The sequence below is a fragment of the Streptomyces sp. 7N604 genome, assembly GCF_052245475.1.
Lineage (GTDB): Bacteria > Actinomycetota > Actinomycetes > Streptomycetales > Streptomycetaceae > Streptomyces.
This window is the reverse complement of record NZ_JBQQBX010000012.1, coordinates 1-112174: the sequence shown is the minus strand read 5'-3', so window position 1 is coordinate 112174 and position 112174 is coordinate 1. Positions and strand designations below refer to the sequence as shown.

The 112174-nt window shown below is 69.0% G+C and carries 104 protein-coding genes, 2 pseudogenes and 1 riboswitch; of the genes and pseudogenes, 42 read left to right on the top strand and 64 right to left on the bottom strand.

What is annotated here, in order from left to right:
• Positions 1-99: 99 nt before the first annotated feature.
• The gene (locus tag ACTWP8_RS15200; protein ID WP_443322682.1) at positions 100-459 is read right to left on the bottom strand and encodes an arsenate reductase family protein; all 360 of its coding nucleotides are present in this window, start codon (positions 457-459) and stop codon (positions 100-102) included.
• A gap of 119 nt (positions 460-578) precedes the next feature.
• Between ACTWP8_RS15200 and ACTWP8_RS15195 the strand changes: the two genes are divergently transcribed.
• The gene (locus tag ACTWP8_RS15195; protein ID WP_443322681.1) at positions 579-905 is read left to right on the top strand and encodes a hypothetical protein; all 327 of its coding nucleotides are present in this window, start codon (positions 579-581) and stop codon (positions 903-905) included.
• 60 nt (positions 906-965) lie between these two features.
• On the opposite strand, the gene ACTWP8_RS15190 is transcribed toward ACTWP8_RS15195, so the two are convergent.
• The 8 genes and pseudogenes from ACTWP8_RS15190 to ACTWP8_RS15155 all read right to left on the bottom strand — a co-directional run bounded on the left by ACTWP8_RS15190 (position 966) and on the right by ACTWP8_RS15155 (position 5467).
• A complete protein-coding gene (locus ACTWP8_RS15190) occupies positions 966-1385 on the bottom strand; it encodes a hypothetical protein (RefSeq protein ID WP_443322771.1) in 420 nt (139 codons plus the stop codon).
• 418 nt (positions 1386-1803) lie between these two features.
• Complete coding sequence (locus tag ACTWP8_RS15185; protein ID WP_443322680.1) at positions 1804-2283, bottom strand: META domain-containing protein; 480 nt, start codon at positions 2281-2283, stop codon at positions 1804-1806.
• A gap of 68 nt (positions 2284-2351) precedes the next feature.
• Positions 2352-2684, bottom strand: coding sequence for a putative quinol monooxygenase (locus tag ACTWP8_RS15180; protein ID WP_443322679.1), 333 nt, complete (start codon positions 2682-2684; stop codon positions 2352-2354).
• Between the two features lie 94 nt (positions 2685-2778).
• Entirely contained in the window at positions 2779-3384 is a 606-nt protein-coding gene (locus tag ACTWP8_RS15175; protein WP_443322678.1) for an alkaline shock response membrane anchor protein AmaP, read from the bottom strand.
• A 43-nt stretch (positions 3385-3427) separates the two neighbouring features.
• Positions 3428-4177 carry a DUF6286 domain-containing protein gene (locus tag ACTWP8_RS15170; protein WP_443322677.1) on the bottom strand — a complete coding sequence of 250 codons (750 nt, stop codon included), beginning with the start codon at positions 4175-4177 and terminating at the stop codon, positions 3428-3430.
• Positions 4178-4214: 37 nt separating this feature from the next.
• On the bottom strand, positions 4215-4634 hold the full coding sequence (locus tag ACTWP8_RS15165) for an Asp23/Gls24 family envelope stress response protein (RefSeq protein WP_443322676.1): 420 nt from the start codon (positions 4632-4634) through the stop codon (positions 4215-4217).
• A 74-nt stretch (positions 4635-4708) separates the two neighbouring features.
• Positions 4709-4894: pseudogene (locus ACTWP8_RS15160) on the bottom strand (hypothetical protein); the annotation flags it as partial.
• A gap of 87 nt (positions 4895-4981) precedes the next feature.
• On the bottom strand, positions 4982-5467 hold the full coding sequence (locus tag ACTWP8_RS15155) for an Asp23/Gls24 family envelope stress response protein (protein WP_443322675.1): 486 nt from the start codon (positions 5465-5467) through the stop codon (positions 4982-4984).
• A 294-nt stretch (positions 5468-5761) separates the two neighbouring features.
• On the opposite strand from ACTWP8_RS15155, the gene ACTWP8_RS15150 reads away from it, so the two are divergent.
• Genes ACTWP8_RS15150 through ACTWP8_RS15140 form a run of 3 tightly spaced genes read left to right on the top strand, consistent with a single transcriptional unit; the run spans position 5762 to position 7436 of the window.
• Entirely contained in the window at positions 5762-6355 is a 594-nt protein-coding gene (locus ACTWP8_RS15150) for an RNA polymerase sigma factor (RefSeq protein ID WP_443322674.1), read from the top strand.
• On the top strand, positions 6346-7044 hold the full coding sequence (locus tag ACTWP8_RS15145; RefSeq protein ID WP_443322673.1) for a hypothetical protein: 699 nt from the start codon (positions 6346-6348) through the stop codon (positions 7042-7044). Before ACTWP8_RS15150 ends, ACTWP8_RS15145 begins: the two co-directional genes overlap by 10 nt.
• A complete protein-coding gene (locus ACTWP8_RS15140) occupies positions 7041-7436 on the top strand; it encodes a hypothetical protein (protein ID WP_443322672.1) in 396 nt (131 codons plus the stop codon). The genes ACTWP8_RS15145 and ACTWP8_RS15140 overlap by 4 nt, the downstream gene beginning before the upstream one ends.
• Before the next feature lie 132 nt (positions 7437-7568).
• On the opposite strand, the gene ACTWP8_RS15135 is transcribed toward ACTWP8_RS15140, so the two are convergent.
• From ACTWP8_RS15135 to ACTWP8_RS15085, 11 genes are all read right to left on the bottom strand, one after another.
• On the bottom strand, positions 7569-7832 hold the full coding sequence (locus ACTWP8_RS15135) for a gas vesicle protein K (protein ID WP_443322770.1): 264 nt from the start codon (positions 7830-7832) through the stop codon (positions 7569-7571).
• Between the two features lie 71 nt (positions 7833-7903).
• The gene (locus ACTWP8_RS15130) at positions 7904-8167 is read right to left on the bottom strand and encodes a gas vesicle protein (RefSeq protein ID WP_443322671.1); all 264 of its coding nucleotides are present in this window, start codon (positions 8165-8167) and stop codon (positions 7904-7906) included.
• Positions 8164-9033: a GvpL/GvpF family gas vesicle protein gene (locus ACTWP8_RS15125; protein WP_443322670.1), complete on the bottom strand. Its 870-nt coding sequence runs from the start codon at positions 9031-9033 to the stop codon at positions 8164-8166. The genes ACTWP8_RS15130 and ACTWP8_RS15125 overlap by 4 nt, the downstream gene beginning before the upstream one ends.
• Positions 9030-9473, bottom strand: a complete 444-nt coding sequence (locus ACTWP8_RS15120; RefSeq protein ID WP_443322669.1) for a gas vesicle protein — start codon at positions 9471-9473, stop codon at positions 9030-9032. The genes ACTWP8_RS15125 and ACTWP8_RS15120 overlap by 4 nt, the downstream gene beginning before the upstream one ends.
• Positions 9470-9946 carry a gas vesicle protein GvpO gene (gvpO, locus tag ACTWP8_RS15115; protein ID WP_443322668.1) on the bottom strand — a complete coding sequence of 159 codons (477 nt, stop codon included), beginning with the start codon at positions 9944-9946 and terminating at the stop codon, positions 9470-9472. Before gvpO ends, ACTWP8_RS15120 begins: the two co-directional genes overlap by 4 nt.
• Before the next feature lie 3 nt (positions 9947-9949).
• Positions 9950-10201, bottom strand: a complete 252-nt coding sequence (locus ACTWP8_RS15110; RefSeq protein ID WP_443322667.1) for a gas vesicle protein GvpG — start codon at positions 10199-10201, stop codon at positions 9950-9952.
• A gap of 2 nt (positions 10202-10203) precedes the next feature.
• Positions 10204-11013, bottom strand: a complete 810-nt coding sequence (locus tag ACTWP8_RS15105; protein WP_443322666.1) for a GvpL/GvpF family gas vesicle protein — start codon at positions 11011-11013, stop codon at positions 10204-10206.
• On the bottom strand, positions 11010-11537 hold the full coding sequence (gvpJ, locus tag ACTWP8_RS15100) for a gas vesicle protein GvpJ (protein ID WP_443322665.1): 528 nt from the start codon (positions 11535-11537) through the stop codon (positions 11010-11012). The genes ACTWP8_RS15105 and gvpJ overlap by 4 nt, the downstream gene beginning before the upstream one ends.
• Positions 11538-11542: 5 nt before the next feature.
• Positions 11543-12631, bottom strand: a complete 1089-nt coding sequence (locus ACTWP8_RS15095) for an SRPBCC family protein (protein WP_443322664.1) — start codon at positions 12629-12631, stop codon at positions 11543-11545.
• Between the two features lie 6 nt (positions 12632-12637).
• Positions 12638-13198, bottom strand: coding sequence for a hypothetical protein (locus ACTWP8_RS15090; protein WP_443322663.1), 561 nt, complete (start codon positions 13196-13198; stop codon positions 12638-12640).
• 264 nt (positions 13199-13462) lie between these two features.
• Entirely contained in the window at positions 13463-13933 is a 471-nt protein-coding gene (locus ACTWP8_RS15085; RefSeq protein ID WP_443322662.1) for an NUDIX hydrolase, read from the bottom strand.
• 338 nt (positions 13934-14271) lie between these two features.
• Between ACTWP8_RS15085 and ACTWP8_RS15080 the strand changes: the two genes are divergently transcribed.
• The 8 genes from ACTWP8_RS15080 to ACTWP8_RS15045 all read left to right on the top strand — a co-directional run bounded on the left by ACTWP8_RS15080 (position 14272) and on the right by ACTWP8_RS15045 (position 25534).
• Positions 14272-15348, top strand: coding sequence for a mechanosensitive ion channel family protein (locus ACTWP8_RS15080; RefSeq protein ID WP_443322661.1), 1077 nt, complete (start codon positions 14272-14274; stop codon positions 15346-15348).
• 261 nt (positions 15349-15609) lie between these two features.
• Positions 15610-16113, top strand: a complete 504-nt coding sequence (locus ACTWP8_RS15075) for a hypothetical protein (protein ID WP_443322660.1) — start codon at positions 15610-15612, stop codon at positions 16111-16113.
• 185 nt (positions 16114-16298) lie between these two features.
• Complete coding sequence (locus ACTWP8_RS15070) at positions 16299-18041, top strand: ArnT family glycosyltransferase (RefSeq protein ID WP_443322659.1); 1743 nt, start codon at positions 16299-16301, stop codon at positions 18039-18041.
• Between the two features lie 210 nt (positions 18042-18251).
• A complete protein-coding gene (locus ACTWP8_RS15065; RefSeq protein ID WP_443322658.1) occupies positions 18252-20189 on the top strand; it encodes a dynamin family protein in 1938 nt (645 codons plus the stop codon).
• 3 nt (positions 20190-20192) lie between these two features.
• Positions 20193-22022, top strand: a complete 1830-nt coding sequence (locus tag ACTWP8_RS15060; RefSeq protein WP_443322657.1) for a dynamin family protein — start codon at positions 20193-20195, stop codon at positions 22020-22022.
• A gap of 12 nt (positions 22023-22034) precedes the next feature.
• Positions 22035-23990, top strand: coding sequence for a dynamin family protein (locus ACTWP8_RS15055; RefSeq protein WP_443322656.1), 1956 nt, complete (start codon positions 22035-22037; stop codon positions 23988-23990).
• On the top strand, positions 23990-25039 hold the full coding sequence (locus tag ACTWP8_RS15050; protein WP_443322655.1) for a hypothetical protein: 1050 nt from the start codon (positions 23990-23992) through the stop codon (positions 25037-25039). The genes ACTWP8_RS15055 and ACTWP8_RS15050 overlap by 1 nt, the downstream gene beginning before the upstream one ends.
• A gap of 3 nt (positions 25040-25042) precedes the next feature.
• Positions 25043-25534 carry a hypothetical protein gene (locus tag ACTWP8_RS15045; protein ID WP_443322654.1) on the top strand — a complete coding sequence of 164 codons (492 nt, stop codon included), beginning with the start codon at positions 25043-25045 and terminating at the stop codon, positions 25532-25534.
• Here ACTWP8_RS15045 and ACTWP8_RS15040 read toward each other — a convergent pair.
• Positions 25467-26291 (bottom strand): Crp/Fnr family transcriptional regulator, encoded by an 825-nt coding sequence (locus ACTWP8_RS15040; RefSeq protein WP_443322653.1) that lies wholly within the window; start codon positions 26289-26291, stop codon positions 25467-25469. The genes ACTWP8_RS15045 and ACTWP8_RS15040 overlap by 68 nt on opposite strands.
• A gap of 363 nt (positions 26292-26654) precedes the next feature.
• On the opposite strand from ACTWP8_RS15040, the gene ACTWP8_RS15035 reads away from it, so the two are divergent.
• Positions 26655-27236, top strand: coding sequence for an RDD family protein (locus ACTWP8_RS15035; protein ID WP_443322652.1), 582 nt, complete (start codon positions 26655-26657; stop codon positions 27234-27236).
• 91 nt (positions 27237-27327) lie between these two features.
• On the top strand, positions 27328-28359 hold the full coding sequence (locus ACTWP8_RS15030) for a DNA polymerase IV (protein ID WP_443322651.1): 1032 nt from the start codon (positions 27328-27330) through the stop codon (positions 28357-28359).
• A 133-nt stretch (positions 28360-28492) separates the two neighbouring features.
• Here the strand turns inward: ACTWP8_RS15030 and ACTWP8_RS15025 are convergent, their stop codons facing one another.
• Entirely contained in the window at positions 28493-28984 is a 492-nt protein-coding gene (locus ACTWP8_RS15025) for a hypothetical protein (protein WP_443322650.1), read from the bottom strand.
• A 557-nt stretch (positions 28985-29541) separates the two neighbouring features.
• Between ACTWP8_RS15025 and ACTWP8_RS15020 the strand changes: the two genes are divergently transcribed.
• Positions 29542-30327 carry a calcium-binding protein gene (locus tag ACTWP8_RS15020; RefSeq protein ID WP_443322649.1) on the top strand — a complete coding sequence of 262 codons (786 nt, stop codon included), beginning with the start codon at positions 29542-29544 and terminating at the stop codon, positions 30325-30327.
• A gap of 65 nt (positions 30328-30392) precedes the next feature.
• Positions 30393-31172 carry a calcium-binding protein gene (locus ACTWP8_RS15015; protein WP_443322648.1) on the top strand — a complete coding sequence of 260 codons (780 nt, stop codon included), beginning with the start codon at positions 30393-30395 and terminating at the stop codon, positions 31170-31172.
• A gap of 147 nt (positions 31173-31319) precedes the next feature.
• On the opposite strand, the gene ACTWP8_RS15010 is transcribed toward ACTWP8_RS15015, so the two are convergent.
• Complete coding sequence (locus tag ACTWP8_RS15010) at positions 31320-33182, bottom strand: fatty acyl-AMP ligase (protein ID WP_443322647.1); 1863 nt, start codon at positions 33180-33182, stop codon at positions 31320-31322.
• Positions 33183-33254: 72 nt separating this feature from the next.
• On the bottom strand, positions 33255-35051 hold the full coding sequence (locus tag ACTWP8_RS15005; protein WP_443322646.1) for a fatty acyl-AMP ligase: 1797 nt from the start codon (positions 35049-35051) through the stop codon (positions 33255-33257).
• A 376-nt stretch (positions 35052-35427) separates the two neighbouring features.
• On the opposite strand from ACTWP8_RS15005, the gene ACTWP8_RS15000 reads away from it, so the two are divergent.
• On the top strand, positions 35428-36726 hold the full coding sequence (locus ACTWP8_RS15000; RefSeq protein ID WP_443322645.1) for a beta-ketoacyl-[acyl-carrier-protein] synthase family protein: 1299 nt from the start codon (positions 35428-35430) through the stop codon (positions 36724-36726).
• 64 nt (positions 36727-36790) lie between these two features.
• Here ACTWP8_RS15000 and ACTWP8_RS14995 read toward each other — a convergent pair whose 3' ends face one another.
• The gene (locus ACTWP8_RS14995) at positions 36791-37507 is read right to left on the bottom strand and encodes a LuxR C-terminal-related transcriptional regulator (protein ID WP_443322644.1); all 717 of its coding nucleotides are present in this window, start codon (positions 37505-37507) and stop codon (positions 36791-36793) included.
• A gap of 493 nt (positions 37508-38000) precedes the next feature.
• Between ACTWP8_RS14995 and ACTWP8_RS14990 the strand changes: the two genes are divergently transcribed.
• Positions 38001-38978, top strand: a complete 978-nt coding sequence (locus tag ACTWP8_RS14990; RefSeq protein WP_443322769.1) for an AraC family transcriptional regulator — start codon at positions 38001-38003, stop codon at positions 38976-38978.
• Between the two features lie 73 nt (positions 38979-39051).
• Here the strand turns inward: ACTWP8_RS14990 and ACTWP8_RS14985 are convergent, their stop codons facing one another.
• The 3 genes from ACTWP8_RS14985 to ACTWP8_RS14975 all read right to left on the bottom strand — a co-directional run bounded on the left by ACTWP8_RS14985 (position 39052) and on the right by ACTWP8_RS14975 (position 41454).
• Positions 39052-39579 carry a DinB family protein gene (locus tag ACTWP8_RS14985; RefSeq protein ID WP_443322643.1) on the bottom strand — a complete coding sequence of 176 codons (528 nt, stop codon included), beginning with the start codon at positions 39577-39579 and terminating at the stop codon, positions 39052-39054.
• Positions 39580-39655: 76 nt separating this feature from the next.
• Complete coding sequence (locus ACTWP8_RS14980; protein ID WP_443322642.1) at positions 39656-40852, bottom strand: cytochrome P450 family protein; 1197 nt, start codon at positions 40850-40852, stop codon at positions 39656-39658.
• A 251-nt stretch (positions 40853-41103) separates the two neighbouring features.
• A complete protein-coding gene (locus ACTWP8_RS14975; RefSeq protein WP_443322641.1) occupies positions 41104-41454 on the bottom strand; it encodes a VOC family protein in 351 nt (116 codons plus the stop codon).
• A 449-nt stretch (positions 41455-41903) separates the two neighbouring features.
• On the opposite strand from ACTWP8_RS14975, the gene ACTWP8_RS14970 reads away from it, so the two are divergent.
• Complete coding sequence (locus ACTWP8_RS14970; RefSeq protein ID WP_443322640.1) at positions 41904-43988, top strand: SpoIIE family protein phosphatase; 2085 nt, start codon at positions 41904-41906, stop codon at positions 43986-43988.
• 252 nt (positions 43989-44240) lie between these two features.
• Here the strand turns inward: ACTWP8_RS14970 and ACTWP8_RS14965 are convergent, their stop codons facing one another.
• Positions 44241-45515, bottom strand: coding sequence for a GDSL-type esterase/lipase family protein (locus ACTWP8_RS14965; protein ID WP_443322639.1), 1275 nt, complete (start codon positions 45513-45515; stop codon positions 44241-44243).
• Positions 45516-45651: 136 nt separating this feature from the next.
• Positions 45652-46149 carry an FBP domain-containing protein gene (locus ACTWP8_RS14960; protein ID WP_443322638.1) on the bottom strand — a complete coding sequence of 166 codons (498 nt, stop codon included), beginning with the start codon at positions 46147-46149 and terminating at the stop codon, positions 45652-45654.
• 75 nt (positions 46150-46224) lie between these two features.
• Between ACTWP8_RS14960 and ACTWP8_RS14955 the strand changes: the two genes are divergently transcribed.
• Positions 46225-46791: a TetR/AcrR family transcriptional regulator gene (locus ACTWP8_RS14955; RefSeq protein ID WP_443322637.1), complete on the top strand. Its 567-nt coding sequence runs from the start codon at positions 46225-46227 to the stop codon at positions 46789-46791.
• 181 nt (positions 46792-46972) lie between these two features.
• On the opposite strand, the gene ACTWP8_RS14950 is transcribed toward ACTWP8_RS14955, so the two are convergent.
• The 4 genes from ACTWP8_RS14950 to ACTWP8_RS14935 form a co-directional block, all read right to left on the bottom strand.
• Complete coding sequence (locus tag ACTWP8_RS14950; RefSeq protein WP_443322636.1) at positions 46973-47809, bottom strand: carbohydrate ABC transporter permease; 837 nt, start codon at positions 47807-47809, stop codon at positions 46973-46975.
• Complete coding sequence (locus ACTWP8_RS14945; RefSeq protein WP_443322635.1) at positions 47806-48816, bottom strand: carbohydrate ABC transporter permease; 1011 nt, start codon at positions 48814-48816, stop codon at positions 47806-47808. The genes ACTWP8_RS14950 and ACTWP8_RS14945 overlap by 4 nt, the downstream gene beginning before the upstream one ends.
• 2 nt (positions 48817-48818) lie before the next feature.
• Positions 48819-50120: an ABC transporter substrate-binding protein gene (locus tag ACTWP8_RS14940; protein ID WP_443322634.1), complete on the bottom strand. Its 1302-nt coding sequence runs from the start codon at positions 50118-50120 to the stop codon at positions 48819-48821.
• 93 nt (positions 50121-50213) lie between these two features.
• Complete coding sequence (locus ACTWP8_RS14935) at positions 50214-51455, bottom strand: aminotransferase class V-fold PLP-dependent enzyme (protein ID WP_443322633.1); 1242 nt, start codon at positions 51453-51455, stop codon at positions 50214-50216.
• A 225-nt stretch (positions 51456-51680) separates the two neighbouring features.
• Between ACTWP8_RS14935 and ACTWP8_RS14930 the strand changes: the two genes are divergently transcribed.
• Positions 51681-52382 carry a FadR/GntR family transcriptional regulator gene (locus ACTWP8_RS14930; RefSeq protein WP_443322632.1) on the top strand — a complete coding sequence of 234 codons (702 nt, stop codon included), beginning with the start codon at positions 51681-51683 and terminating at the stop codon, positions 52380-52382.
• A 267-nt stretch (positions 52383-52649) separates the two neighbouring features.
• Here ACTWP8_RS14930 and ACTWP8_RS14925 read toward each other — a convergent pair whose 3' ends face one another.
• The 6 genes from ACTWP8_RS14925 to ACTWP8_RS14900 form a co-directional block, all read right to left on the bottom strand.
• On the bottom strand, positions 52650-52916 hold the full coding sequence (locus tag ACTWP8_RS14925) for a hypothetical protein (protein ID WP_443322631.1): 267 nt from the start codon (positions 52914-52916) through the stop codon (positions 52650-52652).
• The gene (locus ACTWP8_RS14920) at positions 52913-53548 is read right to left on the bottom strand and encodes a nucleotide-binding protein (RefSeq protein ID WP_443322630.1); all 636 of its coding nucleotides are present in this window, start codon (positions 53546-53548) and stop codon (positions 52913-52915) included. The genes ACTWP8_RS14925 and ACTWP8_RS14920 overlap by 4 nt, the downstream gene beginning before the upstream one ends.
• A gap of 199 nt (positions 53549-53747) precedes the next feature.
• Positions 53748-54431, bottom strand: a complete 684-nt coding sequence (locus ACTWP8_RS14915) for a hypothetical protein (protein WP_443322629.1) — start codon at positions 54429-54431, stop codon at positions 53748-53750.
• A 243-nt stretch (positions 54432-54674) separates the two neighbouring features.
• The gene (locus tag ACTWP8_RS14910) at positions 54675-55916 is read right to left on the bottom strand and encodes an MAB_1171c family putative transporter (protein ID WP_443322628.1); all 1242 of its coding nucleotides are present in this window, start codon (positions 55914-55916) and stop codon (positions 54675-54677) included.
• Between the two features lie 188 nt (positions 55917-56104).
• Positions 56105-56665 (bottom strand): hypothetical protein, encoded by a 561-nt coding sequence (locus ACTWP8_RS14905; protein WP_443322627.1) that lies wholly within the window; start codon positions 56663-56665, stop codon positions 56105-56107.
• Between the two features lie 393 nt (positions 56666-57058).
• Positions 57059-57328: a helix-turn-helix domain-containing protein gene (locus tag ACTWP8_RS14900; RefSeq protein ID WP_443316820.1), complete on the bottom strand. Its 270-nt coding sequence runs from the start codon at positions 57326-57328 to the stop codon at positions 57059-57061.
• Positions 57329-57390: 62 nt separating this feature from the next.
• On the opposite strand from ACTWP8_RS14900, the gene map reads away from it, so the two are divergent.
• Entirely contained in the window at positions 57391-58158 is a 768-nt protein-coding gene (gene map, locus ACTWP8_RS14895; RefSeq protein ID WP_443322625.1) for a type I methionyl aminopeptidase, read from the top strand.
• Between the two features lie 49 nt (positions 58159-58207).
• Positions 58208-58645: a PaaI family thioesterase gene (locus tag ACTWP8_RS14890; protein ID WP_443322624.1), complete on the top strand. Its 438-nt coding sequence runs from the start codon at positions 58208-58210 to the stop codon at positions 58643-58645.
• A 19-nt stretch (positions 58646-58664) separates the two neighbouring features.
• Here ACTWP8_RS14890 and ACTWP8_RS14885 read toward each other — a convergent pair.
• Both ACTWP8_RS14885 and ACTWP8_RS14880 read right to left on the bottom strand, forming a co-directional pair.
• Positions 58665-59066: pseudogene (locus ACTWP8_RS14885) on the bottom strand (IS982 family transposase); the annotation flags it as partial.
• Positions 59067-59322: 256 nt separating this feature from the next.
• Positions 59323-60699 carry an IS1380 family transposase gene (locus tag ACTWP8_RS14880; RefSeq protein WP_443322623.1) on the bottom strand — a complete coding sequence of 459 codons (1377 nt, stop codon included), beginning with the start codon at positions 60697-60699 and terminating at the stop codon, positions 59323-59325.
• A gap of 293 nt (positions 60700-60992) precedes the next feature.
• Here ACTWP8_RS14880 and ACTWP8_RS14875 point away from each other — a divergent pair, with 293 nt between their 5' ends.
• The gene (locus ACTWP8_RS14875; RefSeq protein WP_443322768.1) at positions 60993-62069 is read left to right on the top strand and encodes a protein kinase family protein; all 1077 of its coding nucleotides are present in this window, start codon (positions 60993-60995) and stop codon (positions 62067-62069) included.
• Positions 62070-62210: 141 nt separating this feature from the next.
• Here the strand turns inward: ACTWP8_RS14875 and ACTWP8_RS14870 are convergent, their stop codons facing one another.
• The gene (locus ACTWP8_RS14870; protein ID WP_443322622.1) at positions 62211-63995 is read right to left on the bottom strand and encodes a sigma-54-dependent Fis family transcriptional regulator; all 1785 of its coding nucleotides are present in this window, start codon (positions 63993-63995) and stop codon (positions 62211-62213) included.
• A 182-nt stretch (positions 63996-64177) separates the two neighbouring features.
• Between ACTWP8_RS14870 and ACTWP8_RS14865 the strand changes: the two genes are divergently transcribed.
• From ACTWP8_RS14865 to ACTWP8_RS14840, 6 genes are all read left to right on the top strand, one after another.
• Entirely contained in the window at positions 64178-65203 is a 1026-nt protein-coding gene (locus ACTWP8_RS14865) for an NAD(P)-dependent alcohol dehydrogenase (RefSeq protein WP_443322621.1), read from the top strand.
• Between the two features lie 19 nt (positions 65204-65222).
• A complete protein-coding gene (locus ACTWP8_RS14860; protein ID WP_443322620.1) occupies positions 65223-66827 on the top strand; it encodes an extracellular solute-binding protein in 1605 nt (534 codons plus the stop codon).
• Between the two features lie 81 nt (positions 66828-66908).
• Complete coding sequence (locus tag ACTWP8_RS14855; protein WP_443322619.1) at positions 66909-67787, top strand: carbohydrate ABC transporter permease; 879 nt, start codon at positions 66909-66911, stop codon at positions 67785-67787.
• Positions 67784-68629, top strand: coding sequence for a carbohydrate ABC transporter permease (locus ACTWP8_RS14850; protein ID WP_443322618.1), 846 nt, complete (start codon positions 67784-67786; stop codon positions 68627-68629). The genes ACTWP8_RS14855 and ACTWP8_RS14850 overlap by 4 nt, the downstream gene beginning before the upstream one ends.
• Positions 68626-69729: an ABC transporter ATP-binding protein gene (locus ACTWP8_RS14845; RefSeq protein ID WP_443322617.1), complete on the top strand. Its 1104-nt coding sequence runs from the start codon at positions 68626-68628 to the stop codon at positions 69727-69729. The genes ACTWP8_RS14850 and ACTWP8_RS14845 overlap by 4 nt, the downstream gene beginning before the upstream one ends.
• Before the next feature lies 1 nt (position 69730).
• Positions 69731-70810 (top strand): ABC transporter ATP-binding protein, encoded by a 1080-nt coding sequence (locus ACTWP8_RS14840; protein ID WP_443322616.1) that lies wholly within the window; start codon positions 69731-69733, stop codon positions 70808-70810.
• 83 nt (positions 70811-70893) lie between these two features.
• Here ACTWP8_RS14840 and ACTWP8_RS14835 read toward each other — a convergent pair whose 3' ends face one another.
• Positions 70894-71511 (bottom strand): hypothetical protein, encoded by a 618-nt coding sequence (locus ACTWP8_RS14835; RefSeq protein WP_443322615.1) that lies wholly within the window; start codon positions 71509-71511, stop codon positions 70894-70896.
• A 548-nt stretch (positions 71512-72059) separates the two neighbouring features.
• Here ACTWP8_RS14835 and ACTWP8_RS14830 point away from each other — a divergent pair.
• From ACTWP8_RS14830 to ACTWP8_RS14815, 4 genes are all read left to right on the top strand, one after another.
• Positions 72060-72869: a hypothetical protein gene (locus tag ACTWP8_RS14830; protein ID WP_443322614.1), complete on the top strand. Its 810-nt coding sequence runs from the start codon at positions 72060-72062 to the stop codon at positions 72867-72869.
• A gap of 148 nt (positions 72870-73017) precedes the next feature.
• Positions 73018-73560, top strand: a complete 543-nt coding sequence (locus ACTWP8_RS14825) for a toxin (protein WP_443322613.1) — start codon at positions 73018-73020, stop codon at positions 73558-73560.
• Positions 73560-74783, top strand: coding sequence for an MAB_1171c family putative transporter (locus ACTWP8_RS14820; protein WP_443322767.1), 1224 nt, complete (start codon positions 73560-73562; stop codon positions 74781-74783). The genes ACTWP8_RS14825 and ACTWP8_RS14820 overlap by 1 nt, the downstream gene beginning before the upstream one ends.
• Positions 74780-75982, top strand: coding sequence for a cytochrome P450 family protein (locus ACTWP8_RS14815; protein ID WP_443322612.1), 1203 nt, complete (start codon positions 74780-74782; stop codon positions 75980-75982). The genes ACTWP8_RS14820 and ACTWP8_RS14815 overlap by 4 nt, the downstream gene beginning before the upstream one ends.
• 110 nt (positions 75983-76092) lie before the next feature.
• On the opposite strand, the gene ACTWP8_RS14810 is transcribed toward ACTWP8_RS14815, so the two are convergent.
• The 6 genes from ACTWP8_RS14810 to ACTWP8_RS14785 all read right to left on the bottom strand — a co-directional run bounded on the left by ACTWP8_RS14810 (position 76093) and on the right by ACTWP8_RS14785 (position 81548).
• Positions 76093-77535 (bottom strand): cytochrome P450, encoded by a 1443-nt coding sequence (locus tag ACTWP8_RS14810; RefSeq protein WP_443322611.1) that lies wholly within the window; start codon positions 77533-77535, stop codon positions 76093-76095.
• Complete coding sequence (locus ACTWP8_RS14805) at positions 77532-78131, bottom strand: GTP-binding protein (RefSeq protein WP_443322610.1); 600 nt, start codon at positions 78129-78131, stop codon at positions 77532-77534. The genes ACTWP8_RS14810 and ACTWP8_RS14805 overlap by 4 nt, the downstream gene beginning before the upstream one ends.
• On the bottom strand, positions 78109-78468 hold the full coding sequence (locus ACTWP8_RS14800) for a DUF742 domain-containing protein (RefSeq protein WP_443316804.1): 360 nt from the start codon (positions 78466-78468) through the stop codon (positions 78109-78111). The genes ACTWP8_RS14805 and ACTWP8_RS14800 overlap by 23 nt, the downstream gene beginning before the upstream one ends.
• Entirely contained in the window at positions 78465-78911 is a 447-nt protein-coding gene (locus tag ACTWP8_RS14795) for a roadblock/LC7 domain-containing protein (protein WP_443316803.1), read from the bottom strand. Before ACTWP8_RS14795 ends, ACTWP8_RS14800 begins: the two co-directional genes overlap by 4 nt.
• Positions 78908-80317: an ATP-binding protein gene (locus tag ACTWP8_RS14790; RefSeq protein WP_443322609.1), complete on the bottom strand. Its 1410-nt coding sequence runs from the start codon at positions 80315-80317 to the stop codon at positions 78908-78910. The genes ACTWP8_RS14795 and ACTWP8_RS14790 overlap by 4 nt, the downstream gene beginning before the upstream one ends.
• Before the next feature lie 367 nt (positions 80318-80684).
• Entirely contained in the window at positions 80685-81548 is an 864-nt protein-coding gene (locus ACTWP8_RS14785; protein WP_443322608.1) for a bifunctional 5,10-methylenetetrahydrofolate dehydrogenase/5,10-methenyltetrahydrofolate cyclohydrolase, read from the bottom strand.
• Positions 81549-81567: 19 nt separating this feature from the next.
• Positions 81568-81658, bottom strand: a riboswitch (ZMP/ZTP riboswitch).
• 185 nt (positions 81659-81843) lie between these two features.
• On the opposite strand from ACTWP8_RS14785, the gene ACTWP8_RS14780 reads away from it, so the two are divergent.
• The 3 genes from ACTWP8_RS14780 (at position 81844) to ACTWP8_RS14770 (ending at position 84229) form a co-directional block, all read left to right on the top strand.
• Positions 81844-83307, top strand: a complete 1464-nt coding sequence (locus tag ACTWP8_RS14780; RefSeq protein WP_443322607.1) for a sulfatase family protein — start codon at positions 81844-81846, stop codon at positions 83305-83307.
• A 122-nt stretch (positions 83308-83429) separates the two neighbouring features.
• Complete coding sequence (locus tag ACTWP8_RS14775; protein ID WP_443322606.1) at positions 83430-83681, top strand: hypothetical protein; 252 nt, start codon at positions 83430-83432, stop codon at positions 83679-83681.
• 5 nt (positions 83682-83686) lie between these two features.
• Positions 83687-84229, top strand: coding sequence for a DUF488 domain-containing protein (locus ACTWP8_RS14770; RefSeq protein ID WP_443322766.1), 543 nt, complete (start codon positions 83687-83689; stop codon positions 84227-84229).
• 166 nt (positions 84230-84395) lie between these two features.
• Here ACTWP8_RS14770 and ACTWP8_RS14765 read toward each other — a convergent pair whose 3' ends face one another.
• On the bottom strand, positions 84396-86930 hold the full coding sequence (locus ACTWP8_RS14765; protein ID WP_443322605.1) for a family 43 glycosylhydrolase: 2535 nt from the start codon (positions 86928-86930) through the stop codon (positions 84396-84398).
• A 538-nt stretch (positions 86931-87468) separates the two neighbouring features.
• Between ACTWP8_RS14765 and ACTWP8_RS14760 the strand changes: the two genes are divergently transcribed.
• Positions 87469-88017: a carbonic anhydrase gene (locus tag ACTWP8_RS14760; protein WP_443322604.1), complete on the top strand. Its 549-nt coding sequence runs from the start codon at positions 87469-87471 to the stop codon at positions 88015-88017.
• A 101-nt stretch (positions 88018-88118) separates the two neighbouring features.
• Here the strand turns inward: ACTWP8_RS14760 and narI are convergent, their stop codons facing one another.
• The 5 genes from narI to ACTWP8_RS14735 form a co-directional block, all read right to left on the bottom strand.
• On the bottom strand, positions 88119-88859 hold the full coding sequence (gene narI / locus ACTWP8_RS14755; protein ID WP_443316797.1) for a respiratory nitrate reductase subunit gamma: 741 nt from the start codon (positions 88857-88859) through the stop codon (positions 88119-88121).
• The gene (gene narJ / locus ACTWP8_RS14750; RefSeq protein ID WP_443322603.1) at positions 88856-89560 is read right to left on the bottom strand and encodes a nitrate reductase molybdenum cofactor assembly chaperone; all 705 of its coding nucleotides are present in this window, start codon (positions 89558-89560) and stop codon (positions 88856-88858) included. Before narJ ends, narI begins: the two co-directional genes overlap by 4 nt.
• Positions 89557-91230, bottom strand: coding sequence for a nitrate reductase subunit beta (narH, locus tag ACTWP8_RS14745; protein WP_443322602.1), 1674 nt, complete (start codon positions 91228-91230; stop codon positions 89557-89559). The genes narJ and narH overlap by 4 nt, the downstream gene beginning before the upstream one ends.
• The gene (locus tag ACTWP8_RS14740; protein WP_443322601.1) at positions 91230-94967 is read right to left on the bottom strand and encodes a nitrate reductase subunit alpha; all 3738 of its coding nucleotides are present in this window, start codon (positions 94965-94967) and stop codon (positions 91230-91232) included. Before ACTWP8_RS14740 ends, narH begins: the two co-directional genes overlap by 1 nt.
• Before the next feature lie 529 nt (positions 94968-95496).
• A complete protein-coding gene (locus ACTWP8_RS14735) occupies positions 95497-98871 on the bottom strand; it encodes a pyruvate carboxylase (protein ID WP_443322600.1) in 3375 nt (1124 codons plus the stop codon).
• A 411-nt stretch (positions 98872-99282) separates the two neighbouring features.
• Between ACTWP8_RS14735 and ACTWP8_RS14730 the strand changes: the two genes are divergently transcribed.
• From ACTWP8_RS14730 to ACTWP8_RS14720, 3 genes are all read left to right on the top strand, one after another.
• Positions 99283-100089, top strand: a complete 807-nt coding sequence (locus ACTWP8_RS14730) for an alpha/beta fold hydrolase (RefSeq protein WP_443322599.1) — start codon at positions 99283-99285, stop codon at positions 100087-100089.
• A 106-nt stretch (positions 100090-100195) separates the two neighbouring features.
• Positions 100196-101752 carry a GMC family oxidoreductase gene (locus tag ACTWP8_RS14725; protein ID WP_443322598.1) on the top strand — a complete coding sequence of 519 codons (1557 nt, stop codon included), beginning with the start codon at positions 100196-100198 and terminating at the stop codon, positions 101750-101752.
• 187 nt (positions 101753-101939) lie between these two features.
• Complete coding sequence (locus ACTWP8_RS14720) at positions 101940-102701, top strand: class E sortase (protein ID WP_443322597.1); 762 nt, start codon at positions 101940-101942, stop codon at positions 102699-102701.
• Positions 102702-102725: 24 nt separating this feature from the next.
• On the opposite strand, the gene ACTWP8_RS14715 is transcribed toward ACTWP8_RS14720, so the two are convergent.
• Positions 102726-103358, bottom strand: coding sequence for an endonuclease (locus ACTWP8_RS14715; protein ID WP_443322596.1), 633 nt, complete (start codon positions 103356-103358; stop codon positions 102726-102728).
• A 145-nt stretch (positions 103359-103503) separates the two neighbouring features.
• On the opposite strand from ACTWP8_RS14715, the gene ACTWP8_RS14710 reads away from it, so the two are divergent.
• Positions 103504-105141, top strand: a complete 1638-nt coding sequence (locus tag ACTWP8_RS14710) for an FAD-dependent oxidoreductase (RefSeq protein ID WP_443322595.1) — start codon at positions 103504-103506, stop codon at positions 105139-105141.
• 19 nt (positions 105142-105160) lie between these two features.
• Here the strand turns inward: ACTWP8_RS14710 and ACTWP8_RS14705 are convergent, their stop codons facing one another.
• The 7 genes from ACTWP8_RS14705 to ACTWP8_RS14675 form a co-directional block, all read right to left on the bottom strand.
• Positions 105161-106486 carry a cation:proton antiporter gene (locus ACTWP8_RS14705; protein ID WP_443322594.1) on the bottom strand — a complete coding sequence of 442 codons (1326 nt, stop codon included), beginning with the start codon at positions 106484-106486 and terminating at the stop codon, positions 105161-105163.
• A 215-nt stretch (positions 106487-106701) separates the two neighbouring features.
• On the bottom strand, positions 106702-107904 hold the full coding sequence (locus ACTWP8_RS14700; protein ID WP_443322593.1) for an ABC transporter permease: 1203 nt from the start codon (positions 107902-107904) through the stop codon (positions 106702-106704).
• The gene (locus ACTWP8_RS14695) at positions 107901-108665 is read right to left on the bottom strand and encodes an ABC transporter ATP-binding protein (protein WP_443322592.1); all 765 of its coding nucleotides are present in this window, start codon (positions 108663-108665) and stop codon (positions 107901-107903) included. Before ACTWP8_RS14695 ends, ACTWP8_RS14700 begins: the two co-directional genes overlap by 4 nt.
• Positions 108662-109783 carry a peptidoglycan-binding protein gene (locus ACTWP8_RS14690; protein ID WP_443322591.1) on the bottom strand — a complete coding sequence of 374 codons (1122 nt, stop codon included), beginning with the start codon at positions 109781-109783 and terminating at the stop codon, positions 108662-108664. Before ACTWP8_RS14690 ends, ACTWP8_RS14695 begins: the two co-directional genes overlap by 4 nt.
• A gap of 32 nt (positions 109784-109815) precedes the next feature.
• The gene (locus ACTWP8_RS14685) at positions 109816-110418 is read right to left on the bottom strand and encodes a hypothetical protein (protein ID WP_443322590.1); all 603 of its coding nucleotides are present in this window, start codon (positions 110416-110418) and stop codon (positions 109816-109818) included.
• Positions 110419-110569: 151 nt separating this feature from the next.
• A complete protein-coding gene (locus ACTWP8_RS14680; protein ID WP_443322589.1) occupies positions 110570-111139 on the bottom strand; it encodes a hypothetical protein in 570 nt (189 codons plus the stop codon).
• A gap of 8 nt (positions 111140-111147) precedes the next feature.
• Positions 111148-112174 (bottom strand): alpha/beta fold hydrolase (locus ACTWP8_RS14675; protein WP_443322588.1); only part of this gene is annotated, 1027 nt, incomplete at its 5' end.

The following is a 112174-nucleotide window of genomic DNA, read 5'->3' as shown; positions in this document are numbered from 1 at the left end:
TCCTTTGCCCTTCCTTCGGACCGGACGCGGGGTACCCGCGCCAGAAGAGGGGAAACGGCCCGGCTGCGGACAACTGGTCAAGTGGAACGGCCCGGTTCCTCAGCGTGACAGCGCGTCCCTCACCGCTTCCTCCGTGCGCGCCACCACCGCAGATCCGTCATCCGCGGTGATGATGGGGCGCTGAATCAGCTTGGGGTGCTCGGCGAGCGCCGTGATCCAGCGGTCCCGCGACGCCGCGTCGCGCGGCCAGGTCTTCAGGCCGAGTTCCTTCGCGGCCGCCTCCTGGGTGCGCGTGATGTCCCACGGCTCGAGGCCGAGGCGGCCGAGCACCTCGCGGATCTCGTCCGTACTGGGGACGTCCTCCAGGTAGCGACGGACGGTGTAGCCGGCGCCCTCGGCGTCGAGCAGGGTGAGCGCACTGCGGCACTTCGAGCAGGCCGGGTTGATCCAGATCTCCATACGCCCCACGGTACTCCGAGGCACTGTCAGACCCACTCTGGCCAGGGCCGTTGTCAGTGCCTGGCAGTAAAATAGAGGCGGTTCGTGAGGGTTCCAACCACCGCGCCAGGAGGTCGCCGATGGCCGTAGCCGCAATCGCGAAGAAGCCGAACACGCCGCACACGCCACCGCCCACGACGAAGCACACGACGAAGCCGACGATCGAGCCGTTTGAGCCGTTGAAGAAGAAGCCGCTGCCGACCGGGCAGCCGCGCGAATGGTACGAGTCCCACAACCGCAAGCTGAAGGCCATGCGCCTGGCCATCGCCCTGCTCGACACGGGTGTCTACCGCACTGAGCAGGCCCCCAACAGCACGATACGCACCACTGCGGCCCGGATCGGGATCCACCCGCCGTCCAACACCACCTGCCGATTGGTCCGTTCGCTGATCCGCGACGGGCGCTGATCTGTGAACCGGCGGCCTGCAGATCCCGTATCGGCAGGCCGCCGGCTGTGGCAGGCCCGCCTATCCGCCGATCGACGTGCTGTAGGCGGAGAGAGCGACAACACCGGCTACGCAGGCGACGATCACCCAGGAGCTGAAGCCCATGCGTCTCCCTCTGCGCCCGGATCGCGGGGACTTCCCGGACCGCCTGCCCCGACCGGACTCTGCCGGTCTCGACGCAACCGGTGCGGCATGGGCAGCGGCCTCGGCGAGCAGGCGGCGGCAGGTCGCGGCGAGTTCGCCCGTTCCGGAGGAGAGCGGCACAACAGCCTCCGAACGCGCCGGGGCGGTGGTGCCGCCGTCGAGGATGCGGCCCGCGCGGACGAGGATCTCGTCCCTGCCTCCGGCGGGGGCCAGGCTGATCCAGCGCTGCACGTGCTCACCCCGTATGACCACACACCCGGACCGGTCCCGGTAGACGGCGTGCTCCCGCCACAGCACCGCCGCCAACTCCCCTGCAGTCTCCCTCAGTTGGGCGCTCACGGCCCCTCCCCCTTCGCCGGACGTCAAATCGAACAAGCACGGCACTCTAGCGTCAGGGGCACACCGAGTCGGCCATCGGGGCCGTGCCGCGCCGCCCATGCAGTCAGCCGCCCCGTTCGCCGCGCCGGGTGCGCGCCCCGCAGTTCCTCCTCCGCCTCCGGGCAGGAATGCGCCGGCACAGATTGCTACGGGTGGGGTCGCCGGGACCGGGGCGTTCGTGGTCGCCGCGCTGCTCGGCATGGCCTGGTTCTCCCCCGACAACAGCGGATCGGCCCGCCCCGGGACAACCCGTCCCAAGTCGCAGACCCCACTCCGACCGGTTCCCCGTCTTCTGACCCGGCTACCGCCGAGTCCGCTTACTTGCCGCCCTCGAGCGTTAGGGCGGCGACCCCGAATTGAGGGTGATGCTGTCGCCGTTGTCCCTGCTCAGGGTGAGGGTCCTGCCCTCTTCGGAGACCTTGGCCCTGAGGTTGCCCGAGAAGACTTCGACGAACCGCTCCTCGAACTGCTGCAGGCCGTCGGGGCAACCCATCGCGGTCATCGCGATGTCGGAGACCTTGATCGTATCGCCCTCGATCTCGACGTCGGCGCCGAGGTGATTGCAGCCCGTGCTGCCTCCGGACCTTCCTCCGGCATCGTCCGTCCTGCCGGGGTTGAACTCCACATAGGCGCCGGACTTCGACGGCGGAGTGTACTCCTCGCCGTCGACGGTGACGTTCTTCGGCACCCAGCGAACACCGGTCACGGGCGCCGCGCTGCCCACTTTTCCGCTGCCGGTCTCCGTGCCGCAGGCGGCCAGGGCGGCGGTGCAGGCCAGGGCCACCGCCGCGAACGTGACGTTCCTCCGTCGATTCACGGAGATGTGACGTATGGGCGTTGTCGGTGGTTCCCTTCAGGCCATGTCAGTCCTGCCGGGGAACGGCTTCACTCCTGCCGGGGAACAGTGAACTCACCCAGCAGTGACCAGTCGTCCTGCGGGATCGTGGTGTTCACGATCCGTGGTGTCTCAGCAAGATGGGGCGGAAGGGTCTGCTGCGCGGTCCTGAAGTGCTCGGACTGCACGTGCGCCGCCCCTGCCTCGTCGTCGCGGAAGGCCTCGACCAGGACGTACTCCGCCGGGTCCTCGATGCTCCGGGACCAGTGGAACCACAGGCAGCCCGGCTCACTGCGCGAGGCGGTGGTGAAGTCGGCGGCGATCTCCGGCCAGCGGTCGGCGTGCTCGGGACGGACCTTGAACTTGGCAGTGATGAAGATCATCGGAACCCCTCGGGTGGACTGCTGACACAGTCTGCGCCGCCAGTTCGCGGTCTGCGGACGAACGCCGCCCCAGGCGTGTCGCACGCGCCGAGTGCTACTCGACGCGGTGCGGCCCACGGCGGACAACCCGCAGGCGCACCTGCGTGGGGAGCTGTTCCCAGCCCGTGGACTCCCGGGCACGTTCCACAGGTCCGCGGGAGAGATCCCGTAGGACCACTCCGGGGGCGCCGTCGGCGGTGAGGGTGAGTCTGACCCGGACCTCGGGGCGGGCGGGCCGGCCTGCCATCCGCGCCGCGGCCTCCTCGACACCGGGCAGGGAGCCGGCCTCGGCTGCGAGGGCGTCGCCCAGCGCTTGGTCGCGCAGTTCCACGCCCTGCTCGGGGGGCGTTCCGCCGACGGGCATCCGGCCCGGGCGGCGTTGGCGCAGCAGGGCCAGCAACCACCACAGGGCGAGCAGGACGACGAGGACGAGACCGGCGATGAAGGTGGGCCACCACCACCCCTGGTCGGTCCAGGCGGTGCGGTCGGCGTGGCTGAGCACGACGTCGTGCGGGGAGGTCAGAGGCCAACCGCTGGGTGGCGTGAGGTTCCAGTGCCGATACACATCCAGGCCGCCGGCGAGCACCAGAAGGCCACCGCCCAGCAACACCCCTCCGGCCAGCCCCAGCAGGATCCGGTTGACCATGGTCCGGGCCTTCATCGTCTCCTCCAGTTCCCCGGCGGTGTCCCTGTGCTGGGGCCGGTCATGTCGTGCGCCGCCGCACGCGGACCGTCAGCCGCGGCAGACGGGCCAGGGCGAGTCGGTCGATCTGCTCGTGCTTGAGGGTGCTCGTCAGCTCGTCCTGAACCTCGTGCAGGTCGCGGAAGCGCACGTCCGCGCGGACCTTGACGCGGCGTCGGCGTACCCGGACCCTTGCCCGGCTGACCCCGGGGACGCGCATGGCGGCGTCACGCAGCAGTTGTGCGGCGCCGCGACGGTCCAGAACGGCGCGCATCGAACCGCGGCTGTCGAGGATGTGCAGCGGCAGCAGATTGCGCGAGCCGGGGGTGAGTGCCAGAACGATCAGCCAGAGACCGAGGGCGGCGGCGACCGCGGCGCCGGTGAGCATCCAGACGTCGTCCACCGGACGGCTCGCCAGCTCGTCGGCCAAGTCCTTGCGCCAGGCGGCGGCTTCGTTTCCGGCCCGCACCGAGACGACGTCGACCAGGAGCATCCCGGCGCCGACCAGCACCACCAGCGCGGCGAGCGCTGCCGGTATCCGGCGCGGGGACCAGGGCCGGGGCGAAGGGCGCGGCTCGCCGTCGCTCGCCAGAGCCTCCGGCGGGCGCTCGCCGCCCTCGGGCAGTTCAGCGGCCTCGTGGTTCCTGTCCCGCGTCGCCGAGGCGGTCCGCCCGGGCTGCGAGGGCTGGCCGGGCTCCGGCGTGCCAGGTTCCGGCGTGACGGATTCCGGCGGGTCGGGTTCCGGCGTGACGGGCGCCTGTTCGTGACTCATGGCCCTCCTTGCGTGGCATGGGTGCCGCGCCTGGTCGTCAGGCGACTCGGCCCCGTTCCAGGCTCTCGGCGGGCACCAGCCGCTGGACGATGAGGGTGACTTCGCTGACGCGCATGCCCGTCAGCTGAGCCACCCGCTCGGCGATGCGGCGCTGCATCTGTCGGGAGACCCCGGCGATGTCCACGGGGTAGGGCAGGTCCAGGGTCAGGCCCAGCCGGGCCGATCCGTCGTGGACCACCGCCGAGGAACGAGGTGCCGCGAGTCCGCGGCGTGCGGGCGGCAGGCCCACCTGCCGGGTCAAGGCCTCGTAAGCGGCCCGGGCGGCGATGTCGGCCACCACCCTGGCCGGGATCACGGTCGCGCCGCGCTCGGCCGGCAGCGGAAGCCGCGGCGCACTTGCTCCCGCTTCCCTGGGCGGGCTGCCCGAAGGGTCCGGGGGAGGGAGATGCGCGCTCATGACACCCGGCCGCGGGTAGGCCCGAAGTCACTCTGGGAACGCCTGGACGCCCTGCTGGACGCCCTGCTGGACTCCCTGCGACCGACGTCCTCCCGGCGGCGTACGAAGTCGCCGACGGCGAGGTCGCCCTGCAGGAAGCTGCCGACGATCAGGCCCAGTGCACCCAGGCCCGCCACCAGCAGGAACGCCTCGAAGTCGCCGAAGTAGCCGGCGAAGCCCAGGGCCATGCCCGCCAGCAGGCCCACGGTTCGTGTGCTCATCTCTCACTCACCCATCTCATGTCCGTCTCCCCGCGCGCCTCGGCGTCCGCCGGAGGACAGACCTCGGGGGCCGGGCCGGGGCCGGGCTCACGCCACGCGGCCTTCGGTCGCCTCCTTCTCACCCTCCTCGTCGGGAAGGTGAACGTCGTCGACGGCGATGTTCACCTCGACGACCTCCAGGCCGGTCATACGCTCCACAGCCGAGATGACGTTGATGCGGACGTCCCCGGCCACATCCACGATGGAGACGCCGTACTCGACGACGACGTCGAGGTCCACGGCCGCCTGGCGCTCGCCCACCTCGACCGTCACCCCGCGGGTGAGGCCGGGCCGGCCGGCAGGTACCCGGTCACGGACGGCCCCGATGGCCCGGGCCATTCCCGCCCCGAGACTGTGGATGCCCGACACCTCGCGGGTGGCCATCGCGGCGATCTTCTCCACCACGCTGTCCGAAATGGTGGTCCGCCCGCGATTCTCGGGTGCGACGGTGGCGCCCCTGCCGCCCTGCAGCTCATTTCCAACCTCGTCCAAGCGGCCCCTGCCCGTGGCGGGGCGGCTGGTCGTGTCCGTCATGAGGATCTCCTCAGCGATCCGCGCGGACACCGTCCCGGTGCCCGTCGAAGAGTTGGACACACCCCAGCCGCAATCCTCACGCTCTGAGGTGATGCGGATCACATACGATGAGTTCTGCAGCACCTGGTCGGGTTTCGCGCCTCGTCAGAGCGGTGGCTGGCCGCCAACGGGCCCCGGCCCACCGGACCAGGCCAGAGTGAGCAGGCGATGCAGAAGCAGAACGGACGCCCATCACCTCCGCGGAACGCCGGCGGGTCGCGCAGTGAACCGACTCCGCCGCCGGCCGCCCGAGCCATGGCCGGGGAGGACGGGCTCGAAGGCAAGGGGCTCGAAGGAGACGGGCTCAACAGCCTGGATGACCGGCTGCTGGCCATACGGGCCGGTGAAGGCGACGACGAGGCCTTCGCCGTCCTGGTCCGCCGCCACAGCCGCTCGCTGCTCGCGCTGGCCCATCACCTGCTCGGCAACATCGCGGACGCCGAGGACGCCGTCCAGGACTCCTTCCTCGGCGCTTGGCGCCGACTGCCGGAGTTTCGGGGCGACGCCCAGTTCCGCACCTGGATGTACCGCATCGTCACCAACCACTGCCTCAACACACTCCGCAGCCGCACCCTCACCGTCCCCCTGGACGCCGTCCCCGAGCCCGCGACCCGGAACGGGCACACCGCACCCGAACGCGCCGCCGAGAGCGTTGCCGCCACCACCGCCCTGGCCGAGGCGCTCGGCAGGCTGAGCCCCGACCAGCGCGTGTGCTGGGTGCTGCGGGAACTGCACGGCCTCCACTATGAGGAGATCGCCCAGGTGACGGGCACCAGCGAGCAGACCGTGCGCGGCAGACTCTTTCGAGCACGGCGCTCTCTGACGAAGGAGATGGGTCCATGGCGCTAGACGACCCGCATGCCGGGCCCACCGGCGACGAGCCGCAGAAAGCAAGCGCCGAGGCGGCCGACTCGCGCCAGTCCGCCGACGCCGCGCTGCTCGCCGGCGATCAGCTGCTGCCCTGCGGGCGCCCACTCCGCGTCGTCTGGGAGCAGGCCCGCGATATGGGCCATCTGGGCCTCCCTCCGGATCCGCACACCGCCGACTGCCCGTACTGCAGGCAGGCCGTCGAAGGACTGGCGGCTCTGGACGAGGCCACTCGGGCCATGCGCGACCAGGAGCGGCCCAGCGGACTGACCCTCGCGGAACGGGTGATGCACGCGGTCCGTGCCGAAGTGCGGCTCGGGCGGATGCTGCCCTTGGACGACCCCGCGCAGGACCTGCAGATCGCCGAGACCGCAGCCGCGAAAGTCCTCCGCAGAGCCGCCGATAGCGTTCCCGGCTCGCAGGCCGCCAGCTGCCGCCTGCGCCCCGCCGAAGACGGCAGAGCCGTGCACATCACGCTCACCTTGTACGTCGCGCTCGACCGGCCTGTGCCCGACCGGGCCGGCGAAGTGCGCCGAGCCGTCTTCGACGCCGCGGAGCGGACCCTCGGGCTGGCCATCAACGGCATCGACCTGGAGATCGTGGACATACTGGAGCCACGCCAGCCTCCCGAATCGGGCGGGACCCCTACCCAGGAAGGCGAAGACCGATGACCATCGTCAGCGCGGTGGACATCCACGAAACCGCCGCACGCACGGCCCTCGCGGTCCCGGGCGTGGTCGGACTGCAGCCCAGCCTCGGTTACCAGCTGGCCAGCGCCGCCCATATCCGGCAACCCGCTGTCCTGCCCCCAGAGGCCGGCATCCGAGCCGAACACACACCCGAGGCCCCCGGCTGGCACGTGGAAGTGCGCTGCATCCTGCTCGAGGACCGCCGCGCTCTGGACACCGCCCGGGAAGTACGCCAGGAGGTCCGGTCGGCAGTCACCGCCCATCTGAGCCGGCACGGGCCACCGGAACCGGTCACCATCCTCGTCACCGTCACCCAGACCTTGAGCCATGCACCGGAAGGTCCTGGGCCAGGCGTGGAAGACACCGCGGCATGAGAGAGAAGGGCTCCCCCCGGACAGCGTCCCGACCGAGGTCCTGTCGCCGGCCTGGGGTACTCCGCCCTCCCGCGACGAGGCCTGACGGACGCGCAGGCTCCTGTGGGTGCTGCGCATGCGTCCCCGGCGTGGTCAGTCGCGCGGCAGCAGAGGACCGAGCGGGCCGAGATCGATGTTGAGGTCCTCGGGCTCCAGGCCGAAGTGCTCCCGGAGCTCCTCCATACGCTCCTCCAGGGCCATCAGGGTCAGCCCCAGCTCCTCGATCTGCTCATCACTGAGGCCGCCCTGCTCCACTCGGCGCAGCGCCTGCCGCTCCATGAGCTGGCGGAGCAGTTCGATGATGGTGAGCACCAGCCCGGCAAGGCCGCGCTCCACCGATTCGGGGTCCACCTCGATACGCCTGCGAACTCCGGAGGCCTTGCGTTCGGCCTCCCGCTCGCGGGGCGTAAGGCGGTTCTCACGTTCGGTCACTGCGGCTCCCCGGGGCCGTTCCCGCCCGGGAGCGGGCGGCTCGTCTCCGCGCCGCCCTCGGCTGCCTCCCGCACCGAAGCCACGAGCGCTCGCAGCGATACCCGCACCAGGTCGATGTCGGCGATGTTCAGCGTGATCTCGCCACTGATCACCACGCCCCCCGCGAGCACCCGGTCCAGCAGATCGACCAGGGCGATCTCGCGTCCCCGCAAAGCCTGCGGGGAAGAACGCGAGGGCGGTCCGCCGGTCACAGCGCTCACACCTCGCTCTCGCCGGTTCCGTCGCGGGCCCCCATGCCTGTTTCCGATTCCGTTCCGGTGAACGAGTACGCCGGCCACGGGCCGCTGAGCTCCAGGCGTACGTCCGGGAAGCGCACCCGCAGGCTCGCGACGAGGGAGGCGAAATCCTCCGCACGGTCGTCGGGCACGAGGTAGGAGCCGTTGAGGACCATCCAGCCCTCGTATCCGGCCAGCCGGGCGTCCTGCGGTTGGTGTTCTGCCGATTCCGCGGCCAGTGCGCCGAGAGCCGTGTGGATGTCCTGCGCTCGTTGCGCGGCCCGCTGATGAGCGGTCTCCTGGCTCTTGCGCTCCGCCTTCCGGCGCCGGAGGTAGGCCGCTCCTGGGCTCTCTCCGCCTCCGGCCCGGTCGTGCGATGCCCCGGCCCCGGCGGCGGGCGCGGCGTCCGGCCCGGAGGCACCGGCGGCGAACGTGCGCGGATCGACGTATGCCTTCACCCCCCATTCCGTACGGCCCGTCACCCGCTCCAGCGCCACGGTGAAGTCCTGACGCCGCTCCTGGAGGAGGGAGCGGACTCGTTCGTCGTCGTGGCAGACGGTCGCGAAGCGCAGCGGGACGACGCCTTCGAAGGCGGCGACCGCGGCGTCGATGACCCGGTGGTGAGCGCGGGCGGCCTCGTCCAGCCACCGCAGGTCCTCCAGATGCTCGCGCAGCGCGGGCTCGCTGAAGTCGGACAGCGGGACGGAGCCGACGACGGCCGACAGGCCGGCGCTCTCGATCCGGCGCACTCGCTCACCTGCCACACCGGTCATGTCATCCAGGCCGGGTGGGGGATCCGTCGCGGCCGCTGCGGTTACCGCGTAGACCCAGGTGGCGTTCGGCTCACTCATGTCTCTGCCTCTCCCCCGCGCTCCGGGCGCTGCGCACGCGGTCGGCGCGTCGCCCCGGGCCCCTCCTCGTCCTCCTCGTACGCGTAGTCGTGCCGGCCTTCGAGTTCGTCGGTCCGGCGCGCCTCCAACTGGCCGATCCTGCGGCGCAGGCGCTCGTTCTCCTCCAGGACGTCACGTTTCCCGTACGAGAGCGTGGGGTCGTGCTCCCACCAGTCGATGCCCATCTCCCGCGCCCGGTCGACGGAGGCGACCAGCAGGCGGATCTTGATGGTGAGCAGCTCGATGTCCAGGAGGTTGATCTGGATGTCGCCCGCGATGACGATGCCCTTGTCCAGCACCCGCTCCAGGATGTCGGCGAGGTTGGCCGGCTCCCGGCGGGCGGGTTCGTACGCATCGCCCATACGCCGGCTGGGACCGCTCCATCCGCTGTCCTGGCTCATGAGCCGCTCTCCTCCGGCCTGCTGCGGTAGTAGCGCCGATCGCGGTGGTAGGAGAGCAGTTCTCCCTCCTCGTCCACCTCGACCTGGTACTCGGCGAGGACATCGGTCGAGTCGGGTATCCGGTGTGTCTCCACCACCTCGATGCCGACGCGCCAGCCGCCTTCGTCGTGTTCCAGCGAGGTCACGCCTTCGGGCTGCCGTCCGGTGAAGCCCTGGACGTGGAGTGCGGCGTGCGCGGCGGCCTCGCGAGCTGTGAGACCGGGAGTCCTGCGCCGGGTCTCCCGCTTCCCCTCCGCGGGGGCGGTTTCCTGCCTGGACTGGCGGTCCGAGCGGTCCGGTTCACGCGTCGTCGCCCGCTCCCGACGGTCGCTCGACCGCTTGGCCGACCTGTTGGCCGACTTGGCGCCGGCGCGGTCGGGATCGCGGTCGGAAGCCCGGGCGCGCGCATCGTCGGGGCGGCCAGCCGTGGGCACGGCTCAGGCCTCCACGCCGGGGCCGGGCGGCCCGGAGGAGAAGAGACGGCGCACGAGTTGCTTCTCCCGGCGCGCTGCCTCCTCCTCGCTGATCTCCCCGGCGGCCCGTGCGTCCGACACCTCGGCAAGCCGTTCGCGGATCACCGCGGGGTCAGTGGTCTGGCGACGTGCCTCGTCATAGATCCGCTGCCCTATCCACGCGACTCCGCGCACCGGAGCGAGTGGGAGGGTGAGCAGTCCTGTGAACAGTCCCATGGCTAGCGGTCTCCCTCTGTGTCGCTCAGCGCATCGTCCACGAAGTCGTACGGAGCAACCGGCCCCAGCAGGCGCAGCCGGACCCGGTCGTACCAGCGCCGGGCGAGCTCCTCCGCGGCCGTTTCGAACTCCTTGCGGTGCCGGTCCTCGACCAGGAAGGACGAGTCCACGACCCCTTCGGCGGAGGCCGGTTCGACGGACTTCGTGGCGTCGACGAAAGGCTCGAAGAATTCCTCCAGTTCGGCGGCGTCCCTTCGTCGCTTGGCGGTGATCGCCTCGGAGACGAGCTCGCCGAGGCGAATACGGTCTTCATAGCCGGCCTCCTCGGGCAGCCCGGCCAAACGCTCCCGGAGCTCCCTGATGTCCGGCCGCTCCTCGATGACTTCCTGTAGCACGGTGTCCTCGACATACCGGGCCCGCAGCGTGAGCTGAGCCCGGCCGGCGAGCCGGTCAAGCGCTCTCACGAAATCCTCGTGACCGCTCCCCAGAAGCTCGTCGGTCACCGCTCCGGCATCCGGCAGTACCGTGCCGAAACGGAAGGGCAGTACGGTCACGGGAATGCGGGCGAGACTGTCCAGGACGTTCGCGTGGGCCTGCAGATCCTCCGGGGTGCCAAGGGGGCGGTCGGTGGGCACCTCGCTGACGACCGCGGCGATTCCGCCCTGCGCTATCAGCTGCACCGGAGCTTCGGGCTCTGCCACGGCAGGGAGCTTTTCCAGTTGCCCGGACAGCTCGGACGCCGGCACGACACCGTAGACGTACAAGGCACGCAGGGCGGGCTGAGGTGCCGCTTCCGCGGCTGCGGCGGTCACTGTTCCCGCTCCTTACGGCTGGACCTGACGGTTCGTGAACCGCGACGAGGACCTACCTCCCGCCGACGGGAACGTTCCTCCCGCTGACGGGGACGTTCCTCCCGCCGCTGCTCCTCCCCTCCGTCGTCCTCCTCCTCTTGCTCGTCGTCGCCCCGGCCGGTGTCCTCGTCCTCGTCGCTTCCGAGGACATCGCCGACCTTCTCCTTCACACCTTCCAGGACACCCTTGGTCTTGTGCTCCGCGCCGCCCTCGTGGATCTCCTCCATCACTCCCGGCAGGCCGCGGGTCTCGGTCCCGCTCCGGGCGAGGTCCAGTCGGTTCACCCGCTCTGCGAACCGCAGGTACGTGTCGACGCTGGCGACGACGATCCGTGCGTCGATCGTCAGCAGCTCGATGCCCACCAAGGACACGCGCACGTAGATGTCGATCACGAGGCCCTTGTCCAGGATCAGGTCGACGACATCGACGAGTCCGCTGGAGGAGGGCCGGTCCAGGTAGTTACTGCGCTGGCTGGCTATGGTCATCGCGGTCACCTCGACGCGGCCCGGGACCGCCGCCGCTGACGCTCCGCCGGCGGCTCGCCCTCGTCCTCGTCGCGTTCGTCCTCGTCTTCGTCCTCTTCGTCGCCGCCCTCGTCCTCGGCTTCCTCCTCCTCGTCCTCCTCGTCGTACGCGTCCTCAGTCCCCTCGTCCTCGGCTTCCTGCTCCTCGTCCTCCGCCTCGTACTCGTCCTCGGGCTCCTGGGACTCTTCCTCCCGGGCCTCGTCGCCCTCCTCCTCGCCGCCGTCCACGACTTCCCCCTCGTGAATCTCGCCACGCCACCCCTCGACCTCGTCGGGATGGAGCAGGGTGTGTGTCATGGCGTGACGGCGGAAGTGCTTCAGTTCCAGCCGGGCCCGGCGGCCCTGCGCCCGCCACAGGTTCCCCGTCTGTTCGAAGAACCCCTGCGGGTAGTACTGCAGGACCAGCAAGATCCGTGTGAGGTTGGGTGCGAGCTCATGGAAGGTGACCGCACCATCGACATGGCCCTTGTCGGCCTTCGAGCGCCAGACGATCAATTCATCCGGAACCTGTTCCAGAATGGTGGACTGCCACTTCCGGTGCGAGAGGAAAACCTGCGCCTTCCAGGCGATTTCGGTATCCGACTCCTGCTCGACGTGCTCCACCTTCTTCATGAACGCCGGGAACTCCTCGAACTGCGTCCACTGGTCGTAGGCGGCCGAGACGGGGATCCCGACATCGATCTGTTCGACGATATTGACGACTTTGATCTTCTGGTCCTTGCTGCCGCCGCCGTCTTTCCCGACCCCGGGAAGAGCCTCCTTGGCCTTTTCCTTCACCCCGGTGAGCCCGCCACTGAGCGCCGAGCGCAGCGGGGACTTGCCTTCCGCCAATGACTTGCCGCCGGTGAGCGCGGCCATCAGGCCGGGGCCGCCCTCGCCCGACCCGAGGTCGGTCAGGCGCTGAGTGGCGTCGCCCACCTTGTCCGTCAGCGTGCTGAGCGCCCGCTCTCCGAGCGCCTCGAGAAGGTCCTGTACTTCCTTCATCAAGCGGTCGGTGTGCAGTTCCTGGCTCAGGGTGCCCCGGCCGCCCGAAGGGCTAGCAGACTGTTCAGCCATACGTCATCATCCTCGGCTTTGCCGCGCCGACATGCTCGAGCCGCCCTTCCTGGCGCCTCCCGAACTACCGGTTTCCCTCTTCGCCCCACCCGATCCGCTCTTCTTGCGCGGAGGGCTCGTCGTCCGGCTGCCTTCGCCTTTACCGCGGGCGCTCCCGCCGGACGTAGCCTTCTTTTGCGAGGACGTGCGTTCCTCCTCGCCCTTTCCCTCCTCCTCATGCTCGTTCTGCTCTTGCTCGTTCTGCTCTTGCTCCTTCTGCTTCTCCCCAGGCGGACCGGTCCGCAGCGACGTGGCTCGCTGCTCCAGCCGGTCACTCAGTGAGTCGACTCGATTACTCACTGCCCCCGCGGCGGCGGCCTTGCCCGCCGCGAGCAATTCGCCGCGCAGATTCTTGGTCAGACGACTGAGTTCAGGCGATTTCAGGAGCTCACCGGCCCTGCCACCACCTTGCCCCCCAAGCCCCCGACGGGCCGCCAGTGCGGCCAAGGCGAGAGCCAAGCGCGTTTTGCGCCTGCGCCCAAGGACGTAGCCACCGGCGATAGCCATGGCTGCCTGGCCGTTCTTCATGATCCTCGTTTCCTCCTGCCGACTGTTGATGCGTCACCGGAGACCTGAGGCAAGCCACGGAAATATTTACACCCGCGCACAATGGTGGCGGGTCGTTGTCCGTTATCGCGATTTCCTCAGCGATCCGTGCAGCGATCCGTGCAGGCACCGTCGCGGTGACTACTTAAAAATTTGGACACACCCCAGCCGCAATCCTCACGCCAGGCCTTTTGCGGATCACCTGTGATGAGACCTGGAGTACGCGAGATCTTGCTCAGCGACGGCTCACCCCAGGGCCGCCTCCGTCAGCGCCCGCAACGAGATGCGCGTCGCCGCGCCGTCCGGATCCCGAACGTATTCCCTGGCTTGCGCACCGGGCACGATCCGACGGTGCTCGATTTCGAACCGCGGTTCCCAGGGCTCGATCTCGACCTCGGCCCGCCAGTAGGACCGAACCAGAATCAGGCCCGCTTCGTGCCCTCCAACGCACTCACTGCGGGCGAACCCGAGCATCCGGGCGCCGACCACCCGGACACACGCCTCTTCCCACATCTCCCGGCGCAGCGTCTCCTCGATGCTCTCGTCCCCGTCGGGCCGACCGGCCGGGAAACCCCAGTGCACGCCGTCGTGACTGATCAGAACGAGCTGGTCGCGGGCCACGCAGACACCGGCGGCACCATGCGGCCGGCCGGCCGGCGGGTCGTCCGGCAGGTGCCAGGAGACCAACCAGTCCTGACCGCCCGAATGCGTAGGCATCCGTTCCCGGTCCCGGGCAGGAATGCTCCATGACACGCGGCTCTCCCCTCTGACAGCTCAGCGTGTCATCCAACACCCTGAACGTCTGTGGTCTCTCCACCCCCAGCAACGCGGTGGACCCCACTGGGGAGTCCTGAGGTCCCCCTCCTGAAGATCTCCCTCCTGAGCCGCCCGCTGCATGCCGAACCGCGTGCGGCAGGATGGCAGGTCGCGTCGGGTCGTTCGCGTACGTCTCGGCGCCTTCGCAACCCCCATAGAGACAAACAAGGTGGCAAGGTGACGGCACATCACATCCGAGTCGCAGCAAGACGCTTCGCCCAGGCCGCGGGAGCCGGCCGGTGAACCGCTCATTCACCCTGCACGACGCGATCGTCGCCGGAGTCGTCGTGGCCGCCGGCATCGCCGCGGGTCTGCTGCTGCGAGCGGCTCTGCGGTGGCTGGGACAGCACGCGCGCAGGACACGGTGGAACGGGGACGACGTCATCGTCGACACGCTGCGCGCCGTGGTGCCCTGGGCGGCGATAACCGCCGGTCTGGCGGCTGCCGCCGCAACACTTCCGCTGACGGAGAGGGTCGGACACAACGTCAACCGGACTCTCACCGTTCTGCTCATCCTGGTCGTCACGCTCACCGCGGCCCGGGTGATCACCGGTCTGGTGAGGTCCCTTGCGCAGTCCAGGTCCGGTGTGGCCGGATCGGCCACCATTTTCGCCAACATCACGCGCATCGTGGTGCTGGCGATGGGCTTTCTCGTCGTGCTGCAGACCCTGGGCGTCTCCATCGCCCCTCTCCTCACTGCGCTGGGTGTGGGCGGTCTCGCGGTCGCTCTTGCCCTGCAGGACACCCTCGCGAATCTCTTCGCGGGGGTGCACATCCTGGCCTCGAAGACCGTGCAGCCCGGTGACTACATCCGGCTCAGCAGCGGCGAAGAGGGCTACGTTGTCGACATCAACTGGCGCAACACCGTGGTGCGCCAGCTGTCCAACAACCTGGTGATCATCCCCAACGCCCAACTGGGCGGCACCAACATGACCAACTTCTCCCGGCCGGAACAGCAACTGTCGATCCTGGTGCAGGTGGGAGTCGGCTACGACAGCGACCTCGAGCACGTCGAACGGGTCACCACCCAGGTCGTCGAAAGCGTGATGACGGACATCACCGGCGGTGTCCCGGACCATGAACCGGCTGTCCGCTTCCACACGTTCGGGGACTCCAGGATCAGCTTCACGGTGATCCTGGGGGTCGGCGAGTTCAGCGACCAGTTCCGGATCAAGCACGAGTTCATCAAGCGCCTGCACCAGCGGTACCAGGCCGAGGGCATCACGATTCCCTCCCCCACCCGGACGGTGGCACTGCAACAGCCGGGCGAGATCGCGATTCCGCACCAGCGCGACGCGTCGAAGCCGGTGCCGTAGGGAGCGGGTTTGCGCTTGCCGGAGCAGTACGGTCCGTCGGACGGCGCTCCGGTCGATCGGCAGCGGCGTCCCGTCGAGGATGACGATCGCCTTCTGCCCGCTGCGCGAACAGCGGTGGCGAGGTGCTGCCGGCCAGGGCCGGCAGCACCTGGACCTTCTTGCACGGGCCCTGACGGGGGGTCATGGTGTAGCAGCCCGGGGTGACTCGTCGTCGCCGAGTCCATTCCCGGATGACTCCCCATGCATGGAGGCGACATTCAGGTGATCCTTAACATCGTCGCTATCGTTCTTTCCGTGCTCGCACTGGCGAGCTCCAGCTATCTGGCCTTTCGACAGGCCGTCCTCATGAAGCAGTCCAACCACCTCCCCGCCTATCTATGGCTGTTCAATGAGTTTCGGTCCGTCGAATTCCAGGACCGATACCGCTACGTGTGCGAGCAACTCCAGAGGGAGCATGATCCTCAACTCGGTGTTTCAGGGCTGCCCGAGGACGCGCGGCGGGCGGTCTACGACATCGGGTACTTCTTTCAGCAATGCATCAGCCTGCGACGGCTGAACATCGTTGATGACGAGGTCATCATGACGATGTCCATGCGGACGGTGCGAGTCTGGCGTGCCATCGCGCCGTTCGTGGAAAGGGAGCGAGAGATCAACTCCGAACAGGGCCCGAAGCTGCTGTCGATTCTTGAGGACTTCGCCGACGATGCACGACGGCATCCCGAAGAATTCAGGCGGAGCATCCTCCACAGGCGCCGCCGGAGCTGAGTGGACTCCGCGTCACACTGCTGCCTGAAGCAACACACAGCTCCAGACACCCACCGCCGAGGTCAAGGCGGCCATCGGTTGTCCGATTCGGGATCGGGGAGCGGACATAGCGCGGGTCGTGCCATCATTCATGGCCAACAGGCAGAGTGGCGGCTCTGTTCGGACGCTCACCGGGTACGGGGACGATGACGCAAGAACAACACTCGCTCCTCGGTCTCGACGGTGACGGGCACACCGAACCGCCCGTTCAACTTCGCCGGCCCACATCGGCGACCACCGGGAAGCCGCCCGGCCGACTCGACGGGCTGCGGCGGCACCAGCGGTGGCTGTTCGGGCTCGGCGTGGTCGTGCTCCTCGCCCAGATGGCGTTCGCGATGGTCACGACGGCCGTGGAGCAGTCCCCGACCATCGACGAGCCCGTGTACGCGGGCACGGCGGTGGTCTACCAGCAGCAGCACAGCCTGCGGTACAACCCCGAGCATCCGCCGCTGGGCAAGCTGATCATGGGGACCGGGCTGGCGTTCGCCGACGCGCATCTCGACCCCGCCTTCGCCGGCGGCCAAACCGCGCTCGGGCGGCGTCTGCTGTACGAATCGGGCAACGATCCCCGGCAATTGCTGCTGTCGGCACGACTGCCGGTGATCGTGCTGACGCTGCTGTTCGGGCTGGTCGTCCTCGCGTTCGCCCGTGACCTCGTCGGCCCTGTGGGCGGGTTGTCGGCGCTCGCCCTGTACGCGTTCTCGCCCGACATCATCGCGCACGGCTCGTTGGCCACGCTCGACGTACCGGCGGCCGGCTTCCTGCTGACGTCGGTCTGGTTGCTGTGGCGGGCGCGGCGGCGGCCGCGCCTCTGCCTCCCGCTCGCCGGGGTGGCGCTCGGCGCGGCCGTGGCCACGAAGATGAGCGCGTTGCCCGCGGTTCCGGTGCTGCTGCTCCTGGTCGTCCTGTCGGTCTGGTACGCCCGTCGGACGCACGACCTCGGCACGCGCAGGACGGCGCGGCTTCTCGCCCTCGGCGCGGCGGCAGCGGTCGTCGTGGCGCTGGTCGCCGTCGCCGTGGTGTGGGCCACCTACCTCGCCGTCGACCCGCGGTTGCGCTGGACGGCTCCCGAGAACCTGCCGGTCACCCGCGGGCTGCGCGGGCTTGTCGTCGACTGGCTGCCGTTCCCGCGGCCGTATCGGGACGGCATGCTCATCCAGTTCCGCTTCGAGAACGCCCCGTGGCACGGCTTCCTGTTCGGCCGTCACTACGTCGGTTCGCTCTGGTACTACCTGCCCGCGGCGCTGCTGGTGAAGACGCCGCTCGGCTTGCTCGCACTGTGGCCGGCCGGTGCCGTCGCGGTCGTGACGGTTCCCCGGCTGCGGCCCGCGGCACTGTACGTGCTCGTCCCCACGGCCGTACTGCTGGCCGCGGCCATGAACGGGTCCCGCGACTTCGGCGTCCGGTACGCCGTCTTCGTGCCGATGTTCCTGGCGGTCGCGGCAGCCTGCGTGGTCGCCTTCCGATGGCGGTGGGCACACGTCGTAACGGCGGCGCTGGCCCTGTTCGTCGCGGTCAGCTCGCTGCGGACGTACCCGTACTACCTGCCGTACTCCAACGAGGCGTTCGGCGGACCGTCGAAGACTCACCTGCGCTTGCACGACTCGAACGTCGACTGGGGCCAGGACCTGGGCCGGCTGGCCGACCGCCTCCGGCAGCGGTACCCCGACGAGAAGATCTGGCTCGTCTACAAGGGCAGCGGCGTGCCGTCCTCCTACGGCATCGATGCCTCCGACCCGCGCAAGGTGTCCCCGAAGGAGGTGCACGGGCTGCTCGTCGTGTCGGACTCCTCGATCGCCAAGGCCACCGGCCGCCTGGCGGCGCTGATCGACAGCGCCGAGCCGATCGACGAGGTCGGCCACTCGATCACGATCTACCGCCGGGCATAGCACGGCCGCCCATACGAGCTCGGCGCCTCGGAGATGGCGGCGGACGCCCCGCCGTCCACGTGTCGTGTCGCCCCGGCTCCTGCGGCACGGTGCCCTGGCCGGCGTACGATCTGCCGTGCCTCCTGACCGGCGTACGATCTGCCGCGCCCATCGCGCCGATCCCATCGTCTGACGAGAAGCTGACCCCACAACCGTTCCTACGCTGACGGCGTGACAGAACAGCTGGTGGGCAACATCCAGGACCAGGGGTGGGAGTCGGCGGTCGCCGGACACCTGCGGTGGGTCCACACCACGCTCGACAGTCTTCGCCTCCCCGCCGAACGCCGGGACGCGCTGCGCTCCCGCCTCCGCGCGGTCGAGGCCCGCGCGGCGGACCCGGAGCTGCGGGTCGCGGTGTTCGGCGAGGCGTCCAGCGGCAAGAGCACTCTGCTCAACGCCTTCCTGAGGCGCCGTCTGCTGCCCTCCTCAGCCCGGGTGACCACGTGTACCACCACCGTGCTGCGGTATCGCGACGGCACCGAGGGCCTGCGTGTCCGTACCCCCGCCGACGCCATGCTGACATGGCCGTCCGGGCCGTTCGCGCACTGGACGGGGCAGCGGTACGGGGCCGGGCCCGGCACTCTGGAGGACGCGCTGCTGCGGGTGCTGACCACCGAACTGGCCGGTCAGGTACGGGGCGTGGAGGTGTTGTCGCCCCGCCGGCTGCTGGGTGACGGGGTCACGGTGCTCGACACGCCGGGATTCAGCGTGGACGACCGGGGCCACCGGGAGCTGGCCGTGGCCGCTGCGGGTCAGGCGGACCTCGCGCTGGTGGTGCTGCCGGCCGTCGCCGCGATGTCGATGACCCTGGTGGACTTCCTCACCGGGCCGCTGCGGGATCACCACGACCGGTGCGCTTTCGTGCTCACCAAGCTCGACCTCCTCGACGCCGACGAACACCCCGAGGCCGTCGAGGTCGTCGAGGACAGGCTGAGGGATCTGGGCATCGCCGAGCCGGTGCTCCTGCCCTGCGCTCCCGGGAAGGCGCTTGAGGAGGTCACCGGGCCCGGTGTCCGCGAGCCGGGCGCATCCGGATACCTCCCTGCGTTCCTCGCGGTCGAGGCCCGGATCGCCCGGCTGGCCGCCGAGAGACGGCAGACCGCCATCGCGGCCACCGTGCTCGGACTGCTCTCGCAGCTGCTCTCCGCGGTGGAGGAAACAGTCGACGCACAGCGCGCCTCGCTCGGCCGTGCGGAACGCGAGCTGTCCGCCCTGTCGCTGCCGGACTTCCCGGCCTTTCTGGACGCCTGGTCCGCACGCACCCTGGACCGGGCCGGTGCCGAGCTGGACAGGGCCGCCGCCGCCCGTAACCCCGCGGCCTCCGGCGCGAGGCTGGACGAGAAGGTGGCCGGCGCCGTGGCCGGCCCGGCGATCAACAACATGGCCGAGGCCGCCGCGAACGTATCCGGCATCGTCCGGCTCCATCTGCGCGACGAGGCCGAGAGCGCCGTACGGGCCGCAGCGGACCGGGTCGGTGAGGTACTGGCGTCGTGCGCGGAGGAATTGGCGCGCGACTTCGCCGCCCAGTACAGCGCCCTGGCCGGGCTGGCCGGTGAGGTCCATGTCGCCCCGGTGGCGCCCAGGGTGGCGGTGACGGACCTGCCCGCCCCGGACCTGTCCGGCGTCGACCGGACCCTGACGGCGATCGGCGCCCAGCTGACCGCGAGCGACAACTGGCGCACCGGCGGCGGCGCGATGGCGGGTGCCCTGGCCGGCAGCCTGATCGCCCCCGGCATCGGCACCTTCGTCGGCGGAGCGCTCGGGGCGCTCATCGGCAAGCGCGGCCCCGATGCGGCCCGGGAGCAGTTTCTGGAGCGGGCCCGTCCGATCATCGCCGCCGCCCACGACGAGATCGGCACCCTCATCACCGAATGCCTGCTGCGCGTCTCCGGCGGCCTCACCGACGGCGTGGCCGCGGTCCGCGAGGAGTACGACGACGAGTGGGGTGAGGAGGTCGACCGCCTCAGCACCGCCCAAGACCGGCAGCGGGCGGAACTGGAGGCCGGGATCGCCGCCTGCGAGAAGGCCGCCGCTCTCGCCCGGCGCCGCCGCGAACAGGTCGCCGCTCTGCGCCAGGCCACCACCGTTCACGACCCCGAGGAGTCCTGACCCATGAATCCCGGCCCCGAACAGCCCACCGCCACCCCGCCACCCCCCGCCGTCACCGCCGACCACGTCACCGACGTCAGCGGCGCCGCCCCCGGCTGGCTGCGCGAGGCCCGCCAACTGGCCGCCGCACACCGCCTGGACGGGATAGCCGCCGCCCTCGACACCCTGGCCGCCGAACGCGGCAGGCACACCTTCCAGGTGGCCGTGGTCGGCGAGTTCAACCGCGGCAAGTCCACTCTGATCAACCGGCTGATCGGCCGCGATCTGCTGCCCACGGGACCACGCCCGGTCACCCGCGCCCCCGTGACCGTACGACCGGCCCACGACGAGTCGCTGCGGCTCACCTGGCCGGACGGGCAACGGGAACTGCGCAGGCTCGACACCGGGGACCCCTGGGACGGTCTCACGGGCACCCCGCCTCCCCCGGAGCCGCGAGACGGCACCTCCCCCGACGACCCCGTACCCCCTGACCTCGCCGAGCCCCACGTGGTCGCCACGGTGGCGGACGACTGGCTGACCGAGCTGGACACCGAACTGGTGGACCTGCCGGGCGTCAACTCAGGCAGCGAGGAGCAGTTCGAGTACGTACGCCGTACGGCCGCCGCCAGTGACGCCGTTCTGTTCGTCGTCTCCGCCGTCTCCCCCATGAGCAGCACCGAGCACCGCCTTCTCGAAGAGGAGGTGCTGTGCCGTCATGTCCCGTTCACCGCCGTCGTGGTGACCATGCTGGACCTGGTCGACGCCGAGGACCGCGAGGAGACCGTACGGCACCTCCGGCAGCGGCTGGCCGACCTGCCCGGACGCCTGCCGGTGCTCCCCGCCCCGGTTCCCGGCGGCGGGGACGCGGAGCTGGCGGCCCTGCGCTCGCTCGTGGAGGGCTTCGCCCGGGGCAGCGGGCGGGCGCTGTGGCGCGACCGGCGGATCGCCGCCCAGGTCGCCGACCACTGCCAAGCGATGACCGGCATCGCCACGGAGGCCCTCGCGGCCGGCCGGATGTCCGAGACGGAGGCCGGGGAACTGGCCAAGCAGGCCCAGGCGCAGTTGGAGGACGAGGACCGGCAGTGGGAGCAGCTCGGCCTCGACATGACAGCCCGTCAACTCGCCCTCACCGCCCGGCTGCGGGAACAGGTCCACAAGGAGCGCGACGGTCTCATCGAACGGCTGCGCTGGGAGCTGCAACGGACCCAGGAGCCGCGCGGATGGTGGGAACGTGATCTGCCGTTCCGGCTGCGGCACGAACTCGCCACGCTCGCCCAGCGATCCGAGCGCACCGTCCTGCCGGGCCTCACCGCCGACACCGACTGGCTCGACGCCGAGGTCGCCGGGCGGCTGCCCGGCGCGTCCCCGAGCCGGATCCCGGGTGGGCTGAAACTGGCGGTCGAGCCCCAGATCTCCGGCGAGATCTCCGACCTGTCCAGGACCCGGCTGGCCACCCGGCTCGGCGCCCAGGGCGGCGCCATCATCGGTTACCTGATCGCCGCCGCGCGCTCGGCCCCGATGCCGATGATCTACGGCGCCGGGTTCGGCCTGATCGGCGGCCTGCTGGCCGAGGGGGCCATCAGATCCGCCACAGAACAGCAGCGCCGGGAGGTCGACGCCGTCCTCGTCCGCGTGGTCGACGACAGCACGACGGCTTTCCTGCGGCAGGCCGTCGACCTGCTCTCCGAGATCTACGCCGACGTGTTCGACCAGCTGCGGCAGTCCCGCCTGGCGTGGCGCGACGCCAGGCAGGCCGCGCTCGAATCCCCGTCCGGGTCCGGCACGGAGTGGTCGGCCCTGGCCCGCTCCGCGGCCGCCCTGACCGCACGCATCCGGGCCGAGCTCCAGAACTGAGGAGAGACGACCATGACCACCACGGAAGCGACAGGCTACGGGGCCGCGGACGCCCAGCGCCTGCGGCTGATGGAGATCTGCCGACAGCTCGGGAAGATCGCCGGGCAGATCGGCAACAGCGGGGCGGAAGACGTCGTGACCGCGCTGCTCGAACGGATGGACAGCGACGCCTTCCACGTGATGGTGGTCGGCGACTTCAACCGCGGCAAGTCCACCTTCGTCAATGCCCTCCTGGGTGCCAAGGTGCTGCCGGTCAAAGCCACGCCCGCGACCGCCGTCATCACCGAGGTCAAGTTCGGCGAACCCCCGGCCGCCCGGCTGTGGCGGGAGGGCTCGGCCGCGCCGGAAACCGTCCACCCCGAGGAGCTCACCGCCCTCATCACCGTCAACAGCAAGGAGCGCGACCAGCGCAACCCCTACGTCAGGGCCGAGGTCACCTGGCCGCTGGAGCTGTGCCGCCACAACGTCGTCCTGGTCGACTCGCCGGGCCTCAACGAGCATGTCAACCGCGACGAGATCACCCTCGGGCACCTCCGCAAGGCGGACGCGGTGATCTTCCTCCAGCACGCGATCGCGCCCATGAGCATCAGCGAGTCGCAGTTCCTGACCTCGTATCTGGACGCCCACGACCCCTTCTTCGTCTTCACCTACTTCGACGCCATCGAGGACACCGAGCGGGACGACGTCGTCGCCGGGGCGCGGCAGCGCATCACCGGCCTGCGCGGCGAGGACCGCGACGAGAACCGCTTCTTCTTCGTCGACGCCAAGACCGCGCTGCGCGCCCGGGTCGCCGAGGACGCCACCGGTTACGCGAACTCCGGCGTGGCCGACCTGGAACAGGCCCTGGAAAGCTACCTGGTGACGGATCGTCACAAGGTCAAGCTACTCGCTCCGGCCCGTGCCCTGCGCGGCCTCGCCCGCGAGCTCGACCGCAATGTCCCGCACGAACTCGCCCTGCTCGACACGCAGACCGCCGACCTGGAACGGCGCTGGGAAGCCGCCCAGCAGCCGCTGCGCGACCTGGAGGCCCAGGCCCAGCGGATCTCGCTGGACATCCGCAACCAGACCCGGATCCTCCAGGACAGGGTGGAGACCCTGCTCGGCGGCTACCTCGCGTCCGTGGCCGACGAGGCCCCGGGCATCGCCGCGGAGGTCCCCCTGACGACCAAGCTCGGGCTGAACCCCCTGAAGGTCCCCGAACGCGCGGAACAGGTCACCCAGGAGATCGCCGCCGGTACCGCGAGGGCCGTCGAGGAAAAGGTCGCCGAGTGGGTGTCCGGCTCCCTGGAACCGGTGATCGTGCAGGACCTGGAGAAGCTCGCCGAGCGGATGGACACGCAGCTGACCGCCTTCGAGGCCCACCTGGACGAGCTGCGGATCAGCCTCAGCGGAGTGAAGGACGCCGGACGCGCCGGAGAGCGCCAGGAGGAGCAGCCGCTCACCCGGTTCCTGTCGGGCGCCGCCGGTCTCGTACTCGGTGGCGTGGCGGGCGGCCTGGTCGGCGCCCGGTTCGGGGCCAAGGAGGCGCTGCGTACCCTGCCGGTCACCCTGGCCATCGCCATGGCCTGGATGTTCACCCCGTTCGGCCTGCCGACCCTGGTCGGCGCCATGCTCGTCCACGGACTCATCAAGAGCCGGCAGGCCGGCGGCCGGCTGGAGAACAAGATGCGGGAGGCGGTCGGCCGCGAGATGGCCACCCAGATCAGGCTGGCCGCGCCCAAACAGGCCCGCGAGGCCGCCCAGGCGTTCGCCACCACGACTATCGATCCGATGGCCCTGGACGTGACCGCCGGACTCTCTTCTCGCATCAAAGAACTGACCCGGAGCGTGGAGTCGGCCCGGGAGGCGCGACAGCAGGGCGAGTCCTCGGTCGAGCAGCGCCGCGGCGAGCTCAAGCAGCTGGACGCGCTGCTCCGCCGGGCCGGTGACGACCTCGGCGACCTCGTCGACGAACTGGCCCTGCTCTGATGGCCCGTTACCGCAGGCGCCTGTGCCTGGCCGTGGACCTGCGCCGGTACAGTCGCCACACCTACACCGAGCAGGCCGACGCGCAGGCCCGGCTCCGCCTCGTGGTCGAGCACGCCCTGCGCCGCGCCCGGATCCTGCGGGTCCGTACGCAACAGCAACTGCAGGGCGACGGGCGGCTGGTGGTCTTCCCGTCCGGGACCGACGCCGTACGTGCGGTCCCGGCGCTGATCCTCGGACTGCGGGACGGCCTGTACGAGGCGAACCGGGCGCCCGGCGCCTTCGGCCGGATGCGGATGCGGGCCGCGCTCGGGCAGGGGTCCATCTCCCGTGCCGACAGCGGCTATCTGGGCGACTGTGTGGTGCTGGTCAGCCGCCTGGTCGACTCCGACGGGCTGCGGGACGCGCTGGAGCGGAACGAGAACAGCGATCTCGCACTCGCCGTGCCGGACGACCTCTACCGGGACGTGATCCTCCAGCAGGCGCACGGGCTGTCCGCCTCGGAGTTCCGGCCGGTCGAAGTGGTCACCGCGAAGAAGGAGTTCACGGCGGGGGCGTGGCTGCACGTGCCGCGATCGGCACCCGCCAGGGACCCGAGCCCCGAGCCGGTGATCTGGGGGCACTCACCGGGGCGTACGGCCATGCGGGAGTTCGTCGTCCCGGCGCTGGCGGCCGCGCATCTGGCGGCCACGGTGGTCTCCCACAGCCAGGCGCTGCGGGAGTGGGTGGTGCCGGGTTCCGCTGACACGGGGAACGGGGGCGAATACGGGCACGGGCACGGCGGGGGCTTCGACGGCCCGGACGAGACGGCCCCGCACGACGGCCACCATGCTGAAGCCCACCATGCCGACGTTCACCGCACGGACCCGTACCACCCGGACGCCCACCACGGCGACTCGTACCACCCGGATCCTCACCACCCTGACCCGCACCATCCCGATCCCCATGACCCGGATCCGCATCACCACGACCCGGGCCACCACGACCCGGGCCACCACGACCCCGGCCATGGCATCCACGACCTCCATCACTTCCACCACGGCGGTCACTGAACGATGGCCGAGCAGGACACCGCAGCGCAGGAGATGACGGCGGCGGTCGCCGCGATGGCCTCGTTCCAGCAGGTCACCCAACAGGCGGACGTCAAGGCCGGGATCATGGTCACCGTGCATGTCGGGCTGACGGCCGTCGTCGGCACCCAGATCGGGCAGGTGGGCGGGCCGACACCGCCCGAACCGGTGGCCGTGCTCTTCTGGCTCGCCTCCCTGGCCTACGCCCTCACCTTCACCGTCTCGGGATACCTGCTGGTCCGGGTGATCCGCCCGCGCACGGGGCAGCCCTCGGGAACGAACCGGTTCTCCCTGGACATCGCGGCCCATTCCGGCACTGACGGAGGGCAGTTGGCGGCCCAGGCATGGGCGACAGCGGACGCCATCGCCCGGATCGCCACCGTGAAGAACCGCTACACGGCGCGCGCCGTCACCTGGGTCGCGGCCATGGTCCTTGCGGCCGTTGCGTGGCTGGTGCTCGCCGGGATGACACGATGACCGGCGGCGGCCGGTCCGCCACCGGCTCGGCACCCCAGTCCGTTCCCGCGACCCTGCTGAGCTCGGGGACGTCCCGGACCAGGATCCGCCGGTATCCGGTTTCGATGACCTGCTGCTCGCGAAGCGCGCGCAACACTCGGTGCACGGTCGGCTCGGAAGCCCCGACCAGGGCCGCCAGCTCCGGCTGAGTGAGCGACACGCCGATCGAGATCCCGGCGTCGCACGGTCGGCCGTACACCCGGGCCAGCTCCGCCAGCACCCGGGCCACCCGGGTGGCCACCGGACAACCTCCGAACTCCTGCCGCCGTTTCGTCGCCCAGCGCAGCTTCCCCGCCACCGCGCGCAGCACCGCCTGCGCGGCGTCGTCGTACAGCGCCAGGAAGGAGAGAAATTCCTGACCACTTATCAGCTTCGCGCTTCCGGTGCCGGCCGCCACGACTGTGGCGACGCGGGGCTGGGTGTCGAAGCAGGCGAGCTCACCCACGATGTCGCCGCCCGACCGAACCGCAAGCAGCGCTTCCCTGTCGTGCTCCGTCGTCGCCAGAACCTTGAACCAGCCGCTCAGCAGCAGGAATACATGCGAGCCGTACTCGCCTTCCCGTAACAGCCGCTCTCCCCCGCCGAAGCGCGCAGGCCGCCCGAGGATGATCATCTGGTCGCGGGTCTCCGCGGAGAGTCCGCCCAGGAGGCTGGCTGCCGGCCAGTGACTCTTTCCCGGCCGCGGAGCGGGCCCGTTGCGCAAGGTCGTTGACGTCATGAATGGGCCCTTCGGTTCCCCGTTCGATTTCGGCCAAGGTGCCGTGTGTCGCCCATTATGTTCGCCCGGATTTGGGTCTGCCCAGAGATTCACCATCTTGGTGCGCCTAGTCGGTTCGGGGTGGTATGCCGCACGTGAGGGCGTGACGCGCGCCGGGCATTCCTCGCCCCGGGCGAAGGGAGTACCGAAGCTCCGACCACCATCCGGTCCAGGGCTCCTGACGCCGTCGACCGTGGTCCACCGCCTCATGCACACCCAACTCGCCATGCTGGCAGTGGAATTCAGCCACCCATCGACCCTCTCCCGCCTCCTGTCACTACTGTGTTCCGGCGACGGGACAGGTGAGGGATCGAGGGGGCATCCGTGCCGAAGCTGCGCCGTGTCGTGGCCTGGTTCATCGACTTCGCGCTGGTGCTCGCGGGGGCCTCGCTGCTCGCCGTACTCACCTTTCAGCGCATCTCCGCGCTCATCACCGACGTGCCCGAGCTGGCCGCGGACGGCAGTTGGCGGTTTCTCACCTCGCGGGGCGATGCCGTCGGGGCCACCGGGGATATGGGGCGTTCGCTGTGGCGCGAGGCGGCCGGATATGTCCAGCAGGCCTTCGCGGCTCTGGTGGTCGGCACGTTCCTCTACCAGTGGGCTGCCCTCACCCTGACCGGAAGAACGCTGGGCAAGGCCCTGATGGGCCTGCGCGTCGACTCCCGCACCCCCCGCCGCACGGCACTGCGGGCCGCGGTCACCACCACAGCCGACGTGGCCCTGTACTCGATCGCATGCTGCCTGCTCGTCGAGGGCATGTTCCTGCTGTCGTTCCTGTGCTGGACCATCGCCGTGGCCGTCTTCCTGTTCAACGCCGTGCCGGTGTTCTCCCCGACCCGGCGCTCGCTCGCCGACCGTGTGGCGGGCACCTCGGTCGCAGGCTTCGGCCTGGCTCGTACGGCTTGAACCGACCCGGCCTCTGGCGCGGGCGTCGCACGGCCGCAGCGAGCGATGCCGTGGCGGGCACCGCCCGGGCGAAAGGCGCATACTGGACATCGTGTCCTTCAGGGACTGGGTCCTGCACGTCGACCTCGACCAATTCATCGCCGCGGTCGAGGTAGCCCGCCGACCGGAGTTGCGTGGGCGACCAGTGGTGGTCGGCGGCTCAGGTGACCCCACCCAGCGAGGGGTGGTGGCCACGGCCTCCTACGAGGCCCGCGCTTTCGGCATCCAGTCCGGCATGCCACTGCGCCTGGCGGCCAAGCGCTGCCCGGAAGCGGTCTTCCTGCCCTCGGACCCGCCGGCCTACCAACGAGTTTCCGATCAGTTCGTGGCCACGCTGCGCCGGTTTCCGGTGGTCGTGGAGGTGCTCGGCTGGGACGAGGCTTTTCTCGGGGCCCACACCGACGAGCCCGAAGCCCTGGCCGCAAGAATCCGGGAGGCGGTACGGGCCGCGACCGGGCTGTCGTGCTCAGTGGGCGTCGGCGACAACAAATTGCGCGCCAAGCTGGCCACCGGGTTCGCCAAGCCGGCCGGTACGTACCGCCTCACCCGAGAAAACTGGGCGCCGGTCATGGCCGAGCGACCGACCGACGCGCTGTGGGGCATCGGCCGTAAGACCGCGAAAAAGCTGGCCGAGGCAGACCTGATCACCGTTGCCCAGCTGGCCAGGGCCGACCCGGCCGAGCTCGCCGCGCGGTTCGGCCCCGTGCTGGGACCGTGGTACCGGATGCTCGCGCTGGGCGCGGGTGACACCGAGGTCCGTGGCGCTCCCTACGTTCCGCGCTCGCGCAGCCGGGAGACCACCTTCCAGCAGGACCTGACCGACCGCTCGGAGATCGACGCTCAGGTCGCCACGCTGGCCAGACGCGTGGCACGGGATGTGGCCGCCGAAGGCCGCCCGGCGAAACGGGTCGCGGTGAAAGTGCGGTTCGCGCCGTTTCTCACACAGACCCACGGCATCGCCCTGCCCGCGCCCACCAGTGACCCCGCCGAGATCGAGCGCGCCGCACTGGCAGCGCTGGAGCTGTTCGAGCACAGCCGCCCCGTACGCCTGCTCGGCGTGCGCGCCGAATTCGGCGAGACGTAGCGCGGGACGGGAACGACGGTGGGAGATGCCGCCCGAGCTGCCGGATGAGGTATTCGGCAAGGGCAGGGATCAGGCCCATCAGGCTGAGCCAACGGCACACCGGACCAACGGTCAGATGGATCTGCAAGGAACGCTAGGTCCGCGCGAGGTCGCCGTTACTCCAGGCGTAGACCTGCTCCCCCTTGACCGCCACCCGGAACTGGTACATCTCGGAGCACTCCGGCCGCCCGGCACCGTCCCCCACGTCCTGCGGCCACCAGTCCGCATCGAGCGTCGGCCCGTCGGAAAAGGCACCCTCGTGGCAGCCCTCCGCACCGCTCAGCTTCAGTGGGGTATCGGCGAGGGTGAAACGTATGAGTTTGGCGTTGCCGTCGGTCTCCACCTTGACGGTCACGTCCGTGGCGTCCTTGGGGACCCAGTCGGGGAGAACGAAGAGCCCTTCGCCGTCGCCGACCTCCGGGGCGTTGCGCGCGGCCGGGAAGGTCTTGATGCGTTCATGGAGGACGTGGTCGTTGAACGCGTCCGGGAAGTTGTCGTCGTGCTTCTTCAGCACCGGCGTCACGGCCCAGCCGACGGCCCAAATACCCACACAGGCAGCGACGATGATCAGGGTCTTCTTCTTCATGTGCCCATTGTGCAGACCCGGTAGCACCGCTACGAGTTGGGCTCTCCGTGGTGGGGACGGTTGGAGCCGGCGCCGACTCCCCCACCGCTTCTGCGCGCTTTGCGAGATCACTTTTTCCAGCCAGCTTTGGCGTTAAATCTCCTTCTGCATGACTTTGTGCCGCGGCATTCTCTCAAACACCTGCCACGAACCGATGACGCATCGAGCCTCGATGTACCGACCCAGTCGGGAGTTGGCGGCAATCGCAGAAGCTGCAACGGCACAGGGGGGTTGCAGCAGGGACTGGTGCGGAGTCCACCCACGTTCAGCGCATTCCACGGCGACATACCGCCCGTGTGCAGAGCCGGGCGCGCGCTTGCCAACGTTGTCATGCGGCGGCATGCACGTCGGCTACGTGGAAGCGCCGCATCGTGGGTGGGCGCTCTCCCGGTGATCGAGGAAGTGGCGGCTTTCCGGCCGGACTTACGCCGACGGGCAGCCTGGACCGCCCAGTGGAGAGCAACCACGAAGTCCACAGGACCGAAGGCAACGTTCCACATTCATGTGAGGAGCAGGTCATGGACAGGAAGCTCGTGCACACCGCTGCATTCCTGACAGCGGTGTGCGGTTTCACGTCGTACCTCACGGGCGTGGCGAGTGCGACCCCAGGCGCGGAGCAAGGGGGCAGCACCGTCTTTGCCACCACGCTGGTCAACAAGACCGGCACCACCATCACGGTCACCGCTGGTGTGGGTCGGGGGAACAGCATCACCGTCTCGCAGGTCGGTGACAGCATCCGTATCAAGGACACCGGAGACACCATCGCGGCGTCCGGCGGCTGTACCGCCCTCAGCGCCACCGAAGCCACGTGCCCGGGAGCCGGCACGACCACGGAGCTCGTCGTGAACGCCGGTGACCAGAACGACAGTGTCACCTCCTCGCTGCCCAGCCTCGGAACCACGCTGGTCGGCGGCGGGGGCGATGACAGCCTCTACGGCGGGTCGGCCAACGACACCCTGGAGGGCGACGAAGGCTCCGACTTCCTCTCAGGCGGTGCCGGGAACGACACCCTGACTGCTGGAACCGGGGCGGACCGGGTCTTCGGCGGGTCGGGCAACGACTCCATCGAGGGAAACGGCGGCACGGACCTCATCAACGCCAACACCGGCAACGACGTGGTCAGCGGTGGAAGCGGCGCCGACCAGATCATCGCCGGCGCGGGCACCGACTTCGCTGACGGAGGCAACGGCAGGGACACGATCAACGCCGTGGACAACGTCAGTGGCAATGACTATCTCGAAGGCGGGGCGGATGTGGACGATTGCACCGCCGACCTGGGCGACAGCCTGACGGGCTGCCCGTGATGGATGCGCGCTGCGAGCGGTTTCACCAGCGACACACGCGACACGACAAGGGAGGCACCATCATCATGAACACGCGCCGCATCCACCTGACGGTGTCCATAGCAGCGACTGCCTGCGTTCTGCTGGCAGCATCGTCTGCCGCCGCCGCCCCGGTCACGCCCGGCCCGGCGGCCCTCGCGGGCACCACAGTCGAGAAGACCGGCAACGTCCTGGTCGTCACAGCCGGCCAGGGTGTGGCGAACGACATCACCATCCGGCGGCAGGGCAACGTCATCGTGGTGACGGATGCCGGGGACACCGTGACGGCCGTCGCGCCCTGCCAGCTGAGATCGGAGGACACCGTGGAGTGCCCGATGCCCGTCGATGCTGTTGCGGTCACGGGCAACGACGCCGACGACGCCATCACGGTCTCCCCGAACGTGGACGCCCCAGCGACGGTGTACGGAGGCGCCGGCGAGGATCGGCTGGAGGGTGGCCCAAGAGCCGACCGACTCATCGGTGACGACCCGGCCACTGCACGCAGACCCCAGGCGACCCCGGGCAACGACACCATCATTGGTGGGCCGGGCAACGACACCATCTCCGGGCTGGGCGGCAACGACACCATTACCGGCAACGCCGGGAACGACACCCTCAATGGCAATGAGGGCAACGACTCCCTCAACGGCAGCCAGGGCAATGACACCCTCAACGGCGGCAGCGGCAATGACACCCACAACGGCAATGAGGGCAACGACACTCTCAATGCGGTCGACGGTGTCAGCGCCAACGACAGCCTCGACGGCGGTCTCGCCGTCGACTCGTGCAATCGCGATTCCGGAGACACCGCCGTCAACTGTCCCTGAGTATCAGCCCCTTGGCCGTTGGCGATGACCGGGGGGCAAGCCCAGTCAGGCGGCCTGCGGAGCGTGAGCTCCGCAGGCCGCCCCATGGCGCGGACGGCTCGTTCCCACAGGCCCAGGGGGGCGGCTACTCGACAGCGCCCTGCCCCCTCATTCGATGAGGGCGGCCTCGAAGGAACCCCCCAGGTACCGGTCCCGGCTGTCGCGCCGTTGCAGCTTGCCGGTCGTCGTGAGCGGCAGCGTCCCCGGCTTGAGCAGGACGACATCGTGTACCTGGATGCGGTGCCCCGCATGGACGGCGCGCCTGATCGCCCGCTTGATCTCCTGGGCGGTCACAAGCTCATCGGCCTCATCGGTCCCCCCGGTCTCGCCTGCGGCTGCCGCCGTCGTCTCGGCGAGCACGATGACCCGTTCGAGTGTGCCGTCGTCGACCGAGACCGCGCAGGTGCCGAACTGACGGACCGCCGGGTGGCTGGCCTCGACCGTGGCTTCGATGTCCTGCGGGTAGTGGTTGGCACCGGCGATGATGATGACGTCCTTGGCCCGGCCGGTGATGAACAGCTGCCCGTTGTGCACGAATCCGAGGTCACCCGTACGGAGCCACCGCTCGCCCGGCCGGTCGGGAAGGGACCCCATGAAGGTCTCGGCACTCTCCTGAGGAGCGTTCAGGTACCCGGCTGCGACGCTTGGGCCGGATACGAAGATCTCGCCCACCTCGTCCTCCCCGCAGCGCTTTCCCGTCGCCGGGTCGACGGCGACAGCCGTGCTCAACGGATGGATCCGGCCGCAGCCGACCAACTCGCGGCTGTCCTGCACCGACTCGGCTGTCGACTGGCCTGTCGACCCGGCTGTCGGCTCGGCTGCGCGCACCTTTCCGGCGGCGAGCGCCGCGGAGTCCAGCCGCAGGACCTTCGGGCGCTGGCCGACCGGACCGGCCGTGACCAGCACCGTTGCCTCAGCGAGGCCGTACGCGGGGCACAGCGCCTCGCGCCGGAAGCCGGTGTCCGCGAATGCCGCGCTGAAGCGGTCGAGCGTATCGGAGCGGACGGGCTCACCTCCCAGCATGGCCATCTCCCAGCCGCTGAGGTCCAGTTGCCGGCGCTGAGCGCCGGTCACCCGGCGGACGCACAGGTCGTAGGCGAAGTTCGGCGCGCAGCTGTCCGCGCGTCCGAGCTCGGAGATCGCCCGCAGCCACGTGAGCGGGCGCTGTACGAAGGTCATCGTCGGCAGCAGGGTGGCGTCACGGCCGGAGAAAAGGGGGTCGAGGACATTGCAGATGAGGCCCATGTTGTGGTGCGGCGGCAGCCACGACACCGACGACGGGCGGGGCAGTCCGGCGTCGTCGGCAGGCCGGCGCGTGCTGTCGTATATCAGCGACAGGTTGTGCAGCACATTGCCGTGAGTGACCGCGACGCCCTTCGGGACGCCGGTCGATCCCGAGGAGTACTGCAGGTAGGCGACCATCTCAGCGGCGGCCACCGGAGGGGTCCACTGCGAGGCCAGGTCCAAGGACACCTCGTCGGTCGCCACCCGGTCCAGTCGGGCGAGCCCATCGGCGCCGGTGAGGACGGGCTCCGCTGCGGCGAGCATAGGGCCGGTGGACAGGAACAGCTGAGCCTCGGAACTCGCGGCGATCGACTCCACCCGGGTCCATTTGGCGTTGCCCCGCGTGCCGTCGAGCGGAGCCACCGGCACCGGGATCAGGCCCGCATAGATGCAGCCGAGGAAGGCGACGTGGAATTCCAGTCCGGGCGGGTAACTCAGCAGCGCGCGTGTGCGTGCGGTGGGAGCGTGCTTGCGCAGCGTCACGGCCATCGCCCGTGCATGGCGGTCGAGTTCGGCCAGGGTCAGCGAGTCGGACTCCTCGGCACCGTCGCCCAGGAACACGAAGTTCTTCCGGTCGGGCTCGGCTGCCGCACGAGCCCGGCAGAGGTCGATCACCGTCGGCAGTACGCCGTGCTCGCCTGCCACCCCCTCGGGCAGGCGGACACCGTGCTGATGATGGGTTCGCATGAGACCACTCCAAACGGAGGAAGGAGGAAGGAGGCGGCGGCAGTTCGCGCGCCTCCCTGCATGGAGCGATGGTCAGACCGTCTCGAATGCCCCCGCCCGGTACCTGGACCGGCAGTGTGCGCGCTGCAGCTTGCCGCTGGTGGTGAACGGCAGCGAACCGGCCTTGACCAGAAGGACGTCGTCGGCGCGGAGGCCGTGGGCGGCGAAGACCGCCTCCCGGATGGCTTCTTCGACTTCGCCCGCCTCGACGGTCACGCGGACACCTGACGGCCTGTCCGGGACGGAGTCGGCGGCGACGGAGTACCGGCTGTCGATCTCGGCCAGGACGACGAGGCGCGCGCGTCGGCCGTCCTCGACGGTGACGGCGCAGCAGCGGCCTTCCCGTATGGCGGGGTGGCTTTCCGCCGCGGCCGCCTCGATGTCGTACGGGTAGTGCTGCATCCCGTCCACGACGATCAGGTCGGCCACCCGGCAGGTGACGAAGAGCTGACCGCCGTCCAGAAAGCCGAGGCTGCCGGTCCGCAGGAACCGACGGCCGTCGTGGCCGCGCACGGTGGCGTTGAGCGTGCGCGCCGTCTCCTCAGGGTCGTTCCAGTACGCGGTGCCGATACTCGGTCCGGAGGCCAGAATCTCCCCTGTCTCGTCCGGGGCGCACGGTTCGCCGGTGGCGGGATCCACCACGGCGATGGTCATGGACGGGTGCAACTGGCCCAGCCCGACCAGTCGGCGGGCCTCGTCCTCGGGCCCGGCCCGTTGCACCTTGCCTTTCGCCAGCGCCACCGCATCGAACCTGCGGATCACCGGTTCGGGCTCCACCGGCCCGCCGCTGAGCATGACGGTGGACTCGGCCATGCCGTAACTCGGGAAGAACGCCTCGCGGCGGAAGCCGTACGGGGCGAGCATGGCACTGAACTGGTCGATCATCTCTGCGCGTACCGGCTCGTTGGCGACCACGGCGATCCGCCAGCCGCTGAGATCGAGGGAACGCAGCTGCTCCTCGGAGACGCGCCGCAGGCACAGCTCGTACCCGAAGCTGGGTGCCGAACTGATGCCCGCCCCGCGGTCCGATATCGCGCGCAGCCAGTTGACCGGATGCTGGGCGAACGCCGTCGGCGGCATCAGTGCGGCGTCGTACCCGACATAGATCGGCTGCAGGACCCCGGTGATGAGTCCCATGTCGTGGAACACGGGCAGCCAGGACACAACGGGCGGCACCCGGTCGATGTCATCCGTGGCCCGGGTGCCGTTGGCCAGGATCAGCGAGAGGTTGTTCAGGACGTTGCCATGGGTGAGCTCCACGCCCCGGGGCGGACCGGTTGTGCCGGAGGTGTACTGCAGGTACGCCACCGAATCCGGATCGATGTGGGGGGCATTCCAGCCGTATGCGTCCGTCTCACTGATCTCGTCGGTCGCCACAGAGGTCGGACGGCGGGATCCCGACATGTCCTTCAGCAACGCGTCGACACGGTCCAGCCTGGACGCGTTCGACAGCAGCAGATCCGGTCGGCAGCTGTTGATGATTGCCCGGAAGCGCGCATACCGGTCGTCGACGCCGACGCGCAGCACCGGAGGAGCCGGCACCGCGATCAGGCCCGCATACAGGCAGCCGAAGAAGGCGGACACGAAGTCCAGGCCCGGCGGGTAACTCAGCACGGCGCGGGCGCCCGGCGGTGCATGCCCGCTCAGACGCGCGGCGATGGCCCTTGCTCGGGCGTCGAGTTGGGCGAGGGTGAGCGAGTCGGACTCTTCGACGCCGTTCTCCAGGAAGGCGAACATCCGTCGATCGGGCTCCCTGGATGCGCGGTACCGGCAGAGCTCGACCAAGGTGGTCGGCTCGAGCCGGGATTCCGTGACGGCATCCTCTGACATCGTGTTCCTCCTGTTCGGCCTGGCCATTTCCCGTGCCTGCGCCATTCCTCCCGCTGACCCGGCCAGGACTCGGCCATCACTCAGCCAATGGCCGTATGCCTGCGCCGCGGTCATTCGGACTCGAAGAGATGTTAAGTCGGCCGGGAAATATCGGGTATCCGCCGCCGGATGGCGTCGACCCCCCTACTGGAGGCGGAGTGTCGAGTAACCCGGAAGACGGATGTCGACGGGCCTCAGGTCGCCCTCACGATTCCGTCCGACGGCCGTTACGGGAAGCGCCTCGTACTGGCTACCGTCATGGGACGGCCAGTGGACGAGGAATGGCCCGTGTCCAAGGGAGAACACTTCCCCAGAAGGCTTCAGAAAGGGAACCGCGATGTCCTACGAAGCATCTGACGAATACTTCTTTGGCTACCCGAAGCTCCCCGATCTCCCCGATCTTCCGGACGGGGAAGTCCTCGGTACGACCGGCGTTGTGGTCACCGGTTTGGGAATGACCACGCCGCTGGGGGGCGACGTCCACTCCACCTGGACGGCACTGCTCGCCGGCGCGTCCCCGATCACCGTGCTCGACGAACCGTGGGCCCGCGACCTGCCCGTGCGGCTGGCAGGCCGGCTGAGTCGGGAACCGACCGAGGTGCTGGACCGGGTCGAGGCCCGGCGGATGGACCGCTGCCAGCAGATAGCGATGGTGGCGGCCCGGCAGGCATGGGCTGACGCGGGCTCGCCCGAGGTGGCGCCGGAGCGGTTGGCCGTGGTGATCGGCACCGGCCTGGGCGGAGGGAGGACGCTGGTCGACCAGCACGACGTGTCCTCGGCGAAGGGACCGGGCCGCGTATCGCCGTTCGCGGTGACGATGCTGATGCCCAACGGTTCGGCCGCCGCCGTCAGCATGGCCCTCAACGCCCGCGCCGGCGCCCACGCGCCGACCAGCGCCTGCGCCTCCGGAGCGGAGGCCATCGCCATGGGGCTCGCCATACTGCGTTCCGGGCGGGCCGATGTCGTGGTCGCCGGCGGCACCGAGGCATGCTTCGGCCGGCTGTCCATGGCCGCCTTCGCCCGCATGGGAGCCCTGTCCAGCCGTCATGAGGAACCTCAGTGCGCATCGCGGCCGTTCGACAGCGCCCGCGACGGCTTCGTCATGGCCGAGGGCGCCGGCGTCGTCGTACTGGAACGAACCGAATCCGCAAAAGCTCGTGGCGCGCGGATGTATGCCACGCTCGCCGGTACGGGGATGAGCTCCGACGCGCACGCCATGACGGCTCCTTCAGCGGACGGTCAGATCAGTGCGATCCGACAGGCGTTGCGCTCCGGCGGCCTCGACCCGCAGGACATCGCTCATGTCAACGCTCACGCTCCCGGTACGCCCGTCGGTGACCGCATCGAGGCCTCGGCAGTGCTGGAATCGCTCGGTCCGCATGTTCTCGTGACGGCGACCAAGTCGATGACGGGCCATCTCATAGGCGGGGCAGGCGCGATCGAGGCGATCTTCACGGTCCTGAGCATCGTCAACGGCGTGATTCCCGCGACCAGGAACCTCGACGACAAGGACCCCGAGGTGAAGGTGGAGGTCGTCACGGGAAGCCCGCGGGCCGCCAACGTCACCGCGGCCATCTCGAACTCCTTCGGTTTCGGCGGTCACAACGTGGTCCTCGCTTTCACGAAGCCCGCCTGACCACGGCCCCGGGACCCGGGAGAGGCCGGAAGACCGGAGGGGGGCCTGGCGGTCTGTTGGACGCCTAGGGGACCAGGGGCTCGGGGGCTGCCGAGGCCTGAGGCGAGTGCACCAGTCCGCTCCGCTGGGCCATCAGCGCCGCGTGCATCCGGTTCGGCAGCTCGAGCTTGGCGAGAATGCGGGACACGTGGGACTTCACGGTCGCGGGCGTCACATGCAGTTCGTGGGCGATCTCCTGATTCGACCTGCCCTTGGCTATACCGCACAGGACTTGGGTCTCCCGGCCGCTCAGGCCGGCCAGGGCCACCGCGTGGGAGCGCTCATGGGGTGGTGGGAGGATCTCGAACCGGTCGATCAGCCGCCGGGTCATCTTGGGGCAAAGGAAAGCACCGCCGCCGGCGACCGCACGGACGGCTGAGGTCAGCTCCTCCTGGCTCGCGCTCTTGAGCAGAAACCCGCTCGCGCCCGCCTTCAGCGATCGGAACAGATGGCTGTCGAGGTCGATGCTCGTCAGGACAATGATTCCGGGCGTGATTCCTGGCGCGATTCCGGATGCTGCAGCACCGGAAGGCCGGGCGAGTTTCCGGATGAATTCGTATTCGGCGTCGACCAGTACGACCCGCGGTCGCCGCAGCCCGACCATGCGCAGTGCCTCCTCGCCGACCCTCGTATCGGCGACCACCGTAATATCCGGTGACTCCCCGAGGGCCTGCCGGAAACCGCGGCGTACGAGATCCTCATTGTCGACCAGCATGACGTCAAGCGTGCTGAAGTCGTCCATCACTCACTCCGCCTGTGCGATTCGGGAAGTGTGGTCCCATCCAACTCCGCGGTCTTCCTTGACCGGGGAGTTTCAGGTGTTTCAGCTCCTCAACTGTTTCCTCCTCATGGCTCGCGCGCTGCCGACGGCATGCCCCCGTTGCCTCCATCAACCATCAACCATCAACCATCGCGGTGCGTTCACGGGTCCTGCTCAAGAACACTTTCCGGTACAGCCGTTGTACACGCGAGGGCTGCGAGGCTGCGCTGAGCCTCCAGATGACCGTGGCTGATTCCACGTACGTCCCCTGGCCCCCACGCACGTCCCGGTTAGGGTGAATAGCAACCCTCGGCGGGATATGCCGCATCGATCCCTTCCGACGCTAGGGGGATTCGCAGTGCTGGTCTTAGGCAATGGCGGCCATGCTGTTGGCCGTTCCGGACACACGACGGCGGTCGACGAAGTCTCCACAGCTTCGCGGCTGTTCAAGCGAGGCATCGCCGGCGTGCGTGCGATGGTGGACGTCGGGGTCGAGCGCGGGGTGCCCGTACGGGGGTGCCTCGACGGCAGCGGTGTGGACGCGAGCGCCCTTGCCGATGATGCCTCGCACGTCCGAGCCGTGCAGGAGCTCGTTGTGGCGCAGAACCTGGTCCGCGCCACTGGCGATGCTCCTGGCCTGGGGCTGGAGGTCGGCAGCCGGATTCCGCTGCGCACGTACAGCGTGTGGGGCTTCGCCCTGCTCACCAGCCCGACGCTGCGCGAAGCGGCGGCTGTGGGACTCCGCTACCTGGAACTCACCTTCGCCATGGTCGGGATCCACCTTCAGGAGGAGGGGGACGAGGTCCACCTCGTCCTGGACGACGGGTTTGTGCCCCAGCCTGTGCGGCACTTCTTCGTCGAGCGGGAACTGGCCAACATCTGCACCATCCTGGACACCATTCTGGGGCGGCCCTTCAGGCCCCTCCGGCTGGATCTGCGATTCCCGCGGCCCGAAGAATCCACACCGCACGAGGCGTTCGCCGACGCGCCGATCGCCTTCGGGGCGCCGCGCAACGCGATCGTCACTTCCGCAGCGGAACTGGAACAGCCCCTGCCTCAGGCGGACCGGCACACCATGCAGGTGTGCGAACGCGAGTGCAGGCTCCTGCTGGCCCGCCGCGCCGACACCGGATTCGCCGCGCGGGTACGGGATCTGCTCATGCAGTGGCCGGAGGGGATCCCCGACATGGGCGTCGCCGCAGCGGCGCTGCACGTCTCCACCCGCACGCTGCACCGGCGTCTGGCCGAGGAAGGCACGTCCTACCGGCGTCTTGTCGACGGGGCGCGGCACGCTCGCGCTGTCGAGATGCTGACCACCATCGGACTCGGAGTCGAACAGATCGCCGTACGACTCGGGTACGCCGATGCGGCGGCGTTCATCCGCGCGTTCCGCCGATGGACCGGTGCCACCCCCGGCGCCTACCGCACCAGCGTGCCCACCCGGCCCTACTGAGGAACGCGGCGCGGCCCCCCTGTCGCTTTCCGGCTATGGCCCCCATGATCCGCCTCGAACATCAAGCGCCCCCTCAAGCGCCCGTGACACCGTCGATGCTCTCCCGGAGCAGATCCGCATGGCCGTTGTGGCGCGCATACTCCTCGATCATGTGGACCAGGATCCAGCGCAACGAAACCCCGTCGTCCCCGACGTGCCCGGCCTCTTGCTCCGAGAGCTTGCCGGAGTCGTCCAGCGAAGAGGCAGCGATCAGCTCGCGGCTCCGTGCGACTTCCGCGCGCCAGACGGCCAGCGCCTCGTCGATCCCGCGGTCGGGAGCGAGCGCGAAACCGTCTCCCTTCCCACCCTCGTACACCGGTGGCACGTCGCGTCCGGCGAACACCCGCTGGAACCAGTTGCGTTCCACCTCCGCCATGTGCTGGACCAGGCCCAGCAGCGTCATCGGTGACGGTGCCACCGGGGCCAGGCGCAACTGACGGTCGTCGAGCCCCGCGCACTTCAGCGCGAGCGTGGCTCGGTGGAATTCCAACCAGCTTTCGAGCATGGCGCGTTCATCGGCGTGCGGGGGCGGTATGGGGCGCCCGTCCGGTGTCATACCCATGCACGCCACCCTCGCACAGGCCGGCGCAGCACCGGCGCGGTCTCGCCGAACAGGCTGCTCGGGCCGTGTCTTGACGTCACCAGCGCACCGGGAAGTGGCGGACACCGCGGATCAGCATGCCGTGGCGCCATGCGAGGGCCGCCGGGTGGGCGTCCAGGGCGAGTTCCGGGCAGCGCTCCAGGAGCGTACGGATCGCGATGGCGGCCTCCATGCGGGCGAGCGGGGCGCCCAGGCAGTAGTGAATGCCATGGCCGAAGGCCAGGTGACCGCGGGGGCCACGGTGGATGTCGAAGCGATCCGGCTCCGGGAAGCGGGCCGGGTCGCGATCGGCGTCGGCGAGGGCGACGAGGACGAGTTCTCCCCCACCGGGGATGACTGTGCCGCCGATCTCCACCGGCTCCGTGGTGAAGCGATACGTCGGGGTCTCGAGCGGGCCGTCGTAGCGCAGCATCTCCTCAATGGCGTCGTCCAGGAGGGAGAAGTCGGCGCGGAGAGCGGACAGTTGGTCGGGGTGGCGGAGCAGGGCGAGGACGCCGTTGGAGATGATGTTGACCGTGGTCTCGTGACCGGCGACCAGCAGCAGCCAGGCCGTACCCATGAGTTCGCCAGAGGAGAGCTGGTCCCCGTCCTCGTCCGTGGTGCGGATCAGCGCGCTCAGCAGGTCCTCGCCGGGCCGCTGCCGCTTCTGCTCGAGCAGCTCGCCGAGGTAGCCGGAGACCGCCTCGGTCGCCGCTCTCCGCGTGTCCCGGCTGGGCGACGACAAGGAGTCGTTGGACCAGGTACGGAACCGCTCCCGGTCGAGGAACGGCACCCCCAGCAGTTCGCAGATCACGGACATCGGCAGCGGGAACGACAGCGCGTCGACGAGGTCGGCGCGACCGTCGGGGCGGGCCAGCATCGCGTCCAGCAGCTCGTCGGTGATCTGCTGGACGCGCGGTCGGAGCTCCTGGATGCGGCGGGGCGTGAACTCCCGGGCGACCAGCTTCCGCAGCCGGGTGTGGCGCGGGGGATCGGAGTTCAGCATGTGCGAACCCGCGGCGACGCTGCTCAGCGTCAGGGAGTCCGAGGCATTCCTCCACTCCTTCGAAAGGCGCGGGTCGGCGAGTGCGGCTCGCCCGGCCTCGTACCCGACGACGAGCCAGGCGTCGGCTTCCTCGGGCATCCGGATCCGGTGCACGGGGCCGCGCGTCCGCAGTTCCGCGTAGACCGGATATGGGTTCCGGACGAAGTCCTCTCCGAGTGCGCCGAGGTCCACTGTCGTGTCCGTGCTCATGGCCGCCCCCTCCGTTGGCAACATCACGCTAGTCGGCAGCCCACCCCACTGGGGGTCGTGATCCGGCCGATCTCCCCCCGGCCGGCGGTCCGCGCCAACCGCGAAATCCTGCACGGACTGTGCACCCCATTCGCGCCCCGGTGCTGCGCCTGGCGCGGGAGAATCCCCGCCCGGGCTGGGGCGGGCGCACGGCGAACCCGGTGTTCCGCTGCCCTCGGCGGCCCGCTCCGGCCGACTGCCGCAACGTCGGGTCAGGCCGTGCGCTCGACGTACTCGAATACGACTCCCCCAGGGTGGCGCACGATGGCGTTCCGGCCGGTCGGCACCTGGTTCGGCCCCGAGAGGATCTCTCCGCCGCGTGTGTTCAGAAGTTCCTGCACGCCGTCCAGGTCGTCGACGAGCACGGTGCTCTGGACGTTCCGGAACGGGGCGAGGGCCTCGTCAGTGCCTGCGACGAGCAGAAAACCGCCAATACTCACCACCTCCACGTCGCCGTACGCGAACCGCACCCCGCTCTCCCGGCCGGTCAGGTCGCGCAGGGCCGGCAGAGCGCGGTCCAGGTCATCCACATACAGCCGGGCCAGCGTGGCAAGCGCCTTCATGCCCACCCCTAAGATCAATTCGACTTTCCCGAACTGTTGAATCGTTCACCGACCCTCCACACATGCCTGATCAGGCCGACCCGACCGTCGCGGCCGCCCATACCTTCCCGCCCGCGGCAGGCCTGGGCTCATGCGCCGATCACCGAAGTTCCGACACGGATCGGTGATGGCTCGGCGGCGATGGCGATCCGGTTGTGGGGTTGGACCGCGTCGAGCTCGGCCTTGCGCTGGCCGGTGAGGTACGCGGTCGCGCCTTCCGCGGCGAACCGGCGGGCCGTGGCGAGACCGATTCCTACAGCCGTAACGCTAAATTTTGTGACTGTAGGGGGTGAAACCCGGATGAAACCCCGGCGGGGTGCTGCTCCTGCGGAAGCTGCGGGCTCCACCGGTGCTGAGAGACGATGGAAGCACATCCGGGCCTTCCCGCTGGGCGGAGGGAGCGGCTGAGCATGGGCTCCGAACGGTTCCACGACGATCTCGGGGGGCCGCCCGGCCGTGCCGCCTTCGGTCCTTCGCCTCCCGGCGGGCTGATGGACGTACTGGCCGTCGCGGCGGTGGTGCTGGATGCGGACGGGCGGATCGTGCTGTGGAGCCCGCAGGCGGAACAGCTCCTGGGCTACACCGCCGAGGAGGCCCTGGGCCGGTACGCCGCCCGGCTGATGGTCGCCGACGAGCACTTGGACCTCATCCTTCACTTGTTCACCCAGGTGATGAGCAGTGGGGAGAGCTGGGCGGGCGTCTTCCCCGTGCGGCACAAGGACGGCAGCAGCAGGCTGCTGGAGTTCCGCAACATGCGGCTGACCGACGACCGCGGGGACTTCTACGCGCTCGGGCTCGCCACCAACCAGGCGACCCTGCGCCAGGTGGAGCGGGACGTGGCCTTGTCCACACGGCTGGTCTCGCAGTCCCCGATCGGCCTGGCGGTCCTGGACACCGGCTTGCACTACGTCACCGTCAATCCGGCGTTCGAGCGGATCAGCGGGCTGCCCGCCGACCAGCAGATCGGCCGAGGCGTGCGCGAACCCGTGTCCTGGCTGGACAACGACGTGATCGAATCCGCGATGCGCCAGGTCCTGGCCACCGGCACTCCCCTGGTGGACCAGAACCTCCTCGGCCGCACCCCGGCCGACCCGGACACAGAGCACGCCTGGTCGGTCTCCTACCACCGGCTGGAAGCGCCCAACGGCAAAGTCCTCGGTCTGGCCACCTCGGTCGTCGACGTCACCGACCGGCACCGCGCGGCCGCCGAGGCCCACCACGCCCGCCAGCGTCTCGCTCTGATCGCGGACGCCTCCGTGCTCATCGGCACCACTCTCGACCTGGAGCAGACCGCCCGCGAACTCGCCGACATCGTCGTCCCCGACCTCGCCGACCTGGCCGCCGTCGATGTCCTCGACACCACGCTGCTCCACCCCAGCCTCCCCGGCACGCAACCCGCCGAGCCCGCACTCTTCCGCGCACTCGCCGTGGCCGCGGCCTACCCCACCGAGGCCATCCGCGCCGCCGACCCCGTGGGCGAGCCCACCCGGTACGAAACCGACCGGCTGGTCACCCAGGTCGTCACCACCGGTGCTCCCGTCCTCGTCCCCCACGTCACCAACGGCGACCTGCCGCACATCGCCCGCAACGGCGATGCCGCCCTCCTCCTGGGCCGCGCCGGTCTGCACTCCTACCTGGCCGTCCCGCTGATCGCGCGTGGCACCGTGCTCGGCGCCCTCGATCTCAAGCGCATCCGCAATCCCCTGCCCTTCGACGACGACGATCTCGTCCTCGCCGGAGAGCTGGCCAACCGGGCGGCGGTCTCCATCGACAACGCCCGCTGGTACCAGCGCGAGCGCACCGTCGCCCTGACCCTCCAGCGCTCCCTGCTGCCCCACCCGCCACCGCCCCAGCCGGGCCTGGAGATCGCCTACCGCTACCAGCCCGCCGGAGCCGCCAGCGAAGTCGGCGGCGACTGGTTCGATGTCATCCCCCTCACCGCGGACAAGACAGCCCTCGTCGTCGGCGACGTCATGGGCAGCGGCGTCACCGCCGCAGCCACGATGGGTCAGCTACGCACCACCACCCGCGCCCTGGCCGACCTCGACCTCGACCCCGACCAGATCCTGCACCACGTCGACCGCAGCAGCACCGGCCTGGACCAGGCCATCGCCACCTGCCTCTACGCCGTCTACGACCCCCACAGCGAGGAGTGCCGCATCGCCACCGCAGGCCACCTGCCCCCAGTCCTCCTGCGGCCCGGCCGCCCGCCCGAGCTGCTCGACCTGCCCACCGCTGCCCCCCTCGGCGTCGGCGACATCGCCTTCCACACGACCACCGTCCCGCTCCTCCCCGGCGACCAACTCCTCCTCTACACCGACGGCCTGATCGAAACCCGCCACCAGGACATCGACACCCGCCTCAGCCTCCTGCTCACCCTCCTTCATGACCCCCGCACCGACCTGGAAGAAACCTGCGACCAGCTCCTGCACGCCCTGCGCCACCCCGGCAACCACGACGACGTCGCCCTGCTCATCGCTCGCGTCCACCGCTGACATCCCGGCGACGAGCCTTCAACCGGCCTGTGACGCGGCCTCCGGCGGGGCTCGGTTCCCCCACTACGCTCACGCTCGATGCGGCAACATCAAGAAACCGGGAAACCATGGATGGCGATCAGCCCGCTCTCACCAATCACCGGTACGGCACCGGCAGGTCGGACAAGAACGCTTCTCACGTACGAAACCGTCTGGACTCCATCCAACGGAATGTGGACTCACATACGATTTCGATCATCCGAGGCCTCCCCATCACATCGTCCTGGCACTGCCTGGAACTGGGCGCCGGTGCGGGCTCCATCGCGTACTGGCTCGCCGATCGCTGTCCGAGGCGTGAGCCGGACTCGTCTCTTCGATGGGGTCGGAGCCGAACGGTCCGCCGGAGCCGAAGGCCAGGGCGGCGAAGCGTTCGCCGATGCGGCGGTGTGTGGCGGCGTCAGGGTGGAGCTGGTCGGGCAGCGGCAGCTCGGCGAAGTCGGTCTCGCCGTAGAGGTCGCGGCCGTCGAGGTAGTGCAGGTTCGCGTCGTCGGCCGACCGTTGCTTCACGACGCGGGCCAGTTCGTCCCGGATGACGTTGAGCGTCAGCTTCCCGCCTGCGCGTTCCGCGGGGTCGCCCGCGGCCTTGAACTGGAGCCTTCCCTCGCTGAGGTTGCTGAGGTCCGGGGCGCTGGGGCCGGGGGTGTCCTCGTGGATGGGGCACAGGACGGGCGAGACGACCAGCAGCGGAGTGGTGGGGTGCCCCTCGCGGATGGTGTCGAGGAAGCCGTGCACCGCCGGGGTGAAGGCGCGCAGCCGCATCAGGTCGGTGTTGACCAGGTTGATACCGATCTTGACGCTGATCAGGTCCGCGGGGGTGTCGCGCAGGGCGCGCGCGGTGAACGCATCGAGCAGGGCGCTGCCGCTCAGACCGAGGTTGATCAGTTCCACCCCGCCGAGGGAGGCGGCCAGCGCCGGCCAGGTCGTGGTGGGGCTTACGGCGTCGGAGCCGTGGCTGATCGAACTGCCGTGGTGCAGCCACACCTTGCGGCCGTGGTCCGGGATGGTCTCGACGGTGGCGTCGGTGCGCAAGGCGACGAGCTGGGTGACCTCGTTGTGCGGCAGCCAGATCTCGACGTCCTTGACCCGGTCGGGCAGACCGGGGAAGTGGGCGGTGCCGACCGGGCCGGGCCGGGTTTCCGCGGACCCGGTGGCCATGTCCACCATCAGGACGTTGCCGCCGGTCACACTGGCCTGACCGGCCAGGCGGCCGTCGACGAGCAGGTCGTACACGCCGTCCGGACGGGGCGGGGCGCCCTGGTAGTCCATCTTGGTGCGGAGCGTATCCAGCTCGACGACAGTGGCCCGGGTGCGGAACACCAGCCGTACGCCCGACGGCTGAGCCTCCGCCATGGCCAACTGCCCGTCGGCGCACTGGGCGCGGGCACGGGCGGGCAGCCGGTGCGGCAGCACCCCGTGCCCGGTGCGCTCCAGATCCAGGGCGCCGCGCAGGAGGTCCGCGGTGATGGGTGTCGTGATCCAGTCAGTCATGGGTTCTCGCATAGGGGTCGGGCCGATACGGCACCGGCGCGATCACGCGGCGGCTCGGAGAAAGGGCGTAGACCGTCGGCCCTGAGGGCGCGTGCGCAGTGAGCGGCTCGCCGTGCCCGACACATCCGCCATGTCGTCAGCCGGTCAATTGGTCCAGGAAACCCTCGAGTTTGCCCCGTGTGCGGGCGATCTTCTCTGCCACGGGGAGGGACTCGTCGAGTCCTCTGCCCGCCGTGGCGGTCTTCTTCCCCCGTATGTAGAGGGAACAGGAGAGGTCGGCGCACACGTACTGGCCGACCGAGTTGCCCTGGCGGCCGGCCTGGCCGGTGCGGCGCGCGGTCATCAAGACCACACCGCCGGAGGTGTGCGTGGTGAAACACAGCGAGCACATGCTGCGCGCGGTGAAGGTACGGAACGCGCCGCCGGCCGCCCGAAGCGCGATGCCGACGAGGCCGCCGTCACGTTCGGCGACCAGGTACGCGCGCTCGCGTGCGCCCGGATCGCGCCAGCCGAGGAAGTCGAGATCTTCCCAGGGCCGGTCGTCAAGGTCGCCGGGGAGACCGACCCGTTGGGCCTCCCCCTTGGAGCAGTTGACGAAGGATGCGCGGATCTCGCGCTCGGTGACAGGCCTCATGGCCCGCGAAGCTACCTCTCCCTAGGAGTACTCTGCAAAACATTAATTGCACTAAGGAGATGGAGAGAGAGACTCATGGTTCGTGTACGGCTGTCCGTGGACCGTCTCACGCGGGCGGCAGCGGACCTGGCCGACGAGGTCGGCTTCGACAACGTGACCGTCTCGGCTCTCGCGCGTGGATTCGGCGTGAAGGACGCCAACCTGTACGCCCACATCAAGAACGTGCACGACCTGAAGGCAAGGGTGGCGGTGCTGGCCCTGGCGGAGCTCGCCGACAAGGTCGCTCTCGAGCTGGCCGGGCGTGCGGGCAAGGACGCGCTGGTGGCCTTCGCCAACGCCTACCGGGTCTATGCGAAGGAGCATCCTGGCCGGTACGCGGCGACGCAGTTCAGGCTCGATCCGGAGACGGCGGCTGCCAGTGCGGCGGGCCGGCATGCCGAGATGACTCGAGCGATCTTGCGGGGCTATGAGCTGCCCGAGGCTGAGCAGACCCATGCGGTGCGGCTGCTGCACAGCACGCTGTACGGGTACGTCAGTCTGGAGACGGCGGAGGCATTCCAGCACGCGCGCGGCGTGGACACCTCCTGGGACAGAGTTCTGGACGCCCTCGACGTCCTGCTCAGAAACTGGCCGTCGCCTTGAGGCGGTGGCGGACGGCCTGCGCGTTCGTCTGCACGCACGGGCGCGCGCGCTCGACGGCATCATCGCCAGAGCCAGGAGCGCGCGTTAGCCGCACGCTCCTTCTGCGCGGCCGCGCTCCGACGGCCGACCGAGGCTCTCCGTCGCACAGCTCGCGAGGCTGGAGCGGGCGCCTGACCTCCCCTCAGCCCTTCACCGCGCCGGAGGTGAGCCCCTGGACGATGTGGCGACTGGCGAAGGCGAACAGCACCATCGTGGGCAGGATAGTGAGCACGGCCGCCGCGGACATCGAGCCCCAGTCGATGTTGAAGCTGGAGATGAACCCGTTCAGGGCCGTGGGGATGGTCTTGTTGCCGTCGCTGTTCATCAGCGTCACCGACAGGAACAGCTCGTTCCAGCAGTTGACGAAGTTGAAGATGAACGCGGCGACGATTCCGGGACGCATCACCGGCAGCAGCACCCGGAACAGCGCCCCGAACCGGGACAGGCCGTCGATCATGGCGGCCTCCTCCAGTGCGTCCGGGATGTTCTCGAAGAAGCCGCGGAGCATCACCGTGCAGAAGGGGATGCACACGGCGATGTAGACGAGGACGAGCCCGAGACGGTTGTCGACCAGCTTGAGATCGGTCATGAGCAGGTACAGCGGGCCCAGCGCAATGAAGGCGGGGATCATCTGGGTGACCAGGGCGGCCATCAGCAGCGCGGACTTCGTGCGGAACTCGAAGCGCGCCAGGACGTACGCCGACAGCATCGAGATCGCCGTGGCCGCCGCGCCCGCGACGGTCGCGACGATGAGGCTGTTGGCGAGGTAGACCCCGAAGTCCGCCTTGCCGAACAGCCCGCTGTAGTTCTCCAGCGAGACGTGCTCGGGCCAGTAGGCGATCGGGAAGGCGAAGATGTCGCCGGGCGCCTTGAGCGACGTGACGGTGATCCAGTAGAGCGGGAAGCCGGTGAAGACCAGCCACAGCCCCAGGAAGGCGAACCTGGTGGCCCGGCCGGCCGCGGTCTCCTTGCCGATCACGACCTCACCCCTCGCTTCTGGCGCGTGGCCAGGAGGAAGAACACCGCGAACACCAGCAGCGTGGCGACCACGAGAAGGCCCAGCGCGGAGGCCCTGCCATAGTCGCCCTGCTGGGTGATCTTGATCATCCAGGTGGTCACGATGTGCGTCTCGTTGTTCGGCCCGCCGCCCGTCATGCCGAAGATCAGGTCGGGGAAGTTGAAGATCCAGATGACCCGCAGCAGCACGGTGAGCACCAGCGTGATCCGGATGTACGGGATGGTGATCTGAAAGAGCGTGCGCACCTTGCCGGCGCCGTCCAGCGCCGCCGCCTCGTACAGCTCGTCGGGGATCGACTGCAGCGCGGCCAGGAGCATGATCGCGAAGAAGGTGACGCCGTACCAGATGTTGGCGATCACCACGGCGATCATCGCCGTCTGTGGATCGGCCAGCCAGGCGATCGGCTCGTCGATCAGCCCGGCCTTCTGCAGCAGGTCGTTGACGACGCCGAACTCACTGTTGAACAGCCAGCGGAAGAGGATGCCGATGAGGAAGCCCGAGATCGCCCAGGGAAAGAAGACCAGCGCCTGGTAGAGGCCGCGGAAGCGGAACCGGCGGCGCAGCCACAGGGCGAGCGCGAAGCCGATCACCAGCTGGGGCACGATCGACCCGAAGACCCAGACGGCGGTGTTGCCCAGAACGGTGCCCCAGGCGGGGTCGGTGAAGACCTCGCGGAAGTTCTTCAGGCCCACCCAGGAGGTATCGGTCAGATCCGTCAACTTCCAGTTACGGAAGGCCATCTGGCTGCCCGCGACCATCGGGTAGTACGTGAAGACCGCCACGAAGACCGCGGCCGGCGCCATGAAGGCGGCAATGAGCAGTCCGCGGCGGGCGGTGAACTCCGGCCTGCGGCGGCCCGGTGCTGCGCCGCGGGCGGGCGGGGCGCCCCCCTTGCGGGAGGGGCGCCCCGTCCTCGGTTCTGTCGTCTTCGTCTTCTGCGTCTTCGTCGTCGCGGACGCGGCGGGCATGCCTACTTCTTCTCCTGCTGCCACTTCTCGGTCCAGTACGCGTCCCAGGCGGCCAGCAGTTCCTTGGGCGTCATCTTGCCGAGCACAAGCTTCTGCACGTCGGCGTCGGCCTTCTGCTCCCACTCGGTCCACCAGGCGACGCCGCGCGGCTGCCTGACGTTGAGGTACGTCTCCGGGTGCTCGGTCATGGTGACGTAGCTGGACCAGGGGCCGGTCTTGTAGAACGGGTCGTCGATCGCCGACTTGAGGATCGGCACCAGGCTGTTCTCCTTGGTGAAGGTCGTCGACGCCTCGCCCTGGGAGAGGAACTCGACCAGCTTGACGGCCTCGGCCTTGTGCTCGCTGCCGTCCGCGACACCCCACCCGGCGGTGGCCAGCGGCTGGACGGTCTTGCCGCCGGGCCCGGCCACCAGCGGGGCGGTGTCCCACTGGTCCTTCGAGACCGCCTTGGACTCCGAGACCGTGGCGATCACTTCAGGATCCTGCAGCAGAAAGGCCGTGGAGCCGTTGGAGAAGCCCTCGACCATCTCCGGGTAGCCCCAGGAGACGGATGACTTGGGGGATGCCTGCTTGAAGAGCTTGAGGTATGTCTCGAGGGCTTCCTGGGCCTCGGGCGCGGAGAAGATCGTGCTGCCGTTCTTGAGCTTGTAGCCGTTGGCGGGGTCGACCTTGTCTGCGACGTACGCCTCGATGACGGCGGTGGCGTTGCTGTTGGCGTTGGCCCCGCCGCGGAAGGCGTAGCCATACCGGCGCTTCGCCGGGTCGTGGATGGCGGAGGCCTGCTCCAGCAGCTCGTCCCAGGAGGCGGGCGGCTTGCTGAAACCGGCCTCCTTGATCAGGTCGGTGCGGTAGAACAGGCTCAGCCCGTAGAAGCCGTACGGGACGAAGTAGGTCCTGCCCTTGGCGTCCTCGGAGGCGTTGACGGCGTTCTCCGTCATGGCCTGCCAGCCCTTCCAGCCCTTGAGGTCCTTCTTCATGTCGTAGAGCCAGCCGTTGTTCGACCACGGGCCCACGGTGATGTCCCGCACCTCCAGGGCGTCCACGCCGCTGCCGGACTGGAGCATCTGCTGGATCTTCTGGTCGGCCTGCTCGGTGGGCGGCGAGATCAGATTGACCTTGATCTTGGAGTTCTGCTGCTCGAAGTCCGCTATGAGCTTCTTGAGCAGATCCGTGCGGGCGGGGTTCGTCAGGCTCTCGACCATGGTGAGGGTGACTGTGCTGTCACCGGGGTTCATGGCGGAACAGCCGGTCAGGACCATCGCGGCGGCTGTACCGAGGGCGAGAGCTGCCGTCCTTCTCCTCATAGCGCTGACCTCTTTCCTTGGATTCCTTGGATTTCCTTGGCTGACGGCCGCGCCGGCAGCAGCTTCGGGGACGGGGCTTACGGTGGTGCGCCGCTACGGCGCGCTGTGCTGCTCGCGGGCTGTGCGGGCCCACTCGCCGAGGACAGGGACGCAGGCCTCGGCGAAGTACTCGTAATCTGCGGGGGTGTTGTAGACATGTGCGGACAGCCGCAGATAGCCGGCGCCGCCGAAGCTGGTGAACGCCGCCTCCACTCCCAGCTCCCGGGCAGCCCGGTCGCGCAGCGCGTCGGCCTCGACGCGGCTGGCGGCGAGGCCCGCGGGCAGCCGCACCAGCCGCATGCCGGGGACCGGCATGCCCACGTCGACGGTGCTGCTGACACCGGTCAGTTCGGCGAACGCGGCGCCGACGACCCGCTCGGCGTAGTCGGCCAGGTCGTCCATGTAGCGGCGGGCGGTCTGCCAGCCCCAGGTGCTGTCGATGAAGGCGAGCGCCGTCGGCGCCGCCAGATAGGCAGTGGCGTCCACCGTGCCCTGCTGGTCGAAGCGGTCGGGGTACGGATCGGCCGCACCCCACGAGTCGATCAGAGGGTGGAGCTGCTCACGCAGCGGGCCGCGGGCGACCAGCGCCGCGGTGCCGCGCGGTGCGCAACCCCACTTGTGCAGGTTGCCGACCCAGAAGTCGCACGTCACGCCGGCGAGCGGCGCGGCGATCAGACCGGGGGCGTGCGCGCCGTCCAGGAGCAGCGGGATGCCGCGCCGCTGCGCCTCCGCGCCGATCCGCTGCACCGGCATCCGGCGGGCGGTCGCCGAAGTGATCTGGTCCAGCACGATGAGGTCCGTCGCCTCGCCGATCTCGGCGGCCAGTGCCTCGTACGCCTGCTCCTCGTCCGCGTCCAGCGGTACCCGGGCGGTGCGGACCCGGCCGCCCCAGCGGCGCGCCAGCCGCTCGGCGCCCATGGTCACGGCCCCGTAGCCGTGGTCGGTGACGACGATCTCCCCGCCGTGGCGGCGGGTCAGGCCGGCGTACACGACACTGGCGCAGGCGCTCGCGTTCGGCACGAGGACAAGGTCCTCGGGGGCGACCCGGAGGAAATCCGCTAGCTCGACCCGGGTGTCGGCGATCCGCTGCGGCAGCGCCGGAAACCACACCACCGGGGAGCGTTCCATCTCCGCGCGCAGTTGGTTCTGCCGCTCCTGTGCCACCAGGGGAACCGCCCCGAATGAACCGTGGTTCAGGTGCCTCAGGGCGGGGTCCAGCGACCATGCACGGGCGGCGGCCCGTCCGTCGGCCAGCAGCAGGGGGCGCGGCGCGGTGGTGACCTCGGTCTCGCTCACATGACTCCACATCTGCCGGACCTGAATGTCCTGCGGGACATCAGACCGCGGACCATGACACGTATGATGACTCGGCATCCTGGCACGGCTCTTTCCGGGCAAGCAAGGGTCCTGCAGGGAGAAGTCATCAGATGAATTGCCAGCGACCCGCACAAGACATCTGATGACTCGCTACAGTGAATCGAGGGTCGGCGGTGTCGCCGGTCCCATCACGGGAGGAGTCGGATGTCCGCAGTCGACAAGGCGTTCCACGGCCTACGGCACATGATCGCGACGGGGCGTCTCGGCGCGGGCGAACGCATGCCTCCGGAAGGCGAGCTCTGCGAGGAACTGGGCGTCTCGCGGGGGTCGTTGCGCGAGGCCGTGCGGATGCTCGCCGCCCTGGGCGTCATAGAGCCGCGGCACGGCTCCGGCACGTACGTCTCCCCGCTCAGGCCCGAGGACATCATCGGCAGCCTCTCGCTGACCCTCGAACTCCTGCCGCTGCCCGGCCTGCTGGAGGTCTACGAGATCCGGCGCGTGCTCGAAGCACACGTCGCGGCCCAGGCCGCGGCGCGCTGCACGCCGGAGACGGTGCGGACGCTCTCCTCGCTCATCGAGGCCATGGAGGCCACCGACGACCCCACCAAGGCCTCCGAGCTCGACCACCGCTTCCACGCGGAGATCGCCCTGGCCGGCGGTAACCCCACCCTGGCCTCCCTGCTGTCGGTCTTCCGCGCCCGCTCGCGCAAGTACCAGGTCTTCACCCTCCCCGCGGGGCCCGAGCTGCGCCGCAAGAGCGACGAGGACCACCGCATCCTGGCCACCGCCATCGCCGACCGCGACCCCGTCGGCGCCGCCGGTGCCGCACAGGCTCACGTCGCCCAGACGGAGCGGTGGCTGCGCGCCTTCATGCCTCCCGTGGAGGAGGACGACACCCCGAGCTGATCCACTGCGAGCTCCACGCCAGTGACGTGGAGCGTGTGCGCGCCTTCTACGTGTCGGCCTTCGGCTGGTCCTTCTACAAGGCGAGGGGACCACTGGGTGATCCGCACCGGCAGCGAAGGCCCGGGAATCGACCGGACCATGCTGGCCCGTCAGGGACCGCCACCCGCCCAAGGCGCACCCGTCGCCGCCTGATCTCGCCGACGAAGGCGCCCGTCCCGGGGCGGGCGGGCCGACGAGGGCGCGTCCCGGGGCGGGCGCCTTCGTCGGCTACTCCGTACGACGGGCGCCGCCGACGGATTGGGGCACCCTGGCGGCGGTGTCGGCCAGGGTGCGCAGGACGGTCGTGCCGGCGAGCACAAGCGCGGAGACCGGCGGGCCCGCCCATCGCGTCACGTGTCGCTGCAGGTCCGGGTCCACCTCGATGGTCACCCGGACGTATCTGCTGTGCAGCGTGGTGACCTTGGCAGCCCGGGGCGCGGCGGTGTCCTGTCCGCGCTCCAATGCCGCGCGGTACCTGTTCTTGCGCTGGTTCATGCCGCTTCCTGACGCTTGATGAGTTCTTCGGCGAGGTCCATGTACGCCGAGCCCTTGACCTGGACCGGGCTCCCGAACGACTGGGCGTACAAGTCGAGCCGCGCGATCTGGGTGTCCAGCACCTCGAAGCCCCACTCGGTGAGCGCCTCGCGAGCGTCGGCATCGGGGCCGGTGCGCGTGGCGTCGGGACGATTGGTTCTGTTCAGCAGGACTGCGGTACGGGCCGGCTCGGCGCGCAAGGACTGCACGTCGCCCATCTCACCGCGGATGGGGGCCATCCGGTCCAGTTCGATGGGAGCGGGGGTCACCGGCACGATCCACTCGCTCGCGTACCTCATGATGCTGCGGGCGATACGAGGATGGTCCTCCAACTGCGGCGCGTCGAGTACGACGGCCTGCCGTCTGCCGAGGAAGTCGTTCACACGACGGTGTACGTCCCCCACCGGCAGGGCGATGACGGGAAACGGGAAGCCGTCGGCCAATTCGCTCCACCGCAGCGCGGAAGCGGCTGGATCGCCGTCAACCAGCAGCGGTGAATACCCCGACTCGTGTAGCGCATGGGCCAGCCAGACGGCACTGGTCGTCTTTCCGACACCGGGCTTGAGGTTCACAAACGCACAGCTCAGCAGCACGAGAGCCAACCATAGTGGGCGTGATCAACTGGACATGGTCGGCGCGAGAGCGGAGTTCCATCATTCACTCGCAAGCAGGCAGAAACCGCTGTCGGTTACGGGCTCGGCGACGGCCTCGGATTACGGCGCGACGGAGGACTCGGGATCATCCGCCCGCCCACTTGCACGGAATCGCCAATTGGCTGAACCACGCTCGCATTCATTGAGCATCGCCCTTCTTGCACGGAAACCTCCAGGTGCTGTCTCCGGACTCGAGGGCGTGCGAGATGCTGTCGATGGCCTGGCGGCGCCTGTGCGGGCTCCACTGCGGTGCGTATTCAGCCATCCTGGTGACGAACTCCAGGACTCCGGCGTCCCTCAAGGCCGCGTAGTCGTCGAGCTCCGCATCGATCCTGGCCGCCAGGTGGTCATCGAGGAAGTAGACCGCCTGCGGCCCGTCGTCGTCGGCCAGATTGAAGTGGTCGGCCAGCCCCAGCAAATGCTTCAGCCGGGGGTTGGGCAGCGGCTGCGGCGGCGGGTTGAGCAGTTCGCGGATGTAACTGGAGGAGATCGATCCGTACCGACCGTCGCTGCTGATGGAACGTGCGACCTCCTCGGGGGTGTACGGGCCCCGGTCCGAAGGGTGGGCCACGCGGAACAGGCGGCGCAGCTTGTCAGGGAACGACCGGCGCGGCTGCTCGTCACCGAGACGTTCCTCGCGTCCTCCGACGAAGACGGCCGGACTCACCTCGAGCGCGGCGGCCAGGTCCTGGACAGTCTGCAGCGTGGGGTTGGCCCGGCGGCCCTTGCGCAGGAGGCAGATGTAACCCTCGGTGATGTCGCCGCCGTTGGCGACGACGAACTGAGCCAGCTGAGCGTTGGTGTAACGCTGGGAACGATTCACGGGGTGCAGGCACAGATCATCCAGCACGGCCGCAAACGACCGGCACGGCCCCCTCGCCATAGCGGCACCTCCACAGCGATCACCGAACCGGGTGCGCCAACCCCGCGGCCGACCAGTCACGCGGAAGCCGCTGCTGTCGGCCCAAAGCACCCGGAGACTAGCATACTCCCGTGGCATAAGGTCATTACCTATCACTACTGCGGTATGAACTCGGCAATAATCAACCCCATATTGACGGGGAGGTCAGCCGCCTCCTTCCTCCCCTGAGGACAACGGCACTGGTCGGTGCGGTCGGATCACCCCTCCCGAGAGCGAAGACCGCTCGGTGGCCCTCTTGTACGCGCGGGCCACCCGAAGCCACCAGTCGACTTCGGCTTCGATGCTGCTGGCGTCCAGGATCTGCTCATCGTCGGGATGCGCCTCGGCACTCTCCAAGCTTCGCTCTCCCCGTTGCCACGCCCGGAGAGCAGCGCGGAGTTGGGCCGCTTCGACAGCAGCTGTGAGCCTCTCGCCCGTCAGGCCGGATTCCCGGCCCCATCGATCGGCAGCCCCGTATACCGCGGGATCGAAGAGGGGCTTGAGAATCAACCGCCAGTCATTGAGTTCGATCACGATCCGGCGCACGCGATGATACGGATCCAGCCTCTGCCGGTTGATGACCATGACGCTGCCCGGGGACACGGGCCGAAGCGCGCGGTGCAGGTACCTCAGGGTGAAGAAGTCCCGCCACCGGCTCAGCCAGGCACGGAGCGACGAAGTCCCCACCGCCGCCGAGAACAGCGACAGAGCGCTCACCGTAGGGACCGTCAGTGCGAGCGCCTTGATCTGGGGTCCCGAGTCGTAGAGATCGAATCTCACCGCGATGACATTGACCACCATCAACACCATGTAGACATTGAGCGAGGCGCCCGCCAAGCCGAGAAGGCGTAACCTGCGGCGCAGCCGCGGAAATTGCGCGTAGTCGTCCATCTTCGCCCAAGTCAGGCACCAGTAGGCCAAGATGAGAGTCCCGGCCGCTGCCGGCAGGAGATAAACCATGTAGAAGGCGAAGACCGTGAGCTGATGCGGCACATAGGTGACGGCGAAATCGTTGTGCACACGCTCTACGGGGACGTTCGACAAACTGAACAGGACGGCCATGGCGACAATGTCCAAGGCGTAGGCGGCTATGACCCAACGCGCCCACTTCCATGCCATATCGGCCGAATGGCGCACGAACAAGCCCAGCGTCAGCCAGGATGCGGAAATCGCGGTGAAATGGCTGGCCACCAGCAGGATGGAGACATTGGGCCAGCCGGTCACCCGGTTGATCACCTGCTGGGTCGCGGGTACGGCCAGCCATGTGGCCACGGCAGGAAAGAACACGGCTGCACACATGACCAACAGTCTGGGACTGCCGTGATGGGCGCGTAATTGCCGGAACTTGTGAGCGAACGCAAACGTCCACACGGTGGCAACACTGAGGAAAACGATGTTAAAGATCACGGAGTTTCCTCGGGAGTCGTTCTTCCCGTACACCGTGAGAATGTGCACACCGACCGCATGGCACGGCGGCCGGCACTCCGAATGCCCAATCCTCACTCCTCATTCCCGGGCGTGTCCGGCTGGTTGAGCTCGATGAGGGGTCCCGGAAACGGATCGCGCGGCGGCCGAAGCTGATAGCCAGGGGCCCTTCATTCCGACGGGTCGGACGGCTTTGACTTCTTCGATCCGGAACCCCAGACTTCGGCGGCCCGCATGACCTGCGGCGCCACCTCCGACGACCTGAGTTCGGCCTCCTCAAAGTCCTGACGCTCAGTCAGCAGACACAGGAGCCTGTCGGCGAATGCTTCGGCGTCGCGTTCCTGTTCTTCGGCGAGCGTGGTTCGGGCTGCGATCATGCGCAGCATCTTGCTGGGCAGATCCGACTGGCGGAGATTCTCCTGGTGCGCCGGGCCGATGCCCTCATGCCCGAGGACCACGTGCGCGAGCTCGTGGAGCAGGATTCCAAGGCGGTGGTACCAGGACCGAGAGCTCGCGCACAGGACGGCATACGATCCGTCGCGGAGCCGTATGGTCGCCCCGCTGAGCCCGCTACTGCGCATGCGGACGAACTTGACCTCGACGCAGGCGTTGAGGAGGTCGCTCATCACCTCGCACACCCGACGACAGGCGTCCTGATACGTGGCTGACCGCGGCAGGCTGAACCGCTCGAGCATCTGATCACAGAGTTTGTCGAGCTCATGCCGGTCCATGCTGCCGTCCTAGGTCGGGCGCTCTGGGTGTGAGTCCGGATCCACGTCCCCAGTGGCTCATACCGCCTCATGCGTCACTCATATGAAACCCAAAGTATCAGTCCGTTGACGCTCCGGGGACTGATCATGTCCGAGTCCGACACTTCCTCCCGCTACTCGCGCAGATGCGCCGCCCGCTCACCGACGAGGGGACGCCGCGTCGCGGCAGCGACAGGATTGGGCCAGCCTCCATCCCCTGGCCTGACAAGCCCGTTCAAGGTTTTCACGGGGCCCTGCATGCCGCTTCCCGCAACCCTGCATCCCGCACCCGGGCGGACACCTTGGCCTCGAGGCCCGCACGGACAACCGCGCCGTGGCCCATGGCGTCGATCGACAGATGGGCTCCCCTTACGATCACGCCGCCTGCCCGCCGCGGTCGGCATCCCCCGCGCAGGCAGCAGCCAGGTCATCCAGTGACAGTTCCAGCGCGTGGGCCAGGGCAGCCACGGTGAAGAAGGCCGGGGTCGGGGCCCGGCCGGTTTCGATCTTGCGGAGCGTCTCCGCGGACAGCCCGGCCGCTGCCGCAACGTCCACCATGCTGCGGTCACCGCGGGCTTGGCGGAGGAGTGCCCCGAAGCGCTCTCCGCGCTGGCGCTCTTGCGGGCTCAAAGGAGTTCTCACCATGCCCGTGATACTAATACCGGTATAAGTATTGGCAAGCACCAGCTCGCAGGGAGTCACGACACATGGTGGAGATCAAGACCGACACGGCACTGGAGGCGATACGTGAAGCAGGACGCGTCGTGGCCCACGCGCTGGCAGCCGTCCGCGAAGCGGCAGCCGTGGGAGTTCGCCTGCGCGAGCTCGACGAAGCCGCCCGCACCGTTCTGACCAAGGCCGGAGCGCGCTCTCCGTTCCTGGGCTACCAGCCCTCCTTCGCCCCCATCCCCTTCCCCGCCGTGATCTGCGCCTCCGTCAACGACGCCGTTGTGCACGGCATCCCCGACGGCTACCGCCTGCGTGACGGCGACCTGGTCAGCATCGACTGCGGAGCCGAACTCGACGGCTGGACCGGCGACGCTGCGATCAGCTTCACCGTCGGCACCCCCCGCCCCGCCGACCTCGAACTCATCGCCGCCGCCCAGCAAGCCCTGGACGCAGGCATCGCCGCAGCCACCGTCGGCCACCGCATCGGAGACATCTCTCATGCCATCAGCACGGTCGCCCGCAACATGGACTGCGGCATGCCGGTCGACTTCGGCGGCCACGGGATCGGCCGCCAGATGCACGAAGACCCCCACGTCCCCAATCACGGACGACCCGGCCGCGGCTTCCCCCTGCGCCACGGCCTCACCCTCGCCATCGAACCCATGCTCATGGCCGGAGGGCGCAACGACTACCGCACCGACCCCGACGGATGGACCCTGCGCACGAACGACGGCAGCCGAGCCGCCCACATCGAACACACCATCGCCGTCACCGAAGACGGCCCCCGAATTCTCACCCTGCCCTGAACTCCAACCGGCTCACAGGTTGTCAGTGGCGACCTGTTCAATGTGGCTCATGGAGACGGATACGCAAAGGCGTGGGTTGTTCTGGGATGTGCAGGCGGGGCGGGTCCCACCGCCATCTGCAGCGCTGCTCCTCGGCTGGGAACTGGTCGGCGTGGATCCGGAGCAGGGGACGATCGAGGTGGCGTTCCAGGCAGGCGATCAGTTCGCGAACCCTGTCGGCGTGATCCAGGGCGGGTTCCTGGCCGCGATGCTCGACGACACCCTGGGTCCGGCGCTGGTCGCGACGTTGCCGGAAGACCAGTTTGCGCCGACGCTCGATCTCCATGTTCAGTTCCTCCGTCCCGCCCGCCCCGGACGGCTTCTGGGGCTCGGACGGATCGTGCAGCGCGGCAAGGACGTCTGCTTTCTCGCCGGTGAGCTCATCGGCCCCGACGACAGGCCGGTGGCTGTGGCGACCGCGACCGCACGAATCCAGACCCTGTGCTAGACGAGTAGTTCCGACGTGATCAGTGGTCATAGGCGATCAGTGAGCGGGTGACTGCTGCGCCGGTCAGATTGTTGTGCCAGATGCCGACGGCGATCGCGAGCACACGCTGGGTCACTCGGACGACCACGCCCTCGAAGGTCCGTCCGCCGTGTCGCTCCAGGTCAAGCTGCCGTTTGAGGGTGTCGTTGACCGACTCGATCAGCTGGCGGACCTTCTTGAGCATCGGCTCTCCGTAGCGCTTCTTCTCCCGCTTGAGCGACGGCCGCAGCAGCTCGATGCCCTGCGTGACGACGTCCTCCTCGAACGGCCTGCACGCGGAATCCCTTGTCCGTGACGAACAGGATGCCACCACGCGAGGCGACCAGGTATCGGCGTCGACTTCGAGCATCGCCGCCAACCGGGAGTGGGACGCGCAGTAGCCGTCACAGACGAGTTCGGAGTCACTGAGCAGCGGGGGTCTACCGAGGCGCCGGGTTCCTCCAATATCGTCGTCGATCTTCACCTAGCCTAGATCTTGCGTGATGGGCTGTCAGCTTGCCGATGGCCGTTCTTTCCTGTTCCTCGGTGCTGTTTTCGGCGCGCGAGCAGGCCGATGGCCCGGCGTCGCGCCGGGTGGGCGCCGGGTCCACGGCTCCGGTGAAGTGGTGCTGCTCGCAGGGACAGGTCGTTGTCGCTGGTCAGCCGGGGTTCGGCAGGGCCTGCAGCCGCTGGATCGCGCTGGTGATCACGGTTGTCCAGGGCCAGTGGCGGGTGAATCTCAGGTGCCGGCGGCGGGCGGTGGTGACCAGCTGGGCGGCGGCGGAGAACAGCCGGAGCCGCAGTCGGCGGGGTTCCCACAGCCGGGCGGTGCCGGTCAGGGCGAGCATCGGCATCCAGGCCAGCAGCTCGAGGGCGATCTGGACGATCTCCAGCCAGATCTGGTTCTGCGCGGTCCCGTGGAGGGGGAGGTTGCGCAGGCCGGTGGCGCGGGCGGCACGGATGCGGTCTTCGGCCCCGGCGCGTTGGCGGTGTCGCAACTCGAGGGCGGCGATCGGGACACCGGTGGTGTTGGTGGCAAACGCGGTCAGCCGCATCCCGTCGGCATCGGTGAAGCGCAACTGGGCACCGGGGTGCGGTCGTTCCTTCCGGACGATTAGCCGCATCCCCTTGGGCCAGCCCTTGAGGCAGTCGCCGTCGAGCTCGGCGGCCCAGGCGCCGTCGCGGATACCGCCGCCCGGCTCGATCGCGGGCGTCCACGTGGAGGCCGGCACCTTGAGGACGGCCTGATGGATGGCCTCGGTGATGGTCATGCCGACCGAGTACGACAGCCACCTCCCGCGCTTGATGAGCCAGGCCACGAACTCATGCGTGCCGCCACCGCAATCGGTACGGATCAGCGTCCGCCGCCCGCGCCGGTAGGTCTTCGGCAGCTGGACCAGCGCCAGTTGGGCGGCTTCGATGTGATCGGCAGCGGTGTTGCTCCCCGCGTTGCCCGGCCGCAGCAGACCCGCCACCGGCTCCCCGCTGCCACCGCTGCCGTGGTCGACGAAGGCCATGATCGGGTGGTGTCCGAACGTCTTCTTCCAGGTCGCGGCGGCGTCCTGCTTCTCGGAGTGAGCGCTCACCAGCACCCCGTCCAGGTCCACGATCACCTGCCCGCCCGCATCCGGCGCCGACGGACCGGCCAACTGCCACACATACTCGCGCACTTCGGCCCGCGCGGCGCGGATTGCCGCCAGCGCCTTCGGTCCGCTCCCGGCCAGCGTGTCGATGAGCCGGGAGACCGTCGGGTCGGAGGCCACCGGCCCGAACACGCCCGGCTCCGCCCGCAGCATGCCCACATCCGCGAGGCCGTCCCCGCCGAGCGCGACCACGAGCGCCACATCCAGCAGGATCTTGCCCGGATCGTGCACCGCCCGCGCTTTACGCCACGGCGCCAGTGCCGCCGATATCGCCTGATCCAGCCCTGTCTTGCGGACCGTCTCCACCAGCAGCACGGCCCCGGCCTGAGTGACCACCCCATGACCGCCGCCCTCGACACGGACACGCGGGTAGGACCCGATACGCTTCTTCACCTGGAGAGTGCCTTCTTTCCTGCGGCGGACAGAGCCTTCGACAAGCCCCTTCCCAGGTCAGGAGCACTCTCCACCTATTTGATCAAGGACCGGACAAGACCCTCGTGAAAGCCCGAGGCTAGAGTGCGGTCAGGAGGGTGTTCAGGTCTGTCGTCACACACGGATCTTGGACGCCCTCTGCTCGCTCCGGAGGCCAAACCGCAGAGCCACACGTCGTTGCGCTCGGTGGGACTGCGTAGCCATTGCAGAATCGAGGTCGGCACCAAGGTGGAGGCCGAGTGAAGTTCCCTGACATGTCGCGCGGTGCGCGTCTGACTGCCCATAGTGCCGTCTCCACATCCCTGGCCTTGTGCAGTGATCGCGCCCTGCGCGAGCTCGTGGACACTGCCGTGCCGACCGGATCCGGCATCGGCGGGAAGTCGGCCCTGCTGGAGGTCGCCGGAACCCCGGTCTTCGTGAAGCGGGTGCCCCTCACCGACTTGGAGAGGCAACCTGAGCACGTCCGGTCCACGGCGAACCTGTTCGAGCTGCCCGTCTTCTGCCAGTACGGCATCGGCACCATCGGCGGGCCGGGCTTCGGGGCCTGGAGAGAACTCGCCGTGCACACCATGACGACGAACTGGGTGCTCGCGGCGGAAGACGAGGGCTTCCCCCTGATGTACCACTGGAGGGTGCTGCCCGACTCGACGCCCCTGCCCGAGGAACTGGCCGACGTCGAACGGGCTGTTGCCTACTGGGGCGGCGGATCGCAGGTGCGCCGCCGGATCGAGGCTCTCCAGCAGTCCTCGGCGAGCGTCGCGCTGTTCCTGGAGTACATCCCGCAGAACCTGCACCAGTGGCTGGGCACTCAGATCGAAGCAGGCGACGAGGCCGCCGACCGGGCCTGCGCCATGGTGGAGAAGAACCTGGAAGCTGGAACCTCGTTCATGAACGCGCGGGGGCTCCTGCACTTCGACGCGCACTTCGAGAACATCCTTACCGACGGTCGGCGCCTCTACTTCGCGGACTTCGGCCTCGCGATCTCCTCCCGCTTCGAGCTGTCACAGGACGAGGCCGACTTCTTCGACCGGCATCAGGCCTACGACCGCTGCTACACCGCCACGTATCTGGTGAACTGGCTGGTCACCGCTCTGTACGGGTACCAGAGGGAGGACCGGGACGGACGCTACGCGCTGGTGCGCGCCTACGCAGAGGGCAAGCGCCCCACAGGAATCCCAGAGGAGGCCGCAGCGATCATCGCCCGGCATGCGCCAATCACCGCCGTGATATCGGACTTCAACCGCGAGCTCCAGCGCCAGAGCAGGCAGACCCCGTACCCGCTGGATAAGATCCGCCAGCTTGGCGGGATGTACAGCTCCTCCATTTACTGACGGACGCCTGGAGGCCAGCACTCGACATGGATCAGTCACCCTACGTCGGCCTCCAGCAGCACCCCAGGGCACGACGCTGGCCCGACCACGCGCGCATTCAACATCAAACCCGCGCAACAGCTCGGACAAGGAACTACTCGTCTAGGTGAGGCTCGACGGGACGATCCCGTAACGTCGCATCTTGCGGTACATGGTGGCGCGGGAGATCCCGAGATCCTGTGCCGTGCGCTGGACGTTGGAGTTACGGTCCATCAGCCCCCGCAGAATGGCATCACGTTCCAGCGCTTCGATGGTGGTCAGGACCTTGTGCGAGGACACCCGGCATTCCGGCGGCAGATCCTCCACTCGGATGGTCCGGCCGGAAGGCCGCCGTGCGAGGCCACGGATCACCGACTCGAGCTGCCGGACGTTCTCCGGCCAGGGGCATCGCTGCAGCATCGCAAGGGCATCCGGGGAACAGCCGCGCTCCCCGCTCGGCCGGTACTTGAGCAGGAAGTACCGGACCAAGTGCTCGATGTCTCCATAGCGATGACGCAGCGGCGGCACCTCAACCGAGGCGCCGCACACGTCGTCGAGCTGGTCGTCGGCACCGACCATGGACGGCTGGCTCGTCATGACCAATTGCCCGGTGGCCGTCCGATCGAGGTCCGTCAGGAGGGTCCTCAGCTGTCGGCGCAGGTGGTCGCCCAGCAGGTGGACATCGCGCAGGACGACCACGTTCGACGGCACGGCCAGCACCTCGCGGACCTCGCGCAGCCACACCTCGGCGACGTGCGGTGACTCCGACAGCGGCGCTTCCATCATCGCAAGCGGGCCCCCGGCCCCATGGGCCCGGTGGAGGGCCTCGACCAGCGTGCACTTGCCGACACCGGCTTCGCCCACGAGATGAAGCCAGGACCCGGCGATGAACGCCGCTTCGCTCTCGGCGACCGCGCGCAGCCATTGTGGGGAGGAGCCCACCAATCCCAGGCTCGATCGTGCAGGTCCAGCGGCGACGACCGGTCCGGGCTGAGGACGTCCGATCACCCGGACTCGGAAGATCGCGCCCGCATCGCTGTTCTCGCGCCGGCTGCGGCTGACCCGGAGTTCGGCGACTCGGCCGGAGGGGAGGGCGATGCTCCGCGTCCCTTCGAACCGCGGGTCGTCGGCGATCTCCCGGGCATGGTCGAGCAGCGCGTAGTGATCCGGTCCGGCTACGGCCGCACTCAGCTGCTCGTTCATCATGACGACATCGCGATTGAGGGCCAGGACAGGCCCCGGGCGCACGGAGGAGCACGCCTCCATGTAGTCGTGAAACAGCGCCCGCTCCCGCCGCGAACTGATCGCGGCGATCTCGCTCTCGATCTGGCCCGCGACAGAGCGGGCCAGAGCCATGAGCATTCCGGCAGAGCCCTGACGGCCCGTGGTCAGATTGAAGGCTCCCAGCAGCGTGCGCCGGGTGGGATGCAGGATCGGCACGGCGGCGCAGTGGAAGTCCCGCAGCGCCTCGACGTAGTGCTCACTTCCGGAGATCATGACCGGGCGGCCGCTGGCCAGCGCGGTTCCGATGCCGTTGGTGCCCACATAGCGCTCGGAGAACACGTGGCCCGGGGCCAGGTACACGCGGTTGAGCCGTGTCGTCAGACCCTCGTGGGAGACCACCCGGGACAGCACCACGCCGTTCCGGTTGGTGATCATCGTGGACACCGGGTCGTCGGCGAGCTGCTCGTGCAGCTTGTTCACGATCGGTATCGCCGCCCTGGCGAGCGGGCTGTCCAGATTGGGGTTCTCCAGATACGGAGCGTCGAGGGAGCTCGACTTCACGTCGTATTCCATCGAGCGCTGCCACGAGGCAACCACGAGCGGACGGGCGCTCGGATCCTTGGTGACTTCCAGATAGAGCTCTCGGGCGGCTGTCAGGGAGCTGCCAGGTTCACGTCGGGGCATTTAACACTCCCGTATGGCGCGCGTCACAAACCCTCGGTGGAGTGATTGGAGCAGCTCGATGGCGCCGCGCCTATGGCGTGTATCACATTGATACATCCGCGGACGGCTTCTGAGACATCGACCTGCGATCGGCGGGCTGTGTAATCGGCGCACTACCCACCCGCCGACTCGCAGGAGCCGCCATGAAAGCCGTGCAGGTCATCGAGTACGACGAGCCGCCCGTGCTCGTCGATGTGCCGGATCCGGAGATCACCGGCCCGCTGGATGTGATCGTGAAGATCGGTGGCGCGGGGGTCTGCCGCACCGATCTGCACATCCTCGAAGGACAGTGGAGTGAGAAGAGCGGGGTCGCCCTGCCCTACACCATCGGCCACGAGAACGCCGGCTGGGTGGAGGCGGTGGGAGAGGCCGTCACGCACGTGGGCGTCGGCGACCCGGTCATCCTGCACCCGCTGGTGACCTGCGGTCTGTGCCGTGCCTGCAGGGCCGGCGACGACGTGCACTGCATGAACTCGTCCTTCCCGGGGATCGACACCGACGGCGGCTACGCCGAGTACCTCAAGACGACCGCCCGCTCGGTCGTGGCACTCGACCGGTCCCTCGAGCCGGCCTCCGTGGCGGCCCTGGCCGATGCCGGGCTCACGGCGTATCACGCTGTCGCCAAGGCGGCCCGGGTCCTGCGGCCAGGGGACCGGGCCGTGATGATCGGCGCCGGTGGACTCGGGCACATCGGCATTCAGGTGCTGCGGGCCCTTTCACCGGTCGAGATCATCGTCATCGACCGGAGCCCGGATGCCCTCGCCCTCGCCAAGGAGCTGGGTGCCGAACACACGCTTCTCGCGGACGGGACCGAGGCCGAACGCGTCCTGGAACTCACCGGAGGGCACGGGGCGGAGGCGGTCTTGGACTTCGTCGGCGAGGGGGGTGCCGTCGAGGTGGGCGTGGCCTGCCTGCGCCGTAACGGCAACTACTACGTCATCGGCTACGGCGGACACCTCGACGTTCCGACGATCGACGTCATCTCCACTGAGATCAACTTCATCGGCAACCTCGTGGGGTCCTACAACGACCTCTCCGAGCTGATGGTCCTCGCCGCTCAGGGCAAGGTCAGCCTGCACACCCAGCGGTACCCCCTCACCTCCTTCCAGGACGCGCTGGACGACCTGGCAGCCGGGGCCGTGCGCGGCCGAGCGATCTTGATCCCCTGACGCCGAAAGGAGCAGACCCATGCGCAGCAGATCGTACAAAGGCCTGGTCGCCGCCACAGCCGTCGCGGCCCTCGCCGCCACCGGATGCACCGGTCAGAGCCAGGCCGAGAACAAGCCCGACAAGCCCGCGCTGTTCAAGCCCGGTTCGGATATCAGCTACAGCAAGTACGGCAAGAACTACCCGAAGACGAAGGTGAAGGACGTCCCGGGTCCCTGCAGTTACGAGTCGATCAGTCGCAAGGACTACTCGGGTCAGACACTGAAGATCATCAGCCACGCCGTCCCCGTCATCGGCGAGCCGACCCAGCTGCATGCCAAGCAGTTCGAGGAGATCACCGGGGCCAAGGTGGAGGTGGTCAACGTCCCCTTCGGGGAGTTGCACCAGAAGATCCTCACGCCCCTGCAGGCGGGCCAGCCGGCGTACGACGTCATGTTCTACCCCTCCTTGTGGATCGGCGACATGGCTCCTTATCTGGCGCCCGTGCCGAAGAAGTATCTGGACACCCCGGGCATGAAGGACGTCACGCAGGCCTATATGGACGTGGCGACCTGGGACCGGAAGGTCGTGCAGTACCCCGTCGACGGTGACCGGCACTACCTCAAGGTCCGGACGGATGTCCTGAAGGACCCGAAGCGCCAGGCCGCGTACAAGGAGGCGACGGGTAAGGACCTGCGGGTCCCCCAGACCTGGAGCGAATACCAGGAGGTCGCCGCGTTCTTCAGCGGCAAGGACCTCGACGGTGACGGCAAGCGCAATTTCGGCAGTGCCGAGGTGACCAAGCGCGACGACCTGACGTTCTCCGCGTTCATCAGCCGTGCGGCGCCCTATGTGAAGCACCCGGACGTCAAGGGTGGTCTCTTCTTCGACGTCGAGACCATGAAGCCGCTGATCAACACGCCCGGCTTCGTACGCGCCCTGGGAGACATGGTGAAGGCCGAGAAGACCTGGGCACCCGGTGGCGCCAACTTCGGTCTCGGGGATGAGATCTTCTCGTTCGGAGGAGGCCAGACGCTGATGTCCTACTCGTGGGACGACGCGTTCATCCAGGCCCAGCAGCAGGACAGCAAGATCCGCAACAAGGTCGAGGCGGCGCCGTTGCCGGGATCCAAGGAGGTCTACAACCGCCAGACGGAGAAGTGGGACAAGAAGCCGAACCAGGCTCCCTACTTCACGTGGGGGTGGACCTCGGCGGTGGCCAAGGCCGCGCCCAACCAGCAGATGGCCTTCGACTACCTGTGCTTCTTCAGCAACGAGGCCAACACCGCCCTGGACCTGACCATCGGCCGTTTCGGTGTCAACCCGTACCGCGAGTCCCACTTCGATGCGGCCTTCTGGGAGAAGCAGGGCTGGGACAAGGACGTCGCCAAGTCGTATGTGCAGACGCTCTCCGGCATGGAGAAGAGCAGCAACCGCGTCTTCGACCTGCGCGTACCCGGTGTCAACGGGTACATGTCCGCACTGGCGAACGGCGTCGCGGCTGCTCTGGCAGGCCAGAAGGATCCGCAGCGGGCGCTGGACGACGTGGCCGAGGAATGGTCCAAGATCACCGAACAGATCGGCAAGGACAAGGTCCAGAAGGCCTATCGCAACGTGGTGCTGCTCGAGGACTACGACTACTCCTGACCCGATCGCAGGACGCTCCCTGGGTGGCCGGCCGCCGCTCGGCCACCCAGGGGGGCGCCCCGCACTTCCGCAAGGAGAACCATGGACGTCCTGCGTCGGCACAAGAGCATGTTCCTGCTCCCGGGACTGCTCACGCTCGCGCTGATCATCATCTTCCCGCTCCTGTTCACCATTCGTGTCAGCTTCTCCGGCTGGAACGTCAGCAACCCCCAGTTGGACTTCGTGGGAGGGGCCAACTACGTCACGATGCTGCACGACAGCCGTTTCTGGGCGTCCATCATGCGCCTGATCCTGCTGGCGGGCGGCACGGTCCTGATCCAGTACGTCATCGGGTTCGGGATGGCCCTGCTGGTGTGGCGTGACGTACGCGGCCGTCGACTCTGGCGGGTGCTGTTCCTCGTTCCCATGATGACCACTCCCGTGGTGATGGCCGCCATCTGGCAGACGATCTTCCACGAGTCGCTGGGGCCGGTGAACGACCTGCTCGGGAGGCTCGGCCTCACCGAGATTCCTTGGCTCACCGAGTCCGGGCCCGCACTGACCGCACTGATGACCGTCGAGGTCTGGCAGTGGACCCCGTTCATGTTCCTGCTGCTGCTGGCCGGCCTGTTGAGCCTCCCCAAGGAACCGTTCATGGCCGCCGCGATCGACGGCGCCGACACGTGGCGCACCTTCTGGAAGGTGACCTTCCCGCTCATGGCGCCGGTGTCGGTGGCGGCGGTCATCATCCGGCTGATCGAGGCATCCAAGCTCTCCGACAGCGTCTACGTGCTGACCTCCGGAGGGCCGGGCTCCTCCACGGAGACTCCGGGTTACTACCTCTACATCCAAGGGCTCAGGGATCAGCAGACCGGGTACAGCGGGGCGATGTCCCTGACCTACCTGGTCCTGATGATCGTCACGCTTACGGTCGTTGCCGCCTTGCTCACCAGGGCCCTCAAGCTGAAGGGAGACTCATGAGCTCGCGCCTTTATCCCGTATTCAAGTACACCGTGATCGCACTCTGGGCCTGCTTCGTCGCCGGACCGTTCTTCTGGGCCATGACGACCAGCTTCAAGGACGCCAACGGGGTCCAGGGTGGCGCCACTTACCTCCCATGGGTCCAGTACGAACCCGCCTCCACCGGCTGGCGCAACATCTTCGGTGGAGCCGGGGGGATCGATGTCATCAATCCCTTCCTCAACAGCGCCATCATCACCATCGCCGCTTCGGCCATCAGCCTCGCCCTCGGCTCCCTGGCCGCCTACGCGTTGTCCCGCTACCGGTTCAAGCTCGGCTTCATCAAGAACAGCGACATCGTCTTCTTCTTCGTGTCACAACGGATCATGCCGCCCGTCGTCCTGGTGATCCCTTTCTTCTTCCTCCTGCAGCAGGTCAACCTCCTGGACAGCATCCTGGGCCTGGTCATCGTGACGGTCGCCCTGCTGCTGCCGATCGCGGTCTGGGTGATGGTGGACTTCTTCAACGGCATCCCGCGTGAGATCGACGAGATGGCCATGCTCGACGGATGCGGCCCGTTCCAGACCTTCGTGCGGGCGATCCTGCCGAACTCCCTGCCGGGGCTGACCGTGGCGGCGATGTTCTGCGCGGTGTTCGGCTGGAACGACTTCTTCTTCGCCTTCAGGCTGACCTTCACCGAGGTCCAGACACTGCCCCAGGCGGTCGTCGCCCTCAACTCATCAGTCCCGCCCTGGTGGACCCTGTCCGCCGCCGCGCTGTTCGGCGTGGCCCCGCTGATCCTGCTCGCGCTGTGGGTGGAGCGCTATCTGTCCAAAGGCAACCTGTCGGGAGCGGTCCGATGAACCTGAGCGCCACTGATCTGTGCCTGTCCGTCGACGGCGTCGACCATCTCAAGAACGTGACCGCGACCTTTCTGCCGGGACGGCTGCATACCGTCATCGGCAGGACGATGGCCGGGAAGACGACGCTGCTGCGCGTGCTCGCCGGTCTGCAGGGGGTGGACTCCGGCTCCCTGACCAGGGAAGGTGCCGACTTCCTGAAGACGCCGGTCTGGCGGCGCGATACCGCCATGGTCTACCAGCAGTTCATCAACTACCCGCATCTGAACGTCTTCGACAACGTGGCCTTCCCGCTCCGGCGGGCCGGGCTGTCACGGGGTGAGATTCAGCGACGTGTCCGGCAGAGCCTGGCCAGTGTCGGTCTGGCCGGCTTCGAGCGGCGCAAACCGTCTCAGCTCTCCGGTGGCCAGCAGCAGCGCGTCGCGGTGGCTCGCGCCATGGCACGCGGCACGGGCATTCTCCTGCTCGACGAGCCGCTGGCAAACCTGGACTACAAGCTGCGTGAACAGTTGCGCGACGAGTTCAAGACCCTCTTCTCGGACCAGGGCGACACGGTAGTGATCTACACGACCACCGAACCCGCCGAGGCGATGATGCTCGGAGACGTGGTGCTGGTCATGCACGAGGGACAGATCCTCCAGACCGGCACTCCCCAGGAGGTCTTCGAGCGCCCGGCGACGACCACGGTGGCGTCCATCATCAACGACCCGCCCATGAACATCTTCGCGGGCCGGATCGAGGGCGGTCAGGTCACGGTGGCCGGCTTCCAGGCCACGCACGTCTCCGCGCATCTCGCCGACCTGTCCGACGGTGCCTACCAGTTCGGCCTCCGGGCAACGGACGTCAGCCTGGCCTCCGCCGGTGTCGAGGGCGAGGTCACCTTCGTGGAGATCTCCGGCTCCGAGACCTTCGTTCACGTGGCCGTCGGCGACACCCCGTTCGTCGTACAGATCGAGGGCATCCATGACATCGCCCTCGGTGACCTGGTGAAACTGCGGCTCCGTCCCAACCGGTTGTTCGCCTTCGACCAGAAGGGGACGCTCGTGCGGCCGCCTTCGAGCGATCTCATTTCATACGATCTCGCTTCAGTGGAAGGGCGTTGATATGGCGCAGCTGGACATCGTCGACGTCGGGCACAGCTACGCGCCGGGTGCCGACGAGGAGCAATGGGCTCTCAAGCCGCTCAAGTTGACATTCGAGGCCGCCAAGACCTACGCGCTGGTCGGACCGTCGGGTTGCGGCAAGACGACCCTGTTGAACATCCTGTCCGGGCTGGTCAAACCATCCAGGGGCCAGGTGCTGTTCGACGGCGCCGACGTCACGGCTCTGCCCACGAAGGCGCGCAACATCGCCCAGGTGTTCCAGTTTCCCGTCATCTACAACTCGATGACGGTGTACGAGAACCTCGCCTTCCCGCTGCAGTGCCGCAAGTGGGACAAGGCGAGGATCGATGCCAAGGTCCATCAGGTCGCTGAGGCGCTGGACCTGGATGACCGGCTCAGGCAGCCCGCCCGGCGGCTCACCGCCGACGACAAGCAGCTGATCTCGCTCGGTCGTGGTCTGGTCCGCGACGACGTGGCGGCCGTCCTGATGGACGAGCCGCTGACCGTCATCGATCCGCAGCTCAAGCACTCGCTGCGGCGCAAGATCCGTGAGATCACCGAGCAGTTCCAGCCCACCGTGATCTACGTGACCCACGACCAGTACGAAGCAATGAGCTTCGCGCAGGAAGTGCTGGTCATGAAGGATGGCCAGGCCATGCAGCAGGGCACTCCGGAGCAGCTCTTCGAGGCCCCCTCGTCAACGTACGTCGGCTACTTCATCGGATCACCGGCCATGAACTTCCTGACCGTGGACCGGGCCCCCGGGAACTTCTCTCTGGGCGGCCGGACCCTGGCCCTGGCGTGGGACATCCCGGAGAGCACCACCCAGGTCCAGGTCGGAGTGCGGCCCGAATACGTCAAAGTCGCCACGGATCCTGGACCCAACACATTTCCCGCCAGGCTTCGGGGCGTCCGGGACCACGGCCCGCAGCGCATCCTCGAGATCGAGGTGGCCGGCCAGCTCATCAAGGCGAAGGTGCCGCGGGAGGACGGAGTTCCGGCGATCGAGGAGTTCCTGGTGCATCTGCCGCGCGCCAAGGCGCTCCCCTATACGGACGGTCGCCTGGTACTCCAGCCATAGATCGTGTTCTTGCCGACGGCCCGTCTGGCAGCGCCGGCTCTGCAAGGGGGCTGGAGAGTCGCTGAGAGCCGTACGGGGAGTGGTCACGGTCTCGCTCCTGGCCGGATGAGGTGGGTGACGCGGCGGAGGACGGAAGCGATGGGCCCGGGCTGGTGGGGCTGAAGGCGGATGAGGACGTGGGCCAGTTCGAAGCCCATGGCCAGCGCTTCGGGGTCGTCGCGGAAGTTCAGCCATGCCCTGACCGCGTTGTCGAGGTCGTGTCCGGCCTTGGGTCCGGGCGCGCGAAGGCGGTGACGGCGCTCAGCAGCGGTCATGCACAGCCGAGCCGCCGTCTTCCAGTCGCGGGCCCGGGCTGCGTAGTACCCCGGAACGTCATGCCGGTCGGCCACGCTCTCGCGCCATCCGGGACCGGGTGCCGGAGGGGACGGGACGGGGAAGGTGATGAGGTGCGGCCCGTCGCCGTGGAGGCCGAGGGCATAGGTCTCAACGGTGCCGTTGGCGCGTCCGACGCTCACCCGGACCTCTCGTCCGCACCAAGCGGCCACTTCGTGAGCATGGTCCCACGCGGCGTCCAGCGGGTCCCGGCAGTCCTCGGCGCCCGTGATGAACCGGCCGCCCGCGTGTGCGGCCCCGCCGGGCAGCACCACGATCGTCGGATGCGGGTACAGCGGGGGGAGGACGTCGGTGCCGGTCGTGTTCATTCTGTCGGCGCCTGAGCCGGTGAGGCGTGACCACGCACAGACCCTGCGCGCCCCGGGGAACGGGATAACGCGGACGCGGCGCCGCCGGATACGGTGTGACGAACGGTCAGCATGTGACGTCCTCGGTGCCATCCGGAGTGCTGATCATGACGTGTCCTGTTCCTGAGGCTGGTCGTGGCCGAAGGCGATGAGCTCGTTGCTGGACCGGGGTCTCATCCACGCTGCGCCCGAGCGCGTTCGCCCAACGCGCTGTTGCTGACCGGTCCCCCGCCGCAGCGTCGCCCTCTCCCCCGCATACGCTGGTCCTTACCGCCGCCTCGAAACTGACAGTGATGGGTGGTCCGGCCCAGGACTGCAGGAAAGTCGCCGACGGTCGCCCATCTAGCCAACTGGATGAGCTATCCAGGAGCTTAGATGCGCCCGCACCGACCATGTCAAGCGACCTCGAGCGCGGAGGTCCTGGTGACCCGCGATCTCGTGGAGTGGATAATGGGCGGCTCGGGCACCCGACGACGCCAGCGCCCCAGGGGCAGGAGTTGATCACAGAGATGGGCGAGAACACCCCGAGCGGCCGGGCGACCATTGCCGACCGGCTCAACTGGCTGATCGAGAACGTGCACCCGCAGGGGCGCGGCCCCTACCGATACGACGAGATCGCCAGGCTCAGCCGGGAGTACGCGGCGCAGCACGGAGGCCCCACGGTCAGCCACCAGACGGTCCTGAACATCCGCAACGGCCACGTCACCAACCCCGGAGTCGACAGCCTCCGCGCCCTGGCCAACGTCTACGCCGTTCCGGTCACCTACTTCCTCGAGTCCGGGCCCGAGGAACAGCACCGCCCCCAGGTCGCCACCGATCCGTCGACGCCCAACGCACCGGCGCCCACTTCGGCACCGCTGTCGGACAGACTCAACCATCTGTTCGCGAACGTACGCCCCCAGGGGCGCGGCCCGTACAGCACCAAGGAAGTGGCCGACGCCGTCACCGCCAAGGCCGAGGCCGCAGGCGACACATCCGGTGGGATCTCGGAGCGATACCTCGGGCAACTCCGCTCCGGAGTGCAGGACAACCCGACGGGCAAGCAACTCCAGGCCCTTGCCGACTTCTTCGGAGTCCCCACCGCCTACTTCTTCGACGACGCCGTCGCGTCCCGCGTCCACGACGATCTCGAACTCCTCAGCTCGCTCAAGGGACTTGGAGCACGCGAAGTCGCGCTGCGGGCCGTCGCTTCTCTCGACGACGACGCCTTGCGCGCGCTGGTCCCCATGATTGAACACCTGGGCAGGACCGGGGCCCGGCAGCGGATGGAGCCGCCCCGCTCATCCAGTCGGTCTCCTGGTCGGACACCCCTTCAGTGACCCGCGGTCCGGCTGTCACCGGCAGCTCTGCCGCCCATCCGGAACCAGCAGCGCCGGCCGGAACCAGCGGAATGGCAGGAGAGGCCGGGGCCCGGTAATGATCTTCGCTCACTGGCAGCAGCCTGACAGCCACCCCTGGGATGGGGAGATGAACGACCACAAACTCCGCAAGCACTGCGCTGCGATCGTCGAACAACTGCAGATTCCCGACCCGTTCGACATCAACGACTTATGCGACCGCCTGGAGGAAACCCGGGGACGCGCCATCTCCCTTGCGCCGATGCCCCTACCGGTCGGCGAGGGCAGCCCGTGCGGGCTGTGGGTGGCCACGGACGACGTCGACTACATCCTCTACCAGGAGCGCACGTCACGGGTCCACCAAGTGCACATCATCCTGCACGAGATCGGTCACCTGCTCTGCCGGCACGAAGCCACGCCCGCCCTGCACGACGAGGTCTCCCGACTCCTCATGCCCACCCTCGACCCCGAGCTCGTCCGCGTCGTGCTGGGGCGGACGCAGTACACCAGTCAGGAGGAGAGGGCAGCCGAACTCATCGCCTCCCTGATCTCCATGCGCGCAAACGCGGTGACGGACCGTGCGGTTGCCGACGTCCCCCCGGAAGTGGCCCATCTCGTCACACACCTGGAGCGCTCCCTTGAGCGCAGCTCCACACGAAGGAATAACGCGTGATGTTCACCCTCGTGTACGGCTTCCTTGCGATCGTCACCTGGAGCGCCTTCTTCTACAAGCTCAAAGACCTCGCCCGTGACTGGCGCAACAAAGAACTCAGGCTGCTGTGCCTGGCGATCGCGACCTTCGCGGCACCCTTCGTCTTCGCCTCCCCCGCGATCTACGTGCGGGTGGACGCCCTGCTCGGCATACCCAACATCGCCACGCTGATCATTTACACCTCCGTGGCCATCTGCAACGTGTCCTTCCTGGCCCTCCTGGTCAGCTGGGCCACCGCGCAGTCCGCGGTGCGGCTGTGGCACCGCATCCTCGTCGGGTACGCGGGAGCCACGATCATCGCCATGGCGCTGCTCTTCTCACTGGGCCGGGTGGATGATGCGGAGCACCCGATCGACTTCGACGTGCACTACGCGGACACGCCCTACATCACCGAGTTCCTGCTCGTCTACAAGCTTCTCTTCACGATCGGCATGGTGGGTCTGATCCGCCTGTGCTGGCGCTACGCCAAGGCCGTCAACAAGCCCTGGATGCGCCGCGGCCTGCGCTTCGTCACCGTGGGCGCGGCCTTCGGCCTGGGATACTCGCTCCCGAAGCTCGTCTCGCTCGTCTGGGAGCGCCTCGGCTCCTCCCCTCTGGACTACGTCAACTCCGTGGTGGCACCCATGTCCGCGAGCGTGTCGGCTTTCCTGTTCGCGGTCGGCTTCACCATGCCGGCCTGGGGTGTGGGGTGGGACAGGGCCCGGACCTGGGTCATGGACTACCGCTCGTACCAGCGGCTCCACCCGCTGTGGAGCGTCATCGCCCGCGAGTTCCCCGACCTCGTGCTCTACCCGCCGGCCTCCCGCCTGGCTCGCTGGGCGGCGCGAGACGTCACCTTCCTGCTCGGCCGGCAGATCATCGAGATCCGGGACGGCCAGCTCGCGCTGCGCCCCTACTACCACCCCGACGTGGCCGACACCGCGCGGCAGCTCGGTGAAGCACGCAACCTCACGGGCGACAGGCTCAAAGCGGTGGTCGAGGCTGCCCAGATCGCTGCCGCGCTGAAGGCGAGGGCGAGCGGCACCGGAACCCCGGGCCGGGAGACCGTCACTCCCCACGATCCAGCGGAGGGCGACCTCCGTGAGGAAGGCGCGTGGCTGGCCCTGGTCGCCGACGCCTTCCACCGGTCCCCCATCGTCCGTGCGGCGCTGTCCCAGCCGGACGCCCTGGTGGACACCCCGTGAACGGCACCGGACACCGACCGACCGGGCACCCCACTGTGTTCGACGACGCGCTCCTGGCCGACCCGCACGCCGGCTACACCCTGCTGCGGAAGGCCGGCCCGGTCCACAGGACGACCACACCCGACGGCGCCGCCGTATGGCTGGTCACCCGCTACGAGGACGTCCGCGCGGCACTCGCCGACCCCCGGCTGTCCCTGGACAAGCGCAACGCCCGCAGCGGTGGAGCCCACGGCCCGTCCATGCCACCGGAACTCGACCACCACCTGCTCAACCTCGACCCACCCGACCACACCCGTCTGCGGCGCCTGGTCTCCCGGGCGTTCACCCAGCGGCGCGTCGAGGGACTGCGCGAACGCATCCAGTCCCGCACCGATGAACTCCTCGACGGCTTCACCAAGCCGCCCATGGACGTGATGACCGCTCTGGCCGCACCCCTGCCGCTGGCCGTCATCTGCGAACTCCTCGGCATCCCCGACGAAGCGCGCAGGGATTTCCGGACGTGGACCAACACCCTGCGCTCGCCGGAGCCGGATGCCGCGCTCGACTCCCGCGAGGCCATGCGGCACATGCACCGGTACCTGCTCGGCCTCATCGCCGACAAGCGCGCCCGCCCGGGGGACGACCTGCTGTCCGGGATGATCGCGGCACGCGATCAGCACGACCGGCTGACCGAGCCCGAACTGGTCGCCATGGTCTTTCTGATCCTGTTCGCCGGCTACGACAACGCCGTCAACCTCATCGGCAACACAACCCTCGCCCTGCTCACCCACCCCGAGCAGCTACGCGCCGTCCGCGAGGGACGCCTCCCCGTGCAAGCGGCTCTGGACGAAACGCTCCGCTGGAACTCGCCCTCCATGCTCGCCTCACGCCGCTTCACCCTCGAAGAGGTACGGATCGGCGGCGTCGTCATTCCGGCGGGCGAGCGGATATGGCTCTCCCTGACCTCCGCCAACCGCGATGGCGCGTACTTCGAGGACCCCGACACCTTCAACGCCTCTCGCAACGGACCCCACCTGGACTTCGGACACGGCATCCACCACTGCCTCGGCGCCCCCCTCGCGCGGCTGGAGGGGGGCATCGCCCTCACCACCCTCCTGCGAAGGTTCCCCTCGCTCAGCCTTGCAGTCCCCGCGGACGAACTGAGGTGGTACCCATCGTTCCGCACCCGTGGCCTGCTGGAACTGCCCGTCGTCTGGTAGCCGGCCGACTGACTGTCGCCCACCCTCCCGACCGCGAAGCGCGGTTGTCGCGCCGCGCCGTTCGAGCAGTCCCTGAGCAGAGATGCGTCGCCTCCTGCCCACTTGTTGCTCTACTGCCCACGCCACCACGTGACCAGGGGCTCCCACCAGGGCCGTCGGTCCCGGGCCTGGGAGGCGTGCGCGCCAGCCGTGGGTGTTTCCCCTGCGTCAGATGGCGGCGGAACAGGCTTCGCCTCCGGTCCGCCGGTTCCGGAGGGCTTGTCCGCGGTGACCGGCACGGTGATGGGGGGAAATCGCACCGGCAAGGCGGCCAGAGCCCGGTGGAACGGGCCCTGCCGCCACTCCAACTGGCCTACGTCGACGGCGAGTTCCATGTCCGGCAGCCGGTCGAGGAGTTTCTCCACCGCGACCGCGGCGGTCAGCCGGGCGGGGCTCTTCGCCGGGCAGGTGTGCGGGCCCGCGCTCCATGCCAGGTGTGCGCGGTTGCCGCCCCGCCGGTCGCTGGCCAGGGCCGGGTCGGTGTTGGCGGCTGCCAGGCTGATCAGGATGGGCTCCCCCTCGCGCAGCAGGGTTCCGTCCAGTTCCAGGTCTTGGAGCGGGTAGTGGATGGCGTAGTTCGCCATCGGCGGGTCCGTCCACAGCACCTCGTCGAGCGCGTCCTCGACGGGCGTACTGCCCCCAGCCAGGTCGCCGGCGAACCGGTCGTCGGACAGCAGCAGCCGCAACCCGTTGCAGATCAGGTTCTGCTGGGGCTCGGTGCCGGCGCCCATGAGCACCACCAGCTGGTGCATCATCTCCTCGTCCGTGAGCCGCGCGGGGTGTGCCATCAGCCACGACGTCACATCCGCCCGCGGCTGCCTCCGCTTGAGAGCGACCAAGTCGGCAACGCCCTCGGAGAGCAGCGCGTTGGACTTCTCGGAGTCGGCGTTGGAATCGAAGATCCCGGACATGCCCTCGACCAGCTTGTCCCCGATGTGGGGCGGGCAGCCGAAGAGCTGATTGAAGACGAGCAGGGGCAGGATCGCGCCATAATCGCCAAGGAGGTCCGCCTGTCCTTCGGGGCCGAATCTGTCGATGAGGGTGTCGGCGCTGTGCTCGACGTAGCCGCGCAGGGCGTTCGGATCGACGCGGCTCAGACTGTCGGTGATGGCACCGCGCAGCCGTGTGTGCTCGTCGCCGTCGGTCCACAGGGCGTTCGGCCGGTACATCATCATCGGCACGACCGGGCTGTCCAACGGTACGGTCCCGTCGGCGAGAGCCCGCCAGCGGCGCGGGTCCTTGGAGAACCGCTCCGGGCTGCGCAGGACCTCGAGGGCGGTCTCGTAGCCGGTGACGAGCGATGCGCGGATACCTGGGGCGATCTCCACCGGCGCGATGGAGCCGTATCTGCGCAGCCGCGCGTAGGTGGCGGCCGGGTCGGCGGCGAATCCGGGTCCGTACAGTTGCTCAGCCGTGCGCGTGCCGGTCGCTCCTTCGGCCTGGTCGGCCTGGTCGGTGTGTGCCGGGCAGCCGGGCGGCGGCACCGCGCCCGATTCGGGTTGGGAAGGGGTCATCGGTGCTCCTGAGCGGTACGGGTCTGCAGGTACTCGACGAGGGAGATCAGGGCCCGGGCCGACGATGCGTCGTCCCGGGCGTCGCAGGTGACCAGGGGCGTTTCGGGGAGCAGGTCGAGGGCTTCGCGTATCTCCGTTTCGGGAAAGACCGGAGCGCCGTCGAACTGGTTGACGGCGACCGCGTACGGCATGCCGTGCTCCTCCAAGAGGCCCATGATGTCGAAGGACTGGTCCAGTCGCCGGGTGTCCGCCAGCACCAGTGCGCCCAGAGCCCCGTGCATCATGTCCTTCCAGAGCTGGGTGAAGCGCTTCTGCCCGGGGGCGCCGAACAAGTACAGCACCAGTCGTTCACTGAGGGTCAGGCGGCCGAAGTCCATGGCGACGGTCGTCGTGGTCTTGTCCGGACTCCCGGCCAGGTCGTCGACCAGCTCACTGGCCTGTGTCATGGCCTCCTCGGTGCGCAGCGGCCGGATCTCCGACAGCGTGCCGACGAACGTGGTCTTGCCCACCGCGAAGTGCCCCACGATCAAGATCTTTACGGCGGTCCTGACCTTGTCCGAGACGTAGACGCGGTCAGAGACGGGAGCGGAGCCCATCAAGCACCTCCTGCAGAAGCTGGGCATCGGGGAGTTGGGCCTTGGGTATGGGAGGCCGGGTCGTGATGTGACCGCTGTCGATCAAATCGCTGAGCAGCACCTTCGTGACGCTGATCGCCAGCGTCAGATGTCCGGCGACTTCGGCGACCGACAGCGCTCCTCCTCGGCACAGCTCCATGACGCGGCGCTTCTCCGGGCTCAGCCCGTTCAGGGACCGGTTGTTCACCGCCGTCACGAGCGTCACCAGGTCGAGCGTGTTGCGGGTCGGATGGGCTCGGCCGTCCGTCACGACGTACGGCCGTACCAGCCCCCGCTCGCGCCTGTGAGGCCGGGTCATGCCGGACCGGCAGTGCCTGGCGGCTCGGAGGGCGGCTCGGAGTCGGTGTCCTCACGCGGCGGACTGGTCAGTTCCTTGCCCAGTCGGTCGACCAGCTTGTGCATGCGGTAGGTGACCGCCTCCATGTCCACGTGCTGTGTGGCGGACACGGCCAGATAGGCGCCCGCGCCGGCGGCGACCAGGAAGACGTACCCGTCGACGAACTCCACCAGGGTTTGCTGCCACGGGGAGGACTCCTCGGCGCAGAACTCGGCGGTGCTGCGGCTGATCGACTGCAGGCCCGACAGCGCGGCTGCCTGCCGTTCGGCCTCGTCACGCGCGATGCCCTGGGAATGGGCCCGGAGCATCCCGTCGGCCGAGAGCAGGATCGCGTGCCGCGCTTCGGGGACCTTGAGGACCTCGTCGAGCATCCAGCCCAGCTCATTGGCCATATGGTCCTTCATTCCTGCGAGTTCCCTTCGTCGTCGGCAGAGGAGTCGCGCCCGGATCGGGTGCCGCGGGCGAACGCACCCATGCGGGAGGCGGTCTCGTGCGCCGGGCGGATCTGCGAGGCCTCGGCCCCCGGCGGGGTGGAGGGTGTCTGGTCGGCCGACGCGTGTTCCGATGCGGACCGGCGGCGTCGCTTGGGCAGTCCTCCGGCCGTGGACGCCGGTGGGGCCGCGGCCGCTGACGGCGCGTGCTCCGCGGACCCCGACGGCGCCGCCGGGGCGTCAGCCACCAGGACGGACTCCGCATCCCTTGCGGGGGCGGCCTGCGCGGATGCCGGTGCGGGGGCGGCCTGCGCGGATGCCGACGCGGGTGCGGGTGCCGACTCTTCCTCCAGTCCGGTTCTGCCCCCGACGAGACGTACGCGGTTGAGGAGAGCATTCGGGAGGAACAGCACGGCGCGCACACCCCCGTAGGGGGACCGGGTGTCGACCGAGACGCTGAATCCGTAGCGGGCGGCGAGCACACCGATCGCGGCGAAGCCGAACTGCGGCGGATTGCCGAGCCGGTTGATGTCGATGTCCTCACGACCGGACAGGCGACGGCCTGCTTCCTCGATCTCACCGGCGTCCATGCCCACTCCCGCGTCGTCGATCACCACACTGGCGCCGTTGTGCGCAGGCTGGATGTTGACCTCGACGGTGGTGTTGGGCTGCGAGTGCCGAGCTGCGTTGTCCAGCAGTTCGGCGACCGCGAGGACCACCGGCTCCACCGCCCGGCTCACGACGTCCATCTCGACGCGGGAGTGGATCTCGACGCGCCGGTAGTCACGGATGCGCGACGTCGCACCGCGTACGACGTCGATCAGCAGCGAAGCGACCCGCTGCCTGCCGGGCCAGGACCCACAGAGGACGGCGATGGCCTGGGCCCGCCGGCCGAATTGCGCGTTCGCGTGGTCGATCTCCAAGAGGCCCTGGAGCATATAGGGGTCGTCATGCCGGTCCTGCATCTCCGAGATGGCCAACTGCTGTTCGTTCGCCAGGGCTTGGAGTGCGCGCATGGCCGCCTTCAGCGCGGCCTTCGCCGACTGATCGGCGCGGGACTGGGCCTTGTGGGAGGCCCCGGTGAACAAGTCCACGACCTGCTGCAGGCTCTGTCCGAACGGAGTCTCGGCCACACTCCGGTCGAGTGGGCCGGGCTCGGCGACGGGCCCTGGCTGTTTCCGGACTTCCTCCAGCGCGGGGAGACGGACCTCGACCAGATGCCGCGCCTCCTCGTCACGAGCGTGGAGGCTGTCTTCCAGCGCTGACAGGCGCTTGCGCAGGGTGGCGGTCATCTGGCGCTGGCGGACCAACAGGACCAAGCCCGTGAGCACACCGGCAGCCAGGAACCAGAACACCGCCTCCGATATGTGTCGTGTCATCAGATCCTCATGGACGGGTGAGGTGAAGCAGACCGAGGGGAAGCGACAAGGCGGAGCGGGGGTACGGACTGCGTGGCTCATCGGGTTCCGACAGGCGCGAGCCGACCATCGGCACGGCGGCGTCTGCCATGCCGGAACGCCCGCGTTCACCACGGGAACGGGAGTGCGCCGATCATCCTAGCTATGGCGGGATACTTCAAGCTCCTGACCCAACTGACAGACCGTCACAGAGCCCTCACAGGTCGCCACCGTGCGCCGGGAACAGCGCGCTGATTGACCAGCAAGCCGCGGGCGGGGCGTAGTCCGGATCGTCGGCCCTCGGTGATGGGTCCTTCGTGCTCGACCAGGCGTCCCCACAGCCGGAGAGTCAGGCGACGGCCAGTTGCCGCGCAGCCGCCTGGACCGTCTGCGTGAGCAGCGTGGCGATGGTCATCGGCCCGACGCCGCCGGGGACGGGCGTGATGAGGCGAGCGCGTTCCCGGGCGGTCTCGAAGTCCACGTCCCCGACGTTGCCCGGGTTGGAGCCGGCGTCGATCACAACGGCGCCCGGCTTGATGTCCGCGCCTGCGACGAAGCGCGGACGGCCGACGGCGGCGATGAGTACGTCGGCGTCGCGCATGTACGCGGACAGGTCGCGGGTGCGCGAATGGCAGTAGGTGACCGTGGCATTGCGCTCCAACAGCAGCATCCCGGCAGGCTTCCCCAGGATCGCGCTGCGCCCCACGACCACCGCGTGCTTGCCCGCCAGGTCGACCTCGTACTGATCCAGCAGCCGCAAGATCCCGCCCGGCGTGCAGGACACGAACCCGGGCAGGCCGAAGCTCATCGCCGCGAACGAGCTCAGCGTGACCCCGTCCACGTCCTTCTCCGGCGCGATCGCCTCGAACGCGGCCCGCTCGTCGATGTGCGGGCCAACCGGGTGTTGGAGCAGGATGCCGTGCACGCCCGGGTCTTGCGAGAGCTCGCTGACCCTCTCGACCAGCTCGCCGGTGCTGAGAGAGGCGGGCAGCGGCACGTGCCGCGACGTGATGCCCGCCTTCGCGCACCGGTTGCGCTTCATCCGTACGTACGTCTCCGAGGCAGGGTCGTCACCGACCAGTACGGTGGCCAGGCACGGAGCGGTACCGGTGCGTTCGCGGAGCTGAGCCGCCCCGGTGGCGGCCTCAGCGACGAGGCGCTGGGCGAGGGCTTTGCCGTCCATCAGGCGGGCGGAACGTGTCGTCTCGGTCATGCACTGCTCCTGCGTCACGAAGGATCGCCCAGGCGCACGGCATACGACAACTGCTGTCAGACCGCTTCCCGGTGGTGCTCCACCTCGTCGCGCCAGTAACGGCCCGCCTGCACTCTAGTCGAGTGGGTCGAGAAGGCATTCAGGACGGGGGCCCCACAAGGTTTCCACAAAGTCGGACCCTACGGTGCGGGGCGCCAGGAAACGCTCAACCGTGGAGGCATTGTTCATGCTGGGTACTCGTCACCGTCGTACGTCCACGGCCGGACCCTGTATCGCCGTGGTCACGGCGTTACTGATGTCGTGTTCGCCGGGGTCGAACGCCGGTCAGGCAACTGAAAGCGCTTCGCCGACCGACGGCGGCACCACGGCGGCCGCGCGGCAGCCCAATATCGTGTACGTGCTCACCGACGACCTCTCGTGGAACCTCGTGCAGTACATGCCGCACGTACGGCAGATGCAGAAGCGCGGAACGACCTTCTCGAACTTCTTCACCACCGACTCGTTGTGCTGCCCGTCGCGCACGTCCATTTTCACCGGCCAATACCCGCACAACACCGGGGTCTTCACCAACAACGGAAGCGACGGCGGTTACGGCGCCTTCATGAAGAACGGCAACGAGAGCAGGAGCTTCGCGACCGCCCTGCAACGGGCCGGCTACCGGACCGGGTTCATGGGAAAGTACCTGAACGGCTACAAGCCCGCCGACAAGAACGGCACGCCCACACCGTACGTTCCGTCCGGCTGGAACGAGTGGGACGTCGCCGGCAACGGCTACCCGGGGTTCAACTACAACCTCAACGAGAACGGCAAGGTCGTGCACTACGGGCAGGATGCCCAGGACTACCTGACGGACGTGCTGGCGGCTAAGGCAACGTCCTTCATCGACACCTCGGCGAAGTCGAAGAAGCCGTTCATGCTGGAGGTGGCGACCTTCACCCCGCACGGCCCCTCCACCCCGGCACCGCGAGACGCCGGAAAGTTCCCCACGCTCAAGGCCCCGCGCACCGCCGCCTACAACCGGGCCTCCACGCCCACGCCGAAGTGGCAGAGGAAACTGTCGCCGCTGACGTCCAAAGAGCAAAAGCAGATCGACCAGAATTTCGCCAAGCGGGTGCGCTCCGTGCAGGCAGTGGACGCGATGATCGGGCACCTGGAAGACGAGCTCAAGGCGAAGGGCCTGGCGGACAACACGTACATCGTGTTCTCGTCGGACAACGGCTTCCACATGGGCGAGCACCGGCTCCGCCCGGGCAAGCAGACCGCCTACGACACCGACATCAAGGTGCCGATGATGGTCACCGGTCCCGGAGTGCCGGCCGGCGCGCATGTTCCGCAACTGACGGAGAACGTCGACCTCAATCCCACCTTCCAGGAGCTCGCCGGCGTGAAGCCGCCGTCGACCTGCGACGGGCGAAGCCTCGCCCGGCTGATGCACGGCCGGCCGGAGGACGACTGGCGCCAAGCCGCACTCGTCGAACACCGTCACCCGGCGTCCAGGAAGGGCGACCCGGACGCGGCGCCCGACGACAGCGGCAACCCCCCGAGCTACGAGGCGATCAGGACCGCGGACGCCCTCTACGTCGAGTACGCCGACGGGGAGCGGGAGTACTACTCGGTCAAGTCCGACCCAGAAGAGCTGAAGAACCTGGCAGCGTCCATCCCGTCCGAGCAGCGCGCCTCCCTGCACGAAACCCTCACAGCGCTGAAGCGCTGCCGGGGCGCGGAGAGCTGCCATGCCGCGTCGCGTATCCGGAAATAGCGCGCGCCGCGCCGCCTCCCGCCCACGACACGGAACCAGGCACCGGCTGACGTCACTGCAGACGCATCGGCATCTGCTACTGAGATGAAGGGATGCCACACCCCCGGAAGGAGATCTTGGTCATGACCTGTGCGGCGTATCCCCACAGCTCCGAGTACGCCGAGTGGAGGCGGCGGCCCGCACACGACAGCCACCCGGCCTTCGGGGAGTTCGGCACGCAAGTCGTCGGCAGCGGCGCCATCCCGGAAAAGGCCCAGCAGGCGCCGGGAAGACCATGCAAGCCGTCTGGGGCGAAGGCCGCTCCCTCGATGCGTGTGGACTCCGCCCGCGGCCACGAGGCCGTCTCGCGCCGCGCAGGGCAAAGGGTCGCGTGAGCGACATGCAACTGCTGAGCTTCGGCCACGGCACCGCTGACGCCAGGGAGATGACGCGGCTGCTGCATGGCGCCGGGGTGCGCCGGCTGGTCGACGTGCGGACGGCGCCGGGCAGCCGGCACAATCCCGATGCCAACCGCGACGCGATGTCGCAATGGCTGCCGCAGACCGGAATCGCTTACCGGTGGGAAAAGCGGCTCGGCGGCTGGCGGAAGGCACGGCCGGACACGCCCGACACCGCGCTGCGCAACCGTGCTTTCTGCGGGTACGCCGCCCACATGCGCTCGCCGGAGTTCGTCTCCGCGATCGAAGTGCTGCTCACCGAGGCGGCCGGGGAACGCACCGCGGTCATGTGCGCGGAGTCCGTGTGGTGGCGCTGCCATCGCAAGATGATCGCCGACTTCCTGGTCCTCGCCCGCGAGGTCCAGGTCCTTCACCTCATGCACGACGGCACACTGCAACCGCACCTCCCGAGCCCCGAGGCGCGCCTGCTGCCCGAACGCCGCCTGCTCGTCTATGACGCGGGCCAGCCTCCTCTCCTGGGGTGAACCCGGTCGCCGCGGGGGCACGGCCTGGTGCAGGCGGCCTCATACGTCGGCCTGCTTCTCGGCTCGCCTCCTTCGCTCTGTCCGGGCCCGCCTCTCCTCCGGAGGCGTGCCCGGGCGGGCCGAGCGGCCGGGCGGGCCAGGCGGGCCGGGCGGCCCTGGCCGGCCGTCAGCCGCTGTACGTGCGCACGTAGTCGAACCTTGCGACCGCTCCGGCCTTGTTCATCGAGACCAGGCCGATCTTGAGATCGCCCTTGACCGGCAGGGTCCACACGCCGTTGTGCACCCAGTGCACACCGTCCCGGCTGGTGGCCGCGCGCACCTCGTGCTCGTTGTGCGCGGTGTCGGTGTGGTGGGACAGGCGCAGCCACATGGTGTCCGCGGTGGGGCCGCCGAACATCGGGCCGTTGGCCACTGCGGTCGGTGGCGTGGTCGTCGGCCGCTCGCCCTCCTTGCCGAACTCGCTGACGTCCACCACGGTTCCGCGTCCCCGGGTCACCGGCAGCACCGAGTGGACCATCTTGAACCAGCGATCGTCGTTCTCGTACAGCACGATCCCGGCCTGCTGGGTGGGCTGCCCCGGCGCGAAATTGATCTTTGTTTCCACCGTGTAGTCGCCCTTCGGCGCGCCCCGCGTCAGCACCGACGCCTTGTTGTTCCCCAGTCCGGCAGCCTGGGTCGGCCACGAGAGCGCACGGCCGGTCATGGTGACTCCGGATGACGCGCCGCGTACCCATGTCCATGGCGAGGCGGGGGTCGTGCCGGGCACGGCGGCGCCGTTGAACTCGTCGCTGTAGGCCGGGAACAGCGCGCCCGGCTTGGGCTCGGGCACCCGCTTGGTCACCGGGGTGAAGAGCTTCGCCGCGCCGACGTTGTCAGCGGCGGCGCCGGAGCCGCGTACGGCGGCGCCGACTCGGCCGGGGTGGGCAGTCCGCGCGGGCAGGTCGCGTTCCTGGGTGGCCACCGCGTCGCGGAGCCGGTCCCCGCTCACCTCGACGGTCATGTGGGTGCCGCGCACCTCGACCGCCACGTTGTGCCAGGCGCCCCACTGGAATCCGGACGGCAGCGCGGTCACCGACTCGCCGCGGCTGGTGCCGTTGACCACCACGTCGGTCACCAGCGCGTTGCGGTCCCGGTCCAGCCAGGCGACGGCATGGTTGCCGGGGTTCACATGACCGACCGTCAGCCCGGCCGCGCCGCCGGCCGAGCTCACCTTCAGGTCGGCCTCGGCGCGCAGGTCCGCGGGGGCCTCCTTGTCCGAGACCAGATACGCGGGTTCCGCGCCGCTCCCTGCCTGGGTCACGTACCCGCGGGCGTCCTGCTTCTCGGCGACCGACCAGCCGCCCGTCCCGGCACCCTCGCCGTGCCAGCCGGTCAGCGAGCCGTCGTTGAACGTGCTGCCAACATCCCAGGAGGCCACCGGCGCCGGCTGGTTGCCCTCTGACGGCCCGGCCCCAGCGCGCACGACCGGCCAGCCGTCGATCCAGTCCAGCCGGTCGATCAGCATCGGGCGCCTGGTTGGCTTCAGCTTGCCCCCGCTGGTCAGCTTCATGTCCGGGTCATCGGAGGGGATGCCGTGGTAGACAAGCCAGTCCTGGCCGGACAGGTCGGTCTGGAGGGAGTTGTGCCCCGGGCCGATCCAGCGGTTGCCGTTCGCGCCGACCACGATGCCGCCCTTGCTGGTCAGGTCCATCAGGTCGACGCCCTCGTCGTCGACGAACGGCCCTGTCGGCTTGGTCGCGCGGCCGACCTTGACCTGGTAACCGCTGTACGCGCCGTCGCAGCAGCCCGCGTCGGAGTAGAACAGGTAGTAGTAGCCGCCGCGCCGGACGACGAACCCGCCCTCCACCCGGCGCCCCCTGGCGACCTGGGTCACCGGGCCCTCGATGCGGGTCCGGTCGCCGTTCATCTTCGCGACGCAGAGGGTGTCGTAGCTCCCCCAGTACAGATAGGGTCGGCCACCCTCGTCGGTGAACTGCGCCTGGTCGATGTTGCCCGCAGGGCAGCCGCTGGGCGACGGCAGCACGGCGCCCCGGTCGGTCCACGGTCCGGTCGGGGTGGGGGCAGTCGCCACGCCGACGTTGGCCGTGCCCACCACCGAGTAGTAGAGGGTGTAAAGGCCGTCTACGTACCGGATGTCCGGTGCCCACAGCCGCGAGCCTTTGTGCCAGGCGGGCTGGGTTCGCGGGGTGAAGACCTCACCGGCGTAGTCCCAGTGCACCAGGTCGGCCGAGCGCAGGATCGGCAGCGTCCGCTCACCGTCCTCGCGGCCCTTGCTCTGGAACACCGGGTTCTGGGTGCCGTAGGCGTACCAGTACCCGTCCTTGCCGCGGATCATCACGGGGTCGGGGAAGGTGTCGACGGCACCTGCCGTCACCGGGTTGGCATACGTGCCCGTGCCCCTGGCCGTGGTCGGGGCCGACGACGGCCCGGTGAGCAGCCACGCGAGCAGTGCCGCGAGCAGTGCCGCGATGCCGGCCGCGACCGCGGACGCCCACCGTGTTCTCGCATCGGATGTCCATCTCATTCCGCCTCCGTGATCGGTGAGCTTGGGCGGCTTGTCGCGACAAGACGCCCGCAGGTTCAGGTCACCGTTGTCGGCCCGGCTGGCGACGGGGGTCAGCGACGGCATCGTCGTGCCGTCGCCGAGCCGGTAGGGCGCATGGTTCGTCACCGACGCCCCGACCGCGGTCTGGCCCGCCATGGGGCCGGCCTCGTCAGGCCCATTCTCATGCTGTGTCCCCCTCGTCAGCCCGTGCTTGTTCGAGGGCCAAACGGAGCCGGGACGGAAAACGGTTCAACGCGTACGAGCGGGTGCTCGAACGATGCGGGCTCCGCCGCAAAACGATGCGTCGCCGGCGCGAGGCAACACCGCCCCGGCGCCTCCGCAGCCAGCCCCGCGTAGGCGCAAGCCGCCGCCCGAGCCGGTTCTGTGGGCCGTCTGTGGCAAAGCCGCCCACGCCCGCTTGCGCCTGCCGTCAGGCCCCCACACCGCGCTGAACAATTGCCCTGATCGAGACGTACGGACGCGTCTCAGTGGACTGAGGGGAACGCGGGTGGACAGAGCGGGACATCCGGATCGCAGAGCTCTGCTTGCCGGCGGACTTGCGGTCGCCACGGCCGCGCTTGCGGGGTGCTCATCGACGAGCGGCACCCCGTCGGCGACCAGCGCTTCGCCGGAAGCACGGCCGGCCACGCCCGCCGCGGCATTCGCGAGACTGATGGACGGCAATAAGCGCTGGGTGAGCGGAGACCTTCGACATCCCGACCGGGATCCGAACCGGCGCCAGTTCGTAGCCCAGGAGCAGGCACCTTTCGGGGCGATCCTCTCGTGCATCGACTCCCGGGTGCCGCCTGAACTCCTCTTCGATACCGGGCTGGGTGACCTTTACGTGATGCGCACGGGCGGGGAGGCGGTCGGCCCGGTGGTCACGGGTTCCGCGGAGTACGGGCCCATGACGAGTGGCACTCCGCTCATCGTGGTCCTCGGGCATCAGCGTTGCGGCGCCGTCGAGGCGGCATACAAGTCCATGCGTGACGGCAAACCACTGCCCGGCAATCTGGAGGCGATCGCCAAGGCTATGCGGCCGGCGTACGAGCAGACAGTCCGGGAAGGCGGTGCCGACCCGGCCGAGACCATGGCCCGCGCCCAGGTCACGCTGACCGCGGCCGGCCTGCGCTCCAACCAGGACCTGGCCCCACTCGTGGGAAAGGGCGCCCTTGCCGTGGTCGGCGCCTACTACTCGCTCGACACCGGCAAGGTGGAAGTCCTGGCCGGCGCGCCTTCCTGACCGGTCGGGACCAAGCCGGCGGCTGAGGACGACACCCGCCCCGAACCCACCCAACGGCATTGGCCCCGGACCATGTTGTCGGCTCTCTCTCATCCAGCGGGTCAGCGCCGGGTGGGTGGGGCCGTCGGCGTCTCCCACGCGCGTGCATAACGGCGGGCGTCCGGGCCCTTCGGGTCTCGGCTGCGGTACACCACGTACGGCCGGACCAGGTAGCCCAGCGGTGCGCTGAACACGTGCACCAGGCGTGTGTACGGCCAGATCGCCAGCAGGCCGAGCACCACGAGGTTATGCACCTGGAAGCTGACCGGAATGCCCTCCATCAGGTGCGGCTGCGGGTTCAGCGAGAACAGGCTGCGGAACCACGGTGAGACGGTGGCGCGATAGTCGTAGCCGCCACCGATGAGGTTGCTGCCGACCGTGTTCAGCATCCCGGTCGCGATGGCGGCGGTCAGCAGCGCATACATGACCTTGTCGTTGGTCGTGGTTGCCTTGCGCACGGCGGGCACGGTGATTCGGCGGTAGAGCAGAATCGCCAGGCCCGCGACCGTGGCCAGCCCGGACAGCGTGCCGGCCGACACCGAGAGCACGTGGTACGCCCCCTCCGAGACGCCGGCGAACTCCGTCCAGCTCGCCGGGATCAGGATGCCGAGCACATGCCCGCCGATCACCGCCAGCAGCCCGAAGTGGAACAGCGGGCTGCCCAGCTGCAGCAGCCTGCTCTCGTAGAGCTGGGAGGACCGCGTGGTCCAGCCGAACTGATCGTGCCGGTAGCGCCAGACGTGCCCGAGCACGAAGGAGGTGAGTGCCACGTACGGTGCGGCGAGCCACAGCAAGGTGATCACCGGCGTCCTCCGATCCCGGGCTGCGTCGTCGGCTCCATCGCCAACGGATCCATCGCGAACGGCTCCAGACCGACCTCTTCCTCGGGCGGACCCTGTGCGGCCAGTTCGGCGATCCGTCGCCGGTCGGCCGTGCCAAGGTCGGGCAGGGTCGCGGACACCGCGTCGAGCACATGCGTATACGGCGACCCGCCCTCCACCAGGGACAACCGGAGCAGTTCCACGACGGGTCGGTACTCGACGAGCAGGCGGCGTCCTGATGCGGGGTCGACGGTCGCGGCGAACTCCAGCACCACAGCGAGATGATCCGGGAGTTCGTGGTCGCCCAGCGTGACGCCGGCCGCCTTGTAGGCGTGCTTGAACCGCAACAGTGCCATGCCACGCTTACGGGTGTCCCCGTAGGCGTAGTAGGTCAGATGCAGGCAGCTGCGACGGCGCAGGTCGAAGGTCTCCACATAGTGTGCGGCCAGGTCCATCGGCGACATCCGGCGAGCGTCGTCCACGAACGAGACCAAGGCGGGTCCCGCCGGCGCGGGCACGGAACCGGCCGCCGCCGTCATCTCCTCCAGCAGGTCCAGCGTCTGCCCGGTCGGATAGTCCAGCAGCAGCGCTGCGATCCGCCAGACGATCCGCCGCTGCTGTTCGGACAGGTGCTCGGCCGACGTGGTCCCGGGCCCTCGCTTGCCCAGCCGGAGCGGGCTCATCGGGCGCCCTCCGCCGCCGGCGTCTGCTCGGGGTCGTGAGGGCCGGAGCCGTTCGGTTCCTGTTGGGGGGCGGGGAACAGGCCGTCGGTGCGCTTGCCGTCCCAGTTCAGCAGGTTGATGCGGGTCCCCTTGTCCTCGGGCGCCGCACCGTTGGTGTCGGTGGGGGTGTCCGTGAGGTGGAACTTCTCCGCCATCGCGTCGAACGCGGTCATGCCCGGCCCGCCGTCGCCGTCCAGACTGCACCCCGTGGCGATCGCGTCCAGCCGGTGCGCGTCCGCCCCCGCACCGCTCGGGATCACGTACCGCTCCTCGTACTTGGCGATGGCCAGCAGCCGGTACATGGCCTCGACCTCGTCCGGCGTGAGCCGCACCGACTCGGCGGTCTCCGGAGTGCTCGGCTCGCCGAGGTTGATCCGGCGCATGTGCGAACGCATCGCGGCGAGGCGCTGCAGCGCGGCACGGACCGGCCCGACGTCGCCCGCGGTGAACAGCTCCGCCAGGTACTCCACCGGGATGCGCAGCGCGTCGATCGCGCCGAAGAGGTTGCTCGCGTCCTCGCCGTCGTGTCCGGTCTCGGCGAGCACGTCCACCACGGGCGACAGCGGCGGCACGTACCAGACCATCGGCATCGTGCGGTACTCCGGGTGCAGCGGGAGCGCGACCTGATAGTCGACGATCAACCGGTAGACGGGTGAGTTCTGCGCCGCCTCGATCCACTCGCTGGAGATGCCTGCCCGCTCGGCCTCGGCGATCACCCGCGGGTCGTGCGGGTTGAGGAACACGCCCAACTGGGCCGGGTAGAGGTCCTTGTCGTCCTCGACCGATGCCGCTTCCAGCACCGCGTCGGCGTCGTAGAGCACTACGCCGATGTAGCGCAGCCGCCCGACGCAGGTCTCCGAGCAGACGGTCGGGATGCCGACCTCGACGCGCGGATAGCAGAACGTGCACTTCTCGGCCTTGCCGGTCTTGTGGTTGAAGTAGATCTTCTTGTACGGGCAGCCGGTGACGCACTGCCGCCAGCCGCGGCAGCGGTCCTGGTCGACCAGGACGATGCCGTCCTCACTGCGCTTGTAGATCGCGCCGGACGGGCAGGACGCCGCGCAGGACGGGTTGAGACAGTGCTCGCAGATCCGCGGCAGGTAGAACATGAACGTCTGCTCGAACTCGAGCTTCACCTGCTCGGACACCTTGGTCAGCAGCGGATCCCGGCCGATCTGCTCAGGACCGCCGCCCAGGTCGTCGTCCCAGTTGGCTCCCCAGGTGACCTTGGTGTCCTCGCCGGTGATCAGCGACTTGGGCCGGGCCACCGGCGTGGTGTCCGACGGCGGCGCGGACAGCAGGTTCTCGTAGTCGTACGTCCACGGTTCGTAGTAGTCCGACACCGCCGGGAGGTCCGGGTTGGCGAAGATGTTCAGCAGCCGCCTCAGCCGGGATCCGGTGCGCAGCCGGAGCTTGCCGCGCTTGGACAGCTCCCAGCCGCCGCGCCACTTGTCCTGGTCCTCGTACTGGCGCGGATAGCCCTGACCCGGCCGGGTCTCCACGTTGTTGAACCAGACGTACTCGACACCGCCGCGGTTGGTCCATGCCTGCTTGCAGGTGACGCTGCAGGTGTGGCAGCCGATGCACTTGTCCAGGTTCATCACCATGGCGAGTTGTGCCATGACCCTCATCAGTACCGCACCTCCTGGCCCCGCCGCCGGATCGTCGTGACCTCATCGCGCTGATTGCCGGTCGGGCCGTGGTAGTTGATCGCGAAGGACTGCTGGGCATAGCCGCCGATCAGGTGCGACGGCTTGATCATCAAGCGGGTGAGGGCGTTGTGGATGCCGCCGCGTTTGCCGGTCTTCTCGGTGCGCGGCACGTCGACCGCACGGTCCTGGGCGTGGTACATGAACACCGTTCCCTCGGGCATCCGGTGGCTCACGATGGCCCGCGCGACCACGACCCCGTTGCGGTTGACCGCCTCGATCCAGTCGTTGTCCTTGACGCCGATCTTCGCCGCGTCCACATCGGACATCCAGATCGCCTGCCCGCCCCGGGACAGCGTCAGCATGTGGAGGTTGTCCTGGTACGCGGAGTGGATCGACCATTTCGAGTGCGGAGTGAGGTATCGGACGGTCACCCCGGCCTCGCCGGTCGCGCCGACGGCGGGTTCGGCGAACAGCGCGGTCATGTCCAGCGGCGGCCGGAAGACGGGCAGTTGCTCACCGAGTTCGAACATCCAGTCATGGTCGAGGAAGAAGTGCTGCCGGCCGGTCAAGGTGTGCCACGGCTTGAGCCGTTCGGTGTTGATGGTGAACGGGGCGTAGCGCCGGCCGCCGGTCTCGCTGCCGGACCACTCCGGTGACGTGATCACCGGCACCGGGCGGGACTGGGTGTCGGCGAAGGTGATCCGCTTGCCCTCGTTCTCGGCCGCGAGGTCGGCCAGCTTGGTGCCGGTACGCCGCTCGAGGGCGTGGAAGCCCTCGGTGGCGAGCCTGCCGTTGGTGGTGCCGGACAGCGCCAGGACGGCCTCGGCCGCCTGGGTGTCCTTGGCCAGCTTCGGCCTGCCTGCGGCGACTCCGGATGAGACGACACCGTTGACGCCCTTGAGGTGCTCGACCTCCGCGTCCGGGTGCACCGTCACGCCCTTGGTGGTCAGGCCGAGTTTTTCGACCAGCGGGCCGAGCGCGGCCATCTTCTCGGCCAGAGCCGGGTAGTCACGTTCGACCACGACCAGCCGGGGCATCGTCCTGCCCGGTATCGGCTCGCACTCGCCCGCCTTCCAGTCCAGCACGCGGCCGCCCGGCTGCGCGGTGGCGTCGGCGGTGTCATGCGTCAGCGGTACCGCGACGATGTCCTTGCGCGTGCCGAGGTGCTTCTCGGCGAGCCAGGAGAAGCCACGCGCGATCCGGTGGAAGGCCTCGAAATCGGTCTTGGCCTCCCACGGTGGCGATATCGCCGGGGAGAACGCGTGCACGTACGGGTGCATGTCCGTGCTGGACAGGTCGTGCTTCTCGTACCAGGTGGCCGCGGGCAGCACCACATCGGAGAACAACGTGGTGCTGGTCATCCGGAAGTCCAGCGACAGCAGCAGGTCCAGCTTGCCGACCGGTGCCTCCTCCCGCCAGGTGACCTCCTCGGGGCGGACTCCTTCGCGGTCGGTCGCCTGCAGGTTGGAATCGGTGCCGAGCAGATGGCGCAGGAAGTACTCGTTGCCCTTGGCGGAGGAGCCGAGCAGGTTGGCTCGCCATACGGTGAGCACGCGAGGGTGGTTCTCCGGCGCGTCCGGATCCTCGCAGGCGAAGCGCAGGTGTCCGGTCTTCAGGCCGTCCACGACGTGCTGCGCTCCGTCCTTGCCCAGCCGCTCCGCTTCGTCGGCCAGGTCGAGCGGATTGCGGTTGAACGTCGGGTAACTCGGCATCCAGCCCAGCCGGCTGGCCAGCGCGATGTTGTCCGCCGCCGTCCGTCCCGCGAAGCGCCCTGTGGCCAGCGGCGATGCCATCGCCTGCGAGGTGAACGGGTCGTAGCGCCACTGGTCCGTGGCCAGGTACCAGTACACCGTGCCCTGCATCTGGCGCGGTGGTCGCTGCCAGTCAAGACCGAAGGCGAGCGTCGCCCACCCCGTGATCGGCCGGCACTTCTCCTGGCCGACATAGTGGGCCCAGCCGCCGCCGTTGACTCCCTGGCAGCCGGTGAGCATCGTGAGCGCCAGGAACGAGCGGTAGATCTGGTCGGAGTGGAACCAGTGGTTGGTGCCCGCCCCCATGAGGATCATCGAACGGCCGCCGGAGCGCTCGGCGTTGTCGGCGAACTCGCGGGCGATCCGCTCGGCGGCCTTCGCGGGCACACCGGTGATCGGCTCCTGCCAGGCGGGCGTGTACGGCTGTGACGCGTCGTCGTAGTCGGCAGGCCAGTCGCCGGGAAGCCCCGGCCGGTGCACGCCGTACTGGGCCAGCAGCAGGTCGAACACCGTGGTCACCCGGTGCCCGCCGACCATCCGCGTGGGCACGCCGCGGTGCAGCACGCCCGCCTCGGCGGCGTCGACACGGTCGAACCGGGGCAGCTTGACGGTCACGTTGTCGGGGTCGCCGCTGTGCAGCGACAACATGGGGTCGACCTCTCCGAGATCCAGATTCCATTGGCCCTGCCCGGAATCGGTGAACCGGTGACCGAGCGATCCACCGGGGACCACGGGGTCGCCGCCCGCGTCCAGCAGCACCGTCTTGAACTCGGCGCCTTCGCCGGTCTCGCCCAGGTCGGCGGCGGTGAGGAACTTGCCGGGAACGTAGCCGTCACCGTGTTCGGCGAGGCTGACCAGGAAGGGCAGGTCGGTGTAGCGCCTGACGTAGTCGGTGAACCGCGGTGTCGTCTTGTCGACGAAGAACTCCTTGAGGATCACATGCCCCATGGACATGGCCAGCGCCGCGTCGGTGCCGGGCCGCGCAGGCAGCCACTCGTCGGCGAACTTGGTGTTGTCCGCGTAGTCCGGGGAGACCACCACGACCTTCTGGCCCCGGTAGCGCGCCTCGGTCATGTAGTGCGCGTCGGGGGTGCGGGTCACCGGGACGTTGGAACCCCACATGATCAAATAGCCCGCGTCGAACCAGTCGGCGGACTCCGGAACGTCGGTCTGGTCACCGAACACCTGCGGTGAGGCCACCGGCAGGTCGGCGTACCAGTCGTAGAACGACAGCATCGAGCCGCCGATCAGCGAGATGAACCGGGCGCCCGCCGCGTGACTCACCATCGACATCGCGGGTATGGGCGAGAACCCTGCGATACGGTCCGGCCCGTGCTGCTTGATCGTGTGCACGTGCGCGGCGGCGACGATCTCGGCCGCCTCCCACCACTCCGCCCGCACGAACCCCCCTTTTCCGCGTGCGGACTTGTACCTGCGGGCCTTCTCCGGGTCGTCGACGATGTCGGCCCAGGCCAGCACCGGATCCTCGAGCCGCTGCTTGGCTTCGCGGTAGAGCTCGAGCAGCGTCGAGCGCACATAGGGGTACCGGACTCGTGCGGGTGAGTAGGTGTACCAGGAGAACGACGCGCCCCGCGGACAACCGCGGGGCTCGTACTCGGGCTTGTCGGGGCCGATCGACGGGTAGTCGGTCTGCTGCGCCTCCCAGGTGATGATCCCGTCCTTGACGTAGACCTTCCACGAGCAGGAACCGGTGCAGTTCACCCCATGGGTCGACCGCACGACCTTGTCGTAGGCCCAGCGGTCCCGATAGAACACGTCCGCGGACCTGCCGCCGATCTTGTGCACCGTCCGGAGGTCACCCGAGGTCTCGCCACGCTGAAAATGCGTCCCGATGCGGAGTAGAGAATCTTCGAAATCGGTGGCCGACTTGGTCCCTTGTACGCTGGGGATACCATTCGAGGATTCGGACACAAGTCCACCTCTCCTGTATTCTTGAATGGGCATACGCTCTGGGAGCCGCAGACTTACCGTAGGTGGCGTGTTAATGCCCTACAAGACCGCGCGCTACGAATCTGAGCATGCGCACGTGATGGCAACGGCCGCGGTGCGATCGCCGTAACGCCATGTTTACACTGCCGGCTCCTGCAAGCCTCGCCACGTGACCTGTTTTCCGTGAGGGCGGGCATCGATCGGAGCCGCCCGAGCCGCCGCGCACGTCGCTGTTCAGCAGGGATGACGTTCTGTTGGACACGCTGGCACCGGTGTATTCGCCGACGATTCCACCGAATCCGTCAAGGCGATGACCGCCCCGTCCGAGGCGGTTGAATGCAATGCAGAGAAGCCGACCGCTGCCCCCGGTCGGCCAATTCACCAGCGATCTCCGGCCGCCCCAGGCAGGTTTTCTTCGGCTATGCCCGTGGTTTCTGATTTTGCAACAGGCGGCCACCGGTGGTGTCCAGGACGGCACGCGGATGCCGCTCGCGCATAACGCGCTTCCTGGACTACCCACCGACTGGCGTGCTCGCCCCGGACTCTAGGCGAGCTCGACGATGAGGTCGCCGCCTTCCACCTGCTGGATCGCATTGATGGCAACCCGTGCCACGCTTCCGCCCTTCGGGGCCGTGATGGTCGCTTCCATCTTCATCGCCTCAATGGTGGCCACGGTGGCACCGGCCTCAACCGTGTCGCCCTCGGCGACAGCCAGCGTCACCACGCCGGCGAACGGCGCAGCGACATGACCGGAGTTGGCCTTGTCGGCCTTCTCCGTCGCCGGCACATCGGACGCCACCGAGGTGTCCCGTACCTGGATCGGCCGCAGTTGACCGTTCAACGTGGACATCACGGTGCGAATGCCACGTACATCGGCCTCGCCGATGGCCTCCAGCTCGATGAGCAGCCGGACGCCGGGCTCAAGGTCCACCGCGTACTCCTTCCCCGGGCGCAGCCCGTAGAAGAAGTCCTTGCTCTCCAGCACGCTGGTGTCGCCGTAGGCCTGACGGTGCGTCTCGAAGTCCTTGGTCGGCCCGGGGAAGAGCAGCCGGTTCAGCGTCGCCCGCCGGTCCTTGTCCAGCCCTTCACGGTCCTCGGTGGACAGCTCCTGCGTCGGCTTGGCGTCGGCCCGGCCTTCCAGCGCCTTGCTGCGGAACGGCTCCGGCCATCCGCCCGGCGGGCTGCCCAGCTCACCGCGCAGGAACCCGATGACCGAGTCGGGAAGATCGAACTTGTTCGGCTCGCTCTCGAAGTCCTCCGGCGACACCCCCGCCCCGACCAGGTGCAGCGCGAGGTCGCCGACCACCTTCGACGACGGCGTGACCTTCACCAGGTGGCCGAGGATCTTGTCGGCGGCTGCGTACATCGCCTCGATCTCCTCGAAGCGGTCACCGAGGCCGAGTGCGATGGCCTGCGTGCGCAGATTGGAGAGCTGCCCGCCGGGGATCTCGTGGTGGTACACGCGCCCGGTCGGCGAGGCGAGGCCCGCCTCGAACGGCGCATAGATCTTGCGCACGCTCTCCCAGTACGGCTCCAGATCACCGACCGCCTGGAGGTCCAGCCCGGTCGGCCGGTCGGAGTGGTCGGTGGCGGCCACGATCGCTGACAGCGACGGCTGCGAGGTGGTGCCCGCCATGGAGGCCACAGCGCCGTCCACGGCGTCCGCACCGGCCTGGATGGCCGCGAGATAGGTGGCGAGCTGGCCGCCCGCGGTGTCGTGGGTGTGGATGTGCACCGGCAGGTCGAATTCCCTGCGCAGCGCGGATACGAGCTTCGCCGCGGCCGGGGCGCGCAGCAGCCCTGCCATGTCCTTGATCGCCAGCACGTGTGCGCCCGCGGACACGATCTCCTCGGCCAGCCCGAGGTAGTAGTCCAGGGTGTAGAGCGTCTCCGACGGGTCCGACAGGTCGGAGGTGTAGCACAGCGCGACCTCGGCGATCGCGGATCCGGTCTCCCGCACGGCCTCGATGGCGGGCCGCATCTGCTCTACGTCGTTGAGTGCGTCGAAGATCCGGAAGATGTCGATGCCGGTGGCGGTGGCCTCCTGTACGAAGGCGCCTGTCACCTCGGTCGGGTAGGGCGTGTAGCCCACGGTGTTGCGGCCGCGCAGCAGCATCTGCAGGCAGATGTTCGGCACCGCTTCGCGCAGCGCGGCGAGGCGCTCCCAGGGATCCTCGGCAAGGAAGCGCAGCGCGACGTCGTACGTGGCGCCGCCCCAGGATTCCAGCGACAACAGCTGCGGCACGGTCTGCGCCACCACCGGGGCCACCGCGAGCAGGTCCTTCGTCCGGACCCGGGTGGCGAGCAGCGACTGATGCGCGTCCCGGAAGGTGGTGTCGGTGACGCCGATCGTCGGCGACTGGCGCAGCCACCGCGCGAATCCGTCCGGACCGAGCTCGGTGAGCTTCTGCTTGGAGCCGGCGGGCGGCTGGGCGTCGGGAAGCCGCGGCAGCTTGGTGGCCGGATCGATCAACTGGGGCCGCTCGCCATGGGGCTTGTTCACCGTGACATCGGCGAGGTAGGTGAGCAGCTTCGTGCCGCGGTCGGCGGAGTGACGTGCGGTCAGCAGGTGCGGCCGTTGCTCGATGAACGACGTGGTGACCTTCCCGGCCCGGAATTCCGGATCGTCCAGCACAGCCTGCAGGAACGGGATGTTCGTCGATACGCCGCGGATCCGGAACTCGGCCACCGCGCGCCGGGCGCGGCCGATCGCGGTGGTGAAGTCCCGGCCCCGGCAGGTCAGCTTGACCAGCATCGAGTCGAAGTGTGCGCTGATCTCCGTCCCGGCGTGGGCGGTTCCGCCGTCGAGGCGGATACCCGAGCCGCCCGGCGAGCGGTAGGCGCTGATCTTGCCGATGTCCGGGCGGAACCCGTTGGCCGGGTCCTCGGTGGTGATCCGGCACTGCAGCGCGGCACCGCGCAGGTAGACGGTGTCCTGCGTCAGCCCGAGCTGAGCAAGTGTCTCACCACTGGCGATCCGCAGCTGCGCCTGTACGAGATCGACGTCGGTGACCTCCTCGGTCACCGTGTGTTCGACCTGGATGCGCGGGTTCATTTCGATGAACACGTGCCGGCCGTCCCGATCGAGCAGGAACTCCACCGTGCCCGCGTTGCGGTAACCGATGTGCCGGGCGAAGTTCACGGCGTCGTTGCAGATCCGCTCGCGCAGCTCCGGGTCGAGGTTGGGCGCGGGCGCGAGCTCGATCACCTTCTGATGGCGCCGCTGCACCGAGCAGTCACGCTCGAACAGGTGGAGGACGTTGCCCTCGGCGTCGGCGAGGATCTGCACCTCGATGTGCCGGGGGTCGACGACGGCCTTCTCCAGGAAGACTGTCGGGTCACCGAACGCGGACTCGGCCTCACGCGCCGCCGCCTCGATGGACTCGCGCAGCGTCCTGGGGTCCTCCACCCGCCGCATGCCGCGCCCGCCACCACCGGCGACGGCCTTGACGAAGACGGGGAAGCCGATCTCCTCCGCGGCCCGGATCAGCTCGTCGACGTCGGTGGAGGGCTGCGACGAACCGAGCACCGGTACGCCGGCCGCGCGGGCGGCCGCCACCGCGCGAGCCTTGTTTCCGGTGAGCTCGAGGGTCTCCGCGCTCGGGCCGACGAACGTGATGTCCGCCTCCTCGCACGCGCGCGCAAGGTCGGGGTTCTCGGACAGGAAGCCGTACCCGGGGTAGACCGCGTCCGCACCGGCCATGCGCGCCGCGCGGACGATCTCCTCCACGGAGAGGTAGGCGCGCACCGGGTGCCCCGGTTCACCGATCTCGTACGCCTCGTCGGCCTTCAGCCGGTGCAACGAGTTGCGATCTTCATGCGGGAACACCGCGACCGTTCTCGCGCCCAGCTCATAGCCGGCGCGGAACGCGCGGATGGCGATCTCACCACGGTTGGCGACCAGCACCTTGCGGAACATGCCCGATCCCTTCTGCGTGCACGGTACGAACACCGCCTCCTCGGCGACGCTAGCGCTGTGTGGCGCAAAGTCGGCGCCCGGGTGGTCCAGCTCACAGGGTGGGAGCCCTCGGTGGTGTCCGGTAAGAGCCGAAGGCTCCCCTCAGTCGGTCGTGTGCATGAAATCATGCGATGTCGATCACGCCCACAGCGGTGGCACCAGTCCAGGGGCTCGAGTGGTGGGGCAGCGACGGTGGCCGGTGTCGAGCCGGTCGCCGTGGAGGAGGGGATTTCGTTGGGTATGCGGCTGGTGTGGGGAGCCACTGCGGCGGTCGTGGGTGCAATCGCGGCGCGCGCAGCGGCTGCCAGGATTGAGCGTCACCCCGATCCCATTCCTTACGCGCGGCTCCGCCGTGAGCCCGAGGGCGAGGAGGTGTTCCTGTCTCGCCCGGACGGGACGGTCCTGCGCGCCATCGTCGCGGGTGAGGGACCACCGGTGGTGCTTGCACACGGTTACGGCGCCTCGCTCCTGGAGTGGAATCTGGTGCAGGACGCCTTAGTGGCGCGCGGCCATCGTGTCATCGCCTTCGACCAGCGCGGTCATGAGCGTTCGACGCTCGGCTCGGACGGCGCCGGCTCCGGCCCCATGGCGCAGGACTACGTGGCGGTATTGGAGCACTTCGACGTACGGGGCGGGGTCCTGGTGGGGCACTCCATGGGCGGGTTTCTCGCCATCCGTGCACTGCTTGACCACCCCGGCGCCGCCTCTCGCCTCCGCGGTCTGGTGCTGTTCGCAACCTGGGCGGGCCGAATCTACGACGGAGCGCCGCACAACCGGCTGCAGATCCCCTTGCTGAAGGCCGGCATACTCCAGCGGTTGGCACGTACCCGCACCGGCGGAACACTCTTCGGGTCCGTTCAGTGCGGCAAACGCCCCTCGCCGGCGATGATCGAGGTGTTTCTCGACGTGTTCCTGCGTCAGAACCACCCGCCCCTCCTGCCGGTCGTGCGGAGTTTCGCCCGCGAGGACCGCTACCCGCGGTTGAAGGACATCACGGTTCCCACTGTCGTCATGGTCGGCTCGGCAGACCGCACCACACCGCGTAGTCACTCCCGGCGCCTGGCCGCAGGGATACCGGGTGCGCGGCTGATCACCGTGCCGGACGCCGGGCACATGCTCAACTGGGAAAGCCCCCATACCCTCGTAGAGGCCGTCGTCTCCTTGCATGAGTCCGATTGAGCCGGAGCGGAACGGATTGATTATGGCCGAGAGCAGGGGTGTGGTCCGCCCACCGATGCGGCTTAGGTGAAGGGGCCAGGTAGCCAGGTCGGTCGAGGGGGGACGGGTGTACGACTACATCATCGTGGGTGCCGGGTCGGCGGGGTGCGTGCTGGCAGCCCGACTCACCGAGGACGCGAGCACGCGCGTCCTGCTCATCGAGGCCGGGCCGGAGGACGATGCGCAGGAAATCCACATTCCGGCCGCGTTCAGCAAGCTCTTCCAGACGAAGTACGACTGGAGTTACCTCAGCGACTGCGAACCAGGGCTGGACGGCCGCCGCCGCTATCTGCCGCGGGGCCGGATGCTCGGCGGCTCATCATCGATGAACGCGATGATCTACATACGCGGCAACCGCCGTGACTACGACGCTTGGGCAGCGGCCGGCGCCGACGGGTGGAGCTGGCAGGACGTCCTGCCGTACTTCCTGCGTGCCGAGGACTTCTCGGGCGCTCCGTCGCCGTGGCACTCCACCGGCGGACCTCTCACGGTCAGCGAGGGCCGTTCCCGGCATCCGTTGATGGCCGCCTACGTGGCGGCCGCCCAGGAGGCCGGCCACCCCTACACCACCGACTTCAACGGTCCGGAACAGGACGGCGTCGGCTACTACCACCTCACTCAGCGTGACGGTCTGCGCTGCAGCGCGGCTGTCGCCTATCTGCGGCCGGCCCTGTCCCGGCCGAACCTCGAGGTGCTCACCGGCACCCAGTGCACCCGTGTCCTGTTCGACGGCGACCGCGCGACCGGCGTCGAGGTGGACGGGAACGGCGAACTGCTGCGACTGCACGCCGAACGGGAAGTGGTGCTGTCGGCCGGTGCGTACAACTCCCCGCACCTGCTCATGCTGTCAGGCATAGGTGTGGCCGGTGAACTGGCGGCCCACGGCATCACGCCCCGCGTCGACCTCCCGGTGGGGGCAAACCTGCAGGACCATCCGCATGTCGGCCTGTGCTACCTGACCGACACCGAGTCGTTGATGTCCGCCGAGACACCCGACAACGTGCGCCTGCTGGAGACCGAGGGCCGCGGCCCGCTCACCTCGAACGTCGGCGAGGCCGGCGGATTTCACCGCACCCGCGAGGGGTTGGACGCCCCCGACATCCAGGTGCATGCCGCCCCGGTGATGTTCCATGAGGAAGGCATCAGCCCCGTCACCGACCATGCCTTCATGTTCGGCGCGGTCCTGCTCGCCCCCACGAGCCGGGGCAAAGTCTCCCTGCGGTCCGCTGTGCCCAGCGCCAAGCCGCATATCCTGCACAACTACCTGACCACCGAGGACGATCGCGCCACGATGATCCGGGCGCTCAGGGTGCTCCTCGACATCGCCGACCAGCCCAGCCTGCGCAAGCATCGCCGAGCCGATTTCCGCGTACCCCGCTCTACAGACGACACCGGCCTGCTCGACTACGCCCGGCGCGAGTTGCAGACCCTCTACCACCCGGTGGGCACCTGCTCCATCGGCCCCGTCGTGGATTCCCGGCTCAGGGTGCACGGCGTGCACGGCCTGCGGGTGGCCGACGCCTCGGTCATGCCCACCGTGGTACGAGGCAACACCAACGCCCCCACGATCATGATCGCGGAAAAGGCCGCGGACATGATCCGCGACCTCCCGTCACCGGCCTGACGCTACGCGGCGGCCTTGGGCCCTCACTGCATGGACCTGCCCGCACGGTCGGGGCCCAAGCGGATACCTGCAGGTCAGGCATGCTTGATGGAGGAACACCTGATCCGTTCCTGTTGTTGTCGCATGAGAGGCGTTCACCGTCGACCGCCCCCAAGATCGATATGCCTCCAATTTACTGGGGAGTAATATGTCCCCTTCCCGCGCGGCGTGGATCGCACTCGCCGGCACGCTCACCCTCGTACTTGCCGGCTGCTTCTCCGGTGGTGGCGACGAGGGAGCCGGAAGAATGGCCACCCGGGGCTCAGCATCCACCGCGACTGCGCCCACGGAGACGCCCACAACCCCCTCGCCGAACAGCCCCTCACCGGCTCCGCAGACGACCTCGACGAAGCCGACTCCGCGTGAGACCAGCACGCGGACCCAGACCGCCTCGCTGACGATCCCGTCGATCGGCCTCAAGGACCTGCACGTCGTGCCGTACGAGGGCACGACTGACGACTGGCCGGGTACGCGGATCCAGAACCGCGGCGTGGCCGCCAGCCCGTACGGGGACCATGGCGGTGTCGGCCCCGGCGAGATCGGCAACTACATCGTGACAGCCCACCGCCTCTCCGCTGGTGGGCCCCTGCGCAACCTCCCCTCCCTCGACCGGGGCGACTCGGTCCTCGTCACGTCGGGTGGCATGATCTACGAATACGAGATCACCCAGACTCGGAAGACCTCCTTCCGCTCCGAGAACTCGCTCACCGAGCAGCGGGCGGCGGTCCCTGGTTCCCCGGGCGAGCGGGCCACGGAATCCATGATCACAATCTCCACCTGCGCCACTCCGGAGGACGACGCGGCCGGAAACTTCTGGCGCGACGACAGGGGCAACCCCGAGCACCGCATCGACAAAGTCGGCGTGCTGGCCTCGGCGCGGAAGGCTCCCGGTAATCCGGCTTCGCCCTGAGAGGTCGATGACGCGGCCGCCTCTTCACGCAGCTGCGCGCACCTCCTCGGCGGCGCGCTTGTCGAGGGCCACCCGCACCAGGCCGGCCGCCAGCCGGGGCAGGTCGTCCTCCTTCACGAGTCGCGCCAGGGCCTTCGGGGTTTTCGGCAGGCCGACACGTTCCGCCCCCTGCAGCGCCTTGCTGTCGATGTACGGCGCGAACTCCGGCCAGATTCCCTGAACCTCCCGGAGGAAGATGTCGACCCCTGAGGGCCCGATGCCCGGGAAGTCCCGCAGCAGCTTCCTGGGGTCTCCGGCCTGGCGAAGTCGCCGTAGATCGCCCCTGTACTCCCGCCTCAGCACCTCGGCCGCATCACCGAGCTGGGTTGCGGTGCGCTCGTCGTAGCGGCGGTAGCCGCCCTCGCCGAGCGCGTCGACGCGTTGCTGCCAGCTCGCCTCCGCCATCCGTCGCGCGTCCCGCATCCCCGCGTCGAAGAGCGCACGGGCCGCCGCCACCGCAATGTCTGCCTTGATCCGCGCGGACAGCAGATGGGAGAGCACGAGGAGCTGGTACAGGGAACCGGGACTGTCCCGCAGCTTGATACCGGCCTCGGACGCGTAGGTCCGTCCGTACTGGTCGAGCAGAACCCGTGCCACGGCACCACTCTTCTTGCCCATGGCGCTCACCTGCCTGCCTGGTACGTCTCCCTGGATGGGCCTTAGGGCGCGGGTGCCCGGCATCGGCGGACGCAATCGACCATTTGTCCCTTTGCGCACGGCGGTCACCGCGCATGACCGGCCGGCCACCATTAGGCTTGCAGAGGTGACGTGGCCGGTCATCTTCGTGGTGGAACACGACCCGCGCTCGTTTCGTGTGCTGCTCGCCGACCTCACGCGACGGTTCGGCAGGGCATTCGCGGTGAAGGGCGCGGGCTCGCCGGAAGCGGCGCTCACCGCGATGCAGGAACTCGCGCGGGCCGAAGAACCCGTCGCACTGCTGCTCGTGGACGACGACTCCGTCGACGTTCTCACACGGACACATGAGCTGTATCCGCAGGCCAAGCGTGTGCTGCTCGTGGATCGCGACTACTCGTCGACGAGTCCGGCGGTCCAGGCGATCGCACTCGGCCGCGCCGACTATCACCTTGTGCGGCCATGGGCGGACGACGAGATGATGTACCGCACCGTGAGCACGTTCCTCTCGTCGTGGACGAAGGAGCAGGAGCCGAACTTCGAGCTGTTCCGCATCATCGCCCAGGAGGGCGACAGCCGTGTGCTGCAGCTGCGCGATGTGATGACGCGCTTCAGCATGCCGTTCGGGTTCTATCCGGTGGAGCGGGAGGCCGGACGGCGTCTGCTGCGCGAGGCCGGGCTCGACGCGTCGCGGCTGCCGGTGGTGATTCGCCATGACGGCCACGTGTTCGTCGATCCGCACCTGCCCGACCTCGCCCGTGCGATCGGGGTCAGCGTCACGAACGACGTGGACGTCTGCGACGTCGCCATCGTCGGCGCCGGACCGGCCGGCCTGACGGCGGCCGTGTACGCCGCGTCCGAAGGGCTCGACACGGTGCTGCTCGAACGAGCCGTCTCCGGTGGGCAGGCCGGGACGAGCCCGCTGATCAGAAACTATCCCGGGTTTCCCCATGGCATCGCCGGCGGCGACCTCATGGGGCAGACCTGCGAGCAAGCGTGGCTGATGGGCGCGCACATCGTCTTCGCGCAACAAGCGGTCGGGCTCGAACGCCGCGGTGACCGCCAAGTGGTCCACCTGCTGGACGGCTCCGACGTCAGCGCACCCGCGGTCGTGATTGCGACCGGTATCGACTGGCGACGCCTCGGTGTGCCGCGGCTGGAGGCCCTCGTCGGCTCCGGGGTGTTCTACGGCGCGGCCGTGAGCGAGAGCCGGGCCATGCAAGACCAGGACGTCTTCGTCGTCGGCGCCGGAAACTCGGCCGGGCAGGCCGCCACGCATCTGGCCAGGCACGCTCGCACAGTCACCTTGGTCGTCCGGGGCGAAAGCCTTGCGAAGTCCGCATCGGCCTACCTTGTACGTGCCGTCGAGGCGACGCCGAACATCATCGTCCGCTATCGGACGGAGGTGGTCGACGGTGGTGGCGAGGGGCGCCTCGAGTACCTGACGCTTGCGGATCGTACGGCAGGCGCGGTCGAGCGGGTACCGGCGACTGCGCTGTTCATCATGATCGGCGGTGAACCGCACACGCAGTGGCTCCCGGACGGCATCGCGCGCGATGATCAGGGCTACCTTCTGACGGGACGCGGGATTCGCGAGGAGTCCGCAGCGCACGGGCACCATGGTCGTGCCCCCCTCCCCCTGGAGACGAGCATGCCCGGCGTGTTCGCCGCGGGAGACGTACGGAAGGGCTCGATCAAACGCGTCGCCTCGGCGGTGGGCGAGGGAGCCACGGCCGTTCGTCTCGTGCACGAGTACCTGGGCAGCTGAGCCGATGCGGATTCGGTACTCACTGGGCCACACCGGCGTCTTCCGCTGAGGCCGCCGCGTCGCCCGCGCCCCCGTGCTCGCCACCGCGGCCGACGGTGCGCGACCGGGGCGCCGGCCACAGGCGCTGCAGCAGCGGGCCGGTCATCATCGTGGTGATCACGGCCATGGCCACCATCACGGTGAAGAGGCGGCCGTCGATGACGCCGAGGCCGAGGCCCACATTGAGCAGGACCAGTTCGGTGAGCCCGCGCGCGTTCAGCAGCACACCGAGGGTGATGGACAGCCGGGGGGTGGCCCCGGTGAGCCGGGCGGCGGCCGCGGCACCGACGAACTTGCCCGCGCAGGCCACGACGAGCACGGCGAGCAGCATGACCAGGCCCTGTCCGCCGAGGCCCTGGAAGTCGACCGACAGCCCGGTGACGGTGAAGAAGACCGGGAGCAGCAGCAGGCTCGACTGCTCGATGCGAGCGGGCACTTCCGGAGCGCAGTCGTCGATCTGCCGGCGCGGTACGACGGCGCCGAAGATGAAGGCGCCGAACACGGTGTGCAGCCCCATCGCGTCGGTGGCCCAGGCCGACAGCAGCAGGCCGCTGAAGACCACCCCGTGGACCAGCGTGCTGTCCCGGTTCCAGCGCCGTCCGGGCGCCAGCAGCCAGCGCAGCCCAGGCCGGACCACGTACAGCATGCCGAGGACGAAGAGGGCGGACAGCAGTGCCATCCGGGCGAGCGGCCAGGGGCCGGTGGCGTTCACCACCACGACCACGACGGCGAGAATGCCCCACGCCAGCAGGTCCTGCAGGGCGGCACAGGCGAGCGCCATGGTGCCGATGCGCTCCCGGGCCAGGCCGTGGTCGGACAGGATGCGGGCAAGCACCGGAAAGGCCGTGATGGACATGGCCGCGCCCAAGAACAGCGCCGGGCCGAGCAGCCCGGTCCCCTCCTGCCCGGTGAGGCCCCAGGACGCGAACACGACGGCCAGGCCCGTGCCCAGGGCGAACGGCAGGGCGACGGAGCTGAGCGAGACCGACAGCACCTGACGTCCCCGGCCGCGCAGATGCGCGACGTCGAGGTGATACCCCACCCCGAACATAAAGAGGACAAGGCCCAGTTGGGCCAGCAGCTGAAGAAAGGGGCGAGCCTCGTCCGGGAACAGGACCGCGGTCGGATTCCCGGGGAGCAGACCCAGCAGGCTGGGACCCAGCATCAGGCCCGCGGCGATTTCCCCCAGCACCGCCGGCTGCCGCAGCCGCTGGGCGATCCGGCCGCAGATGAAGGCCGCGGGCACGACCACGGCGAGGCCGACCAGCACGTCACGGATGGTCCCTTCCAGCGCGCTGCTGCTCATGACCATGCCCCCTCCGCACCACCGGTTCACTCCAGTCTTGGGGAGCCAACGGCGAGACAGAAATGTGCACTTGGACATCTGGACGCAGGGTTCTGCCGACCGGCGTAGGCGGTGCCCCGGACCGCCGTACGGGTAGGCATCCACCGCGACCTGCCCTGAACAGCCGAGAGCCCGGCACCGCGGCGGGGGGAACACCGCGGTGCCGGGCAACTCGGTCAGACCGTCCGCAGCGCCTCCGTGGGCTGCATCCGGGCCGCCCGGAGGGCGGGCAGCAGCCCGGCGATGGCGCCGATGGCCACGGCCGCACCGAGTCCGCCCGCCCAGGCGAGCACCGGGACGACGGTCTCCCAGCCCTTGACGCCGGCGTAGACGAACGTCGCCAGCGTGCCCAGCGCCACCCCGACCGCGCCGCCGAGCATGGCGAGCAGAATCGCCTCGGAGAGGAACTGCAGCCGGATGGTGCCCCGGGTGGCGCCGAGCGCCCGCCGCAGGCCGATCTCCGAGCGGCGTTCGAGCACGGAGATGACCATGGTGTTGGCGACGCCGATGCCCCCGACGAGCAGGGCCACCGCCCCCAGCCCGAGGAACAGGCCGTCAAGCGCCGACTGCGCGGCGGCCCGGGCCTCGAGCGCGGCCGACGGCTGGGTGACACTGACCTCGCTGGGGTTCTGCGGGTTGGCCGTGGCGGCCAGCACATTGCGGACGTCCTTGACCTGGTCGGTGTCCGACCGCACGTACACCGTGGAGGGGTGGCCGTCGAAGTCCAGGTACTTCTCCGCGGCCGGATAGCCCACCAGCACCGCCGAGTCGATCTCCGGCGTCAGCTTCGCGGGCTTGAGGACCCCGGACACGTAGAACCACTGGCCGCCGACCCAGATGCGCATGTCCGAGTGAATCCGGGAGATGCCCAGCCGGCTCGCGGCGTCCCAGCCGAGGACGGCGACCGGCTGCTGCGCGGTGGCAGCGTTGAGGTATCTGCCCTGGGCCATCGAGGTGCGCACCGCGGCCGGGAGGCGCAGGCTGGCGGCGTTCACCGTGAGGGAGTTGGTGTTGAGGCTCGGGATGTGCGGGCTGCGGTAGGCCTCGGCGTCGGTCTTGCCGGTGCTCTGCACCGCCTCGACCGGGCCGACCCGGGAGATCATGCCCGGCGCCTCGATGGGGAGCTTCGCGTCCCCCCCGCCCAGCGACTGGCCCGGAGTGACCTTCAGCAGGTTGGTGCCCAGCTTGTCGATCTCGGCGAGCAGCCCGGCCTGCGACGAGGCCGACAGCCCGAGCACCGCCACCATCGCGGCGACGCCGATGGCGATGCCCAGCGCCGACAGGGCGGCCCGCATCCGCCGGGTACGCAGCCCGACGCTGGCGGTCCGGGCCAGATCGGCGGGGTGGAGCCGGACGGGGGCGGTGGCCGTGGTGGTCATGGCAGCCGCCTTTCGGTGTTCAGGGGGTCCTCCGCTGACATGACGTCCGCGACGATGCGGCCGTCGAGGACCTCGATCCGGCGCGGCAGCCGGGCGGCCAGCTCCCGGTCGTGGGTGATCATGACGATGGTGGTGCCCTCGGCGTTGAGTTCCGTGAACAGCTTGAAGATCGCGGCGCCGGCGACGCTGTCGAGGTTGCCGGTGGGCTCGTCGGCCAGCACGATCGCCGGGTCGCCGACCAGGGCCCGGGCGATCGCGACCCGCTGCCGCTCGCCGCCCGACAGCTGCGGCGGCCGGTGGTGGATCCGGTGGCTGAGGCCGACCCGGTCCAGGGCCCCGGCGGCCGCCGACAGCCGGGCCGGGCGCCGGACGCCGGAGTACAGCATCCCGTCGGCGACGTTCTCCAGCGCGGTGGCATGCTCGGCCAGGAAGAACTGCTGGAAGACGAAGCCGATCCGGGTGGCGCGCAGCCAGGCCAGCGCCCGGTCGGACATCGTGGCGACGTCCTCCCCCACGATCCGTACCGTCCCGGAAGTCGGCCGGTCCAGGGTGCCCATCACCTGCAGGAGGGTCGTCTTGCCGGAGCCGGACGGGCCCACGATCGCCACCAGGTCGCCCCGGTGAATGGTGAAGCCGGCCCCGTCCAGCGCCACGACCGAGGACACGCCCGGGTAGACCTTGGTCACGTCCTCCAGCTGCAGGACCGTCTCGCCGGTGCCCTGGACGCCGACCGGCCGCGTCTCGGTCTCCACGCCGGTCATGAGGCGGGCACCACGATCTTCTGGCCGACCGCGAGCCCGGGGCCGCTGACCTCGACCTTGCCCTCGCTGTCGTCGAAGAGCCCGGTCCGCACCGGGATCAGCTTGTGCTTGCCGCTGCTGCCGACGACCTCGACGGCGTAACCGCCGCCGGCGAGCGCCAGCAGCGCGTTCACCGGCACCGACAGCACGTCCTTCACCGTGTCGGAGACGATGGCGACCTGGACGGGCGCCTGGTCGAGCCCGCCGGTCACCTTCGGGTCCTTCGGCTTGATCCGGACCTCGATGGTGGTCTTGTCCTCGACCTGCTTCGCCACCTTCCCCACCGACGACACCTCACCCGGGGTCGTCTTGCCGTTGGGGAGCGTGATGGTCACCTTGTCGCCGACCGCCACCCCGGTCTGCTGGCTGGCGTTGAGCTCGACGGTGACCTGCCGCTTGGTCGAGGAGACCTGCAGGACGTTCTGCCCCTGTCCTGCCGGGCCGCCGCGCACGGCGTCGGACTTGGTGACCCGGACCTCCTCGGCGGGCAGGAACACGGCCTGCCCGAGGGGCAGTTCACCCGAGTCGTCCAGGCCGACGTCCTCCTGCAGCTCCTTGAGGGCGTTGAGGGTCTGCGTGCCGAAGTAGTCCGAGTCGGGGTCGATCTCCTTCTTGGTGGCGTACTCGAGGGTGACGAGCGCGGCGTTGAGCTGCCGCACGTCGGGGCCCTCGGTGCCGTAGGACAGATCGCGATACACCGGCTCGGCGGCTCCCTGGAGCAGCACCACCGGCTTGCCGTCCACGCGGTAGAGCACGTCGCCCTGGCTGATCACGTCGCCCACGCCGGGCAGCTTGGTGATGGTGCCCTTGGCGTTGTTGACGACGTCGTACGAACCCGCGTAGCCGAGCGTCCCGTTCTGCAGGGTGCGGGCCGACAGGGTGCCCTGGGTGACCTTCGCCAGCCCGGTGGGGACGGTGGTCTTGGCCGACGTCTCCTTCGCGGGCTTCTTGAACGGGTCGGTCACGACGACCCCCGCGCCGGCCGCGACCACGATCGCTACGACAACCAGCGCGGTCAGCCCGCGCCGCTTGCGCCGCTCCGGTGGCGGCGGCGCGCTCTGGCGGTCCGGGGTGCTCACTTCCTCGTCCTCCGTCGGTAACCGGGTTGCACTCACGCCGGACCCCCGCCGGGCTTGTTGGGCTCCATGTTGCGCAGGGACTCGGGCTGGTACTTCTCGCAGGCCTCCTCCGCCTTCTTGAACTGCGGCGTGTTGGGGTCGACCTCAAGCTTGAAGCCGCCGCTGTCGTCCGGGTCCGGGAAGCTCGGCACGCCGTTCTCCCGCATGCACTTGGCGTACTTGAGCTTGTCCTCGGTCGGCCACACATCGCCCGGACCGCCGCCGCCCTCCTGCGGGGGCGGAGCCGGCATGTACTGCTTGCAGGCCTTCTCGGCCTTCTTGAACTCCGGCGACTGCGGGTCGATCCCGCCGCCCATGCCCTCGCCGGGCTTCGGGTCCTTGAAGTCGGGCAGGCCGTTGTCTCGCATGCACTGCGCGAATTTCAGCCCGTCGCCCTGCCCGCCGGCCTCCGGCTTCTTGGACTTCGAGTCATTCCCGGAGCCGACGCTGGCCACGCTGTTACCCGGGTCTTCGTTGCCGCCACAGGCGGTGACGAACAGGGCGACCCCCGTCATCAATACCAGTACGGCGTTGTGCCGCAGCTTCCTTTTTGATGCGGTAATGCCATCCGTCGGCCGCTCCGCGATAACCGCCATGCCACTGTCCCCATTCCTTCCGGATTTCCTGTACCCCTGTTCTACAGAGGCTGCGGTTTCGCCGAGGTTTCGCTGCCGCCGGGCATGCAGAAGCCCCGGTCCGCCGGACGGGTGGTCCGGCAGACCGGGGCAGGGGAGGCACCCCGCGGGGCTACGCCGGCGGCGGCGCCCCGGCGGGCAGGTGCCGCTGGCAGGCCTTGTGGGCGTCCTGGAATTCGGGCGACTCGACGTCGATCCCGGCCTCCTCAGGGGCGAAGCCGCTGCCCTTGGGGTCGGGGAAGTCGGGCACGCCGTTCTTCCGCATACAGTCGGCGTACTTCGTCAGATCGGGCATACCGCCGGGCGGCGGCGAGGCCCGGCGGCCTTCCGGCATCAGGTCCTCGCAGGCTTTCTCCGCCTTCTTGTACGCATCGCCCTTGACGTCTATCCCGCTGCTCGGGTCGAGCAGAATGGAGCCGTCCGCGGCGGGGTCGGGAAAGTCCGGCACGCCGTTCTCCCGCAGACATTCGATGAAGGCCATGCTTTTGGCCTTCTTGTCCCCAGCCCCGGCGCCTCCGGCGGCTTCCGGGGAATCATTGGAGCCGAACGCAAATCCCAATCCGGCCGCCACCATGGCAATCGCCAGGGCAGCCCCGAGCGAAGCGACCAGAATGCCAATTCTGCCCTGCCGGCGCTTGCCCCCGGGCGGCTCGCCCGCGGCCGCGTTCTCCTTCTCGTCCATTCCCTCTCCTATTTCTTCGTGAGCAGCTGTGCGGAAATGAGCCGGCCGATCGTTTCGAGGGGCTTTCCGGTGAGCATCCCGTCGTGATCGGAGGCGATCCGGACCGGTTCGACGTGCCCGTCCACATACGGCGCCCAGGTGTCCGGAGCCGTCTGCGCGGGAGCCGACGCGGGCCGGCCCTCCGTGGCGACGAAGAGCAGCAGGTCTCCGCGGAAGAGACCGGGGGTGTGGTGCTGGAGGAGTCGGTTGTTGTTCGCGTTGACCCTCTGGATCTCGGAGAGCATCCTGACCTGCCTGCGCTGCCCGGCGGCGGGCCCGCCGGCCGGCTCCGCCTCGTCGGCGCCGGGGTAGCCGTCGAGGCTGACGAGGAGGTCCACCGTCTCGCCCCGCTGCTGCAGCAGCGCCGCCATCGCATGGGCCACGGCGCCGCCGAACGACCAGCCGAGGAGGTGATAGGGCCCGGCGGGCTGCACGGTCCGGATCTGCGCGACGTAGTCCGCGGCCATCTCCTCGACCGTCTCCGGCAGCGGCTCGTCCGTGCCGAAGCCGCGGGCCTGCAGCGCGTAGACCGGACGGTCCGGCGGCAGGTGGTCCGGGAGGTCCGCGTAGCAGCGCCCCAGGCCGGTGCTCGGGTGGACGCAGAACAGGGGCGGCCGGTCGCCTTCCGTCCGGAGAGGCAACAGCAGACCGAGGCCGTCGGCGTCCGTACGGGCGTCGATGAGCCGGGCCACGCCGGCGACCGTCGGGGCGGTGAACAGGGCGCGGATGCTGACCTCGGCGCCGAGCTCCGACCGGATCCGGGCGATGAGCTTCATGGCGAGGATCGAGTCGCCGCCGAGGTCGAAGAACGACGCGTCGGCACCCATCTGTTCCAGGCCGAGCACGTCGGCGAAGAGCGCACAGAGGCGCTCTTCGGTGGGGGTGGCCGGACCGCGACCCTCTGCGGCCTCGGTGAAGTCGGGGGCGGGGAGGGCGGAGCGGTCGAGCTTTCCGTTCACCGTGATGGGGAGGGCGTCGAGGGTCATCACGGCGGCG

Excerpts from the sequence above, each read along its gene's own strand:
- ACTWP8_RS15200 (WP_443322682.1), bottom strand. The coding sequence starts at position 459 with ATGGAGATCTGGATCAACCCGGCCTGCTCGAAGTGCCGCAGTGCGCTC.
- ACTWP8_RS15195 (WP_443322681.1), top strand. The coding sequence starts at position 579 with ATGGCCGTAGCCGCAATCGCGAAGAAGCCGAACACGCCGCACACGCCA.
- ACTWP8_RS15180 (WP_443322679.1), bottom strand. The coding sequence starts at position 2,684 with ATGATCTTCATCACTGCCAAGTTCAAGGTCCGTCCCGAGCACGCCGAC.
- ACTWP8_RS15175 (WP_443322678.1), bottom strand. The coding sequence starts at position 3,384 with ATGAAGGCCCGGACCATGGTCAACCGGATCCTGCTGGGGCTGGCCGGA.
- ACTWP8_RS15170 (WP_443322677.1), bottom strand. The coding sequence starts at position 4,177 with ATGAGTCACGAACAGGCGCCCGTCACGCCGGAACCCGACCCGCCGGAA.
- ACTWP8_RS15165 (WP_443322676.1), bottom strand. The coding sequence starts at position 4,634 with ATGAGCGCGCATCTCCCTCCCCCGGACCCTTCGGGCAGCCCGCCCAGG.
- ACTWP8_RS15155 (WP_443322675.1), bottom strand. The coding sequence starts at position 5,467 with ATGACGGACACGACCAGCCGCCCCGCCACGGGCAGGGGCCGCTTGGAC.
- ACTWP8_RS15150 (WP_443322674.1), top strand. The coding sequence starts at position 5,762 with ATGGCCGGGGAGGACGGGCTCGAAGGCAAGGGGCTCGAAGGAGACGGG.
- ACTWP8_RS15145 (WP_443322673.1), top strand. The coding sequence starts at position 6,346 with ATGGCGCTAGACGACCCGCATGCCGGGCCCACCGGCGACGAGCCGCAG.
- ACTWP8_RS15140 (WP_443322672.1), top strand. The coding sequence starts at position 7,041 with ATGACCATCGTCAGCGCGGTGGACATCCACGAAACCGCCGCACGCACG.
- ACTWP8_RS15125 (WP_443322670.1), bottom strand. The coding sequence starts at position 9,033 with ATGAGTGAGCCGAACGCCACCTGGGTCTACGCGGTAACCGCAGCGGCC.
- ACTWP8_RS15120 (WP_443322669.1), bottom strand. The coding sequence starts at position 9,473 with ATGAGCCAGGACAGCGGATGGAGCGGTCCCAGCCGGCGTATGGGCGAT.
- ACTWP8_RS15110 (WP_443322667.1), bottom strand. The coding sequence starts at position 10,201 with ATGGGACTGTTCACAGGACTGCTCACCCTCCCACTCGCTCCGGTGCGC.
- gvpJ (WP_443322665.1), bottom strand. The coding sequence starts at position 11,537 with ATGACCATAGCCAGCCAGCGCAGTAACTACCTGGACCGGCCCTCCTCC.
- ACTWP8_RS15095 (WP_443322664.1), bottom strand. The coding sequence starts at position 12,631 with ATGGCTGAACAGTCTGCTAGCCCTTCGGGCGGCCGGGGCACCCTGAGC.
- ACTWP8_RS15090 (WP_443322663.1), bottom strand. The coding sequence starts at position 13,198 with ATGAAGAACGGCCAGGCAGCCATGGCTATCGCCGGTGGCTACGTCCTT.
- ACTWP8_RS15085 (WP_443322662.1), bottom strand. The coding sequence starts at position 13,933 with ATGCCTACGCATTCGGGCGGTCAGGACTGGTTGGTCTCCTGGCACCTG.
- ACTWP8_RS15070 (WP_443322659.1), top strand. The coding sequence starts at position 16,299 with ATGACGCAAGAACAACACTCGCTCCTCGGTCTCGACGGTGACGGGCAC.
- ACTWP8_RS15060 (WP_443322657.1), top strand. The coding sequence starts at position 20,193 with ATGAATCCCGGCCCCGAACAGCCCACCGCCACCCCGCCACCCCCCGCC.
- ACTWP8_RS15055 (WP_443322656.1), top strand. The coding sequence starts at position 22,035 with ATGACCACCACGGAAGCGACAGGCTACGGGGCCGCGGACGCCCAGCGC.
- ACTWP8_RS15050 (WP_443322655.1), top strand. The coding sequence starts at position 23,990 with ATGGCCCGTTACCGCAGGCGCCTGTGCCTGGCCGTGGACCTGCGCCGG.
- ACTWP8_RS15045 (WP_443322654.1), top strand. The coding sequence starts at position 25,043 with ATGGCCGAGCAGGACACCGCAGCGCAGGAGATGACGGCGGCGGTCGCC.
- ACTWP8_RS15040 (WP_443322653.1), bottom strand. The coding sequence starts at position 26,291 with ATGACGTCAACGACCTTGCGCAACGGGCCCGCTCCGCGGCCGGGAAAG.
- ACTWP8_RS15025 (WP_443322650.1), bottom strand. The coding sequence starts at position 28,984 with ATGAAGAAGAAGACCCTGATCATCGTCGCTGCCTGTGTGGGTATTTGG.
- ACTWP8_RS15020 (WP_443322649.1), top strand. The coding sequence starts at position 29,542 with ATGGACAGGAAGCTCGTGCACACCGCTGCATTCCTGACAGCGGTGTGC.
- ACTWP8_RS15015 (WP_443322648.1), top strand. The coding sequence starts at position 30,393 with ATGAACACGCGCCGCATCCACCTGACGGTGTCCATAGCAGCGACTGCC.
- ACTWP8_RS15010 (WP_443322647.1), bottom strand. The coding sequence starts at position 33,182 with ATGCGAACCCATCATCAGCACGGTGTCCGCCTGCCCGAGGGGGTGGCA.
- ACTWP8_RS15005 (WP_443322646.1), bottom strand. The coding sequence starts at position 35,051 with ATGTCAGAGGATGCCGTCACGGAATCCCGGCTCGAGCCGACCACCTTG.
- ACTWP8_RS15000 (WP_443322645.1), top strand. The coding sequence starts at position 35,428 with ATGTCCTACGAAGCATCTGACGAATACTTCTTTGGCTACCCGAAGCTC.
- ACTWP8_RS14995 (WP_443322644.1), bottom strand. The coding sequence starts at position 37,507 with ATGGACGACTTCAGCACGCTTGACGTCATGCTGGTCGACAATGAGGAT.
- ACTWP8_RS14990 (WP_443322769.1), top strand. The coding sequence starts at position 38,001 with ATGGTGGACGTCGGGGTCGAGCGCGGGGTGCCCGTACGGGGGTGCCTC.
- ACTWP8_RS14985 (WP_443322643.1), bottom strand. The coding sequence starts at position 39,579 with ATGGGTATGACACCGGACGGGCGCCCCATACCGCCCCCGCACGCCGAT.
- ACTWP8_RS14980 (WP_443322642.1), bottom strand. The coding sequence starts at position 40,852 with ATGAGCACGGACACGACAGTGGACCTCGGCGCACTCGGAGAGGACTTC.
- ACTWP8_RS14975 (WP_443322641.1), bottom strand. The coding sequence starts at position 41,454 with ATGAAGGCGCTTGCCACGCTGGCCCGGCTGTATGTGGATGACCTGGAC.
- ACTWP8_RS14970 (WP_443322640.1), top strand. The coding sequence starts at position 41,904 with ATGGGCTCCGAACGGTTCCACGACGATCTCGGGGGGCCGCCCGGCCGT.
- ACTWP8_RS14965 (WP_443322639.1), bottom strand. The coding sequence starts at position 45,515 with ATGACTGACTGGATCACGACACCCATCACCGCGGACCTCCTGCGCGGC.
- ACTWP8_RS14960 (WP_443322638.1), bottom strand. The coding sequence starts at position 46,149 with ATGAGGCCTGTCACCGAGCGCGAGATCCGCGCATCCTTCGTCAACTGC.
- ACTWP8_RS14955 (WP_443322637.1), top strand. The coding sequence starts at position 46,225 with ATGGTTCGTGTACGGCTGTCCGTGGACCGTCTCACGCGGGCGGCAGCG.
- ACTWP8_RS14945 (WP_443322635.1), bottom strand. The coding sequence starts at position 48,816 with ATGCCCGCCGCGTCCGCGACGACGAAGACGCAGAAGACGAAGACGACA.
- ACTWP8_RS14940 (WP_443322634.1), bottom strand. The coding sequence starts at position 50,120 with ATGAGGAGAAGGACGGCAGCTCTCGCCCTCGGTACAGCCGCCGCGATG.
- ACTWP8_RS14930 (WP_443322632.1), top strand. The coding sequence starts at position 51,681 with ATGTCCGCAGTCGACAAGGCGTTCCACGGCCTACGGCACATGATCGCG.
- ACTWP8_RS14925 (WP_443322631.1), bottom strand. The coding sequence starts at position 52,916 with ATGAACCAGCGCAAGAACAGGTACCGCGCGGCATTGGAGCGCGGACAG.
- ACTWP8_RS14905 (WP_443322627.1), bottom strand. The coding sequence starts at position 56,665 with ATGGACCGGCATGAGCTCGACAAACTCTGTGATCAGATGCTCGAGCGG.
- ACTWP8_RS14900 (WP_443316820.1), bottom strand. The coding sequence starts at position 57,328 with ATGGTGAGAACTCCTTTGAGCCCGCAAGAGCGCCAGCGCGGAGAGCGC.
- map (WP_443322625.1), top strand. The coding sequence starts at position 57,391 with ATGGTGGAGATCAAGACCGACACGGCACTGGAGGCGATACGTGAAGCA.
- ACTWP8_RS14890 (WP_443322624.1), top strand. The coding sequence starts at position 58,208 with ATGGAGACGGATACGCAAAGGCGTGGGTTGTTCTGGGATGTGCAGGCG.
- ACTWP8_RS14875 (WP_443322768.1), top strand. The coding sequence starts at position 60,993 with ATGTCGCGCGGTGCGCGTCTGACTGCCCATAGTGCCGTCTCCACATCC.
- ACTWP8_RS14870 (WP_443322622.1), bottom strand. The coding sequence starts at position 63,995 with ATGCCCCGACGTGAACCTGGCAGCTCCCTGACAGCCGCCCGAGAGCTC.
- ACTWP8_RS14865 (WP_443322621.1), top strand. The coding sequence starts at position 64,178 with ATGAAAGCCGTGCAGGTCATCGAGTACGACGAGCCGCCCGTGCTCGTC.
- ACTWP8_RS14860 (WP_443322620.1), top strand. The coding sequence starts at position 65,223 with ATGCGCAGCAGATCGTACAAAGGCCTGGTCGCCGCCACAGCCGTCGCG.
- ACTWP8_RS14855 (WP_443322619.1), top strand. The coding sequence starts at position 66,909 with ATGGACGTCCTGCGTCGGCACAAGAGCATGTTCCTGCTCCCGGGACTG.
- ACTWP8_RS14850 (WP_443322618.1), top strand. The coding sequence starts at position 67,784 with ATGAGCTCGCGCCTTTATCCCGTATTCAAGTACACCGTGATCGCACTC.
- ACTWP8_RS14845 (WP_443322617.1), top strand. The coding sequence starts at position 68,626 with ATGAACCTGAGCGCCACTGATCTGTGCCTGTCCGTCGACGGCGTCGAC.
- ACTWP8_RS14840 (WP_443322616.1), top strand. The coding sequence starts at position 69,731 with ATGGCGCAGCTGGACATCGTCGACGTCGGGCACAGCTACGCGCCGGGT.
- ACTWP8_RS14835 (WP_443322615.1), bottom strand. The coding sequence starts at position 71,511 with ATGAACACGACCGGCACCGACGTCCTCCCCCCGCTGTACCCGCATCCG.
- ACTWP8_RS14830 (WP_443322614.1), top strand. The coding sequence starts at position 72,060 with ATGGGCGAGAACACCCCGAGCGGCCGGGCGACCATTGCCGACCGGCTC.
- ACTWP8_RS14825 (WP_443322613.1), top strand. The coding sequence starts at position 73,018 with ATGAACGACCACAAACTCCGCAAGCACTGCGCTGCGATCGTCGAACAA.
- ACTWP8_RS14820 (WP_443322767.1), top strand. The coding sequence starts at position 73,560 with ATGTTCACCCTCGTGTACGGCTTCCTTGCGATCGTCACCTGGAGCGCC.
- ACTWP8_RS14810 (WP_443322611.1), bottom strand. The coding sequence starts at position 77,535 with ATGACCCCTTCCCAACCCGAATCGGGCGCGGTGCCGCCGCCCGGCTGC.
- ACTWP8_RS14805 (WP_443322610.1), bottom strand. The coding sequence starts at position 78,131 with ATGGGCTCCGCTCCCGTCTCTGACCGCGTCTACGTCTCGGACAAGGTC.
- ACTWP8_RS14800 (WP_443316804.1), bottom strand. The coding sequence starts at position 78,468 with ATGACCCGGCCTCACAGGCGCGAGCGGGGGCTGGTACGGCCGTACGTC.
- ACTWP8_RS14795 (WP_443316803.1), bottom strand. The coding sequence starts at position 78,911 with ATGAAGGACCATATGGCCAATGAGCTGGGCTGGATGCTCGACGAGGTC.
- ACTWP8_RS14790 (WP_443322609.1), bottom strand. The coding sequence starts at position 80,317 with ATGACACGACACATATCGGAGGCGGTGTTCTGGTTCCTGGCTGCCGGT.
- ACTWP8_RS14785 (WP_443322608.1), bottom strand. The coding sequence starts at position 81,548 with ATGACCGAGACGACACGTTCCGCCCGCCTGATGGACGGCAAAGCCCTC.
- ACTWP8_RS14780 (WP_443322607.1), top strand. The coding sequence starts at position 81,844 with ATGTCGTGTTCGCCGGGGTCGAACGCCGGTCAGGCAACTGAAAGCGCT.
- ACTWP8_RS14775 (WP_443322606.1), top strand. The coding sequence starts at position 83,430 with ATGACCTGTGCGGCGTATCCCCACAGCTCCGAGTACGCCGAGTGGAGG.
- ACTWP8_RS14770 (WP_443322766.1), top strand. The coding sequence starts at position 83,687 with ATGCAACTGCTGAGCTTCGGCCACGGCACCGCTGACGCCAGGGAGATG.
- ACTWP8_RS14765 (WP_443322605.1), bottom strand. The coding sequence starts at position 86,930 with ATGGCGGGCCAGACCGCGGTCGGGGCGTCGGTGACGAACCATGCGCCC.
- narJ (WP_443322603.1), bottom strand. The coding sequence starts at position 89,560 with ATGAGCCCGCTCCGGCTGGGCAAGCGAGGGCCCGGGACCACGTCGGCC.
- narH (WP_443322602.1), bottom strand. The coding sequence starts at position 91,230 with ATGAGGGTCATGGCACAACTCGCCATGGTGATGAACCTGGACAAGTGC.
- ACTWP8_RS14740 (WP_443322601.1), bottom strand. The coding sequence starts at position 94,967 with ATGCCCATTCAAGAATACAGGAGAGGTGGACTTGTGTCCGAATCCTCG.
- ACTWP8_RS14735 (WP_443322600.1), bottom strand. The coding sequence starts at position 98,871 with ATGTTCCGCAAGGTGCTGGTCGCCAACCGTGGTGAGATCGCCATCCGC.
- ACTWP8_RS14720 (WP_443322597.1), top strand. The coding sequence starts at position 101,940 with ATGTCCCCTTCCCGCGCGGCGTGGATCGCACTCGCCGGCACGCTCACC.
- ACTWP8_RS14715 (WP_443322596.1), bottom strand. The coding sequence starts at position 103,358 with ATGGGCAAGAAGAGTGGTGCCGTGGCACGGGTTCTGCTCGACCAGTAC.
- ACTWP8_RS14705 (WP_443322594.1), bottom strand. The coding sequence starts at position 106,486 with ATGAGCAGCAGCGCGCTGGAAGGGACCATCCGTGACGTGCTGGTCGGC.
- ACTWP8_RS14700 (WP_443322593.1), bottom strand. The coding sequence starts at position 107,904 with ATGACCACCACGGCCACCGCCCCCGTCCGGCTCCACCCCGCCGATCTG.
- ACTWP8_RS14695 (WP_443322592.1), bottom strand. The coding sequence starts at position 108,665 with ATGACCGGCGTGGAGACCGAGACGCGGCCGGTCGGCGTCCAGGGCACC.
- ACTWP8_RS14685 (WP_443322590.1), bottom strand. The coding sequence starts at position 110,418 with ATGGCGGTTATCGCGGAGCGGCCGACGGATGGCATTACCGCATCAAAA.
- ACTWP8_RS14680 (WP_443322589.1), bottom strand. The coding sequence starts at position 111,139 with ATGGACGAGAAGGAGAACGCGGCCGCGGGCGAGCCGCCCGGGGGCAAG.